General features: G+C 46.2%; 107 protein-coding genes, 1 pseudogene and 1 riboswitch (1 of these 109 only partly in view). Of the genes and pseudogenes, 81 read left to right on the forward strand and 27 right to left on the reverse strand.

Features of this window, described 5'->3' with window-relative positions; genetic code table 11:
• A protein-coding gene (locus DL346_RS01575) for a carbohydrate ABC transporter permease (RefSeq protein ID WP_112880339.1) crosses the window boundary here: on the forward strand, positions 1-175 show its 3' end. It extends 722 nt beyond the left edge of the window; 175 of the gene's 897 nt are visible here — the last part of the coding sequence; its start codon lies off the left edge, out of view; it ends in the stop codon at positions 173-175.
• A gap of 68 nt (positions 176-243) precedes the next feature.
• The gene (locus tag DL346_RS01580; RefSeq protein WP_112880341.1) at positions 244-1890 is read left to right on the forward strand and encodes an extracellular solute-binding protein; all 1647 of its coding nucleotides are present in this window, start codon (positions 244-246) and stop codon (positions 1888-1890) included.
• Between the two features lie 68 nt (positions 1891-1958).
• On the opposite strand, the gene DL346_RS01585 is transcribed toward DL346_RS01580, so the two are convergent.
• A complete protein-coding gene (locus tag DL346_RS01585; RefSeq protein WP_112880343.1) occupies positions 1959-4529 on the reverse strand; it encodes an Ig-like domain-containing protein in 2571 nt (856 codons plus the stop codon).
• A gap of 278 nt (positions 4530-4807) precedes the next feature.
• Between DL346_RS01585 and DL346_RS01590 the strand changes: the two genes are divergently transcribed.
• From DL346_RS01590 to DL346_RS01600, 3 genes are all read left to right on the forward strand, one after another.
• On the forward strand, positions 4808-6055 hold the full coding sequence (locus tag DL346_RS01590) for an FAD-binding protein (protein WP_112880345.1): 1248 nt from the start codon (positions 4808-4810) through the stop codon (positions 6053-6055).
• A gap of 48 nt (positions 6056-6103) precedes the next feature.
• Complete coding sequence (locus DL346_RS01595) at positions 6104-6598, forward strand: LURP-one-related/scramblase family protein (RefSeq protein WP_112880346.1); 495 nt, start codon at positions 6104-6106, stop codon at positions 6596-6598.
• A 141-nt stretch (positions 6599-6739) separates the two neighbouring features.
• Positions 6740-8329: an ATP-binding protein gene (locus DL346_RS01600; RefSeq protein WP_165822329.1), complete on the forward strand. Its 1590-nt coding sequence runs from the start codon at positions 6740-6742 to the stop codon at positions 8327-8329.
• 63 nt (positions 8330-8392) lie between these two features.
• On the opposite strand, the gene DL346_RS01605 is transcribed toward DL346_RS01600, so the two are convergent.
• Positions 8393-8821, reverse strand: coding sequence for a copper amine oxidase N-terminal domain-containing protein (locus DL346_RS01605; RefSeq protein WP_165822330.1), 429 nt, complete (start codon positions 8819-8821; stop codon positions 8393-8395).
• Positions 8822-8869: 48 nt separating this feature from the next.
• Between DL346_RS01605 and DL346_RS01610 the strand changes: the two genes are divergently transcribed.
• Entirely contained in the window at positions 8870-9445 is a 576-nt protein-coding gene (locus DL346_RS01610) for a hypothetical protein (RefSeq protein ID WP_112880349.1), read from the forward strand.
• A gap of 20 nt (positions 9446-9465) precedes the next feature.
• Here DL346_RS01610 and DL346_RS01615 read toward each other — a convergent pair whose 3' ends face one another.
• Positions 9466-9999 carry a hypothetical protein gene (locus DL346_RS01615; protein ID WP_112880350.1) on the reverse strand — a complete coding sequence of 178 codons (534 nt, stop codon included), beginning with the start codon at positions 9997-9999 and terminating at the stop codon, positions 9466-9468.
• A 484-nt stretch (positions 10000-10483) separates the two neighbouring features.
• On the opposite strand from DL346_RS01615, the gene DL346_RS29840 reads away from it, so the two are divergent.
• The 11 genes from DL346_RS29840 to DL346_RS01675 all read left to right on the forward strand — a co-directional run bounded on the left by DL346_RS29840 (position 10484) and on the right by DL346_RS01675 (position 17782).
• A complete protein-coding gene (locus DL346_RS29840) occupies positions 10484-10642 on the forward strand; it encodes a DUF3885 domain-containing protein (RefSeq protein WP_420849530.1) in 159 nt (52 codons plus the stop codon).
• A 658-nt stretch (positions 10643-11300) separates the two neighbouring features.
• Entirely contained in the window at positions 11301-11585 is a 285-nt protein-coding gene (locus tag DL346_RS01625) for a DUF4288 domain-containing protein (RefSeq protein WP_112880352.1), read from the forward strand.
• Between the two features lie 138 nt (positions 11586-11723).
• On the forward strand, positions 11724-12413 hold the full coding sequence (locus DL346_RS01630) for a hypothetical protein (RefSeq protein ID WP_112880353.1): 690 nt from the start codon (positions 11724-11726) through the stop codon (positions 12411-12413).
• A 399-nt stretch (positions 12414-12812) separates the two neighbouring features.
• Entirely contained in the window at positions 12813-13166 is a 354-nt protein-coding gene (locus DL346_RS01635) for a DUF4362 domain-containing protein (protein ID WP_165822332.1), read from the forward strand.
• A complete protein-coding gene (locus DL346_RS01640) occupies positions 13163-13462 on the forward strand; it encodes a hypothetical protein (RefSeq protein WP_112880355.1) in 300 nt (99 codons plus the stop codon). Before DL346_RS01635 ends, DL346_RS01640 begins: the two co-directional genes overlap by 4 nt.
• A gap of 71 nt (positions 13463-13533) precedes the next feature.
• Positions 13534-14466, forward strand: a complete 933-nt coding sequence (locus DL346_RS01645; RefSeq protein ID WP_112880356.1) for a phosphotransferase family protein — start codon at positions 13534-13536, stop codon at positions 14464-14466.
• Between the two features lie 308 nt (positions 14467-14774).
• On the forward strand, positions 14775-15602 hold the full coding sequence (locus tag DL346_RS29845; RefSeq protein WP_112880358.1) for a HipA family kinase: 828 nt from the start codon (positions 14775-14777) through the stop codon (positions 15600-15602).
• Between the two features lie 36 nt (positions 15603-15638).
• Positions 15639-16217 (forward strand): TMEM175 family protein, encoded by a 579-nt coding sequence (locus DL346_RS01660; protein ID WP_112880359.1) that lies wholly within the window; start codon positions 15639-15641, stop codon positions 16215-16217.
• A 113-nt stretch (positions 16218-16330) separates the two neighbouring features.
• Positions 16331-16975 (forward strand): P-loop nucleotide/nucleoside kinase family protein, encoded by a 645-nt coding sequence (locus DL346_RS01665; RefSeq protein ID WP_112880360.1) that lies wholly within the window; start codon positions 16331-16333, stop codon positions 16973-16975.
• A gap of 61 nt (positions 16976-17036) precedes the next feature.
• The gene (locus DL346_RS01670) at positions 17037-17324 is read left to right on the forward strand and encodes a hypothetical protein (protein ID WP_112880361.1); all 288 of its coding nucleotides are present in this window, start codon (positions 17037-17039) and stop codon (positions 17322-17324) included.
• A gap of 71 nt (positions 17325-17395) precedes the next feature.
• Positions 17396-17782: a YhfM domain-containing protein gene (locus DL346_RS01675; RefSeq protein WP_476739439.1), complete on the forward strand. Its 387-nt coding sequence runs from the start codon at positions 17396-17398 to the stop codon at positions 17780-17782.
• 53 nt (positions 17783-17835) lie between these two features.
• On the opposite strand, the gene DL346_RS01680 is transcribed toward DL346_RS01675, so the two are convergent.
• Complete coding sequence (locus DL346_RS01680) at positions 17836-18624, reverse strand: hypothetical protein (protein ID WP_133257466.1); 789 nt, start codon at positions 18622-18624, stop codon at positions 17836-17838.
• Between the two features lie 368 nt (positions 18625-18992).
• Here DL346_RS01680 and DL346_RS01685 point away from each other — a divergent pair, with 368 nt between their 5' ends.
• The 11 genes from DL346_RS01685 to DL346_RS01735 all read left to right on the forward strand — a co-directional run bounded on the left by DL346_RS01685 (position 18993) and on the right by DL346_RS01735 (position 25274).
• Complete coding sequence (locus DL346_RS01685) at positions 18993-19178, forward strand: hypothetical protein (protein WP_112880364.1); 186 nt, start codon at positions 18993-18995, stop codon at positions 19176-19178.
• Positions 19179-19440: 262 nt separating this feature from the next.
• Complete coding sequence (locus tag DL346_RS01690; protein WP_112880365.1) at positions 19441-19707, forward strand: hypothetical protein; 267 nt, start codon at positions 19441-19443, stop codon at positions 19705-19707.
• A 36-nt stretch (positions 19708-19743) separates the two neighbouring features.
• A complete protein-coding gene (locus DL346_RS01695) occupies positions 19744-20265 on the forward strand; it encodes a P-loop nucleotide/nucleoside kinase family protein (RefSeq protein WP_112880366.1) in 522 nt (173 codons plus the stop codon).
• Between the two features lie 218 nt (positions 20266-20483).
• Positions 20484-20972 carry a DinB family protein gene (locus tag DL346_RS01700; RefSeq protein WP_112880367.1) on the forward strand — a complete coding sequence of 163 codons (489 nt, stop codon included), beginning with the start codon at positions 20484-20486 and terminating at the stop codon, positions 20970-20972.
• Between the two features lie 120 nt (positions 20973-21092).
• Complete coding sequence (locus DL346_RS01705) at positions 21093-22007, forward strand: ketopantoate reductase family protein (RefSeq protein ID WP_165822333.1); 915 nt, start codon at positions 21093-21095, stop codon at positions 22005-22007.
• Between the two features lie 225 nt (positions 22008-22232).
• Positions 22233-22448, forward strand: a complete 216-nt coding sequence (locus DL346_RS01710) for a hypothetical protein (RefSeq protein ID WP_112880369.1) — start codon at positions 22233-22235, stop codon at positions 22446-22448.
• Positions 22449-22718: 270 nt separating this feature from the next.
• Entirely contained in the window at positions 22719-23000 is a 282-nt protein-coding gene (locus DL346_RS01715) for a hypothetical protein (RefSeq protein WP_112880370.1), read from the forward strand.
• A 105-nt stretch (positions 23001-23105) separates the two neighbouring features.
• Positions 23106-23552, forward strand: coding sequence for a hypothetical protein (locus tag DL346_RS01720; protein ID WP_112880371.1), 447 nt, complete (start codon positions 23106-23108; stop codon positions 23550-23552).
• 541 nt (positions 23553-24093) lie between these two features.
• Entirely contained in the window at positions 24094-24384 is a 291-nt protein-coding gene (locus DL346_RS01725; protein WP_133257467.1) for a DUF4362 domain-containing protein, read from the forward strand.
• 219 nt (positions 24385-24603) lie between these two features.
• Positions 24604-24801, forward strand: coding sequence for a hypothetical protein (locus tag DL346_RS29355; RefSeq protein ID WP_240632989.1), 198 nt, complete (start codon positions 24604-24606; stop codon positions 24799-24801).
• A gap of 71 nt (positions 24802-24872) precedes the next feature.
• Entirely contained in the window at positions 24873-25274 is a 402-nt protein-coding gene (locus DL346_RS01735) for an iron chaperone (RefSeq protein WP_112880373.1), read from the forward strand.
• A 270-nt stretch (positions 25275-25544) separates the two neighbouring features.
• Here DL346_RS01735 and DL346_RS01740 read toward each other — a convergent pair whose 3' ends face one another.
• Positions 25545-25946 carry an ArsR/SmtB family transcription factor gene (locus DL346_RS01740; RefSeq protein WP_338066282.1) on the reverse strand — a complete coding sequence of 134 codons (402 nt, stop codon included), beginning with the start codon at positions 25944-25946 and terminating at the stop codon, positions 25545-25547.
• A 118-nt stretch (positions 25947-26064) separates the two neighbouring features.
• Here DL346_RS01740 and DL346_RS01745 point away from each other — a divergent pair, with 118 nt between their 5' ends.
• The 6 genes from DL346_RS01745 (at position 26065) to DL346_RS01770 (ending at position 31564) form a co-directional block, all read left to right on the forward strand.
• The gene (locus DL346_RS01745; protein ID WP_112880374.1) at positions 26065-27198 is read left to right on the forward strand and encodes an NADH:flavin oxidoreductase; all 1134 of its coding nucleotides are present in this window, start codon (positions 26065-26067) and stop codon (positions 27196-27198) included.
• A gap of 198 nt (positions 27199-27396) precedes the next feature.
• Entirely contained in the window at positions 27397-28041 is a 645-nt protein-coding gene (locus tag DL346_RS01750; protein ID WP_112880375.1) for a YczE/YyaS/YitT family protein, read from the forward strand.
• A gap of 178 nt (positions 28042-28219) precedes the next feature.
• Positions 28220-28540 (forward strand): HIT domain-containing protein, encoded by a 321-nt coding sequence (locus tag DL346_RS01755; protein WP_112880376.1) that lies wholly within the window; start codon positions 28220-28222, stop codon positions 28538-28540.
• Between the two features lie 121 nt (positions 28541-28661).
• The gene (locus DL346_RS01760) at positions 28662-29264 is read left to right on the forward strand and encodes a mechanosensitive ion channel family protein (RefSeq protein WP_112880377.1); all 603 of its coding nucleotides are present in this window, start codon (positions 28662-28664) and stop codon (positions 29262-29264) included.
• 292 nt (positions 29265-29556) lie between these two features.
• A complete protein-coding gene (locus DL346_RS01765) occupies positions 29557-30567 on the forward strand; it encodes an aminoglycoside phosphotransferase family protein (protein WP_112881723.1) in 1011 nt (336 codons plus the stop codon).
• A gap of 169 nt (positions 30568-30736) precedes the next feature.
• Positions 30737-31564, forward strand: a complete 828-nt coding sequence (locus tag DL346_RS01770) for a copper amine oxidase N-terminal domain-containing protein (protein ID WP_112881724.1) — start codon at positions 30737-30739, stop codon at positions 31562-31564.
• Between the two features lie 149 nt (positions 31565-31713).
• On the opposite strand, the gene DL346_RS01775 is transcribed toward DL346_RS01770, so the two are convergent.
• The gene (locus DL346_RS01775; protein ID WP_112880378.1) at positions 31714-32496 is read right to left on the reverse strand and encodes an alpha/beta fold hydrolase; all 783 of its coding nucleotides are present in this window, start codon (positions 32494-32496) and stop codon (positions 31714-31716) included.
• A 517-nt stretch (positions 32497-33013) separates the two neighbouring features.
• Here DL346_RS01775 and DL346_RS01780 point away from each other — a divergent pair.
• Together DL346_RS01780 and DL346_RS01785 are read left to right on the forward strand one after the other, a co-directional pair.
• Positions 33014-33280, forward strand: a complete 267-nt coding sequence (locus DL346_RS01780) for a 50S ribosomal protein L33 (RefSeq protein WP_112880379.1) — start codon at positions 33014-33016, stop codon at positions 33278-33280.
• A 540-nt stretch (positions 33281-33820) separates the two neighbouring features.
• Complete coding sequence (locus DL346_RS01785) at positions 33821-34687, forward strand: phosphotransferase (RefSeq protein ID WP_112880380.1); 867 nt, start codon at positions 33821-33823, stop codon at positions 34685-34687.
• Positions 34688-35131: 444 nt separating this feature from the next.
• On the opposite strand, the gene DL346_RS01790 is transcribed toward DL346_RS01785, so the two are convergent.
• The 4 genes from DL346_RS01790 to DL346_RS01805 all read right to left on the reverse strand — a co-directional run bounded on the left by DL346_RS01790 (position 35132) and on the right by DL346_RS01805 (position 42519).
• Positions 35132-37189 carry an alpha-galactosidase gene (locus DL346_RS01790; RefSeq protein WP_112880381.1) on the reverse strand — a complete coding sequence of 686 codons (2058 nt, stop codon included), beginning with the start codon at positions 37187-37189 and terminating at the stop codon, positions 35132-35134.
• Between the two features lie 16 nt (positions 37190-37205).
• A complete protein-coding gene (locus DL346_RS01795) occupies positions 37206-40211 on the reverse strand; it encodes a carbohydrate-binding protein (RefSeq protein ID WP_112880382.1) in 3006 nt (1001 codons plus the stop codon).
• Positions 40212-40635: 424 nt separating this feature from the next.
• On the reverse strand, positions 40636-41529 hold the full coding sequence (locus DL346_RS01800; RefSeq protein ID WP_112880383.1) for a carbohydrate ABC transporter permease: 894 nt from the start codon (positions 41527-41529) through the stop codon (positions 40636-40638).
• Between the two features lie 15 nt (positions 41530-41544).
• A complete protein-coding gene (locus tag DL346_RS01805; RefSeq protein ID WP_112880384.1) occupies positions 41545-42519 on the reverse strand; it encodes an ABC transporter permease in 975 nt (324 codons plus the stop codon).
• Positions 42520-42692: 173 nt separating this feature from the next.
• Here DL346_RS01805 and DL346_RS01810 point away from each other — a divergent pair, with 173 nt between their 5' ends.
• The 5 genes from DL346_RS01810 (at position 42693) to DL346_RS01830 (ending at position 50943) form a co-directional block, all read left to right on the forward strand.
• Positions 42693-44225 (forward strand): response regulator, encoded by a 1533-nt coding sequence (locus tag DL346_RS01810; RefSeq protein WP_165822334.1) that lies wholly within the window; start codon positions 42693-42695, stop codon positions 44223-44225.
• Complete coding sequence (locus DL346_RS01815) at positions 44200-45978, forward strand: sensor histidine kinase (RefSeq protein ID WP_165822335.1); 1779 nt, start codon at positions 44200-44202, stop codon at positions 45976-45978. Before DL346_RS01810 ends, DL346_RS01815 begins: the two co-directional genes overlap by 26 nt.
• A gap of 154 nt (positions 45979-46132) precedes the next feature.
• Positions 46133-47785: an ABC transporter substrate-binding protein gene (locus tag DL346_RS01820; RefSeq protein ID WP_112880387.1), complete on the forward strand. Its 1653-nt coding sequence runs from the start codon at positions 46133-46135 to the stop codon at positions 47783-47785.
• 22 nt (positions 47786-47807) lie between these two features.
• Positions 47808-49931, forward strand: a complete 2124-nt coding sequence (locus DL346_RS01825; protein ID WP_112880388.1) for an alpha-galactosidase — start codon at positions 47808-47810, stop codon at positions 49929-49931.
• Positions 49932-50049: 118 nt separating this feature from the next.
• Positions 50050-50943: a DUF4380 domain-containing protein gene (locus tag DL346_RS01830; protein WP_165822336.1), complete on the forward strand. Its 894-nt coding sequence runs from the start codon at positions 50050-50052 to the stop codon at positions 50941-50943.
• A gap of 117 nt (positions 50944-51060) precedes the next feature.
• Here the strand turns inward: DL346_RS01830 and DL346_RS01835 are convergent, their stop codons facing one another.
• Positions 51061-51939, reverse strand: coding sequence for an AraC family transcriptional regulator (locus tag DL346_RS01835; RefSeq protein WP_240632990.1), 879 nt, complete (start codon positions 51937-51939; stop codon positions 51061-51063).
• Positions 51940-52085: 146 nt separating this feature from the next.
• Between DL346_RS01835 and DL346_RS01840 the strand changes: the two genes are divergently transcribed.
• Positions 52086-55427 carry a DUF5107 domain-containing protein gene (locus DL346_RS01840; protein ID WP_240632991.1) on the forward strand — a complete coding sequence of 1114 codons (3342 nt, stop codon included), beginning with the start codon at positions 52086-52088 and terminating at the stop codon, positions 55425-55427.
• A gap of 36 nt (positions 55428-55463) precedes the next feature.
• Entirely contained in the window at positions 55464-56201 is a 738-nt protein-coding gene (locus tag DL346_RS01845; protein WP_165822337.1) for a glucosamine-6-phosphate deaminase, read from the forward strand.
• A 66-nt stretch (positions 56202-56267) separates the two neighbouring features.
• Here DL346_RS01845 and DL346_RS01850 read toward each other — a convergent pair whose 3' ends face one another.
• A complete protein-coding gene (locus tag DL346_RS01850) occupies positions 56268-56738 on the reverse strand; it encodes an SRPBCC family protein (protein WP_112880391.1) in 471 nt (156 codons plus the stop codon).
• Between the two features lie 134 nt (positions 56739-56872).
• On the opposite strand from DL346_RS01850, the gene DL346_RS01855 reads away from it, so the two are divergent.
• Complete coding sequence (locus DL346_RS01855; RefSeq protein ID WP_112880392.1) at positions 56873-57874, forward strand: acyltransferase family protein; 1002 nt, start codon at positions 56873-56875, stop codon at positions 57872-57874.
• Between the two features lie 33 nt (positions 57875-57907).
• Here DL346_RS01855 and DL346_RS01860 read toward each other — a convergent pair whose 3' ends face one another.
• Together DL346_RS01860 and aac(2')-IIb are read right to left on the reverse strand one after the other, a co-directional pair.
• Positions 57908-58513 carry a DUF3267 domain-containing protein gene (locus DL346_RS01860; protein WP_112880393.1) on the reverse strand — a complete coding sequence of 202 codons (606 nt, stop codon included), beginning with the start codon at positions 58511-58513 and terminating at the stop codon, positions 57908-57910.
• A gap of 178 nt (positions 58514-58691) precedes the next feature.
• Positions 58692-59411 carry a kasugamycin N-acetyltransferase AAC(2')-IIb gene (gene aac(2')-IIb, locus DL346_RS01865; RefSeq protein ID WP_112880394.1) on the reverse strand — a complete coding sequence of 240 codons (720 nt, stop codon included), beginning with the start codon at positions 59409-59411 and terminating at the stop codon, positions 58692-58694.
• A gap of 263 nt (positions 59412-59674) precedes the next feature.
• Here aac(2')-IIb and DL346_RS01870 point away from each other — a divergent pair, with 263 nt between their 5' ends.
• Positions 59675-60148, forward strand: coding sequence for a hypothetical protein (locus DL346_RS01870; protein ID WP_112880395.1), 474 nt, complete (start codon positions 59675-59677; stop codon positions 60146-60148).
• Positions 60149-60180: 32 nt separating this feature from the next.
• On the opposite strand, the gene DL346_RS01875 is transcribed toward DL346_RS01870, so the two are convergent.
• Positions 60181-60675, reverse strand: coding sequence for a DinB family protein (locus tag DL346_RS01875; protein ID WP_112880396.1), 495 nt, complete (start codon positions 60673-60675; stop codon positions 60181-60183).
• A 25-nt stretch (positions 60676-60700) separates the two neighbouring features.
• Positions 60701-61159 (reverse strand): DUF1772 domain-containing protein, encoded by a 459-nt coding sequence (locus DL346_RS01880; protein ID WP_112880397.1) that lies wholly within the window; start codon positions 61157-61159, stop codon positions 60701-60703.
• Positions 61160-61360: 201 nt separating this feature from the next.
• On the opposite strand from DL346_RS01880, the gene DL346_RS29695 reads away from it, so the two are divergent.
• The 14 genes and pseudogenes from DL346_RS29695 to DL346_RS01945 all read left to right on the forward strand — a co-directional run bounded on the left by DL346_RS29695 (position 61361) and on the right by DL346_RS01945 (position 76639).
• On the forward strand, positions 61361-63394 hold the full coding sequence (locus tag DL346_RS29695; protein ID WP_165822338.1) for a helix-turn-helix transcriptional regulator: 2034 nt from the start codon (positions 61361-61363) through the stop codon (positions 63392-63394).
• Positions 63395-63652: 258 nt separating this feature from the next.
• Positions 63653-64168: a GNAT family N-acetyltransferase gene (locus DL346_RS01890; RefSeq protein WP_112880399.1), complete on the forward strand. Its 516-nt coding sequence runs from the start codon at positions 63653-63655 to the stop codon at positions 64166-64168.
• Between the two features lie 330 nt (positions 64169-64498).
• Positions 64499-64927, forward strand: coding sequence for an organic hydroperoxide resistance protein (locus tag DL346_RS01895; RefSeq protein WP_112880400.1), 429 nt, complete (start codon positions 64499-64501; stop codon positions 64925-64927).
• A 39-nt stretch (positions 64928-64966) separates the two neighbouring features.
• Positions 64967-65383 (forward strand): hypothetical protein, encoded by a 417-nt coding sequence (locus DL346_RS01900; protein ID WP_112880401.1) that lies wholly within the window; start codon positions 64967-64969, stop codon positions 65381-65383.
• Between the two features lie 272 nt (positions 65384-65655).
• The gene (bioA, locus tag DL346_RS01905) at positions 65656-67020 is read left to right on the forward strand and encodes an adenosylmethionine--8-amino-7-oxononanoate transaminase (RefSeq protein WP_420849531.1); all 1365 of its coding nucleotides are present in this window, start codon (positions 65656-65658) and stop codon (positions 67018-67020) included.
• Positions 67017-67745, forward strand: a complete 729-nt coding sequence (bioD, locus tag DL346_RS01910; protein ID WP_112880402.1) for a dethiobiotin synthase — start codon at positions 67017-67019, stop codon at positions 67743-67745. Before bioA ends, bioD begins: the two co-directional genes overlap by 4 nt.
• 24 nt (positions 67746-67769) lie before the next feature.
• Entirely contained in the window at positions 67770-68762 is a 993-nt protein-coding gene (gene bioB, locus DL346_RS01915) for a biotin synthase BioB (protein WP_112881728.1), read from the forward strand.
• A 17-nt stretch (positions 68763-68779) separates the two neighbouring features.
• A complete protein-coding gene (bioF, locus tag DL346_RS01920; RefSeq protein WP_112880403.1) occupies positions 68780-69958 on the forward strand; it encodes an 8-amino-7-oxononanoate synthase in 1179 nt (392 codons plus the stop codon).
• Positions 69955-70671: an alpha/beta fold hydrolase gene (locus DL346_RS01925; RefSeq protein ID WP_112880404.1), complete on the forward strand. Its 717-nt coding sequence runs from the start codon at positions 69955-69957 to the stop codon at positions 70669-70671. Before bioF ends, DL346_RS01925 begins: the two co-directional genes overlap by 4 nt.
• A complete protein-coding gene (gene bioC / locus DL346_RS01930; RefSeq protein WP_112880405.1) occupies positions 70664-71500 on the forward strand; it encodes a malonyl-ACP O-methyltransferase BioC in 837 nt (278 codons plus the stop codon). Before DL346_RS01925 ends, bioC begins: the two co-directional genes overlap by 8 nt.
• 3 nt (positions 71501-71503) lie before the next feature.
• A riboswitch (TPP riboswitch) is annotated at positions 71504-71615 on the forward strand.
• A gap of 76 nt (positions 71616-71691) precedes the next feature.
• A complete protein-coding gene (thiC, locus tag DL346_RS01935; protein ID WP_112880406.1) occupies positions 71692-73482 on the forward strand; it encodes a phosphomethylpyrimidine synthase ThiC in 1791 nt (596 codons plus the stop codon).
• A 268-nt stretch (positions 73483-73750) separates the two neighbouring features.
• Positions 73751-74116, forward strand: a pseudogene (locus DL346_RS29805) (metallophosphoesterase family protein); the annotation flags it as partial.
• A 180-nt stretch (positions 74117-74296) separates the two neighbouring features.
• The gene (locus DL346_RS29705) at positions 74297-75718 is read left to right on the forward strand and encodes an outer membrane protein assembly factor BamB family protein (RefSeq protein ID WP_338066298.1); all 1422 of its coding nucleotides are present in this window, start codon (positions 74297-74299) and stop codon (positions 75716-75718) included.
• Positions 75719-75766: 48 nt separating this feature from the next.
• Positions 75767-76639, forward strand: coding sequence for an endonuclease/exonuclease/phosphatase family protein (locus DL346_RS01945; RefSeq protein ID WP_240632992.1), 873 nt, complete (start codon positions 75767-75769; stop codon positions 76637-76639).
• An 84-nt stretch (positions 76640-76723) separates the two neighbouring features.
• On the opposite strand, the gene DL346_RS01950 is transcribed toward DL346_RS01945, so the two are convergent.
• Positions 76724-78355 carry a GMC oxidoreductase gene (locus DL346_RS01950; RefSeq protein ID WP_112880408.1) on the reverse strand — a complete coding sequence of 544 codons (1632 nt, stop codon included), beginning with the start codon at positions 78353-78355 and terminating at the stop codon, positions 76724-76726.
• A 212-nt stretch (positions 78356-78567) separates the two neighbouring features.
• Here DL346_RS01950 and DL346_RS01955 point away from each other — a divergent pair, with 212 nt between their 5' ends.
• From DL346_RS01955 to DL346_RS01970, 4 genes are read left to right on the forward strand one after another with little or no spacing between them, the layout of a single operon-like run.
• Positions 78568-80076, forward strand: a complete 1509-nt coding sequence (locus tag DL346_RS01955) for a spore germination protein (protein WP_112880409.1) — start codon at positions 78568-78570, stop codon at positions 80074-80076.
• 33 nt (positions 80077-80109) lie between these two features.
• Positions 80110-81261, forward strand: a complete 1152-nt coding sequence (locus tag DL346_RS01960; protein ID WP_112880410.1) for a Ger(x)C family spore germination protein — start codon at positions 80110-80112, stop codon at positions 81259-81261.
• Positions 81262-81275: 14 nt separating this feature from the next.
• Entirely contained in the window at positions 81276-81515 is a 240-nt protein-coding gene (locus tag DL346_RS01965; RefSeq protein WP_112880411.1) for a hypothetical protein, read from the forward strand.
• A gap of 18 nt (positions 81516-81533) precedes the next feature.
• Positions 81534-82637: a GerAB/ArcD/ProY family transporter gene (locus tag DL346_RS01970; RefSeq protein WP_112880412.1), complete on the forward strand. Its 1104-nt coding sequence runs from the start codon at positions 81534-81536 to the stop codon at positions 82635-82637.
• An 8-nt stretch (positions 82638-82645) separates the two neighbouring features.
• On the opposite strand, the gene DL346_RS01975 is transcribed toward DL346_RS01970, so the two are convergent.
• Both DL346_RS01975 and DL346_RS01980 read right to left on the reverse strand, forming a co-directional pair.
• Positions 82646-83437, reverse strand: coding sequence for a sugar phosphate isomerase/epimerase family protein (locus DL346_RS01975; protein ID WP_112880413.1), 792 nt, complete (start codon positions 83435-83437; stop codon positions 82646-82648).
• Between the two features lie 58 nt (positions 83438-83495).
• Positions 83496-84098, reverse strand: coding sequence for a hypothetical protein (locus tag DL346_RS01980; RefSeq protein WP_240632993.1), 603 nt, complete (start codon positions 84096-84098; stop codon positions 83496-83498).
• A 251-nt stretch (positions 84099-84349) separates the two neighbouring features.
• Between DL346_RS01980 and DL346_RS01985 the strand changes: the two genes are divergently transcribed.
• From DL346_RS01985 to DL346_RS02000, 4 genes are all read left to right on the forward strand, one after another.
• A complete protein-coding gene (locus tag DL346_RS01985; protein WP_112880414.1) occupies positions 84350-85882 on the forward strand; it encodes an FTR1 family iron permease in 1533 nt (510 codons plus the stop codon).
• Entirely contained in the window at positions 85872-86495 is a 624-nt protein-coding gene (locus tag DL346_RS01990) for an iron transporter (protein ID WP_112880415.1), read from the forward strand. Before DL346_RS01985 ends, DL346_RS01990 begins: the two co-directional genes overlap by 11 nt.
• Before the next feature lie 175 nt (positions 86496-86670).
• Positions 86671-87345 carry a response regulator transcription factor gene (locus DL346_RS01995; protein WP_112880416.1) on the forward strand — a complete coding sequence of 225 codons (675 nt, stop codon included), beginning with the start codon at positions 86671-86673 and terminating at the stop codon, positions 87343-87345.
• 5 nt (positions 87346-87350) lie between these two features.
• Positions 87351-88739, forward strand: coding sequence for an ATP-binding protein (locus DL346_RS02000; RefSeq protein ID WP_112880417.1), 1389 nt, complete (start codon positions 87351-87353; stop codon positions 88737-88739).
• A 93-nt stretch (positions 88740-88832) separates the two neighbouring features.
• Here DL346_RS02000 and DL346_RS02005 read toward each other — a convergent pair whose 3' ends face one another.
• On the reverse strand, positions 88833-89294 hold the full coding sequence (locus DL346_RS02005; RefSeq protein ID WP_112880418.1) for a GNAT family N-acetyltransferase: 462 nt from the start codon (positions 89292-89294) through the stop codon (positions 88833-88835).
• Positions 89295-89678: 384 nt separating this feature from the next.
• Between DL346_RS02005 and nirB the strand changes: the two genes are divergently transcribed.
• The 12 genes from nirB (at position 89679) to DL346_RS29710 (ending at position 106937) form a co-directional block, all read left to right on the forward strand.
• Complete coding sequence (gene nirB / locus DL346_RS02010; RefSeq protein WP_112880419.1) at positions 89679-92057, forward strand: nitrite reductase large subunit NirB; 2379 nt, start codon at positions 89679-89681, stop codon at positions 92055-92057.
• Positions 92058-92061: 4 nt separating this feature from the next.
• The gene (gene nasC / locus DL346_RS02015; protein WP_112880420.1) at positions 92062-94158 is read left to right on the forward strand and encodes an assimilatory nitrate reductase catalytic subunit NasC; all 2097 of its coding nucleotides are present in this window, start codon (positions 92062-92064) and stop codon (positions 94156-94158) included.
• Positions 94159-94356: 198 nt separating this feature from the next.
• Positions 94357-94851 carry a YiiX/YebB-like N1pC/P60 family cysteine hydrolase gene (locus tag DL346_RS02020; RefSeq protein ID WP_112880421.1) on the forward strand — a complete coding sequence of 165 codons (495 nt, stop codon included), beginning with the start codon at positions 94357-94359 and terminating at the stop codon, positions 94849-94851.
• 34 nt (positions 94852-94885) lie between these two features.
• A complete protein-coding gene (desB, locus tag DL346_RS02025; RefSeq protein ID WP_112880422.1) occupies positions 94886-95917 on the forward strand; it encodes a Delta(10) desaturase DesB in 1032 nt (343 codons plus the stop codon).
• 137 nt (positions 95918-96054) lie between these two features.
• Entirely contained in the window at positions 96055-96969 is a 915-nt protein-coding gene (locus DL346_RS02030; protein WP_112880423.1) for an NAD(P)-dependent alcohol dehydrogenase, read from the forward strand.
• Between the two features lie 309 nt (positions 96970-97278).
• Positions 97279-97950 carry a hypothetical protein gene (locus DL346_RS02035; RefSeq protein WP_112880424.1) on the forward strand — a complete coding sequence of 224 codons (672 nt, stop codon included), beginning with the start codon at positions 97279-97281 and terminating at the stop codon, positions 97948-97950.
• Positions 97951-98537: 587 nt separating this feature from the next.
• Positions 98538-99350: a GNAT family N-acetyltransferase gene (locus DL346_RS02045; protein WP_112880426.1), complete on the forward strand. Its 813-nt coding sequence runs from the start codon at positions 98538-98540 to the stop codon at positions 99348-99350.
• Between the two features lie 181 nt (positions 99351-99531).
• Positions 99532-101169 (forward strand): ATP-binding protein, encoded by a 1638-nt coding sequence (locus DL346_RS02050; protein WP_112880427.1) that lies wholly within the window; start codon positions 99532-99534, stop codon positions 101167-101169.
• Between the two features lie 527 nt (positions 101170-101696).
• On the forward strand, positions 101697-101966 hold the full coding sequence (locus DL346_RS02055; RefSeq protein ID WP_112880428.1) for a hypothetical protein: 270 nt from the start codon (positions 101697-101699) through the stop codon (positions 101964-101966).
• Between the two features lie 638 nt (positions 101967-102604).
• Positions 102605-103450, forward strand: coding sequence for a phytanoyl-CoA dioxygenase family protein (locus DL346_RS02065; protein WP_240632995.1), 846 nt, complete (start codon positions 102605-102607; stop codon positions 103448-103450).
• 267 nt (positions 103451-103717) lie between these two features.
• Positions 103718-104485: a phytanoyl-CoA dioxygenase family protein gene (locus DL346_RS02070; RefSeq protein ID WP_112880430.1), complete on the forward strand. Its 768-nt coding sequence runs from the start codon at positions 103718-103720 to the stop codon at positions 104483-104485.
• A 319-nt stretch (positions 104486-104804) separates the two neighbouring features.
• Complete coding sequence (locus DL346_RS29710; protein ID WP_112880431.1) at positions 104805-106937, forward strand: GMC family oxidoreductase; 2133 nt, start codon at positions 104805-104807, stop codon at positions 106935-106937.
• Positions 106938-107008: 71 nt separating this feature from the next.
• Here DL346_RS29710 and DL346_RS02080 read toward each other — a convergent pair whose 3' ends face one another.
• The 5 genes from DL346_RS02080 to DL346_RS02100 form a co-directional block, all read right to left on the reverse strand.
• Positions 107009-107716 carry an ABC transporter ATP-binding protein gene (locus DL346_RS02080; protein WP_112880432.1) on the reverse strand — a complete coding sequence of 236 codons (708 nt, stop codon included), beginning with the start codon at positions 107714-107716 and terminating at the stop codon, positions 107009-107011.
• Positions 107709-108497: an ABC transporter ATP-binding protein gene (locus DL346_RS02085; RefSeq protein WP_112880433.1), complete on the reverse strand. Its 789-nt coding sequence runs from the start codon at positions 108495-108497 to the stop codon at positions 107709-107711. The genes DL346_RS02080 and DL346_RS02085 overlap by 8 nt, the downstream gene beginning before the upstream one ends.
• Complete coding sequence (locus DL346_RS02090) at positions 108487-109434, reverse strand: branched-chain amino acid ABC transporter permease (RefSeq protein ID WP_112881732.1); 948 nt, start codon at positions 109432-109434, stop codon at positions 108487-108489. The genes DL346_RS02085 and DL346_RS02090 overlap by 11 nt, the downstream gene beginning before the upstream one ends.
• Before the next feature lie 12 nt (positions 109435-109446).
• Complete coding sequence (locus DL346_RS02095) at positions 109447-110322, reverse strand: branched-chain amino acid ABC transporter permease (RefSeq protein ID WP_112880434.1); 876 nt, start codon at positions 110320-110322, stop codon at positions 109447-109449.
• Positions 110323-110385: 63 nt separating this feature from the next.
• The gene (locus DL346_RS02100; protein ID WP_112880435.1) at positions 110386-111564 is read right to left on the reverse strand and encodes an ABC transporter substrate-binding protein; all 1179 of its coding nucleotides are present in this window, start codon (positions 111562-111564) and stop codon (positions 110386-110388) included.
• Positions 111565-111737: 173 nt separating this feature from the next.
• Here DL346_RS02100 and paiA point away from each other — a divergent pair, with 173 nt between their 5' ends.
• Positions 111738-112256, forward strand: coding sequence for a spermidine/spermine N(1)-acetyltransferase (paiA, locus tag DL346_RS02105; protein ID WP_112880436.1), 519 nt, complete (start codon positions 111738-111740; stop codon positions 112254-112256).
• A gap of 30 nt (positions 112257-112286) precedes the next feature.
• Positions 112287-112901 (forward strand): FMN-binding negative transcriptional regulator, encoded by a 615-nt coding sequence (locus DL346_RS02110; protein ID WP_112880437.1) that lies wholly within the window; start codon positions 112287-112289, stop codon positions 112899-112901.
• 389 nt (positions 112902-113290) lie between these two features.
• Here DL346_RS02110 and DL346_RS28745 read toward each other — a convergent pair whose 3' ends face one another.
• Entirely contained in the window at positions 113291-113806 is a 516-nt protein-coding gene (locus DL346_RS28745; protein WP_133257470.1) for a hypothetical protein, read from the reverse strand.
• Between the two features lie 865 nt (positions 113807-114671).
• Positions 114672-115238 carry a hypothetical protein gene (locus tag DL346_RS02120; protein WP_112880439.1) on the reverse strand — a complete coding sequence of 189 codons (567 nt, stop codon included), beginning with the start codon at positions 115236-115238 and terminating at the stop codon, positions 114672-114674.
• Positions 115239-115343 lie beyond the last annotated feature (105 nt).

The following is a 115343-nucleotide window of genomic DNA, read 5'->3' on the forward strand; positions in this document are numbered from 1 at the left end:
TTCTCTCGATACGAGCATGATCAAAGACAGAGCGTTATTGGAGGAGCGGCAGCATCTCTCGGAATTGATCAAGTACGCCGTGATCATCGTTGCAAGCGTACCCGTTTTAATTCTTTATCCGTTTCTGCAGAAGTACTTCGTTAAAGGCATTATGATCGGTTCGATCAAAGGGTAATGATCATATAGCTCAGACCAACTGAGCTGTAGAATTATCATATAATATACAAAGGGGAGGCAATTACAATGAAGTTCAAACAAGCATGGTTGGGAAATTTCGTTCTTATCTTTACCCTAGGCAGCATCATGACAGGTTGCTCCGGTAATTCAAGCAAAGAAGGCGGCAACCAATCTGCAAATGAGCAGACCGAGCAAACGACGGACGACGGCAGAGAGATCGTCGGAAATGTTTATGTGAGCGGATTGCCGGTTGTAAAGGATAAATACGAGTTTACTTTGTTCATGCCTGGCGCAGATGGCATGGATGAAATCGATTCCTACAATAAACTCGAAGAAATCACGAATGTGGACGTAAAGTGGGACGTTCCGTCTTGGGCGGAAGTCGGCGAGAAGAAAAACTTAATGTTCGCGAGCGGAGATTATCCTGACGTATTGGCTGGATGGTTGCTTAGCGACGATGAAATTATGAAGTATGGTCCTAAAGGGGTACTTGTTCCTCTTGAAGAGCTGATTGAGAAGTATACGGTTAATATCAAGAAAATGCTTGAGGAAAGTCCGGAGGTTAGAAAAGCAATCACGACGCCGGACGGACATATTTATACGATTCCGCTAGTGCAGAAGCAAGCCAACACCAAGTCGGTCATGCACATTAATAAACAGTGGCTGGATAAGCTCGGTCTTCAAGCGCCAAAAACAACGGATGAGCTTTATACGGTTTTGAAGGCGTTTAAAGAGAAGGATCCGAATGGCAACGGAAAGCAGGACGAGCTTCCGCTAAGCTTTATGTATAATGGGACGAACAACAGCCAATTCGGATTGTTCGGGTCCTTCGGCAGAGTTGATTCTTACGATCACCTGGTGGTAGAGAACGGAAAAGTGCTATTTACCGCCGCTCATAATGAGTGGAAGGATGCAGTTGTCTATCTTAATAAGCTTTGGAAGGAAGGCCTTATCGATCAAGAAGTATTCACGCATGATTGGGCGCAATGGGAAGCTAAAGGGATGACCCCGTTATATGGCGTAACGCTGGACTGGGATGGATATGAGTCGCTTGGCAAAGAGCACTTTAAGGAATATGAAATGCTGCTGCCGTTGGTGGGGCCTAGCGGACAACAACCGATATGGCCGGATCCGGATCCGAGTATTTTCAGATCTCAATTTGCCATTACATCCGCAGCAAAGGAGCCCGCGGCCATTCTAAGGTGGCTTGACCAAATGTTCCCTGCCGTTACTGCGGAAGGCCTAAATGAAACATTATATGGGCCGAAGGGCGAGGGCTGGACAACGAGTGACGATGGCAAATTCAAAGCGCTTGTCGTTCCTACGCCAGAAGGCGAAAAGCCGAAATGGACAAAAATCGGCGGATTCCCTAATTACTGGCCAATGATGGAGAAGACAGAAGGCGTATACATGGGCGCCGATAACGTAGAGCGCGAGAATTATAAAATCATTGATCTGGAGAAGGCGTACGCTCCTTATGTAAATAAAGAGCCGTTCCCGCCAATTTGGTTAACGCCGGAGCAGCAGAGCGAGGTTTCCTCCATTAAAGCGGATATTCTTAAAGCCACTGATGAAAATATGGCACGTTGGGTCACCGGCGAGGGCGACATTAATGCCGAGTGGGACAAGTTCCAGAAGAGCTTAGAGAAAATGGGATTGGCTAAACTATTGGAAATTTATCAAGCCGCAGTAGACTCCTATAACAACCAATAAAAGTCCGTTAAGACCAAGGGATACGATCAACGTATCCCTTGGTTTCTTTTATATTTGGGAGAACACGATTAAAACGGCGGCAAATAAGTCGGGGAACTGTGCGCTTTGCCCGGCACCCTGGCTAATAAATAGACTCTTGAGAGGTCTGAAGACGATGTCAGGTTGAATGTCATCTCAAACGTTCCGTTGGCAGTGGCCGTTGTCGTGCCCAGGAGGCGATCCTCCATGCTGTAGACGGTAACTTCGGCATTCGGTTCCACCGCGCCATCCATGATGCTTTTCACGACGGCTGATGCCGGTATCGAATTGTCGAAAAGGATTTTCTCCGCAATCGGTGAGATTGATGGAGGCAAGATGGCCGTTGTGAACGACCACTCCAGCGGATTTACGGCTGGGTTGCCTGCCGTATCCGTTACTGTATATAGAGGCACTTGTACGGTATATATCCAGCCGCTGAAAAATGCCGGGTGCGCGATCAACAGCTGATTGCCGTTTACGCTTGCCTGCATAGGGATGATGAAAATACCATCATATAAGGATACCTCTTGTATCGCAGATCCCGCAACAATAGGCTCGCTGAACGTTACAATCAAAGGCGCGTCCAAAGCGACATTGATAGCGCCATCTGCCGGTGTGATGGATACGATTTCCGGCGGAGTCGTATCGGGGTTCAACATCGGCGCCCATTCAAAAGCTTTAATTGGGCTATTCGGGCTCCTTACGATCTTCCAATCCGCATCCGTATTCATGTCGATTACGGATTTACGTTCGAAGCCATCTTGATTAGTAAGAGCCGCAGAAGATGGAATTTCAATTAGGAATGGGGAAATCCCGTTATACCAGACATAACCATTACCCATATCAGTAAAGAAAATTAACTCATCTACTTGTATGTTACTGGAATTCAACAAGATGATTTTTTCTCGGAATTGATCGAATGGAAGCGTGGTTTGCACGACAGGAATAGTTGCGGGAACACCGGATAAACCGGAACCGTCCGTTCTCTTAACGATTAAAAACGATTTGGCCTTAATCACCGTGCCGCTCGGAAATGTCCATGTTGTTCCCACTGTAAAATAGTTCAAGTATTCGCTCATTTTCCAGTTCGTTAAATGAATATCATGGTCCATCACATTGGCCAGCGTTAACCATTCTCCATAATTGCCGGCATGATATTTCACGATCAAGACCGAATCCATTGCTGTTGCCGACAATGGGATAACAGCGCTTTCCGTTTTGCCTGGCGCAGTGGCCGTAACATAGACGATTTGTTGGGAAGACGTGTTATTGAACATCATACCGAACGAACCTGTTGCTGTGGCCGACGCTGTACCCAGAACGGTATTTAAGGTGATATTATCGTAGATTTTGACGATGGCATTCGCTTCAACGGCTCCGTCCTGGCCTGCCACCTGGGCAAATGCTGGTTTGGCATTGTGGAAACTGAGTTTACTCGCGGCCGGCGCGACGGTTTGCTCTGTACCGATTGACGTGAAGGACCACGCAATCGCGCCTGCGTTACCATTGCCGGACGCATCCTTGACCGCTTGAGCAGGTATATTCACCGTGTAGGTCTTGTTGTTCTCGAAATCCGCGTGGGAAATAATCACAGATAAGCCGTTTATGCTTGCCTGGACGTTTTCTACTAGGTTATTACTCGCGTCTTTAATAGTTACGCTTTGCAAGGGAGGGCCCGCAAATATAAACTCGTTAAATTGTGCCAGAACAAGCGCATTCACCTCGACATAAATCTCGCCGTCAGCCGGTAACCTTGATAAATTGACAGGCGGTGTTTGATCGGCGATTGTCGTGAACGACCACGTAAACGAGCTTGCGTTAGCGTTGCCTGCTGCGTCCTTCACCGCCTGAGCAGGCACGTTCACCGTATAGGTCTTGTTGTTCTCGAAATCCGCGTGTATAATCGACAGCTCACTGCCATTTACGAATGGCTGGGCGTTCATGAACGGGATATCATTTACATCTTTAATCGTTACACTTTGAATGGCCGTACCCGCAAATATAGGTTCGTTGAACGTTATCTTCACAGGTGCATCTTTCGCGACATTTATCGCGCTGTTAACCGGTGTGTTGGATACTTTGAAAGGCGGTATTGTATCCAGCGGCACCCATTCCCAAGCAAAGATCGTTGTGGAGCTCTTTACTATTTTCCAATCCGCAGCCGTATCCGAATCCGTTACCGATTTACGCTCGAGGGCTTCATCATTAGCAAGCGGAGATTGCATCGAAATTTGGAATGGAGTGCTGCCGCTGTAGAGAGTTGGATTATTATATCGGAAAATCAACTCATCTACTTGTTGGTTACTAGAATTCAACAATACGATTTTTTCTTCGATGTGACCCAATTCACCCAATGTTGATTGCACTACAGGAATTCCGTGTTCAGAAGAACCATTAATACCGGTGCCACTTAGTCTCATAACGACCAGAAGCGATTTAGCCTTAATCACTGTACCTCGGGGAAATGTCCATGTTGTCCCCACTAAAGCCGTGCTTTGGTATTCTCTCATTTTCCAGTTCTTTAAATTAATATCGCTGTTCGTCATGTTGCCTAACGTTACCCACGTACCATAATTACCCGAATGGTATTTTACGATTAATACATTTTGGGAAATTGCCAAACTATCATCCCCTTTATTTACTACAATCTCTATGAATTGAACTATAATATTCCATATTTCACTAAATGAGTATGTTCAGGAATTAAATTCAACTTATATAATATATTAAAGTTCATAGATTTCGCTTGTACAAGCACCCGTATTTTTGCAAAATAAAACCCCTTGGTTCAGCCCAAGGGGATGCAATACATGGTGCCGCGACTCTCTAGCGTGCAGGATTGTTCGTCAACTTCGCGAATACAAGAGAGATAAACGAACGTCGCAAAGGAGCAGGGAACGTGGAGAACAATCGAAATTGGGCGGGCAATTATACGTATGGCGCAATCGGGCTGCTCGTCCCGGAAAGCATGAGTCAATTACAGGAAATGGTGTCTCGCAGCGGCCGAATGAAGACGCTTGGTACTCGTCATTCTTTTAACGGAATCGCGGATAGCTCCGGAACGCACGTATCGCTTCAGAAAATGAATCGCGTTTTGGAAATAGATTTCAACGAAGGCAAAGTAACCGTAGAGGGAGGTATCCGTTACGGAGAGCTGTGCGGGTATCTTCATGCCAACGGTTTGGCGTTGCACAATCTGGCTTCGCTGCCGCATATTAGCGTCGCCGGCGCGTGCGCGACGGCAACGCACGGCTCGGGGGATCGCAATGGCAATCTCGCGACGGCCGTTTCCGCGATGACGCTCGTTAAGGCGGACGGTGAAGCGGTGAGGCTTACCCGCGGTCAGCCGGAGTTCGAAGGCGCCGTTGTCGGGCTCGGAGCATTGGGCGTCGTCGCCAATCTGACGCTTGAAGTCGTTCCGGCCTTCCAAATCAGCCAGCGCGTGTACGAAAATTTGCCTCTGGCAAACCTTGAGCAGCATTTGGACGACATTTTCTCTTCTGCTTACAGCGTAAGTTTATTCATGGACTGGAAGAGACCGGTTTTCAATCAGGTTTGGTTGAAGCATCGGACGGACGAAGCAGCCGGTTACGACGAACCTGAGTTTTTCGGAGCGACACTCGCGACAGCAAAGCTTCATCCCGTGCCCGGCCTTTCTGCGGAAAATTGCAGCGAGCAGCTAGGTGTTTCCGGGCCATGGTTCGAGCGACTGCCGCATTTTCGCATGAATTTCATGCCAAGCGCCGGGGAAGAGCTGCAAAGCGAATACTTCGTCCCTCGCAGTCACGCTTATGAAGCGCTGCTCGCGATCGACAGCTTGCGGGATTATGTATCGCCGCTGCTGTACATTTCCGAGGTTCGCTCGATTGCGAGCGATGAGCTGTGGATGAGTCCATGCTGCCGCCAGCCGTCCATAGCCATCCATTTTACTTGGAAGGCGGATTGGGAAGCTGTTCGGCGTGTTCTGCCGATGATCGAAGAGAAGCTAGAGCCGTTCAATGCGAAACCGCATTGGGGCAAGCTGTTCGCCATGCCGTCCGACCGTCTCTGCCCGTTATATGAGAAGCTGCCCGATTTTCGGAGACTGCTTCACCAGTACGATCCTCAGGGCAAATTCCGAAACGATTTCCTGATTGAATATATGTAAACATGACATGCTTTGCACCGTATTACTCCAAAGGGAGGCGGGAGTGAAATGAATTTATACTTTCGAGATAATTTCTTTAATTCAGGGATCACGGAAATATTTTGCGAACAGCAGGAAAACGTCGGTCATCTGGATTTGAAGAGCGCTTTCGGCTCTGCGATTGAGGTGTACGGGAAGGATAGTCAGCTGATCTGCAGCGGAGGTTTTCGTTTCTTCTCCGGCAAATGGGAGGTCAGCGGAGCCAATGGGGAGCAGCTCGGCGTACTCAGAAGCCGGCTTGCTTTCTTTACCAAGAAGTTCACCTATGAAGCGGAAGGCCGGGGGAGCTACGAAATCGTGTCTCCGGCATTTTCCAAAGAGTATGAGATTTCCGATGAATCCGGCGTGCTTGTCGCCCGTTTCGAACAAGTAAACGGCTGGTTCTCTTCGGGTGCTTTTGTATTGAACAATCAAAGCGCATATTTGGACACTTACGAACTGGTAGCCGTAATTATGGGGATGCACGCGATTCAGAAGAGGCAGCGTTCAGCGGCAAGCAACTAATGATACACGAAGGCAGCCGGCGATCGGCTGCCTTTTCTCATCTAACTTGCAGGATAATTCAAAAAACTTGCGAATACTTCTAGGATGGACTTATGACCTATGCTTCGCACCTCAAATTTCTGGTATAAAGGTGACATCGAAATGGCAAACACCGTTCTGTTCAAAATATTGCTTCCTGTCCTTCTTGCGATTATTTCTTTTTCCTCCATCCATCTAGAACGGACAGATCATGCCTCTCTCATGGTTGCGGCGGGAATCGCTGTATTTGTCACCATTAACGCCAGTCAAAATAACAATAAACATATCTACATACACATCGCAATGTTAGTTCTTTTTCATTGGCTAAGCCAGCTGAATTGGTGCTTAACCATTTATATCATGTTGCTCATAAGACAATTAACGCGCAGCGAAGAGCTGATGCGGGCGATCTTACAAACGCTGTTGATCATGACGCTCTACAGCTTGGTACGCTTTTCATATTCGGTCACTAATGATTATTCCTTGCTAGTTACCTTATCCGACATTGCGAGTTCATTAGTTATTGTCGCTTTGGTATGGATCATCAAGAGCAAAGAATTGGAGAAAAAGAGCTTAGAGCAAAAAAACGATGAGCTAGTGAAAATAGATGTGCTTACGGGGTTGCTCAACTACCATGAATTCCGTAAAGAGCTAAGCAGAATGAAAGAGCGCAGTGAATATTGTTTAATTATTATGAACTGTCAGGATTTGAGAGTGGTTAATTTCCAGCATGGGTATGAGCAAGCAAACAACAGTTTGAAAGAAATCGCCGGACAGTTAGTTTTACGCTTCGGCTCCGCTATCATATCCCGTTACGGCGGGAGCGAATTCGCAATCGCGATGGAGTTTTCTCGCTCCCAAACGACGGAAGAGCATGTAAAACATGTACTGGATCAAATCATTGAACAATCAACCCATTTAGACATCATTTACGCGTATGCCTTGTCTAATGGACGCACGATAAATGAAACGATAGAGGATGTTGAAAAGCAGCTTTTTCTCCAAAAGAAAGACGTTTGGATGAAACGGGATGAACACTTTTTTCGCGCTGACAAATTAAAGGTGATCGGAGAGCTCGCGGCGGGAATGGCCCATGAGATCCGTAACCCGCTGACAACCATAAAAGGATTCCTGCAGCTGGCTTATCAGAATGAGTATAAGGATATAGATCGCTATCACCCGATGATCATGGATGAAATTACGAGAGTCAGCGAGCTAACATCCGAGTTCTTACAATTCTCCAAACCTAATTTGTCTCAAATGAGAACAGAATCGATTCAGGCATGCATCGAGAGGGCCGTCTCGATCATGTGGACGGAAATCGAGAGGAAAGGACATCATCTCAGCGTCGATTATCCTGAACATCCTTTATATGTGATAGTAGATAAAGACAAAATCGTGCAGGTTCTCGTTAATTTGTTCAAAAACTCCATTGATGCCATGGAGGATCTCGGGCAAATCGGGATAAAGGTTTACGGGATGGATACGCAAGTGTTCATCGAGTTGTCTGACACGGGATCAGGGATGTCCGAAGATACTAGGGAAAAATTATTTGAACCGTTTTATACAACTAAAGGGCATGGTACAGGGCTCGGATTGTCGATCTCGCATAAGATTATCCAAGATCATGGAGGGCAAATGGAAGTTACGGAGACTAGTGCCGCGGGGACGGTATTTACGATCATGCTTCCGGTTGTCTCTAAAACAGAATGATTGAGTTTGATCGAAAGGCAGCCGGCCAAAAATAAAAAGCGGCTGCCTTCTACTTTGCTATAATTACGATTTTCTCATATACTCCGCCCTGTATACGTACACGGTTCCTGTCCGTTGGTTCCAGTCGACACCTACATGTAACTTAGTAGCAGTGTCACGAAGCAGCACATAAACACGGCCATTGATGATCTGAGCGTAATTGTTTACAGTATTCGCTCCTTTACGAGGAACTACCGTAAGTTGATTATTTGTTTTTATATGCGTTATCGTTACGGTTTTGCTACTCTCATTCCAAATGATCTGCGTATCCGGAAGCAAAGCAAATGTCCGTACCGGAATAAACATTGTGCCGTCTATCATCATGGGCTGCAGCTGCGCATCTTCCACAACGCGGTTTTGCACATTCAGCATAATACGACGCTCGGCATTTACGGTGCTGCACAACAGAAACAAGGTACATATCGATAAAAAAGTTACTCGTATTTTTGTCATCTTTTTCTCCTTCGTTACACAACGAATGACTTTGAAAGGAATAAATCCATGAAACATAAAAGAATGATTGCCATTATAGTAGTCGCTGCGCTGATCGCTCTGGGGCTCTTCTTAGATAAGTTCGATCGTTCAGGGAGTCAGAATCAAGAAAAGATATTAGGTGCAGATGGATATAAAGTGAAACCACTCAAAGACATTCAACCGATTGAAATTTTTATTAAACCGGAATGGATTCCTTTTAAGTCAGGAGAGCGGCTAAAACTAGAGCTTAAATTAATAGAACTGGAAAATACGACAATATCTCTTCAAGAAGTTTGGAATCGCGGCAAATTTGCAAATGACATTTATTTTAGTTTTCACACTACCTATCATTTGGACCAGGATAGAGGCACTTTTATTAGCAATTATAGCTACAATAACGATGGTACAATTTCAAGAAATCATAATATTGATGACTATATTTTATATGATTCCAATCATAATGAAATCATCATTGGCGAAACAGGAGCAGGGCCTGACTCGGATTTTTCATTTGGCGTTGAATCGGATCAATTTAAAGATATCAGGGATGGATTTTATATAAAATATACTGGTATGCACTTGTATGAGTATTCTAAGAAGTGAAGAATGGCTGGTCCTCTTTCTTAATGCGACATACTTCCAATCGCAACATGCTTTACTTTAGTAAAGCCTAAATAATCATACCGAATCGTTACTTCCTGTAAGGGCTCTTGGTCGTACCGAACGACAATTCCGTAATGGATGGGCGTGCTCTTGTTCGAATTCACATTACTCGCAAGAACGGCCCGAATCTTCTTTGCGGATAATTGCGGGTGGATTGGGGCATCTTGCAAATCCATTATTTTTGTCGCAGGGTCCGTCTGATTGCCCATAAATTGCACAAGGTGGCTGGAATTATACGTAATGCCAAGCTGCACAAGGTCCGGTTTCTTCCTGTCATTGACAGTCACATGTTGAAGTTTGATTTCCGTTCCGCTCCTATTTCCAATCTCAATCGTATAAACTTTATTTTTTCCGCCCGGGTCTGTATAGATAGTTATACCGTTGTAAATCAACGGATCGGCACGCTGGTACCAAATAATTGCTGCAATAACACCGAGGATAAACAAAGCACTAACTATCGAAACAAATCGTAATCTATTTTTGAGTCGTTTCAATGAAAGCCCTCTTTCTAAGGTTATCTATTTAACGATATCAAAGTGAAGGTAAAAGGTGGTGGTTTCGCTGAAGAAATTTCTTTTTTGGACATTAACTATTATTTTCTATATTGCAATATTCTTATTATATTGGACATTTTTTTCATCGTACCCATTCGTATACCTAATTGACTTTCTTGATTTTATTGGTTTGGACATAAATGTTAATATAACGGTTTTGATTATTAATTATCTTATGGGCTTTGTAGTTGATGCATTGTTTATCTTACTTCTCATATGGATATGGAAAAGAAAAAGAATTATTTTCTGGTTACTCTTTATTGTTCATGCAATATGGGTATTTCGTTTATATGACATTGTAGGTAGCTTTGATGAGCCAATAAAGATTAGAATTGAAAACAATAATGTTTCAAGTACAAAATAGTAAAAATTAAGCGAAATCCTTAAGAAGGGAATTATTTTTACAGTGAATATTGTAAAAGAAATGAAGGCTCATGGGCCTTACATTCGGTTTGAACTAGGTCTCGAAAATTTATTGGACGAGGCGTATCGGTACGAAAGTTTACGTCGTGCGAGTGCCATTTATCATTCGATTTTCAATCCTGATGACGATGTGGTTTTTATGCATCACACCGTTCGATAACATTGCCGATCCGAAGAGCGTGACCGCCCCTATCGCCAGCACAATAGCTCGTATTCCGAAACGTTTCATCAATTATTCCTCCCTGTCCTTCAAAGTTATACTCCAAAAGCCCACCTGAGTTTCGAGGAAATAAAACCAATTTATTCAAGGAGCCAATCATTGAGTGAACAAGTCCAGCGTTCAGAACGGCTAGGGCAGAGGCAAGTAATGGCGTGTGCCACAGTTGATTCGCCAGCCGCTTGAAAAGCCGCAGGTGTCGTAAACTGCTTTAACAAGAGCAAAGAAACTTTGGAATAAAGGTCACCGAAGATGCCTCTGTGGTTACAGACCCAGGGGTACGGCCGATCTGCCCCGGCTACTGACAAATACACACCACAAAAACAAAAGTGGTCAACCAGTAAAAACTGGCTGACCTCATAATACGACGGGTAACGATACTTGAACCGGCTGCCGCCCAACGATGCCCTTGACCAACCGTTCATGGTTTATTTGTTGTCGAATTTAAATCGAATTTTCTTGATTTGATAAATTATATAGAAGGAAAATCGCGAATTATCAACTCATAAAACATCCGATTCTTGAATAAATACACTACTACTAGGTTAAAAAACGTGCGAGGGGGTTCATAGTATGAATAAACGAATGAGGAAAAGAAATTATGATCCTCGTCCAAGCCTCTTCACATGAGCAAGCATATTCAAAAGCAAAACTAGTGGCAAAAGACGATGAAATGGAATACACCAATGTATATGGGGAAACGGTAAAATACGTATTCATTAAAGCGATTCAAAGCTTACATTTGTGGGACAAGACCTTACAAACAGGTACAGAGGTCCATTACCGCTTTTTATATACCCCAAGTTGTCACGAGATGATTTTCTTTCACAACAATACCCTGAAGAAACAAGACTACCCGATGGTCGAATCAGTCCAAATGATGTGATAAATGAAATGATGAGTGAACTGATGTAAAGCTGTAAAAAAAAAAAGTGTAATTTGCCAATCATGTCTGACATTGAATTCAAACAAAACTGATCGGAAGATCATCCAGTATACTTAAGTATTGAGAGGAGGGTGTATCTTGGACTTTCTTTTAGGAGGGTATTTTTTAGCAAAACCTATAAAATGGGCTGATTATATGGATAAGGGTATATTTCCAGAAATGGTGCTATCAGCCAGTAATTGTATTTGTGATAATTACCTAGACATTGGGGCATGTTGGGATGAATCTAAATCCAAGAAAATGGAATATATGAAGCAGTTAAAATTAAGTCAAGACAGCTACAATAGTTTGGAGAAGTGGGTTGAACAGGAATTTAACAACAAGTCTTTAGGTTTCCCGAATGTATTTACAAGCTTACAGAAAGCCAGGGAGTTTTATCATAAGTATCTAAACCAAATCAATGAAATTAAGTTAATTGGAATTGGATTACCTCCCGAATTGTCAGAATATCTTAAAAATGATTTTGAAGAAGGATTCTTTTATGGAATTGAGCAAAATATTTGCCAAAACAAGATTCTTGAAAAAGGTGGCTTTATTTTAGGCTTTGAGATATTGGGTTATGAATATGGCACTTTCCACTCCTACATATGCAATTATTTATTTGACGAATATAGACAAAAATTCTCATTCTCCCTCAACGAGAATGGTTTTATATGCACTCTAAAAGAAGCAGAACAACTGGCACAATATACAAATGATGAAATAGATGGTACTGAGCCAGTTCTGTGGCTTCCTTGGGTGGTAATCGAATATCCACTTGAGGATTAATGACTAATACACATGAATCACCAGTCATTAACGTTAACGGGTACGATAGTTCAATGACGAGGATTAAGGTCAATGAGGAATGGAAAGTAAAATTTGATGTAAATCACACAGTAGTTGAATATATGTAAAAAGGAGGAGTTTGCAGTAGCAGCTGCTCCTTTTTGCATGGTCAGAATCTTTTATTGATTAGTAGCACAACTTCAAGGCATTTTCATGCGTCTAACCAATGGGATAAGGAATAAATTTACAAGGGGAGAATATGCAAGTATTTATAGATGATGGGGCGATATGATGAGATTTATAATTCTATTATTGAGTTGCGTTTTAGTGTTTTCAATCGTTGCTTGCTCTAAAAACAGTGGTTACTCCTATCAAGAAGCAATTAGGAAGGGCGATGTCGTGGTTTTCAATGAAGTGTCTAACGTTGAACGGTTCGAAGAATTCTTAGCCAACTTAGAAAATAATAATCCAGACCGTATTCGTGTTACTGGGTACACCGATGAGGGTGATCCTATCTTTAAAGACTTAGAGTACGATGGAAAAGTAATACAATACAGCTATGACAATTCACACGACGCTTACGGTGGGAGCCAAAAAGGCAAAAAAATAGACGTTTGTTCGCGCATCACAACCGAGGATGTCCTACAAGGACAAATCGACTATGTTATTAGCGACTGTGTTAAAAACTACTCTGATGTGAGTTATTTCCTTCTGCGTATTGAAAAGCCTAGTTTGGATGCGGAGGATACATGAAAAGAAAAATTATAGTTATTATTTTAGTCATTACTGTTATTTTATTTCTTACAAACCCTGGGGATTCAAAGTATGAGAGCTGGTTAGAAAACAATCATGGTGTCTCCTGTACCAATGATGGTATTGATATCAAGTGTAAACAAGTTAAAGAAACGGAAGAAATAATTGAATGGAGATCACGACATGTTAAACACCTTGGAATCTATTCAATCTATGATGATTACTATGAAAACAAAAAGGGAGAAGAAATTATAATAAGAGCAGTTGGTATTTTAAACACATTTTTTAACAGGTGATTAATGGCACTGGAACGTTGGGAGCAAATAAAAAATATCTGCGGAAAGCAGAAAGAGGTGTTGGTAGCTCTATGACAGCTTACGAGAAACCGGTTATAGGCATTGCCGAACTAAGGGATGTACTCGGCGGCCATTTCGAATCGACAATTGAACATATCGAGCAAATGCAGGGCGGAAACTTGAGCCGAGTCTATTCGTTTGTGCACCAAGGGCAACCATTCGTGGTGAAATTCAGCGATCTTGGGGATGCTTACGGAACGGAAAGGTATGTGTCTAAACTGCTGTCCGGACAAGGGATTCCATTTCCTCGTGTCCTTGGCGAAGGGGACGCGGGCAAATTGAAATACATCATTTTAGAGCGGATCGAAGGCAGCATCCTGGCTGATTGCAACACGGAGCGGCAGATCGCATTGATGCCGGAGCTTATCCAGCTTCTTACCCGAATCAACCATTTACAGGTGTCGAACACGAACGGATATGGGTGGATCAAACCGGACGGCAGCGGTACGTATCCAAGCTGGCGGGACTACTTGATCGATTTCTTTGCAGAGGATCAGCAGGGAAATTTCTGGGAGGGGTGGTACGATCTCTTTCGGACATCCTGCCTGGAGAGGGATGTATTCGAAGAATGCTATAGCCGACTAATTGAATATTCGGCCTATAACGAACCGCACCGTCATTTCATTCATGGGGATTACTCCCCCTGGAACATCTTGACCAACGGCCAACGTATCACTGGGATCATTGATGGCAATTTCGCATACGGAGACTTCTTGGTGGATGTCGCAACGCTTGAAATGATGATGCGGGGGTGGGGGCACGATATCGTTCGATATTACCAGGACAATCAGGAGCGCGAAGGTTTCGTCATTCCGAATTTTAAGGAACGGATGATCGGCGCGCGTTATTTAAAGGGGATCGACGGTCTTCGTTTTTTCGCGAAAATGGGTTGGACCGATGCCTACGTGAATACCCGGGATTTTTTACTTGGACTTACGAATTGATGGCACGTTACGCTAACAGTTATGATTGAAGGGGGAAGAACATTGAGACCAATTGGATATTTGCATATTTGCTAATGGGTCTTTCCTTATTAACTTTTGCATTAATTAAGGTCATAAACAGAGCGACTGAAATTCTTGAAAACGTTGGTAATGATTACGTTCCTAACTATGTTTACTGGATTATAGGCATTGTGTTTATTATGGGTGGTATTGCCTTTTTCAAGGATTTCTTTAAGGGCGAAGTATAAAACAGCAGGACAAAAGAAGCAGCGAGGGGGCAGTCAGTTGAAGGTGGGGGATCAAATCAGATGGACGTCAATGCGATCACCAGCTGTCTTCGCGAGTTGGACCTAAGACCGAGAGGAGAGAGGATTCGAGCAGTTACTCTCCATGCTCGTACGCCAGGTGGATCGAAACCTTGGAATTGCTTAGCTTCGGACCAATCCTGGTACGTCGTGAAATGCAGGAATAATCCACAAGACGAACGTCTGGGAAGCCCCCTTAAGTTCCTGACCACAGATCTCGTTTGCGGCCGATTGGGACAATTGTTTGACCCGCCGCTTTGTCCAAAAGTCGAAATCATTGATGTACCACTTAACGTGGCTAGTCTCGCTACTCACCCGCCTACTAAGCACCGCTCAGCTCATAAACCAGCACCTGGTCCAAGCTTTGGAAGCAGACTGGTTGAAAATGCAATTGAGGTCAAAATAGGTGGGTCCGATATATTAGATGACGTGGAATTAGAACAAGTCGCTCGTCTCATCACATTCCAGACCTGGCTCCGAGGAATCGATGTCTCTGCTTTAGTCACTAGTGACCGACGACTTCTCTCCATAGATCACGGATTCTTCCTTACCGTTTATCGTTGGGACGATCCGAAATTCGCAAAAGCAGAAAAGATAAAACCTAAAATCCCTTCACAATTTCGAATGGTAGAACAACTGAAAGATCCGTCTCTGTTCGCCGTTATACTAAATGAGTTGATGTCAATTTCCGATAGCGAAATCATACGTGCCTTCGCAGATATACCAAGTGAGTGGGGCGCTTCTCTGGAACTTCGATCTAAAGCCGCTGCATACGTTTTATTAAGACGTAGGCTGATACCACAGGCTATATCTGCATTATGGAATAGGTGACCTTTAAGAGCGCGAAAGGAGAAACAAGTGATCTGAATGAAAGCAAACCGAATGGAAGCATTCAGCGATGGAGTGCTGGCGATTATCATCACGATCATGGTGCTGGAATTCAAAGTACCGGAAGGCCACGACTGGCACGCATTAATCGATTTAGGTCCGAAAGTTCTAAGCTATCTCTTTAGTTTTGTCTATGTTGGGATTTATTGGAGTAATCATCATCATCTGCTGCACATGATTCGAACAATGAACGGGCGGCTGATGTGGCTCAACTTAATTTTGCTTTTCTGGCTATCCCTTATTCCATTCACGACTGGGTGGATGGGGGATAGCGATTTTGCGCCCGCCCCAATGGCATTGTATGGTATTATCCTTCTTCTTTCTGCGATATCTTACCGGGGGCTTCAGCTAGCAATCCTCAACCAATATCCCGACGATTCTGCAATATTTAAGTCGATGGGCAAAGATTGGAAGGTAAGAATATCTCCTTTCCTCTACTTGATCGCGATCTTGACCGCCTATGTGAGTCCTTGGGTATCCGGCTTCTTTTACGTACTTGTGGCTTTGATCTGGGTTGTGCCGGAAAAGAGAATCGAGCATTTTTTGAGAGGAAAATAAAGGAGAAAGTTATGGCAACAAGGGTTAAGCGCATGATTAATGAACGTTGAACTCCCTTGGGCGACTTAAATGCGATGAAAACAAATAACTTGAGTAACAAGAGGTGAAATAAAATGTTCAATGTCTGTCCTACTTGTGGCGAATACCGTGTGGATAAAATCATTCAACATACCCAGGATCGCACCTATGCAATCTGTCCTGAATGCAACCATCCGCATCCCTTTCTTCAATTGCCGCTGTTTATCGTGACAGGAGCCAGCGGTTCTGGGAAATCCACGTTGGTTCTGGAACTTTCGAGCATGACGAAAGACGTCGTTGTGATGGAAACGGACATCCTATGGGATGACCGTTATAATCAGCCGGAAACGAACTATCGAAATTACCGAGAGATGTGGCTTCGGATGGCTAAGAACATTGCGCAAGCAGGGAAGCCGGTTGTATTATGCGGAACAACCGTTCCTGAGCAGTTGGAGGATTGCGAGGAAAGGCGCTATTTTGGAGAAACCCATTATATCGCACTGGTTTGTGAGAGCAGCTTACTCGAGGAACGGTTGAAACGTCGACCTACTTGGAGAGCCAGTGGTAGTGATGATTTTATTAAAGGTATGGTTGGTTTTAATCGGTGGCTAATCGAGCAAGGTCCGACATGTAATCCAGAAATCGCTGCTCTTGACACGAGCCAAGACACGCCTCATGAAACAGCAATCAAATTATTGGCGATGATTCGCCAAGCAGCTGGAATTCAACCACAGCCTTAGAGTTCTCAGATGACAAGTACAGATTAGATGTTAACGGGCACTAAATGTGTGGAGGAACTAAATGAAATTATTAAAATGGAAATTTGATGATGAGCCGGCCGGTTCCTCAGATGAATGGAATTGGGTTGAAATTACTATGAGTTTTGAAGATGGAAGCGAGCGTTGGAGTATTTTATACACGCCTGAAAGACTTAAAAACAACTTGTCTCGAAAAGATATAGATCCTCCAGGCTTGTTTATCCCGCATATGATAATTGTGAGAAGCTACGATGTGGTTGATATTGAGCGAACATTAAGGTATCTGGAAAATGAGAATGAATTGATCACTGCATCAAAACCACTGAACTAACAGGTTGATTGGCATCAAGTTGTAACTGAAACAATATTACATTGTAGGGCGTCTGATGGTTTGGGGTGAATATGATGAAAAGATATATTGTATTTTGCAGTACCGCCATCTTAATACTCTCATCATTACTAATAGGCTGCACAAACGAAAAAATCGAACAACTTAATGTTTATGAAATGGAAAGCTTTCAAGAGACGAACCTGGATTCATTAAAAGTAATTCCGGATCCAACGGATATATCCATTTTCAACACGGCTTTTAAGCGTGCAAAGAAGAACCCAGGTATAGCCGATATGGCAGACCCACATTATAAAGTTGAATTAGGCAAAGAAACCTATTTTCTTTGGATAACCGAAGAATCTGGAACAATCGAGAACGTAAATGATACACATACCACTTACTCATTATCCAAGGAATCAGCTGGAGAGGTTTACCAACTGATGAAGAGTTACTATTGAAAAAAAGCCCACCTAGTTAGGTGGGCTTAACTTTCTTTTGAAAAACTCCCATTTTAATCTTCAACGTAGAAATGGTCCCTACCGCGTGCTGTTCCTAAATACTTAACCGTCTTGCCGCCGAAACACTTGCTAATTGCTTGCTCTACTTTAGCTACATCGTCAGGGATAGGATTAAAGTTGCTTATCTCAACATATTTGGAGGCAGGGTCGAAGTATACGCCTGCAAAGAGAAACCCTTTGTTTTTAATCGCTGTTTCAATTTCTTCCGTTTTTTTGTTCAATTCAGGGGAAACATGACTGTTCATGAAAATAACCGCATAGTCTTCACCGAGTTTCATAGCATCAGTTGCTTCCCAATCAAAATACTTACTTGTCGGATAGTTCTTTTCTAGGATAGGTTTAATGTCTGCTAATGAATTTCCATCACGATTAAGCTTTTGGATTTCTGCTTCTGTTGGAAGAAAAATCAGTATTTTTCCGTTTTTTCCGTCATCTTCAATTTTAACCGACTCGCCGTAACCATGTCTTGTAAGAACAGGGTCAACATTCATTTTAAGCGCAGGATTTGGCTTTGGGCTCGGTAGACTCGACGAACTCTCAATCTCAGTCAAACGTGCCTTGAGCGTCACATTTTCCTTCTTTAATGCGTCAATGTCTGCTAGCGCCTTGCTTACCTTCGCTTCGATATCCGTAACTGTGTTTCTATTAGCCTCAATCTGCTGAGGGACACCTGCTTGCTGAGAGAGGCCTGCCATTTCATTTGAGACTATTCGTTGCTGTTCCTTAGGTGTGGAATTTGCACCATATTGTTTGTTCGTACAAGCTGTAATTGTAATAGCCATTATTGAAATCCAAAGACTTATGTAAATCTTCCTCATCATTTTTCCTCCAAAGGCTGGTTTTTTCTGGTTATTACCATTCCCTTGTGAAAATTATGTTATTCACATCGAAATGACATAGCGAAGTGGAGCAGTTTTGCGCAACATTGATTTGAATATTACGTATTTAATTTAAAGAAGTGACTAATGCGAAGGAGATTACTCTAAATGTGCCTGAGATATTATAATTATGGGGAACGATAGACGAGGGGCTTGCTACGGCGGCTCCTTATCGTTTGTTAAGTAACCGGCAGGTTTGTTTATTAAAGGGTCGAATGGAAATGTACAAGATAAATAATGTAAGCAAAGAATTATCAGAAAAGGTGGCACATATGAAAAAGTACAATTTTATTCGTCCGATTATGCTGATTGCGATTGCGCTCCTAACAAAGAGCTTGGTTACCAATCTTTGCATGGTGCTGGGAATGGGACCAGAGCCAGCCAATAACTTAGGTTTCATTTCCATGCTGATTGCTGGGTTCGTGGTCTATTCCAGAATCCGAAGAAGCCCGAAATAGGATTTGCACTGGCTAACGGACAGATTTGCGTAACAATTGAATAACAAAGATATCAAAAAAGGAGCAGTCTGCGCGGCAACTGCTCCTTTTTTTCATATTGCCGATACAGGAGGAAGGAAAAATGAAAATATGACCTCAAATTTATGTAAGAGGATCGATTGAAGCGGTAGAGTTAAAAAGGCTTTTAATGCCACGTTAGGATTTAATGTGAAACGATGGTTACAATAAATGGAAGTTGAGATAATGATATTAAGGAGGTAAGATGAAAGTTCATTTTTTTCGAGCAGTTGCAGTGGGATTAATATTTGTAATTGTCTTTTATGCATTTCAATTTATACAAGGTATGTATCTTACAATGAAACATGTACCAGACCTTGTCGAGTCATATGAGTCAGTTAATCATTTGCAAGATAAAGTTACATTTGGATATCAATCAAGCTCTATTTGGCGTACAGTAGAGATACCGGTATTGATGCTGCTAGGGATTGTTGTTTATTATACACTCAGGAAATGGAGGAAGAAAAAATAGCGTTGCGCTAATGTAGTGTTGAAGGAGGGAAGTTTTATGCTGTATATCTTTGGCGGGTTGCCAGGCACCGGAAAGTCTACGTTATCAGCAGCTTTGGCCAGCGAACTTCGGGCCACGTATCTTCGGGTCGATGTCGTGGAACAGGCTATGCGAGTTGCCGGGCTCAGGGTTGAGGGGCCTGAAGGTTATATTGTGTGTTACGAGATTGCGAAGCAGAATCTCCGTTTAGGCCTCGAAGTGATAGCAGACACGGTCAATCCCATTCATATAACACGCCAAGCTTGGCGCAGCGTGGCGGAGTCTCTCGAAATTCCGTTTGTCGAAATCGAAGTGGTCTGCTCCGATGAACGTGAACACAAGCATCGAGTCACTACGCGTATAACTGATATTCCCGGCTTTACTCTCCCCACGTGGAATGAGGTTAAGAGCAGACATTACGAGGTTTGGGACCGCGATCACATCATTATCGACACGGCTCATCAAACCGTGGACGAAAGCTTGATGGCGTTGCGCGAACTGCTAGGTCTGAAGAGCAAAATCGTTAATGGATTGAGCTAACGGGAAGTTCAATCGAAACAACGTAGACAGCCGATAAAACGGCTGTTTTTTTATAATGGGCAGGTTAGCAAAATCAAGTATACTATCGAAGCTCGTATATAAAATAGGATACTGGTATCTGGTTCGCGAATATTCATGTTATGGATTTTTTTCGAAGTTCGTCCATAAGATGTTTAGAAAGAACCGAGAAAATAATAATCAAGAAGTGAGGTTTTAGGATGAATTACAAATCTATTCTCATTGATCAATTAAACGCTTGTTATAACGATAAGAGCTGGTTTATTCCTCTTCAAGAAGTACTAATTGATTTAAATGCAGAACAAGCTGCGAGGGAGTATGCAAGCAAACAATCCATATGGGCAATTGTGAATCATCTTATTTTTTGGAATGAGAAATGGCTGGAGAGATTTGAGATCGAACAGTTTGAATTACCAGGTACCACAAACAACGAGGATACGTTTTATGTAGATCCAAACACCATTAATGATGCTGAATGGAATAGAACCCTACAAAGACTCGATCTAGTATTTAGAAGTTGGAATACGGCGCTTGAGAAAAGCGAAGAATTTAAACTCAGTTCGGAAATCTCATCGTATTTCAACGCTCCTTGGTGGGGAGTAGTATCTAATTTATGCCTACATAATGCTTATCATATTGGTCAAATAATGCTACTCAAGAAACTAATGCAACTCCAAAAAATCGATTAGCAGGTTTTCGGAATTGACGATTCAGTGTCGGATCTGCTGCTTATGATCGCGCTGTCAACCCAATCTGACCTTGCATACACTGATCATGGTCACAGATGATTAATGAGCGGGTGGACATCAATGATTCTGGCGGTTATAGGCGCAGGCGGAGTCGGGGCTTATTGCGGAGGTATGCTGAGCCCGTTCGTAAACGAAGTCGTTTTTGTGGCAAGAGGTGAGCATTTGCAAGCGATGAGACGGGATGGATTAATCATTCAATCCGGCTTAAAAAGCAGTCATTTCCAAGGTACGTTCACTGATGATTTTAAAACGATTTCCCAAGCGGATCTACTATTATTTACAGTAAATTCGTACCAAACGGCTGAGGCAGCCAAAAGCATGCTCCCCTATGTAAAACCCGGCGCGGTTATTCTAACTCTGCAAAACGGGGTAGACAATGAGGAAATACTAACCGACTTATTCGGAAGAGATCAGGTTATTTCCGGCATTGCCTACCTGAATGTGAAAGTAGTGCGCCCCGGTGTGATCAGTCAAGAAAACGTTCGAACCTTTGTCATCGGTCACTTGTCGGAAAACACGCAAAAGCATGTGGAATTTTGGAATAATCTGTTCAATAAAGCTGGTTTGAACTGCTCGCAATCATTAAACATCGTAGAAACCAAATGGGTAAAGTATTTATGGAATGTTACTTTCAATCCTTTATCTGCTTTGAAAATGGCAACAGTCGGTGATATTCCCGATGACGCAGAGCTAAGAAGATGGGCTGAAGAAATCCTTCGAGAAACCGTTTGTATTGGAAGGGCCTTGGGGGTAGATTTGAAACAGGAAGCAATAAATGAAGTATTTCCTATAGGGGAGCGCGTAAGAAGCCACAAACCCTCTATGCTCCAACATAGAGAACAAGGAAAGAAAATGGAAATTGAATCATTATGCGGCTACCTGGTGCGAAAGGCTCAAATATTAGGAATCGAGGCCCCGGTTATAAAAGAAATGTACAACTCCTTATTAGCTATCGAGGAGGGTCAAGGGCGCTGAGATTTGAACCGCTTATCCAGAGATAGAGAATGCAATAGATATACACATGATTGAAGTCCGCGGAATACGCGGGCTTTTTGATTTAATGGACAGCATTAGTTTCGAAATTGCCTGGTCTAGGGATGTCGCGTGGCCATAAGGGAGACACAGTATAATCTACCAAACAATAGGGAAAGATATTGATAGATTATAGCTGGTTTTTAAATGTAAGGAGGACATCTCTACATGAAATGTTTGAATTGTAATTCGATTGATATTGGTAAGATCGGTAAACAGCAATATTTTTGTTGGAACTGCTGTATTGAAATTACAGTAAATGGTGAGAAACTGGACTTATTTCAGGTTGAAAAAGACGGCACTGTAAGCTCGCTAAACGATTTGTTTTTTGAAGAAATTCATTCAAAGAACCACCAACATGACTTTGTGAAGGTAATTGAATGAAGATTGTCAAATGACAAGAAAATTGTCCGAATGAAGTCCGCTGAAAACGCGGACTTTTTTTTATCGGATCATGTTCTTGCCATTTGACGATGACTTGAACTTACAGGATTCACGTAACCACTCCTTGAATGATATTCGCCGGCAGCCTCTGACGACCACAAAAAAATGAGGTCACCCAGTAAGTTCTGGTGACCTCATTATACGAACGGGCAGGATAACATAATATTTGCGTGGAATAAATTGGTGAAACACATTAAAGGGGGGAGATTTTTGAGTGAATCTTTTGAAATGATTATATCTCAATACGAAAAGCTTACTGATGCAGAGAAGATACAAGTAATAACCGTGTTATCAAAACACATGGACAAGCCAATACAAATTTCTATAAGTGGTTTGTCTTTGCTTAATACAGATGAGATAGAGATTATCAAAAACACACTAAATGGGATCATTCTCACGAAAGAAAATGTCCCGGATATACGTGAAGCATATGAAAGGTTAAGAGGTACAGATTTACCTCGTAATATTTCCTTTGGTCCCAGGCATGACTGAGCTAACGGGGAACGATAGCAAAATGAAGAACCGGTTGCCGAACTATCGGCAGCCTATTCCGCTAATGGCAGATTTGTTCAACAAAAAACGGAGGAATGGCTCTGCATGAAGCATAAAAAATTCTTGCTTTTGTTCTTTGTCATTGTATTAACGTGGTTTTCGTCGAATATAGAAGGTGCTTTTGCCAGCACCTACCCAAGTAGCGTTGCTTGGAATAATTACTTGTATGGACTTTCTGTCGAGGAAGTCGATAGCAAAGACATCGGCAATGAGATTGGAAAAATTAAGCGCCAAAGAACCCCGATGCCAAAGAAGAACGGCGAGTCAAACGAAAAACATCATGTGGGAAGCTCGTTGTTTGAAATTAAAGGGGTGGACATTAAGGATGCAATTGCAGTTAAGGTAGATGAAAAGTTTTTTAAGGCATCCCAAATAGGACCACTTCAAGAGCTGTCCAATGTAAAACCATGGGCAGCAACATTATCTGTTGTCGGTCTCTTGGTCCTTTTAACAGCCATGGCTATATGGAGAAAAAGGAGAAGCATAGGTTAGCTTATTCCGCTAACGGGGAACGGTAGCCCATTGCTCCAGTAAGGAGAGCGAAGTCTTGACCTGTCGTCCTTTTTTATGCGCTAATATGTTGAAAAAGATAATATTCGCGCTTCGTTAGACAAGCTGCCCCGGTCGAGTATTTCGAGGATTTGATTCGGTCTTTCATTAAGCTAACAGGCACGATAGCAAAACGGGAAAGGGCTGCCGTTGTCGGCAGCTGTTTGAGCTAAAGGGCAGATTACTTCAATGTATGGCTGCCGTTTCTCAACTAACGGGCAGGATAGTTCATTGATTTTGATAGTTCATTGATTTCGTTGAATACTCAAAGGACGGAATTTTGCAAACTTCGCAAATAAACATTAACTGATATTAACGCGATTCTAAGGAGAGACAATATGAAAAAGATAATTTGGTTACTTTCATTTGTCATTGTTATCCTTAGCATTGGTCTCTTTTATTCAATTCGATTGAATGTAACGAACAAAAATGATTACCTTCAAAGAAGCTTTCTTTATAAATTTGTTAAATTGATTTGAATAGAATGAATACACTCTATGAGAGATTCCTGGAGCATAAAGGCGATTACCTAGTGGTAGTAGGACCTACTATAGACAGTGGACCAGTTATAACTAGCATCAATTCAAATGGCAAGGAAATAGTATGGATAAATGATATGTCTAGAGATGCATACAGTAATGGTGCGATAGAAGTATATAAATGTGAAAAATTAAATAAAGAAGAGGAGAACGCAAGAACAGTTTTTTCAGTTTCAATTTGCGAAGGTTATTTAGAAGACGATATAAAGGGATACATAGCATTTCCAAAGAAATAAAAAGTAACATGAAGGTATTCCAGAGAGTTCTTTACGCTAACGGGCACAATAGTTCCAAACGAAGAACAGGCTGCCTATGGAGTGAAATCAATGTATGACTATATTAGTATCCATTCTGATAATTACACGAAAAAAGTGAAATCCAAGGTCTTAGAGCAACATTAATTCGTAACTTAAAATTCGAAAAGATAAGTCACTTGACATTTAGCAAAGAAATCAATGGAGAAGTTATCACTTGCTGATAAAATTGGTAACTATGGGTTCAATACACTCGATGGGATTGAAGAAGTGAATTTGATTGAAATTGATTTACCTAGATATATTGACGACATGCTGGAGCAAACAATAACCGAAATTGCTATCGCGATTGCAAATGAGTTTTCATGGGAAATTGACGAAAATCATGGATTGAGCTAACGGGCACGATACTTGAGCGGCTGCCATGGAGCAGCCGTTTTGAACGAACTGCTGACAGGAAGGGGATATAAATGGAAAGCAAACAGACAGGGTTCAGAACAATTGATGAGTATGTATCGCAATTTCCACAGGAGATACAGGACATTTTACATCAGGTAAGAAGAGTCATTCATGAGGCGGCGCCGGATGCGAAAGAAAAGATCAGCTACCAGATGCCGACCTTTGATTTTCACGGGAACCTGGTGCACTTTGCCGCGTTCAATTCTCACATTGGCTTCTACCCGACTCCAAGCGGAATAGAAGCCTTTCAGGGGGAGTTGTCCGCCTACAAAGGAGCCAAAGGCTCCGTCCAGTTCCCCTTTACCAAGCCAATACCCTACGACCTGATTTCCAGAATTGTCCGCTTCCGGGCAGCAGAGAACATCCAAAAGGCGAAAAGTAAGGGGAAGGCTAAGGGGAAGGGGAAGAAGTGAAAATTAACAACCTTTTTAAGGAATTCATTGATCAAATAATTAAGAGTTGTGACTTCGTATAACAACGTATTCACGCTTCGGGCCATTCGGCTTGATTCATTCAGCTAACGGGCACGATAGCTAAATAAAACAGCGTCAGTCGAGGACTTGAATGTCCATACTGACGTTGTTTTAATTTCAGTCTATGGTCGCGTAGTTCAGGATCCACCGGAAAATACCGGTGAACGATAACGATGATTCATCGACTGCCTGAGTCTGCGGACAATAGGGTCAAGTTTTTGTCGTCCGACAAGAAGCTTCGGTCACGTTGGAAATAGGCTCGTTTGAGCCTGCGTAGGCATTTAGAATGGAACTGAGCAAGCCGGGGAATCTTTCTTCTAGATCAGCCGATCGAATGGACAAGAAACGCTGGGTTCCCTGCACGCGAACTTGTACGACCCCTGCTTCGCGCATCGTACGGACGTGGTGGGACAAGGTCGATTTCACGACGTTGGCATCGATGCCGCCACAAGTGCATTCCCCTATTCTGCTGATTTCTGCCACAATGGATAACCGGACGGGATCACTCAACGCATAGAGGATGGACGAGAGATGAATATCGGCTTTGTCCGGGTGATAAAGTATCTTCAGGATGCTTCCTCCTTGCGAAACGTAGTGATTGCATTTTAGCACACCTCATGCTATATTTCTATTGTTCGATAACAATCGAATTATTAAACAATCAAGCGTGTGAAAAGCATGTCAAAAATGAAGTCTTTATAGAAAAAACAAGTGGTATGGAGGTACAACCATGACAAATCAATATACCAATCAAGCAACGAACTCGCATTCCTTGGAAGGATTGTTCAAGCCTTTTACATTAGGTAATCTCAGCTTAACTAACCGGATCGTGATGGCTCCGATGACGCGAGGCTTCTCACCGAGAGGAGTACCTGGACAGGACGTAGCGGATTATTACCGTAGACGCGCGGAAAATGGTGTTGGCTTGATTATTACGGAAGGCACGCTGATCAATCATCCAGCGGCAACCGATAATCCCAGTATCCCTAACTTTCATGGGGAAGAAGCGCTTGCAGGCTGGAAATGCGTCGCTGACGCGGTGCACGAAGCGGGAGGGCGTATCGTACCGCAGCTCTGGCATGTTGGGATGACCCGCAAAAACGGTTCGCTCCCTCATCCGGAAGCCCCATCAATTGGACCTTCAGGACTTAATCTGCTAGGTGAACAAGTGAATGAACCGATGACGCAGGCTGAAATCGATCAAGTCATACAAGCTTTTGCACAAGCGGCAGCCGATGCGAAACGGATTGGCTTCGACGGTATTGAACTCCACGGCGCCCATGGTTACTTGATCGACCAATTCCTCTGGGAGAAAACGAATCAACGCACGGATAAATACGGTGGCGATTTAAAGGCACGGACTCGATTTGCCGTCGAGATCATCGAAGCTTGCCGCCGCGCAGTAGGTCCTGACTTCCCGATCATCATTCGATTGTCGCAGTGGAAATCGTCCGAATATACGGCCAAACTCGCTGCTACGCCCGAACTGCTCGGTCAATTACTCGCTCCTCTCGTGGAAGCGGGGGTAGATCTATTCCACTGCTCGACTCGCAGGTTCTGGGAACCCGAGTTCGAAGGATCTAGCCTGAATTTTGCCGGATGGGTGAAAAAGTTAACGGGCAAGCCGACGATCACTGTAGGGTCCGTCGGTCTCGATGATGAATTCATGAGCTCCTTCAGAGGAAAAAGCGCAGGAACGACCGACATCAACGAGTTGCTTGTCCGGTTAGAGCAGAACGAATTCGATCTCGTCGCAATTGGACGCGCCCTGTTGGTGGATCCTGCTTGGGCTGAGAAGGTTCGGGGCGAACGGTTCCATGAACTGCTTCCATTTTCCGCTGACGCATTGAGCCGGTTGTACTAATTCGACTCATTGGCAACACTAAGCAAAAAGAGATGACACTTTTGTCATCTCTTTTTGCTTGTAGAAGGCTGCTTCTAATGAAAATTCCTGCTAAAATGGGAGGAATAGATGAGAACGCTAAAAGGAAATGTGGTAAGAGGGGTCGGCAATCCTTCTCCATTTAAAAGAGATGGATATATATGATGTAGAGGTGAAGAGATGGCGTATCGGCTATTACGGTATTTTATTTTTTTTCTTGGTTTAACTTTCTTTGGATTAGGGAATGCGATTGCGGTGAAGGTTCAATCTTTGGGGCTGCATCCATGGGAGGTATTAAATGTCGCCCTTTTTCATCGGTTCGGGTTCACGATTGGGACGTGGAGTATTATTTGCGGCTTAGTACTTGTGCTGATCGCCTTCGTCGTTGATAGGAAGTATATTAACATTGGTACGTTTCTAAATACCTTGTCAATCGGCCCGATCATGGATTTCTTTTTGCATCTCAACATACTTCCTCATGAAACGGATCATTGGTGGTTGAATCTGCTCATCTTGCTGATGGGTATTATCATATCCGGCATTGGCGGAGGCATCTATGTGGCTGCAGGAATCGGAGCCGGTCCTAGGGATGGTTTCATGCTTTCCATTTCGGAAAAAACCGGGTTATCGGTTAGCCGGGCAAGAATCGTTGTAGAGAGTACCATCTTGATTATTGGATTCATCCTTGGCGGCCCAGTGTTTATCATGACGTTTGCATATACCTTTATTCAAAGCCCTATATTTCAATTTTCCATGAAGCTGATGCGTTCCTATATCGCTAGTCTGAATCGGAAGCATAAGGGACGGCTTGAGATTTCTTTATAATTGAATCTCCCGGGACAGTGAAAATAGGGTATATATTACTACAGATCGGATTAGTAATTAAATATTGAGTTTTCAATACAGAAGAGGGTTTTATGAAAAAAGGATTTGTCCATTTTTTCCTGACTGCGTTTTTGGAGCATACGTTCTTTAAAAAGAATGAAACGGAGACGATCGTAAAATGGAGTCGAACTGCGTCTTTTGTAAAATTATCGACAGAAAACTTCCAGCAAAAGTAGAATATGAGGACGACCAGATTATAGTATTTCACTGTAAAGATCCTTCTGCCCCTGTTCATTTGCTGGCTGTTCCGAAAAAACACATTCCAACCTTGATGAACGTAGAAGAAGCAGACCTACCTGTTATCTCTCACATTCATAAGATTGCACAGCAGATGTACCGTCAGTTTAATCTCGATGGAATGCGTGTGAATAATAACTGCGGGGAAAAAGGCGGGCAGGATGTGTTTCACGTCCATTACCATATCAAGGGATGGAAATAATGGAAGCTAACGGGCACGATAGCTAAATAAACATCAAAAACGGCAGCCGGTATAATGCTGTCGTTTCTCAACTAACCAATTTAGTTTATGATATATTGTATGTGTGAAAGGAGAGATATATATGAATTGGTTTCAGGAAAACTTATGGAATACAGCAGTACTGCTAGAGTTTGGGGGAATTGTATTAAAGATTTCACTTATTTTAATTGTGGCGAATATCGTGACTCGAATCGGGAAAGCATTCGTGCGCAAGTTCTTTATCGTAACAGCTAAAACAAGAGCATATCGCAAGGGTCGAGAGCAGACTTTGGTAAAGCTGTGTGAAAATATCATTTATTATGTGGTATATTTTATTGCACTCATTACCGTTTTAGAAATTTTTATTGATATTAAAGGTATCCTAGCAGGAGCAGGAGTTGTTGGGCTTGCTGTGGCGTTTGGTGCACAGGGATTGGTAAAAGATGTAGTCACAGGATTCTTTATTTTATTCGAAGATCAATTTTCAGTTGGAGATAAAGTGAAAATCAATACAATTGAGGGAACGGTAGAAGAGCTTGGACTTCGGACGACGCAGATTAAAGGTATTGATGGTGAGATGTATTATATAACAAACAGCATGATTACGCAGGTTGCAAATTATGCAAATGCTCAGCCGAAGCAAGTTGAAACTTCAAAGAGTGCAGTGCCGAAGGAGAAAATACGAATGAAAACCGCTAATTTTTAGCGGTTTTTTGTCGGGTGACAAGAACATTGTCCGAATGAAGTCCGCGTAATCGCGGGCTTCTTTATTTATCGGATCAAGTACTTGTCATTTCGCGATGACAAGAACTTGATCCGATTCCCGATTCGTGACAAGAACATTATCCGATTCCCGATAAGCAGCCGGCTGGCCTTTACTTGTTCGCTTAAGGCAGAGGAGTTATATTAAAATCATTTTTACTCAACCACTGAGAAATAAGTATGATAGTCTAATTATGAAATATTATAATGAGCTGACGAACGGAGGTTGGAAGAAAATAAATATTAATTTAGAAACTCTGATCTTTACATTAAGCCGCCAGTTCAATAAGGATATCATATCTGCCGACTTCCAAGCCATTCCATTGCAGGGCGGGACTGTGGGAAATGTGTACAAGGTAACTGGGATCGCCGAAACCGCAGATGGTGAAAAATTGCCGTACCGTATCGTACTGAAAAACCAGAAGAAATGGGAGCGTTATGGCGATCCGGGTTCATGGCGACGGGAGTATGATCTCTATGCGTCTGACTTTGGAGTAACGTTCTCGGATGCTTTCCGCTGGCCGACATGTTATCATGCCGAGATCAATGCCGAAGAAAATGAAATCCAGCTGTGGCTGGAATATATCGATGGCGTAACCGGAATAGACTTGACCATTGATATGTATGAACAGGCTGCGCTGGAGTTAGGACGCTTTCAAGGCAAGCTGTACGCGGAGCAGCCCGCAGTGCTGCAGAGTTTGACCAACCTGAGCCATGCGGATTTCATGAAGAATAAGTATCTGCATTACAGGTCATGGTCGGTCGTCTACGATTATATACGCTCGGAGGATTGTGATTTCCCGCAGTACGTGCGGCAAATGCTTATCGACATCGATGAGCACGCAGACGAGATACTTGACCGAATAGAAAAATTGCCTCTCGTGCTATGCCACCGGGACTTCTGGATGACCAACCTGATCTATGCCGATCGGAAAATCGTGATCATCGACTGGGATACATCCGGATGGGGCTACTTGGGCGAGGATCTCGCAAGCCTGATTGCAGATGAAGCGGATATCGATCACATGGTCGAATACTATCAGCGATGTGTTCCCGCGTATTACAAAGGCTTTTCGGAGTACGCGGATGTATCTCCTATCGCTGATCATTGCGTCTACGAGTTGATCCTTCTCGTCTTCGGGTACAGGCTTGTGGAGTGGTATCTCCACACAGAGGAAGATAATGAGAAGACTAAGCCTATTCATACGCTCCAAAAAATCTATGAAATGAAGACTGGCCTTGCATAGGGGAGCTATAATACAACGGATCAGGTCGCAGCTGCAACCTGATCTTTTTTTTGTTTTCATGCTTTATGGTGCAGTACAAGAGATGTATGGATGTTTTTCGCAACATTACTTCATAGTTCTCGTCTATAGCTTTAGTGCGCTAAAATATGCTAAGAAAGGAAAAAATATTATGAAAAAGGTTCTCACAGGAATTTTCGCTGCATTAATTTTATCTATCTCTTCACCTGCATACGCGGCAGGCATGCAAATAAAAGTTGAAGGTGTTACTATTGCCTCCGATGTGAAGCCCGAAATGAAGAACAATCGAACGATGGTGCCTTTGCGTTTTATCAGTGAAAATTTGGGAGCCAAGGTCAACTGGGAGGGTTCGGAAGTTACGATCACAAAAAGCGATAGGCATGTAATCTTAAAATTGAAGAGCAATTCAGCGGTGAAAAATGGTAAACCCGTGCTACTCGATGCAACGCCATATATCAAAAATAATCGGATCATGGTTCCGCTTCGCTTTATTGCAGAAACGTTTAACTCTAGCGTCGAATTCAGAAATTCGACAGTATCTGTTGAACCTGCCCCATTTGTTCTAGACGGCGTGAAAGTGAAAGCATTGCAACACGAAGTTTACTATACAATGGGCAGCATAGTAAAACAAATTAATGGGAGTGCCTATAATGAAGCGATTTATCATATTTTTGCAGACAACAAAGGAAGTAAGGTGGATGCCCCTGCTGAGTACACATCGAGTGTTCATGAGCTTACGCCGGGGGGTTATTACAAGGGTGGACAATTTAATTTTTTGGATCAAAAAGGGAACAGCATTAAACAATTTGATCTCTACACTTTATCTCATTCCGAGGGCGATCCCGATGTTATGTTATATGATGGGACTGAAAAACAATGGTATTTATTTACCTATTCAGCAGTTCAATCGATTTATCAGTTCATTGATACTGCCGGACAGAACGGTTTTCTGACGACGATCAGTGATACAAATCCATAAGGCAACATTTTTTTCTTATTAAGATAACGGGCAATTTTGATGAAGAATGGAAATGGCTCCTTTATGTTTGTGCCAAGTAAGAATAACCCCTCCAAACAGATTGGAAGGGGTTGTGTTATCTAAATTCATACAGCCTTCATACTCCCATATCAACCAACGAATTGCATCAACAGCTGGTTAAACCGCACGCGTTCTTCCCAGAACGGGCCATGGCCGCTGTATTGGAATGGGACGAACTGCGAGCCCTTGATCAGTTTGTGCGTTTCCTGTCCTTTGGCGAAAGGGACGATTTTGTCGTGTATGCCGTGAACAATTAGTGTAGGTACGGCGATTTTCTGAAGATCCGAATACACGTTTTCGTCCCGCAGCGTGGCCATGATCGCCGCAGTGGCATAGCCGGCTGCCTGCAGGCTCATCTGCATAAACCAATTGGCGAACGGCCCTGTGATAAGCTGGAAGAAGAACAAGTTAGTCACGCTCTGCAGCATGTTGGGGCGGTCGTTCAAGGTGGCGGCAATAAAATCGTTCGCCGTCTGTTTGTCCACGCTGGACGGCGCCGCCGCATCGATCAACACAAGTTTGTTTACGCCATAGCCTTGGTGCCGCGCCATGTACCGGATCGCAATCGCCCCGCCGGTCGAGTGCCCTGCCAGTGTAAAGTCCTTCAGTTGCAGCGCGCCCGCGACGATTCGTATATCGTCCGCCAAACGATCAAAGTCATAGCCCTTGAACGGCTTATCCGAGTTGCCATAGCCCCGCCAGTCAATGCTGACGCAGCGGAAGCCCATCGCCGGAAGCACATCATACTGATATTCGAACTGATTGTGGTTAAGCGGCCAGCCATGAATGAAAAAGATCGTTTTCCTGCCCGCCGGATTAATATCCTCCACGAATATTTTAATGCCAGGTTCCACCGTTACAAAGCTTCCCACGCCGATCCCTCCGAATCCGATAACGTACTTCTACTAATATACTCACAGATGAGGCATAGGTGATTGCCCATGGTCGATTTCCGGTGTCCTGGGCTAATATATTTCAAAACTGCTCGAATATCATGTTTCGCGAAATTTCGACTAATGGAATAACCAGATATTATTGATCTACGTCAAGATTCTCGGATAATCAATTCTTATATACGCCGATTAAGCAACAGCCCCGAAATGACATAGAATAGTTTCTTCTAACATGCTAACCAGCGGAAGTCCGTATTAAAGCAGCAGCGGGACCCTAAATCGGGTCCCGCTGTTTGTGTGCTATGACGCCACGCAGAACATAGAGCAATTGGTGGAGGCTGGTTTTTTGATTCGTTATTTCGCTATTTTCCTGTTTTCGAATCGGCTTAACAATTAGGTAAGAACCAATTCTATCAAAATCCCAGTCCTTCTCAAACGCGTTTGAATAGATTAATAGAGTAGTACTAGTAAGGCAGTTGAGAAGGAGGAATAACGTATGGCTGTCAGCCAAAAACAGATTTCGAAATATTACGGCAAGAAGATCTATGCTGTCAAGAAGGATGGATCCATCGTTACAGGAACAGTGACGCAAATTCAGGGTAATCGCGTGATTCTTACACAGGTTACACAGGAAAAAGGGAAAACAGTAAAATCGAAATTTCTTATTCCATTGTTACTATTTGATTTACTCGCAATTGGCCTGTTTTCTGGGTTTGGCGGATTTGGCGGGTTTGGCGGTTTTGACGGAGACTTTTTCTTTTAACGCATGAGACGAGGAAAATGAAAATGAAAATGAGTTTTTCACTGCATCAAAACCATTAAACTAGGTACAACAGCTCAATGACAACAGGCTGCCGATCTAAACGGCAGCCTGTTTGGATTTAATCATATTTTAACGTACGAAGACTATGTAAATTACTCACTTCTGTTGCTTTTTCCTAAGCTCGACTTGCTTGCTCAATTATTAAGTTATCTAATTCGATTCTCGCAGCTTTTTCCTCCATGTCGATGGGAGGATAGTGTTATCACTTCGCGAATGCTTTCATATGTATGGCAATCATTTCAACAGCTGTCGATGCTTTGACCAAAGCTTAATCCATAAACGTCTTTCATCATCTTGAAAGAACTTGATCCCTACTAATTTTAGAGGCGTCCATATTTCCTTGAAGTAATAATTAGGCATAGGTATTCCTCCTTACAGTGTATGTGTAACATTTTATATGGGGTGGTTGGAGATGTCTGTCGAATATTGTGACAATTCTGATTTAATTTGGGTTGAACCCCGAACTTGAGAGGTGCTTGTATGTACAAACATTCATTCTTCCATTTATATCTGCACGATGACGAAGAGCTTGCATCCATATTAGGGGCTTCCGTTGCAGAAAGGGCAACCCTTCATGAATGGCCTCTCTCCTGTGTGCAACGCATTCGCATGAGCGATGCCTCGACGATCATTTTTAAAGTACAGGCTGAACCTTCCATTGAAGCGCAATTTTATAACAAAGCAAGTTCTCCTCTATTAGTAAGTTCTAGAGTTATAGAGCAAAACGACACTCCGGATGCCTTACTGTTAGAACATATCGATGCCCCTTTCTTATCCGACATTACGATGGATACGGATGAAGCATTGCGTTTCATTGATGATATGACGAATCAAATCTCTCAAATTGAAGGTGATCTCCCATATTTCTATAAGATAGGAAGCCTACCGGACTGGGGACGTTTTACCGGCGCTCTAGTAAGAGACCTTGAAACCTTAGTTCGGCGTGGAACTTTCCAAAAGACCGATCATGACGGCATCCAAACAATAGCCTCTTATTGCAATGATTCCTCGGTTGTATCTGCGATCCAATCCAGGAGCGGCCTAGTACATGGGGATTTGAACGGCGGCAACATCATCATGCATCCAGAAGGAACGAAGGTCATTGACTGGCAGCGACCCGTATATGGGCCAATCGAGCTTAATCGGGCTAACCTGCTGGTATCATTGGGGATAGACGCCAAGCCATATGTCGCCACAGGGGTCATGAGCTTGCTGTACATTCTGAATATAGCTTGGTTCACTCAATGCGCGCTGTACTGGTTCCCTCCAGGCGCAGAAGCGTATGATACGGAAATCGTCAAATTCGTTGACACCTTGAACTGCCTGCCAAAAAGGATGCCGGAGTGATATGCTCTCCAAATAGTAGACAGGTGAAATAATAAAAACCTGCTGCTATGAGGGGAGCATTTCTCATGTCAAAAGTACAATACAGTGCAGCTGAAAAGTTGGCCATTATCGCTGAACTGGAACGTGGCGAACTACAGAAGCCAGCTCGAGATAGCCGGGATCAACAAAATCATGGATGAAGTCAAAGCGCAAATTGAGAATTATACGACTATGGAATAATGTGATGAAAGACGGCTGCCGATTGGCGGCCGTTTTTCATTCAAAGCAAAAGCTCCCTTCACAGGGAGCTTTTTGCTTGAATATTTAAAGAATTACTGTACAACTCTCCAGGTGTATAAACCTTTTTTCAGTAAATAAACATAACCATCCCATTGGGCGAAATCACCCAGATATTTAACCTTCGAACGATGGAATGAACATCGTTCGCCGCCTTTTGATTTAAGTCTAGAGAGCGCCTATTCGTAAAAGCTTAGCCTCGGACGGGCTTAAGTGGACATCTATGGATTCCGCATCAGGTTGAACCTGCAGCTCTGATCCATCCCATACATCAGTGATACGGAGCGGCTTGCGATTCGGAATGCCTAACCTCTCTAGCATAAGCCGCTTATGCGCCTCAAGATCCGAGTCGTAATTGAATACGGCTACCCAGCTTTCGCCCGCATCGGAAAGCACGAAGATGTCCTCCGCCTTACTGCCGCTAGAGCCTTCCACTGGCCGGAAGGTAATTCCTTTGCGCGCCAAAGCCAATATATCCGGATGGGTCATCCAAGCACGGGCTCGCTCAGCCGCTTCTTTCATGCGGAAGTCATCGCCCAGTAAGAGCGAGGTCCCGGCAATGACGGAAGCCGTCAGCCGGCCCCGGCCTTCATGCTCGGAGGTTGAGCGTTGGTTGGCGCTTTTATACAGCACGGTATGATCCGGATCGTTATACCGATACAGCGTGCCGTTGATCCACCAGCCGTAGGTCAAGGCATTCAGCATATATTCCGTATCGCCGACGGTGCCGAACACGTCGCAGGAAATGCGGCGGCTGTGCGCATAACCGTGAGGGAACAGCGGGGCGATGGACAGATTGATGAAGAACGGCCTGCCTATGCGCTCCGGCGCCAACGTGTCCCGAATGACGGCCATCCCTCGGTTGTAGGCTTCGATTCCGGTCCGTACTTCCGGGTCGTAATGGCGACCTTCAAGCGCTCCGTGAGAGAGGAAGTCCGCTTTGACATACTCAAAGCCCAGCTCCACGAAGTTGTCCAGCTGGCGTCTTATTCGTTCCAATGCCGCCGGATGACTGAGATCAATGGCATAAGCGCCATCGAGCGTGGGCAAGAGATTTCCTGCTGCATCCTTGAGGAGAATGTCACGATAGAGGTATCGATCCTCGGAGCCTTCGAGCGGCCTCTCGGGATCTTTGCCCCAATAGGCGAATGGCGAGAAATAGATGCCCGGCCTATGGCCGTTCGCCTTGACGCGGCGCACCGCTTCGCGCAATTCCTCAGGCGTCAGATTCGTCCAGAATGAGTCGAAATTGACGTAAACGGCGCCTTGATTCGTGAAGCCGTCATCGCCGGCTTGAAGTTCTTGTTTGATAAAATCCGACGTATGCACATAGACGTCAAAATCCAATTTGCTCATGACGGCAGACCAACTGTTCCACCCGAACGGAACGCCCCCGTCCCATGGCAGCATAGGGGTAACCGCGGCGTTTGCGCGGCCATATGCCTCCAAGCCGTCCCGGTAATCCTCGAAAGAGCCGACAAAGATGCGCGGCGAAACGTTTAGCTTCCCATGTGCGGAACCATGAGGCAGCGTATCCCGCGTCTGCAGGCTGGACAGGCCTCCGAATACGCGCAGCCGGGACACCTCGCCCGCAAACGTGCCTTCGACCTGGAGGCCGGTTTTCCAGAAATCATGAGTCACGGAACCTAAAACGAAGCCATGCCGACTCTCCGCGCAATAGATTGCCGTAGCTTCGCAGCTTTCCACGGAGCACGGAATGGGGAAGGAGCCGTAGCGCACCCATTTGTCGTTATCGAATGGGACGAACAGAACGCGCGCATCGCCGCCGTGACGCTGCCCGAATTCCAAGCATGAGCCGTCATTGCGCAAAGCGGAGAGCGGAGTCATTTCATTCGTTTCCCATTCCGTTTCCTGCTCGGCTTGAAGCTCTACGAAGCCATAGGGGAGACCCTCGTAACACCAGAAGTGCTGGCGCAGGATCGGTTGATTGGGCATTGCATGCTCCACACACCAGCATACCCCTTTGCCATACCTATCCTCTATGGACTGGATGGACCCCGTTTGGATCTGATGGCCGCTATAGAAGGTCGTCCGCAGACGTTGAGAGCCGACGGTCACCTCACTGAAGAGATCCCGAAGAGCGCTGCCATCCTTCCACTGAAAGGACAGCAGCCCCGTCTGCAGATTGGATTCGATGCGCAGAAGCCCGTTATCCACGGTAATCCGATTGGCATCCGAATCGATGCGTATAGCCTGATGTTGCATAGAAATCACTCCGTTTCTACTTCACGGTAATCTTGTACAGCATCGATTGAGCGGCGCAAAGGCTTACCGTGAATGGCCCATTCATCTCGCGAGATGCATTGGTCCAGAGATCGGTTACGGTCAGCTTCGAATCGCTTGGGATGCCGGCGCGCGCCAAGTCAATCGTTTTGACGACGTTTTCCTGCGTATAGTTGAACACGGCCAAATAGAAGTCTTGCTTATCTTTCAGTACAAATTGATCCGCGGCATTCGTTCCGGTATTGCCTTCGACAGGTGTAAAGGCTTTGCCTATCAGAGCGACCGCGTTGACGCGAGGGTTCGTCAACAGCGTTTTCATGTACTCTTGCGCAACCGGATTGTTCACGTCATCGGAGTTCAAATAGACGGTTCCGGAAATCGCGGCGGCATTGACTCGCGTCTGCGCTGCTGCCAATGAGCCTCCCTTGACCAAGGCCATATAATCGGGATCCGTAAACCGGTAGATGGTTCCGTTCTGCCACCAGCCATAGGTTAAATTGCTAAGCTGGTATTCGGTTTGCCCCAGCGTTCCGTCGACATCGCACGAAATCCGTCTTGCGTGAGCATACTGGCTCGGGAAGATCGGGGCGATCGAGGCGCTGATGAACATTTTTCCTTCCAACGCTTTATTGACGTAGGCCATCCCTTGGTTATAAGCCTGAATGCCGGTCTGCACGCTGCTGTCATAATGCTTGCCTTCGAATGAACCATGGCTTAGGAAGTCGATCTTGATGTATTCGAAGCCGTAATCCTTAAATTGCTGAAAATAATAGTCGATCCGCTGCTTTGCTGCCGGATGGGTAGGATCGATCGCATACGCGCCATCCACTGTAGGCAAAATGTTGCCATTCTCGTCCTTAAGCACAAGATCGCCGTACGTGTATTGGCCGTTCGTGCCTTCAACCGGCTGGCTCATATTGTTGCCCCAATAGACGAACGGGCTATAGTAGATTCCCGGCTTTTGCCCGTTCTTCTTAATCAGCGCAGCCACGTCCTTCAACTGCTGCGACGTCATATTGTCCCAATAGGAATCGAGGTTGATATAGATGTTCCCTTTGTTGTTAAAGGAAGCGTTCTGGATGTGTTCCTTGAAGAAGTTGGACACATCAACGACCTTCTCATAGCTTAGATGGCTGTCGTAGGCTCCCCAGCTGTTCCAGCCGACGGGTACGCCTTTCGGGACGCCGTGCTCGAAATCAAGCGGCGGAGCGACTTCCGCGTTCGCTTGTCCGAAACCTTCGAGGCCGTCACGATAATCCGTATAGTACCCGACGAAAATCTGCGGCGACGTTAACGTCTTGCCCGAGATTTTCCCATGCGGAAGGGTGTCATGCGTCGATGTAGGAGACGTAAAGCCGCCGTATACCTTCAATTTGTTCAGCCGGTCATGGGATCCGCTCCAATAAACGCCCGTTTTCCAGGTGTCGTGCGTAACGGAACCGATGACGAGCCCGTTTCGGCTGTCGTTATCGTAGATCGCCGTTAATTCGGAGCTGATATAGTTATTGCTGTTGAGAAACGTATTGATCGTACGGGCTTGATAGCGGGACCAGCTGTCATTATCGTATGGCGTGATGAGTACCCGGTTATCCGAGTAGCTGCCGATATCTACGCCGCCGCGTGATTGGATGACGATAGGGGCCATATCGTTCGTGCTGAGCTCCGTGCTGCCGGACAACTGCTGACTGACTAAGAAATAAGTTTTGCCGTCATAGACCCGATAAATCTGCGACATCGTCGGCAGACCGGCCTGTTTGTTTTCAATGGTGATTTCGATGCCTTTTCCATGAGCATCGTGGATCTTTTTGACGCCATTCATCGAGAATAAATGCTCCGCATATTGCTTGCTGGTTAACGTCTCATCCAGCTGAACGCTGCTGTACACGCCTGTGGCAACCGTTTTGCCGTTCCAAGCATAAGCCGACAGCCCGGATTCCGTATTATAGGTGATCGTATAGACACCGTTCGAGATCGATACGCCCTTCTGATGCTCGGTTACGACTGCGGAGCCGTACTTGGACGAGCTCACTTGGCCGCCGATGTCGCCGATGTCGCCGTCATTGTCGGGTTCCCCTGTTGAAGGATCAGCTGAGATAAGCTCGATCTTATCGATGTCCGGAGACCACCCTCCGTTGTCGTCGAACTTGATCGTATTGGCGCCTTGCTTCAGCAGCACTTCAAACTCGAAAGCGCCGAGGGTGTCCCAATTCGCCGTCTTAGGCGGCGATAACGGTTCCGCTTCTCCGCCGTTCACCGTAACGGTGATCGGGCGGGGGTCGCCGGAAATATAAAACATTTTCAACGTGTAGGTTCCTGCCGAAGGTACCTCAACGTTGTTGAATTGCACCGAGGAGCCGCCCCATAAGTCGCCTGCCTTCTTGCCGCCGGAGCATCCGATGACGGGATTGCAGTCACGAACGCCCGCGTTTCCGGTGAACGTGTTGGCAGGCGCCTCCGCTTCGATCGATGAGATGATTTCGCCGCCATCGCCTGGATCTCCAGTGACGATTAGCTCAATCTTATCCACGTCCGGTGCCCAGCCTCCGTTGTCGTCGAATTTGATCGTATTGCTGCCTTGCTTCAGCAGCACTTCGAACTCGAAGGCACCGAGGGTGTCCCAATTCGCCGTCTTAGGCGGGGAGTAGGTCTCTGCCTCTCCATTGTTCACCGTAACCGTGATTGGGCGCGGGTCGCCGGAAATATAGTGCATCTTTAACGTGTAGACTCCTTCGGCAGGCAACTCAACGTTATTGAATTGCATGGAGGAGCCACCCCATAAGTCTCCTGCCTTCTTCCCGCCGGAGCAGCCGATGACCGGATTGCAATCCCGAACGCCTGCGTTTCCGGTGAACGTGTTGGCAGAGGCCTCCGCTTCAATGGAGGCGACGATTTCCCCTGGAGCCGGCTGCTCGCCGCCTACGGCGTTTACCATCGTCGTCGTTAAACCGGTAAGCAGAATGGCGGCCATGAGGGACAGTGCTTTCATGCTTTTTGTGAAACTCAATGATTTTCCTCCTTTTCCATAATGGGTTAAGCGCTTTCTTACTTAGTTTAAGTGGTGCCCGTCCGCCTCTCTATGCCAAAATGTTATGATTCGTATGGGAAAGTGTCTTACTTTTTGCGCCGTTATAACGCTAGTCAGCACGTCCTCCGAACGAAGCCAAAACGCTAAAAAACCTCAGAACGTTTATTTCCCCGATAGGCAGCGTTTTGAATTTCTAACGATCCTCAGAGACGCTATTTCACGATTTTGTTTCGTTTTCACGCAGATAATAGGCAAATAAGGCTGTTGAGGTTCGTAAGAACTGATTCAAGGCAGAAAACTCGCTAATAAGCGCTATAAGGTTCGTTAGAGAATGGCTCGTCGAAATAAATAGAAAGAAACCCGGCGTTTAATAAAACGCGGGTTTCTCCCCCAGCAGATCCTATTAACTTTTGATAGCGCCCATCATCATGCCTTTAACGAAGAACCGCTGAATAAACGGATAGACCATAATGATCGGCAGCGTAGCGACCATCGTCACCGCCATCCGGATGCTTTCGCCGGACACCGGCGTACGCTTCGAGCTGTTGGCGAGCTGCTCCGCCTCGGAAACCATGGCACCGGTCTGGAACTGGTTCAATATTTTCACGAGCACGGCCTGAAGCGTTTTTAGCTCCGGCTTATACGTGTAAATATACGAATCGTACCATGAATTCCAATGGCCGATGCCGATAAACAGGGCGATCGTAGCCAAGACCGGCACGCAGAGCGGAAGGATAAGACGAGCGAAAATTTCCAGCTCGTTGGCGCCGTCGATCTTAGCGGATTCCTCCAGCTCCGGAGGCAGCTGCTCGATAAAGGTTCGCACCAGAATCATTAAGAAGACGCCGATAAGTCCAGGGAAAATATAAACCCAGAAGGAATCGATCAAGCCCAATGACTTGATAATCATGTAGGTAGGGATTAGCCCGCCCCCGAAGTACATCGTAAAAATAAAGAACAGGGTGAAAAACCGCCAGGCAATCAGCTCGCGCTTACTGAGCGAGTAGGCCATCATACAAATGCTCAGCACGGATAACGGCGTACCGATGACCGTTCTCAGGACCGTCACGTTGATCGAGCCGAGCAGCTCCGAGTTACGAAAGATGGACTTATAGCTGGCGAACGTAAAATCCCGCGGCCATAAGTACAGTCCGCCCCGCACGGCATCGGTAGCGTCGTTCAAGGATACGACGAGAATATTCCAGAACGGGTAGAAGGTCACGAGAAAGATGAGGCAAAGGAGCGTATAGTTGATGAGATCGAACAGCTTGTCGGACAGATTGCTTTTCCCTAACATGGTGTACCTCCTACTTTAGAATAGCGATTGGTTGTTCAGCTTTTTGGACGAGAAATTCACGATAATCACAATGATGAACGCGACGACGGAATTGAATAAGCCGACCGCGGAAGCGTAGGAGAACATCGAATTTTGCAGACCGTACCGGAAGGAATACGTCGATAGGACGTCGGAATATTCCTGGGTCATTCCGTTTCCGAGCAAGAAATGCTGATCGAATCCCGCGTTGAGTACGCCGCCTAGCGATAAAATCAACAAGATAACGATCGTCGGTTTCAGATGCGGAAGCGTCACATAGAGAATTTGCTTGAAGCGTCCGGCACCGTCGACTTTTGCCGCCTCGTAGAGCTCCAAATTGATCGAGGAAATCGCGGCGAGGTAAATAATCGAGCTATACCCCATTTCCTTCCATGTATTCCCGATGGCGACGATCCACCAGAAGTACTTGCCTTCTTGAAGGAAGAGAATGCTCTGATCGGTGATATTGAGCCAGAGCAGCAATTTATTCACGATTCCATCCGATGAGAGAACCGTCACGATGATATTCGCGGCGATAACCCAAGAGATGAAATGAGGGAGATAAGATACGGTTTGTACCGTACGCTTAAATACGGCATTTTTCACTTCGTTGAGGGCGATCGCGATAATGATCGGCGCCGGGAAGGAGACAAGAAGCGTAAGAAGCGTCGACGCAAGCGTATTTCGCATGATGATGTAGAAATCGCCGTTATTGAAGAAGTAATCGAACCAGTACATGCCGACGAATTCGCTGTGTAGCAGCTGATTCCAGAAATCGCCCAGCGACGGCTGGTAGTTTACAAAGGCCATATAAAGTCCGGCCATCGGCAAATAAGCGAATAGGAGCGCCCAAATTACCGCTGGCAGCAGCATGAGCAGAAGATATCGTTGTTCGATCAGCCGGCGTTTGAACGTTTTGGTTTTGGCTGGGGTAACGCTTTTTTGGCGAAGGGGTTGTACGGCCGTTTCCATCTGTGCACCTCGTTCCATAGTAATATTGAAATTATACGGGCTCAAAATTACGGCCTTCAATATAACAATGTGATGAAACGTGCGGGAAAACGTCTTTAATTCCGAATCGCGCTACATTGCGGGATGTGCCGGTAGTATAATGGGAACATCATTAGACCATGGGGGGACGCCAAGTGCTGCGCATTTATCTAGTCGATGACGAAGCTATAGAGATGGACTTAATGAAAAACTATATAGATTGGAAGAGCATGGGCATTGAAGTCGTCGGCACGGCCAAGAACGGCAAGAAAGCGTGGGAACAAATTCAATTGCTGCAGCCGGACATCGTGTTGACCGATGTCAGGATGCCGATCATGGACGGGCTCGCGTTGGCCGCGCTCATTCAGAACCATTACGATTGGATGAAGGTCGTCTTCCTAAGCGGGCATGACGAATTCACATTTGTGAAGTCCGCGCTCGAAGCGGGCGCCGTCGGGTACCTGCTTAAGCCCATCGATCGGAAAGAGCTGTCTGCCGTTATGGCGAAGGTGAAGGGGGAAATCGAGAAAGTGAACCTTCTTCGCCGCTCCAAGCAGGTGCTGATCGCGAAATACATGGAAGAGCTGGTAACCGCCCCGGACGGCGAGATTCGCGAACAAGCTTGGGCAGAGCTTGCGAAGGTCGCTCCGGAAGTCGTTGAACGGCAATTTGTAATCGCTTTAATTTGCGCTGCGCCGCCAGCTTCCGATCTGAACCAATGGGCCCCGGTTATCCAGACGGTGCTCGAATCATACGCCCTCTCGAAAGGAGCCATCCAGCTGCACGATGAACGAGGGTGGCTTCTGATCATCCCGCATGCTGACGCCGAATATGACGGCCTTTGGCGTTCACTATCCGATGCGCTGCATGAAGAGCATGCGGTCACGGTCACGGCAGGGATTTGCAATGGAGGCCGGCTGCTTCATAAGGGGCATGACATGTACATGGAAGCGGTAACGGCGGTTGAGGAGCGGTTCTATCTCGGGCATGGCCGCATCATTCACGCTGGGGAGGTTCATCATTCGTTTGACGTGGACGTAAGGATCGAGAATGAGGCCTTGCTGCAGAAGGCGAGCCTGTCTGAGGCAGAGGGGCTGCAATTTATAGATGAGCTGAATAGCTACTTCGAAAGGTTGAAGAGGCTGCGCGTCCATAGAGATCAAGTGGTTCAAGTGTCCAAGCAAATCTTGCAAGCCATCCATGCGGAATTGCAGAAATACGAGGACCGCGCGAACATCGGAGTCGGCGAAGCGAACGAGTGGCATCAGACGATTGACAAGCTGGATACCCTGGACGAAATCAAAAATTTCATAGCGGAACTCGTAGAGACGATCAGGCAATTTCTTGCGAACAAGCAGCAGGACCCGCATGCCGCCGTAGTCCAAGAGGTTGCAGAGATTATCGAACGCGATTATGCCGAAGCGCTGACGATTGAATATTTGGCGGGAAAGGTGTATCTGTCTCCCAATTATTTGAGGGTGTTGTTCAAAGAGAAGAAAGGCTGCACGGTGCACGAGTATTTGACCAAGGTCCGCCTTGCGCGGGCGGTGGAGCTGCTTCGCGATCGAACGTTGAAGATCCACGACGTGGCGAAAAAAGTCGGCTATGACAATACGTCGTACTTCTGCTCGTTTTTCTACAAAACGCAAGGAGTCACTCCAAATGAATATCGCAAAAAGTTTTTATAATTCCCTGCGGAAACTGACTTTCAACATCATTAACCGGCGGATGAGAAGCAAGCTGTTTCTCGTTTATTTGGTGGTTACGATTTTACCGATCTCCTTCTTGGTCTTTTATTCGAACCAAACGACGAAGAAGCAGATCATCGACCAGGCGGTCGTGAATGTCGAGAGCACGATCGATCAAATCAATAACAATATTGAAAATAAGCTGGAAATGTACAAGCAGATCTCCACCCTCATTTATCTGGATACGGAGCTGCGCAATTATTTAATCACGAGTTACGAGAAAAATTATCTCGCTTATTTGGATGCCTATGATTATATCAATAAGACCTTCTATAAAATGCTGGCCATGAACCCGAACTTGAAGTTTATCACCCTCTATACGGATAATCGTTCGCTTCCGTCGGACGGCTATTTTATTAAACATATGGATGAATTGCCGGAGAAACTGGTCAAGCAAACCTTGCAGGCCCAAGGGAACATTACGGATTTCTACCTGGACGATACGAATGCGAAGAGCAGAGGCATTACGCTGGCTCGCTCCTTGAACTATTTGAGTCTGAACTACCCCTATGGCATTCTGACGATGGAAGTCACGGAACGGGAAATTTACACGTTGATCGAGAAAGAGAACAAGAACAAATCGATCATGGTTGTCGATGAGGACGGGGGAATCATTACGTCCGGAATGAAAAACGTCGATGCCCGCAACATTGCTGAAATCGGCGCGCTTAAGAAGGCTGCCTCAACGAACAGCGGAAGCTATATGTACAACGAGAGCGGTCGCGAGAAGATGCTGGTCATTCAGAAACCGCTGAAGAACGGGTGGCGAACCGTCGTGACGCTGCCTTACGACGAGCTGATCGGACAAGCTCAGAAGGCCTCTAGAAAGATGCTGCTTATTTCGCTGGGCTGCATCGTTGCGGCCATGATTATGATCTATGGCACAAGCCAGTTTATGACGAAACGCTTTGAATGGCTGCTTCAGCAAATACGCAAAGTGGAACGCGGGTCGTTCGACTTATCCAACAAACCGATGGGAAACGATGAAGTCGGGCAGCTGTCCTTTGCGCTCTATAAGATGGCATCGACTATCCAGGATTTAATCAATGACGTGTACAAGAAGGAAGCGGCGAAGAAGGACGCGGAGATGAACAGCCTTCAGGCTCAAATTTCGCCGCACTTTCTCTATAATACGCTGGCATCGATCTCGGCTCTGGCTATCAAAAACAACAATATGCAAGTCCATGGCATGGCGGACGAGCTGGCACGATTTTATCGGATATCTCTGAATAAAGGGAAAAAGTGCATTTCGATCGAGCAGGAGATTAAGCTGACCCAGCACTACCTGTCCATTCAGAAATCGAGATTCGAGGGCTTGTTCACCGTTCATTACGATCTGGACGAATCGCTCCTTAGCTATACCACCTTGAAATTAATCGTGCAGCCTTTCATCGAAAATTGCATCAATCATGCGATCTGGGACGACGAACGAGGCATTAACATCGTCATCAAGCTGTACGCGGACGGCGACGACATCGTGTTCTGCGTGATTGACGACGGTATGGGCATTCCCCGCCATATCCTAGCGAGCATGTCGGAGCAGGTCGGCCAGCCGGCGGGATACGGCATCTATAATGTGAATCAACGGATCAAATTAGTCTACGGGGACGCGTACGGCGTAGAAGTTCACAGCAAAGTCGGCATGGGGACGACGGTACGAATCCGTATTCCGAGAACCATCACGTATCTATGAAAGATGTTTTCCGTTACATTTCATTATAAAGTTGTATAGAACGCGGCAGGGGCGATGTCTACAATAAGAGCTAAGCAGAGCGCTTCTTACGCCGCATGGGGACCCCGGGGTATGAAATCGCTGCCAAACTAACTAGAGGGGGAAATGATCTGCAATGAAGAAATACGGGCAAGTGAAGTTATTCGCATCGACGCTTTTAGTCATGTCTTTGCTTGTAGGCTGCGGAAGCAATAACACGTCGTCTACAAACGGAAATACGTCCAATGCAAATGGGGCAAACGCTGAAGAAGGAAATACTCCAGCAGCCGAAGATAGTTCACCAATCACGTTTACGTTCTTCGATAAAAACACCGGCGATGCGTTCGACAATCCGGTCGCCAAAAAAATTACGGAAAAAACAGGGGTAACGATCGAAATTCAGCAGCCGACGGGCAATCCTTCGGAGAAGCTGAACCTCATGCTTGCGAGCAACGATTTGCCGGATATGCTGGCGATCGGACGCGGCGATTTGCTTGACAAGTATATTGCGGCAGGCGCGCTCATGCCGTTGAACGATCTGATCGATCAATACGGGCCGCACATTAAGGAAATGTACGGCGACACGCTGAACAAGACGCGTTCCGCGGACGGCAAAAACTATTATCTAGCCAACTGGTACGGGCTTGAGCAATATCCCGTATTCGGCTTCCTGATGCGCATGGACGTCATGAAGGAGCTGGGCGCGGGCGACAAAGCGACGAACGGAGAACCGTTCACGGCGGATGAATTCGTCGGCCTCCTGAAAGCGTTCAAAGACAAATACCCTGAAGTGAATGGCAAGCCGACGACGGCGATGACGTTCAACGGCGACAATATGGGCGCGATCATGGATACGTTCAAAGGCATGTACGGCATTATGCCTTATTATGAAACGAATGGCGAGCTCAAGATCGATATGAAAGACCCGAAATACTTAGAGATGCTAAAATTCATGAACTCGCTTTACAATCAAGGCCTGATCGACAAGGAATGGGCGACGAACAAGACGCAGCAGTACGAACAGAAATTGTCCACCGGCGCGTTCTTCTCCACGGCCGATGCGTTCTGGAACGTCGGCAAACCGAATGCGATCCTGAAAGAAGCGGCGGCAGACCCGTCGAAGAAGGAAGAAAGCCAATTCTATCCGTATAAAGTCGTAGCTCCTGGCGTCGATGCTTCGAAAACGACTTACGGTCCGAAGAACTCCCTCGGCTGGGATGGCATCGGCATTTCGAAGAGCAACAAAGACGCCGTCCGCGCCATTAAGTTCTTGGATTACTTGGCAAGCGAAGAAGGCCAGTACTTGCTCATGTGGGGCGTTGAAGGACAGCATTGGGATATGAAGGACGGCAAGCATACGCCGAGACCTGAAGTATTGGAAGGCTTCAAGAAGGATTGGGGCGCTTATTCGACGGAAAGCGGCATTCGGAAATGGACGTGGGCGATCAAGAACGGACCGGGTTCCGATGGTACGCCTTATGACTTGATCGGACGTTACGAAACGGACGAAGTTTCCAAGCTCGCGATTAAGAACCTGGCGGATACCTCTTTCGATACGGCGCTTTACGATAACCTGGGTCCAAGCGGCGGTACGCCGGAGGCGATCATGCAGCAGAAGGTGTCGGAAACGAAATCGAAGTATTTCCCTCGTCTGGTGATGGCTCCAAACGAAGCTGCGGTTACGGAGCTGTACGACACGATGATGAAAGAAATGGAAGCTGCCGGACTCGATAAGCTGGAAAAAATCTATACGGATAACTACAACAAGCGTAAAGAATTGTGGCAATAAATTAAATACAGAGGTGTAAAGAATGCCGATTACCGTACACGACGATCTACGAATCTATGAACTTCAGACCAAACAAACGTCCTATGTGTTCGGATTCAATGACAGAGGGATTCTGCAGCACCTGTATTGGGGGGAGCCGATTGAGGCGCGTGATTGCGCCCATCGGCTTCTGGCCTTTCATCACAGCTCCTTCGATGCCGAAGTGGAGCGGGAGTATGAAGAATACAGCTTCTGGGGCGGCGCTTCTTATGTTGAGCCTACCCTGAAGGTACAGTTTGCAGATGGCGTCAGAGATTTGAAAATGAACTATGAAGGCTATCATGTGGAGGCCAACGATGGCGAGGACCGTCTCATCCTGACATGGAAGGATAACCGTTATCCGCTGCAGGTTCGGCTTCATTACCGGGTTATTCCGGGACTAGACTTAATCGAACGACACGCGGAGGCCGTCAATTGCGGCGATGATCCGATCATCATCGAAAACATCCAGTCTGCCGCATGGCCGATTCCGATGCTGCCGCAATACCGGATGACCCATGTCACGGGAAGATGGGCGGGCGAGTATCAGCTTCGCGATACGGTTCTTTCCGAAGGCAAGAAGGTGATCGAATCCCGAAGAGGCTTCACCGGCTCGCATGCGAATCCATGGTTCGCCATCGATAACGGAATCGCGACGGAGTCCGCGGGAAGCGTCTGGTTCGGAGCGCTCGGCTGGAGCGGAAACTGGAAAATCGTTGCGGAGAAGACGAACTTTAATCATGTTCGGGTTACGGGCGGGATTCATGACTTCGACAGCCAGTGGACGCTGCAGCCGGGCGAGACCTTTGCGGCTCCGGTATTCGTTGGCGGCTATAGCGCTTCCGGCTTCGGAGGGATGAGCCGTCTGGTCCATGATTACCAGCGCGAATACATCTTGCCGAAGAGTCCGCTTCGTAAAGTGCTGTATAACTCGTGGGAAGCGACGGCTTTTGACGTGAATGTGGAAGAGCAGATCGAACTGGCCAAACGAGCGGCGAAGATGGGCGTCGAGCGATTCGTTGTCGACGACGGCTGGTTCGGTCAGCGCAATAGCGATCGTGCCGGACTTGGCGACTGGTATGTCAATCCGGAGAAATTCCCGAACGGCCTTGGCGCTTTGATTGAGAAAGTGCATGAGCTGGGGATGGATTTCGGGATCTGGGTTGAACCGGAATCGGTCAATCCGGACAGCGATTTGTACCGGAACCATCCGGATTGGGTCTACCGCTTCCCGACCCGAACCGGGACGCAGCTGCGCAATCAGCTTGCGTTAAATATCGCGAAGCCGGAAGTGAAGCAGTATATCCTCCGGTTTATGACGGATTTGTTGAGTTCTTATCCGATTAATTTCATCAAGTGGGACTTTAACCGGACGATCACGGAACCGGGTATGCACGGGTTCTCGCCCGAGCAGCAGAAAGAAGTTTGGATTCGTCATGTGCGCAGTCTGTATGACATTTGGTCCGAGCTTCGCGAGAAGTTCCCTCATGTCGAATTCGAGACCTGCGCGGGCGGCGGCTCCCGAATCGACTTCGGCATGCTGCGTTACGCCGACCAGGCTTGGCCTAGCGATAATACGGATGCGTTCGACAGGCTCAGCATCCAAGAAGGTTTCTCTTACATGTACTGCCCGCAAATTATGATGTGCTGGGTAACGGATTCTCCTAACGGGCTGAACGGCCGCAAAGTGCCGATGGCTTTCCGTTTCCGCAGCGCGATGTCCGGTTCCTTGGGCATCGGAGGCAATTTGAGGGAATGGACGGAGAGCGAAATCGACGAGGCTGCGCAGCACATTCAGACGTACAAGGAGATCCGGCCTCTTGTGCAGAGAGGCAAGCAATATCGCTTGGCTTCCCTTCGCCACTCCATGACCTCTGCCGTACAGTACGTCAATGACGATCAGACGGAAAGCGTGGTTCTTGCGTTTCTGCATGCGCAGCAGTTTGCCGGACGCCTTCCTTATCTGAAGCTGCAGGGACTGGCCAGAGATCTCGTATATACGGTCAAAGGGATTCGTAAAGATGAGCTTCGATTGCATGGAAGCACGCTTATGAATGCGGGAATTCCGCTCCCTATGCGCGGAGATTTCGATAGTTTGATGATTCGACTAGAGGCTGTGGAGGAATAAGAGGCGTTCGCGCGGAACTATACGATGATATCCTTCAACAAGACGGCGGGTGCCACATCCCGTCGTCTTTCTTCTGAGCAAGCATACCGGAAATCTATTGAAAAGGCGGATGTATCTGATGATCCAAGTTATTGAAAGCAATAGTCTAGGCTTCCCATCGATTACGATCCGGACGGCGTTTTATGAACTGACGGTCCTTCCCGCCATAGGGGGGCGCATCATCGGGTTTGGTCTGGATGGCGTGAATTTGCTCTACCAGAACGATAGCCTGGAAGGGCATTGCCCGCATTACGAACCTGCCGGTTCGGAAGGAATGCAGTCGATACGCAAGAGCAGCCCTATTCTGCTCTACGGCGGCGAGAAAACATGGCTCGCGCCCCAAAGCGACTGGGGCGGAACGCCTTATGCGGATTTGGATCACGGCGAGTATGCGTGCGAGATCCTTCGCGGCGAGCGGACGTTCCGGCTTACGCTGACGAGTCCGATTTGCCGGGAAACGGGGATCCAGCTCATACGGACTCTAACTTTCGAACAAGATGTCCGCTATGTCGATATTGAGCAGAGGATGATCAATCGCTCTTCCGTTCAGGTGACCAAAGGTTTCTGGCAAGTCACGATGCTGAATCGCAATGGAACGGTGCATATTCCTCAAGGGCTGGCGCTGAAGGAAGAGGCCTCAATCCCGTTACTCAACGCGCAGAACGCCTCTGTTCAGCGATCCGCGGATGGCTGGACGATGCCGGTAGACAACGGGCTCATGTATAAATTAGGCTTCATGACGGACGGAGGCCGGGCATCCGCCGTCTATGAAGCGGATAACGGCAAGACCTATGAGCTAACGAAAACATTCCAGGTTGAGCCGGATCGCAAGTATCCGCATGGCACGGTCGTCGAAGTGTATAATGCTAGCGAATATTCCTATTATGAGCTGGAAGTCCACAGTCCCGCATATACGTTAAACCCGGGCGAGGACGCCGCTTTTACGATACGATGGGAGCTTGCCGTTTATTAACGGTCATCACCGCGCGGCTTAACGAACCTAATAGCGCTTATTTTCTCGAAAATCGCGATTCTGCCTAAATGACCGCATTTCGCCAAATAAGCACTATTTCGTTACCGTAACAAGCGGCTAGCCCTTCAGCTTATTTCTGTATTCCGTAGGGGACATTCCGATCAGCTTCTTGAACAGCCTCGAAAAATAATAGGGGTCTTGAAAGCCTAGCGAGAGGCATATGTCTTTTATGCTGCGATCCGATAAATCCAGCAGTTGTCCGGCGCGCTGCATTTTCATTCTTAAATAATAGTCGATCGGCGCAAAACCGGTCGACTGTTTGAAAACATGATTCAAGTGCTGCTTGGACAGGCTGACATGGGCGGCCAAATCATCCAGCGACAGATTGGATTCCAGCCTCTCCGTCATGTATTGAACCGCATGCTCGATATACCGCTCGGCCTTCTCGTCCTCGGTTTGACTCTTCCTTATCCCGACATAGCTTAGAAGATAGCTGATCGTCTGCGAAACATGCACCAGGTGGTCGATCGAGTAAGGCTTGTCCAGCAGCGTATCGTAGCATTGATCGAATAACTCGATTAGTTTCACGGAATCGCTTAGGGATAGCTTCAAGGGCGCGGTTGCCAGATTCAGGTGCCGGAAGAACGCGTCGGCCAGCTCCCCTTTCAAGTGAAACCAGTATATGCTCCATGGGTTCCTGTCGTCTGCCCCATAAGCATGCGGCATGTTCGCAGGGATAACGGCCAAGGTTTGCTCCGTGAGCCGGAATTCGGCTGCGGATCCTTTTTTAATCCAGCCCTCTCCGCTCGAACAATAGATAAGAATATGCGTATCGCAGCCGGAAAGCCGTTCTCTGTAGTGGTGCCGCGCCCGCGGGAAGAACCCGATGTCCGTTATATAGAGCTGTCTGATCAATGGATGAGCGACCATTTCGTTTAGGATAAACGGCGGAAGCACATTGATTTTTTCGGCTTCAAATCCCTCTGCCTTCTTCATGACCGCCTCAGCCTTCCTCTTGAGAATGTTCTTTTCATAATACAGAATATAATCCATCATGTACAGCCGATCTTGAATTGTATACGCGATCATGGGACGGTAAGGTAGAGATAGGGACACATCAATTGCGAAGTGGAGTGAATAGAGTGGCAGATTCATTTGAGCGCACTAGAATTGCGGAAGAAACGGTGGAGATTCCGACCTACGGCGTAGGGAAGCCGGACCGAAATCCGATGTTTTTGGAGAAACGAGTCTATCAGGGCAGCTCCGGCCGCGTTTATCCGCATCCGGTCATCGATAAAATTGAAGACGAGAAAACATTGAAGGCCTATAAGCTCGTTATTCTGGAAAACGAGTATGTGAGGATCGAGATCATGCCGGAAATCGGCGGACGTATTTATCGAGCCTTGGATAAAACGAACCATTACGACTTCGTCTACTATAACCGCGTTATCAAACCGGCTCTGGTCGGATTGGCGGGCCCATGGATTTCCGGAGGCATTGAGTTTAACTGGCCGCAGCACCATCGCCCGAATACGTACGGACCTGTCGAGTACAGACTGGAGCAACAAAAGGATGGAAGCGCTACCGTGTGGGTCAGCGAGATCGATCGCATGTACGGAACGAAGGTGACGGCAGGGTTTACGCTGCATCCGGGCAAAGCTTATCTGGAGGTTCATGCCCAGCTATACAACCGGACGGCGGAGCCGCAAACGTTTCTATGGTGGGCCAATCCGGCCGTGGTCGTAAACGACCATACGCAGTCCGTATTCCCCCCGGATGTCAATGCGGTCTTCGATCACGGCAAGAGAGACGTGTCAAGATTTCCGATTGCGACAGGGACCTATTACAAAATGGATTATTCGGAAGGCGTCGATATTTCGCGGTATAAAAATATCCCCGTGCCCACCTCCTATATGGCGTACAAATCCGATTTCAACTTCGTCGGCGGCTACGACCATTCGGTTCAAGCGGGACTGCTGCACGTGGCCAACCATCACATTTCTCCAGGGAAGAAGCAGTGGACGTGGGGGAACGGCGAATTCGGGCAAGCATGGGATCGGAACCTGACGGACGAAGATGGACCTTATATCGAGCTTATGACCGGCGTGTATACCGATAACCAACCCGATTTCAGTTGGCTCCAGCCGTATGAAGAGAAAGCGTTCAAGCAATACTTCATGCCCTACAAAAATATCGGCGTCGTCAAAAACGCGACCATCGATGCGGCCGTAAATCTGGAAGTGGATCCGTCGGAGGCGAAGGCTGCCGTTCAAGTGTATGCGACTTCCCGGTTTGAGAAGGCCACTGTTGAATTGCGTACCGCACGCGGAAGTTATATGCAGGAAATCGTGGACCTGTCGCCGAACAACACTTTTAAGTCCATTGTTCCTATGCGCGGAGACGATCAGGAGCATGACTTGATCTTGACGGTGAAGGATACTTCCGGAAGAGTACTGGTAAGCTACCAGCCGAAGAAGGCCGAAATCGAGCAAGTTCCGGACGCGGCGAAGCCTTTGCCGGAGCCGAAAGAACTCAAGACAAACGAGCAGTTGTATTTGGCCGGCTTGCATTTGGAGCAGTACCGCCATGCCACATTTGAGCCGGAAGCGTATTACCTCGAAGGGCTGAATCGCGATGCAAGCGATATCCGCATCAATGTCGCTTATGGAACGCTTCTTCTGCGGAGAGGGCTTTATGCGGAAAGCGAGAAGCACTTTCGAGCGGCAATCGGCAGCTTGACTTGGCGAAATCCGAACCCGTACGACAGCGAGGCGTATTATCAGCTTGGCGTTGCGCTTAAAATGCAAGGACGGGATCGGGAGGCGTTCGCCGCTCTCTACAAGTCGGTTTGGTCTGCCGCGTGGCAGGACAGCGGGTACTTTACGCTGGCGCAAATCGCCTGCAGCAACGGTGCCTATGAGGAAGCGCTTGAATTGGCAGACCGTTCGCTCATCCGCAATGCCCGCCACTATAAGGCCCGCGACCTGAAGACCGCATTGCTCAGGAAATCCGATCGCCTTCAGGAAGCAAAAGCTTTTGCGGAGGAAACGTTAAAGCTGGATATCGCGGATTTCGGCGCGTATAACGAGCTCGCCTTGATTCTTGACGAGATGGGGGACTCGATAACCGCCGACCGGGTTCGCGCCGACTTGCATGCCCTTACTCGCGGCGATACTCACAATCACTTGTCGCTGGCTGCCGATTATGCGGCTGCCGGTCTAGCAGAAGAAGCGATCGGCGTACTGGAGCCTTTAGCTAAGGGCGGTTCGAACCAAGCGTACCCGATGGTATCCTATACGCTCGCGTATCTCTTTGACGGAGCAGGCGATCCGGTACAGGCTGCGCAGTATCGTCAGTCGGGGCGCGAAGCATCGTCCGATTATTGCTTCCCGAATAGCTTGTTCGATCTGGAAGTCTTAACGGCGGCCGTTCAAGCGGATCCGGAGGATGCTAAAGCGCATTACTACCTCGGCAATCTGTTCTACGACAAGAAGCGCTATGCCGATGCCATCGCCCATTGGGAAGCATCGAGGGCAATAGACGACTCGTTCCCGACCGTGCACCGCAATTTGGCGTTGGCGTATTACAACAAGCGCAGCGATGCGGAGCAGGCGCGGCGCTCTCTTGAGACGGCATTCGCATGCGACACTGGCGATGCCCGCGTCTTTTACGAACTGGATCAATTGCATAAGAAGCTTGGCCTTAACCCGAGCGATCGTCTTGTCCATTTGGAGAAGCATCTCCAACTGGTCCATGCGCGGGATGATTTGTATCTTGAATATGTCACCTTGCTTCATACGGTCGGCCAATACGAGAGAGGACTCGCCTTGCTTGCCGATCGTCAATTCCACCCTTGGGAAGGCGGAGAAGGCAAGGCAACCGGGCAGTATGTGCTCGCCCGTGTGGAGCTTGCCAAGAAGAGCTTAGCCGAAGTCCGCTATTCGAATGCGGTAGATTTGCTGGGTCAAGCGCTCGTTTATCCGGAAAACCTCGGCGAAGGCAAGTTGTTCGGCGCGCAAGAAAACAATATCTACTATTATCTCGGACTTGCGTACGAAGGTCTCGGGTTGGCGCTAGATGCGGAACAAGCATTCTTGGCCGCTTCACAGGGGTTGGATGAACCGGCGAGCGCAATGTACTATAACGATCAGCCGCCCGACATGATCTTCTACCAAGGTCTCGCATGTTTGAAGCTCGGACAGATCAAGGAAGCGAAGCGGCGTTTCAATACGCTGATCGATTACGCGGAGAGGCATTTGTTCGACGATGTTAAAATCGATTATTTTGCCGTATCGCTGCCCGACTTCCTCGTATTTGACGAGGATCTGAACAAGCGAAACCTCATCCATTGCCGGTATATGAGGGGACTGGGCTTGCTGGGGTTAAACCTCGCGGCAGAGGCGAAAGAGCAATTCGAGCTCGTGCTTTCGATGGACCGCAATCACCAGGGGGCATTAGTGCACCTTGCACTGGCTTCGGTCTGAAACGAAATGGAATCTAGGAGAGGAGAGGTGAACGGAATGAAATTTGAAATCGTCGCTGCCAGCGAGATCGGTGCGAGAGTCGCCGATTTGCTTGCGGAACAACTGAGGCAAAAGCCGGAATCCGTATTGGGGATGACAACAGGCTCCTCGCCTATCAAATACGGAATTTTTCAAGAGTGGATTCGCAGGGAAGCGGAGGGCGAGCTTGACTTTGCCCATGCGACCTTCATCAATCCCGATGAATGGGTCGGCATCGACTCCGAGCATCCGGAGAGCTTTCAAGCGTTCATGAACGAGCATCTATTTCGTCATTTACGGACGAAACGCAAACCATCACACATTCCAAACGGAGCAGCGGAGAATCTGCTTGATGAATGCAGCCGATTCGAGCAGTTGCTTCGCGAGCTTCAGTATGTCGACTGGCAGCTCATGGGACTCGGGTTAAACGGCCATATTGCCTTTATCGAGCCGGCGGATTCCATTCCGGCATCCACCTATGTCGCCGATATCGATGAGGAGAACCAGCTGACTCGCTCCAGTCACTTCCGGACGCCGCAAGAGGTGCCGAAGCAGTCGATTACGATCGGACTGGAAGCCGTGATGAAGGCGCGTTCGATTGTGCTCGTTGCGGCGGGCGAGAATAAAGCGGATATTGTCGCGACAGCGTTTCGCGGTCCCATCACAACCCGCGTTCCCGCATCGCTGCTCCAGCTTCATCCGAATGTGACGGTCATCTTGGATGAAGGTTCGGCGAAGCGTATCGGTATAGTATAAATAGCCAATTGACGAAAGTGAGTTTCAAGTTAAAAAAACCGCCCCTTTAAAGGGCGGTTTTTTTAGCTAACGTAACCGAATTTGGTTCGCACATTCGGCTTTATTTTTTATATATTCGTTTCGCTGCACGAGTAAACGTTCCATATACGATCGCAAAAACATCGCGTCCGCTAACTTACCAAGCAGTCCAAAAGGCGACGAGTAATCGAATCGATCTGTCATCAGCGTACCGCCATGTTGTCTTTCAAATGTATGTTCGTGCCTAAAGCTTTTAAAAGCGCCGCTAACCATCTCGTCCACGAATTTATGATGCGGATCAAACTCGGTAATGATCGATGTTAGTTGTTGGCGAATGCCGAAATGCGTGGCTTCCCAAGTTACGGTTTCCCCAAGCTCAATCAACCCGCATATACGGCCTTTTATTGCTCTTTCATTTGTGTGCGAGGTCGATTCCATGTGGAGTTCAATACTGCGGGACAAATCAAAACATACTTCAATAGGAGCGCTAATAAACTGGGATAATTTTATAATTGGCAAGAGTCAGCACTCCCTCTTCATCGACTTATGAACATTGGTTATTTTTAGATACTGCTCTAACTCCATTTTTACCTGATTGGTTTCTCCGCATATAGGGGTAAGGTTGATAAAACCCGATCGGAGGAATGCATACCATGCCGAAGGTTCATATGCGCGACCATTATTTCGACAATGTGAAGTTTGTCCTGATTGCGTTCGTAGTCATCGGGCATGTGCTCGAACCCCTGTATCCGACAAGCGATTCCGCAAAGGCTCTGTACAATTTCATTTACTTTTTTCATATTCCGCTATTTGTTTTCATTACGGGGTACTTTTCCAAGAAGACGGGAAAGCTTGCCCCGTATCTCGTTCTGTATTTCATATTTGAATCGCTTTATACGCTGTTGGATTATTATTTGAACGGGCGGTCAGGTCTCAATTTTACGTACTTGCTGCCCTATTGGGTTACTTGGTACCTGCTTGCCGTTGTTATATGGAAAATCGCCTTGCCGCATTTTACGAAATTAAGGAATCCGATTCTGATTGCAAGCTGCCTTGCGGTACTGTCCGGCTACGTATCAACGCTGGGGTACACGCTGTCCGCGCTTCGGGCGATCAACTTCTTTCCGTTCTTCTTGGCGGGTTACTATATGAAACGGGAATACTTCGGTTATCTATTTAAACGAACGGTCAAAATAGCATCTGCGCTTATTGTGATTCTCGCATTGGGTTTGCTGTTTCTCTATGGCCAGAACCTCAATTGCGAATGGCTTTGGGGCAGCTACACCTATTCCAGGCTGGGCAGTCCGGAATGGTATGCGGGGATCTATAGGATCGGAATTGCAGCCGTATCGGTCATGCTGTCCATTTCCGTCCTCTCCTTAATCCCAACGGGGTGGACTAGGATCAGCGATCCCGGCATTCGGACGATGTATCCCTTCTTGCTGCACGGATTCGTTCTCAAAATCATGGTGCATCTGGGCATCTACCGGCATATCGACACATGGGCCGATCAACTGCTTCTGATTTTGTTTGCCGTTGCTCTAACCGTAATCTTGTCTATGAAGTGGGTCGAAAAAGTTTGCGGAGTCATTTTCAAACCGAACTTATCTTTTCTGTACAAAAAGAGTAATGTGCCGTTATCGCGGGTACAGTGACCATCGGTGGTTACACAATTCGCCCAACTCTGATTACATTGATCTCCATAAAGTGCTTGTTACGTTGTTTATTATCTTCGCCTTCTTGGGTACTTGAGATAAAATCAGAGTTACATTTAATAAATCAACTGACGATCCCAAAGCATTAAGGAATATAAGAAAAATAATAGTCGGATTTAAACATCCAAAAGCCCCTAAGATTAATGGCAGAACAATAGAAAGTACTAAAAATGGTGCTATTGATATTAAAATATATCGCATCCGAGACATTATTTCCTCTGTATATACAAACCCGCCGAAATGAATTCCTATTCCTGTATTAGTGGATTTCAAAAAATTAGGAATCAGAATCAGATGGATCAATTCATGTATTAGAACTAGTAATAAAATAGAAATTATAGTTAAAATATTGAAATTTAAGGTTATAGAACCTCCTTGAAAACCATAGTCCTCCATGCTAACCGGTAAAAATATCCTCGTTAAAATGATCGCAATCGCACCACCTAGAACCATGAAAGGAACGGAAAATAGTATAGCTATGAAGTGGGATTTGGGTTCTTTTAGTTTTACCCATTGCAGGAGAAATAGTTTAGCTTGTTTTTCTGCATCAGCTTTAGGTATCTGAAAAGTGATCTTCACTCTCACTAACCTCCTAAATGCATGTAATTTATATTTTCAGAGAGGGGATTTCTTATAACGTCTTATGTATGGACTTCGTAAAGTATTCGCGAAGTGGGTGTCTCGATTATGCTATCGTTACCCGCTAGTTTGAATGATCGGCGGCACAAACACGCCCCGACCAGCCTCATGGAATACGTTAAATAACGATGAAATTGACCCCATAAAGTGATAAGGCTAATTTTCTCGCCACTTTTTGAGATGCAAGATTTTCCCACGAGGTACTGTATAATGGAATACTTCCCAACTTTCGCACATCCATTGCCCATACGGCGACAACTGCCGCGGCATATCCCCTTCCGCGAAACGCATTCAAGGTCTCAAGTCCCGCTTCATGTGCCTTGGATGTGATGCGAACGCTGCGGCAGATCGAGACGACCCTGCTCTCGTGCACTAGCGCGATACAGGGTTGCACATATTCAATTTCCAAGGTCAGCCATTCGAAACCGTCAAGCAAAAATTCCGCTATATTTTCCCTGGTGATGCTTACCACCTGCATTTTCGGCGTGGCTTCACCGGGGATTATATAACAAGGTCCCATCGTGAATCGTTCCCCTTGGAGGAGGTTCATATAGGCCTTGAAATTTTTTGGTTTCGTCTGAATATCCCTCGCGATCGGTTCGTCAGCACACAATTCCTCCAGTTGCTCGACAAGCATCTCCGGGACATCATACCGAAACCGACAGAGAGTCGTTCCCTCTATAGTCCGTCCTAAAAAAAACCGGGGGGCGGTGGCCGCTCCGGACCAGGGCTCGTTTATCGCGATTAGCCGCATGTTGTGGTCATGCGTAAACAGCGCGTCAAGATGAAGCTCCATCAGCTCATGGGCGGTTGGTTTGATTTCTTCCCGATCAGTCATGCTTCCTTCCCTCCAAATAAGAATGAACTGCTTTCGTTGTATCTCACTATCAATAATACCAATATATCCAAAGATCGTTCTGTGAATAATTTAATATAATCGAATTAGCCTGCAGTAACCTAAATAGCGTCTTTTTGGGCATAAATGATACGGTAAGAATCAACGTTCAAAGTGATTAAAAAAATAGGTAATCTTGCTTTCACTGAGTAGAAGGACGCGATGAATATTGAGATGGTGGTGGGAATGTCATTAAGAGAACGGCGATGATCATCGTTTTTGGCGTAGTTGTATTAATCGGGGGTTTAGTCTTGAAAGCAAAGTACATGTTCAATCCAATCACTTTTAAGCAAGATGAAATAACAAGATACGAATGGCATGCTTATGAATATCCTGCTCAGATTGAGTATTTAACCTATGAGGATGATAAAGGCTGGACAAAAAAATCAATCCTAAAAGATAAAAATGAAATTCTTTATATTTTTGGACAAATGAAGAAGAATCAGGAGATTGTCAGTTCCCAATCGGATTTTTTTGATATACGGAAGGACATGGGGAAAGAAAAGCTGGTCATTATCAGACACTTGGAATCCGAAGAAAACGGCGAAGGGCCTATACTGTTTCAATTTCATTATTACGAAAATGGGCATGCTGCTGACATAGAAGATAGAGAGAAGTTTATTCCGATTTCCGATGAACTGAAGGAACGGTTAAGAAAAAGGACCAATGCCATCTCATGAAGAGATGACATGGTCCTCTAGCCGATTTATTGCTACTTCTGTGGTTGCATGCCCATACCGAGCCATTCTTCCTTGGATGGTCCGTACATACCTGCGACCGGAAGACCGGCCTGCCGCATCAAGACGGTAAGCTGTCCGCGATGATGGATTTCATGTTTGAGGAAACCATACAGCACATAACCAATTGTCCACTGATTCTCGTAAAATTGGATGGTTTTATGAAGCATATCGTCAGTCAGCTGCTGTTTCACGGCTACTAGTACATCATTAGCTGTCTTACGATAGGATTCGGCGATCGCGCGTGCGGAGACCGGCTGTTCGTAGGGGTCTACGGCATGGATGATCAACCCCGTTGGAGCTAGCTTTCCGGCAGTGGCTACGATATGCCATGCCAGATAACCGAGCGTTCGATGATCAGGCGCTATTTTCTGCTTTAGGGAAGCATCCGTAAATGAGTCGAATTGTTTCTGAGTCGAAGCGGACTCCAGCCGGTATTCATTAATAAAGCTTTGCACATTTGTAAACATGGGATAGCCCTCCTAATTTTTGCTGTTAACTGAACCGCATGATCACCATCAAGATAAATAAAATGAAGAGAGCAAGCAATTCGAGAAGGGTATACGCTTTGACCAGAGATAGCTGTTTGGTGAATTCCGGCGTGCCTGGCGTTAAGGTATTCAGTTTCATATGAGTGGGACTCATCACGCCTAGACCCCAAAAAAAGAGGGCGCATGAAACGACAAGCGAAGCGATCCAGGTCCACCCATAGGTAGACGGCAGGTCATCGAGGACGCCGGATGCGATGCCGAGGATAATCCCAGAGAGTATGGTCATTATACTTACGGGAATTAAGGCGCGGCTAACTCGTTTGCCTAATGCGCCCATCACCGCGGCTTGTTTCTGCGGATCGAGGCTTGCAATCGCCGGCATAAGTATGAAATCCGCACATAGCACGGACCCGAACCAGAAGACCCCGCACAATACATGAAGCCCTGTCAAAAACATCAGCATAATCAGTTCACCTCCGTATTCTCGGGATTACCGAGCAACGAAATTTTGCCTTCCTGAAACTCAGTATAGATCGCTTGCCGATGCATAGATATTGTCCGAAGGTAGTAATAAAGTAGTAAACCGCAGTACTCCGCAGTACTCCTCTTTAGTGACGCCACTTTTATGGCGGGAATCGAGAGTTTATAAAGGAGGATGGGGTGCATGAGCGAAGAGGGCTTTAAAGAACCGCTTCTCAGCGAAATCGATCGTTTAGAACAGCGCTTCCTCGTCGGGAGGGATGGAGAGGTTCGTCTATTCCATGACCGGTTATGTTCGAATTCAGGCGGTATCATAAACCTCTACGGAACCGGAGGGGTAGGTAAAAGTTATTTGTTGAATGAATTTCGCAGGATTTCCTTATGTGCCGGAAAGAAATACTTGCAGATTGATTGCCGAGCCTTGTCTAGAAATCCGGCAGATTTTCATTACCACCTGCTTCGTCTAGTCGGCGACCCCGCTCTCTCTACCGTGCAAACGAACGACATCGGCCATTTGACGGACAGCTGCGTCAACGCGATTCGAGCCTATGCAGGCGATGAAATGCCGATACTGGTTTTAGATACATTCGAGGCGATCGGTGAACTGGAGTATTGGCTGAGGGAAGAGTTGTTGTCACGGTTGATGCCGGATATTCTCGTGGTCGTTTCCGGAAGATTCGCCTTGCAGGGGGTCTGGATAGCATCGCCGGGATGGCGGCAGCACATTACCCGCATGCCGCTTGCAGAGCTTGATTTTAAGGCGGTTGGTCAATATTTGGAGCGATCGGGGATTTCGATTGAAGGTAGTCTGCAGCACATCTGGGCAAGAACCAAGGGTCATCCGTTGACGCTTTCGCTGCTCGTAGCGACCATGTTGGCTGGGGCTGAATCTCCAACTGCGTTTATGGACGACAAAGATGTGTTCCCTCACGTGGTCGCGAATTGGCTCCGGGAAGCTCCCGATCCGGAGATGCGCGAGCTAGTGGAAGCGGCGGCCATATTGCGGGAATTTAACCACGAGCTATTAAATTTTGTGCTCGAGAAACGCGTGACGAGCGAACAATTTCATAGATTAATTACCTATTCTTTCGTTCAGCGGGTTGAGCGAGGATGGTTGCTTCACGATTTGCTCCGCGATGCGGTCGGCATTGCGTTTCGCCGCAGCAGTCCGGATTTACATAATCGGCTTTGGCTGCGCGCGGTTACCTATTATACCGAGAAAATAAAGCGGTCAGCAAAGAAAGGTGCGGCCGCCCGGGAAAATACCGAATTTCGCTATTATATCGCGAATCTATTCATTCCGTTTATGTTATACCGGCAGACCATTACCTATCATGTGGAGCAGCTGCACCCAGCAAACTGGGCGGAAGCGGAACAGTACCTGGAAGAGCGATTAGTAACGGCTAAAGACAGAAGTGCCGTATTCGTGGATCGGAAGACCAACGAGCAATTCACCTTTGTGGTAACAGCCAAGGAGAGCCTCTATACGTTAAAGCACATTCGATTAAAAGAGCTGTACGAGATAGACCCATCTTGCATCAAGCTTTTTCGCGACGAGAAGGGCAAGATTATCGGTCTAATGGAATTCATCCCCATCAATGAGCGTACGATGGAATATTTGATGTCCCGGCCTATTTCCTCTTCATATTTTAATCAGATTTCGGAAGCCGAGCGAAAAGCATTGTGCGTGCCCGGTCATACCATAGCCGGGTATTTTGTTAAAACGCTCGACATGTACGATCTTTTCGATCCGGGCATGATGCTTGCGACGGTGTCTACATTCATCCATTATCTGTTGACGGCGGGTTACGTGGTAGCTACTTCAATCTCGAATCCGATAACCGATTCGTTTGCCGACAGTTTGGGATTAGAGAAGACGACTATCGTACATTACGACTACGATGGACAAACGCCGATGCCTTATCGCGTATTGGATACGAGAGGAAATAAAATCATGAACTACCTGAATAAAATGATCACTTCTTTTGGGTTGTCCGAAACGAAGGATGAGGATAAGGATGAAGTGAAGCCGAAAGACCGGCTATCGATTCGGGAAAGAGAAGTCGTAAACCAGTTAATGAAAGGACGCTCCAACAAGGAAATCGCGAACGAGCTATTCCTCAGCGAGACCACGGTAAAAAAGCACCTAACTAACATTTTCGATAAGCTGGGCGTTAAAAATCGGGCGCAGCTGATTAGCTTGTATAAAGGGGATTAATTCGTTACCCATTTGACTGGATTTCTCGATGGAAAAACAAATAACCGCCAAACGGCGGTTTAGGCTGTCGGGAAAGCCTAGAGGGTCTAGCCTTGAAACGTCTAACGGACATGGATGTCCGTTAGACGTTTTTTTATCGAATAAACCGGATGTAACGGTCACGTATGTCCGTTAGAATCGAAAAACATGATTTTTTCGAACAAATGCCTGTTGAATGAATGGAGGAAGAACGAACTGAAAGGAAGGTAATCATCTGCCATGTACGAAATCGAAACCGAGCGCTTAACGTTAAAGATGTTTGACTTCAATCGAGATCTCGATGCTTATTCAAAGGTGATGGGTGATAAGGAAGTAGGGCGATGGCTGCCGAAGGGAACAGGCTACTCCCTGGAGGCTACCGAACGCCTCATTCGCTATTTCATCGAACATTGGAATACTCGAGGCTACGGAACATGGGCAATTTATCGAAAAGATACGGATACGTTTCTTGGCCACTGCGGTTTGAACTACGTTGCAGACCTTGGGGAGACAGAACTATTGTATGCCTTTGGCGCGCATGCAAGAGGTCAAGGGTTTTGTACGGAAGCAGCCGCCGCGGCGATTCGCTGCGGGTTTTCAAATGCCGGTCTGCAGTCCATAATCGCTCTTGCCAAGCCGGACAACGCGAAATCAATTCGGGTGATGGAAAAGTTGGGGATGACGTTTAAAGACCGGATTGTGTTGAAAGGCATGGATCTCGTTATGTATAAGGTACTTAAAGCAGCAGTCGGCTGACAGTCATTTCGTAAGATAAGGCTAACCAGAAGTATCGGATATGCCTTATCTTATGACCGAAAGTAGAAGTGCCTTATTTTTCCGGTGTCGAACACCGTTGACAACTTACTTACTAGTAAGTTAATATGTGAATGTGAAAACGCACTTGAATCTGTCGCTGGTCCGATTGATTACTACTTTCAGAAGAATAGAGGGATTTTGGCCAATGTAGATCATCCGTACGCATTGTTTATCAACTAGTAAGTAAAGTTACGTTCTGGAAAAACGAGCTTGACGTATAATCACCGCTCTAGAGTATAAAATAAAAATGATCAAAGGGAGAGTTAACAAATGATGAAAATTGAAAAGAAATTGTACACAGCTACTGTAAACGTTCAAGGTGGAAGAGATGGCAAAGCGGTTTCCACCGATGATAGGCTTCACGTTGATTTGAGATATCCTAAGGAATTAGGCGGTAATGGAGCTGGAACAAATCCGGAGCAATTGTTCGCAGCAGGATTTGCTGCATGCTTTGAAGGTGCGATTGGTGCCGTTCTTAGACAGAAACAAATTAAAGCGGACGGGACAACAATTGCTTCTCATGTTACGCTCGGCAAGGATGCGAACGACGGCTATGCCCTGGCAGTTACGTTGGACATCACAATTAAAGGCCTAGAAATTAGCGTCGCTGAGGAAATCGTCGCTGAGGCGCATAGGGTTTGCCCTTATGCCAAAGCAACTCACGGCAATATCGAAGTCATTTCGAACGTTATTGGTTAACTGGCGCACAGTTAAGATGTGGTACGTAGGCATATCTAGGTGACAAAAAGCCAGAAGCGGCAAATTGACGCTTCTGGCTTTCACTTTCGCCCAAAGTCGGCGAAAGTGATGAATGAAGAGCTCTCCGAGCACTACATTCGCCCAAAGTCGACGAATTTGATGTATGTAGAGCTCACCGGGCACTACATTGGCCCGAAGTCGGCGAAGTTGCTGAATGAAGAGCTCACCGAGCACTACATTCGCCCAAAGTCGACGAATTTGATGTATGTAGAGCTCACCGAGCACCACATTCGCCCGAAGTCGGCGAATGAGCAGAATGTAGAGCTCACCGAGCACCACCACGATTTGTGCCAAAATTCGATTTTATTACTAAATAGTTTGATTCAAAAAAAAAGCGGTAGTCTAGGGCCTAGATCATTCCTGGACTGTCGTTTCTTCTTTTTATTTATATTTTAATCAATATTGTTTGGATTAATCTATCCCAATACTCTGAGCGTGGCTGCGTCCACCGAAGAGCAATTGGCTCGATTCAGGAAGTGCGGAAGAGCTTCAGAGTGGGGTTGCACGATTTAAAATCTAAGAAACAATGATCAAAACAGCCCCCAATAAAGGGGCTATTTATGTTTTATTTGCCATTTGCCCGCGCTACATTACCAAATAATGCTTGCCAATCCTAATTGTTAACCTTATAATTCGATTGTGGTTAACAATTAAAGTAATGGTTGGTGTTGCCTATTCATTTCGAATATGAACGGCTGTCCGCCCTGGACAAAGCACACTTGTGGCATCCTTTCACTCAGATGAAAGATTATATGGGAGCAGATCCCCTAATAATCGAACGGGGGGAGGGCGTTATGCTTTATGACGTTCAGGGTCGCGGTTATTACGATGGGTTTTCATCCGTATGGCTGAACGTTCATGGCCACAACGTGCCTGAACTGAATCAAGCGGTCATGGATCAACTGGCGCGGGTGGCACATTCCACGCTGCTTGGAATGGCAAATGTTCCGTCCATAGAGCTAGCGACGAAACTGGTACAGATTGCTCCTCCCGGCCTGAACAAAGTGTTTTATTCGGATTCAGGAGCGACTGGTGTTGAAATCGCGATCAAGATGGCATTCCAATACTGGCATAATCGAGGCATACCTAAAAAGAAAACGTTCATTACCATGAACCATGCTTATCATGGAGATACATTAGGAGCGGTCAGCGTCGGTGCCATTCCGTTGTATCATGAAGTATTCCGTCCAATGCTGTTTCCCGCACATGTGATTCCTTATCCTTATCCATACCGACACGCAAATGGTGCCGCGGGCGCGATGGAGGAGACGCTTGAACGTTTGCGTACGCTGTTGAAGGCGAAATCCGATGAGATTGCGGCGATGATTGTAGAGCCGATTGTTCAAGGTGCCAGCGGTATCGTTGTGATGCCGCCCGGATGTTTGAGCGAACTAGCCGAGATATGCAAACGTTATGACGTGCTGCTTATCGCAGATGAAGTGGCGACAGGCTTCGGCCGGACGGGCGAGATGTTTGCCTGCGGGCATGAAGGCGTTTCGCCAGATCTCATGGTCGTCGGCAAAGGACTAACAGGCGGTTACTTGCCTGTCGCGGCAACGCTAACTACGGATGAGGTATACGAGGCTTTTTACGCCGATTATGAAGAGCAAAAAACGTTCTTTCACGGTCATTCATTTACGGGGAACCCGCTTGGCTGTTCCGTTGCGTTGGCGAGCTTGAAACTGATCGAAGATCGGCGTGTCATCGAAAGCGTAGGTGCGAAAGCCGGGTTTGTCGCCCGAAAGCTTGCAGGATTAACGGATTGGCCGAATATTGGCGAAGTCCGGCAGAAGGGACTGATGATCGGGATCGAGCTGGTTCGGGACAAAGCAGCACGGGAACCGTATGACTGGGCTGAGCGCATTGGCGTTCAGGTATGCATGAGAGCCAGAGAGATGGGGATGCTGACCCGGCCACTCGGAAATGTAGTCGTGTTTATTCCTCCTCTAGCCAGTACGGAACCTGAGCTTGATGCGATGACAGAGATTTTGGTTCAGTCTATTCGCGATGTAACGGAAGGACGAATAGGATGAGTCGATTTAAAGGATTGTTTGTCACGGGGACCGATACCGGAGTCGGCAAAACGGTCATAACCGCAGCGGTGGCTGCGGCACTTCGCGCCGAGGGGTTCAGCGTCGGCGTCTGGAAGCCTGTTCAGTCCGGAGCACGTTTGGGCAGCGGAGAGTCTGATGCTGAACGTTTAATAATAGCTTCAGGAATTGAGGATACACCGGAGGCGGTGGCTCCTTTTACATTTGAAGCGCCGATTGCTCCGATACTTGCAGCGCAGCAGGCTGGTATCACGTTAACGATGGAAGGCTTGTTAGCGGGAGGCGATCCACTCGCAAGCCGCTACGATGCGCTCGTGGTGGAGGGAGCGGGAGGAGCTGCCGTACCTTTAACTAATCTAGAAATCGTTGCAGATTTGATAGCAATCCTTCAAATGCCGGTCCTGATTGTCGCCCGATCCGGTCTTGGCACCATCAACCATACCTTATTGACGGCGATGTTCTTGCGGGAACGCTCCATCCCGATTGTAGGCGTTATTTTGAACGAAGGAGAAAAGGCGGCCCATATGACGATTGAGGATCCCAGTCATACATCCAACGCGGAAATGATCGAGCGCTACGGAGGTTTGAACGTGTTGGGGCGGTTTCCAACGCTGCAAACAGAAGCCGCCGGGGAAGCTTTGGCAGCTATTTGTCATCAGCATATTCAGATGAAGCCGATCCGGGAGGCGATCGGTTTACATATCTAACGTAAGAAGGCGATGGTGGTGATCATGAACACGAAGCGTACAGATTGGACCGAATACGCTCGCAAATCGTTGGCAGGAGAATGCTTATCGATTGAAGAAGGCTTAGCTTTGCTTGAAGCAGACAATCGTGAAGTCCTTTCGATTTTACAAGCGGCGTTCATGGTGCGTGAGCACTATTATGGAAAGAAGACGAAACTGAATATGATCATTAACGCAAAAAGCGGTCTCTGTCCGGAAGACTGCGGCTATTGCTCGCAATCGATCGTGTCCGCCGCACCTATCATGAAATATTCGATGCTGGACAAAGAAACGCTTGTTGCCGGCGCCCGTGAGTCGCTTGCTCGCAAAGCGGGAACCTATTGTATTGTAGCGTCAGGGAAAGGTCCTACTGACAAGGAATTGGACCAGGTGTTGGAGGCCGTCAGAGAAATACGCAAAACCATGCCTCTCAAAATTTGCGCTTGCCTTGGGATCTTGAAGGAAGGTCAAGCGGAAAGATTGGCTGAAGCTGGCGTACATCGATATAACCACAATTTAAACACCAGCAAAAGCAATTATCCTTCTATAACAACCACTCATACCTATGATCAACGAATAGATACGGTGGAGATGGTCAAAACGCATGGCATGTCCCCCTGTTCAGGCGTCATTATTGGCATGGGGGAAACCGATCATGAAATCGTCGAAATGGCTTTCGCGCTCCGGGAGCTCAATGCCGATTCGATCCCGGTCAATTTCCTGAATGCGATTCCCGGCACGCCGCTTGCTAGCGCGGGCCGAACTCCCGCAATGAAAGCATTGAAGGTGTTGGCGCTGTTTCGATTTATTTGTCCGTCGAAGGAAATCCGTGTCGCCGGAGGACGCGAGGTGAATCTGCGGACACTGCAGCCTCTATCTCTTTATGCGGCGAATTCCTTGTTCGTTGGCGATTATTTGACAACAGCGGGACAGGAAGTGACCGTCGATCATCACATGATCGAAGATTTGGGCTTTGAGATCGAATTGTGTGCCCTATAACTGCGGAGGAGCTTGAAATGAACTGGATGGAGAAAGAGCTTGAGCGCTTGTCCGGACAATCGCTGGAGCGATTTGTCCACGCTAGCGAGCCTGCTCGGGGATTTCCCGGCTATTTGATTCGGGGTGATAGAAGGCTTCTCAATTTATCATCGAACGATTATCTGGGCCTATCCGGCAATAGGGAAGTCGTCGAAGCGATGCGTCTGGCGCTGGAAAGAGAAGAGGCAGGCTCGGGCGCTTCCCGCCTTGTAACGGGGAGTCGGCAGGCGAATGAACGTTTGGAGCAGGCTCTTGCCGCATGGCAGCAAAGCGAAGCCGCGCTTGTATTTGCAAACGGCTATATGGCGAACGTCGGGGTGATCAGCGCGCTGGCAGGACGAGGCGATGTCATTTTCAGCGACCGGTTAAACCATGCCAGCATCGTGGATGGCATTAGGTTAAGCCGGGCGGAGCATGTTCGGTATCGTCATAACGATCCTGAACATCTGAACGATTTACTTCAAAAGCACCGTCACGCCCGCCGTAAATGGATGATCACCGATTCCGTGTTTTCCATGGATGGAGATAAGGCCCTGCTGCACGAACTCGTTGAGTTGAAAAAAGAGCACGGAGCTCTGCTAATGGTGGATGAAGCGCATAGCGGAGGCATTTATGGCCACCGTGGGGAAGGGCTGGCTAACCAGCTAGGCTTGCATAAGGAAGTCGACGTTCATATGGGCACGTTTAGCAAGGCATTCGGCGTCTATGGTGCATACGTCAGCGGGAGCAGTACGCTCATTCGCTGGTTGATCAACAAGACAAGGTCGCTCATCTATTCAACGGCGCTGCCTCCTGCGGTCATCGCGGGGGTGGAGAAGGCGCTAACCATAGTCCAAGAGGAGAAATGGCGGCGCGACAAGCTTGCTGCCTCCATTCAAGTGTTCAGGTCCGCGCTTGCTGAGGCAGGTTTTACCGTCGGCAGAAGCGACTCTCCGATCATTCCGGTAATCGTCGGGGACAATGAATCCGCTTTGCGATTTAGCAGTATCCTTGAGGATTTTGGCATTTTAGCGGCTGCCATTCGACCTCCTACCGTGCCTGAAGGGACAGCCCGGCTCCGTTTTTCCCTGTCTGTTGCCCATGCCGAATCAGAGCTCCTTCATGCTGCCGATCGCATCCGTCAGGCGGGAATGTATGCAGGGGTCTTGAAGGAATGATTCGATCGACAACGGAACATGCGACATGCGGGACGATCCTATGGCTGACAGGGTGGAGCATGCCGGCTGCGATATTCAGCGGTCTTCAAGCGAGGTTGCCGGGATTTCAGCATGTCAAAGCGGATTATACGGCAGTTCATACAGCAGAGGAGATGCTCGCCCTGACCGAAAACGCAGCCAGAAATAATAAGGGAGCGTTGATTGCCGGATGGTCTCTCGGCGCATTATTGGCACTTAGGCTAGCAGCCAATGGGTTGGCGGGAGGGCTGCTTCTTATTTCGGGAACCGCCGGTTTTATCCGTCCGCATGGGGTCTGGCCAGATCTACATGTGCGTCAGATGATGACCTCGATCATGCAGAATCGTCATGCGGTCGAGACTAAGTTTCGTAAGCTGCTTTTTACGGATTCGGAACGGAAGGCCGGAATGGAGGAGCTGCTTCCGCAAACCGGCAGTTGGACAACCTCTGCATTAATCGCGGGACTGAACGTTTTGCGCAGCGAAGAATACCTGTCAAGGTTGAACCAAATCAAGTGCCCGGTTCTTCTCATTCATGGAGTTGAGGATACCGTCTGCCCTTATGGAGCGGTAAAGGAACTAAGCGTGAAATTGTCTCAAGCAGCGTTAGTGACGCTAGAAGAAAGCGGTCATGTGCCTTTTCTAGGGAAAGAAGAGGCAGTAGCAACGGCTGTAAGGAGATGGTGGAATGCATAATAGATTCATTCAACGGAATTTTAACCTGAGCGCTGCATCAGGCAGCTACGATACTCATGCCCTCATACAGCGCGCAATGGCGGAATGGCTTTCCGAAACGATTGAAGATAGAGGACCGGATCAGCTTGAAATACTCGAAATCGGATGCGGAACCGGTCAGTTCACCGAACTGCTCATTCAACGATGTCCAAGTTCATCGATATTGGCTATGGATATGGCGCCCGAAATGCTTGAAGCGGCCAAAAAGCGGCTCAAAGCGACTTCGGACGGCCAGGTTCCGTCGGTTCGATTTATTCAGGATGACATCGAATCATGGATCGATAACGTGCCCGCGGCATCGTTTGACTTGATTGTCTCTAACGCTTGTTTACAATGGTTAAACAATCCTATGGCGACCCTGTGCGGCCTAAAACGGCTGCTTCGCCCGCGAGGCCGACTGATGTTTACCACATTCGGAGATCGGACATTTCGTGAATTGCACCTTTCGTTTCATGATGCATATCTGCTTCAAGGCCTATCCCCACAGCGACATACTTTGAGAATGCAAAGCATGCGTCAATGGGAGGCCTGGCTTAGCGATTGCGGCTTTTCAGATATCCGATGCAATCAATCCGTTCAGGTTAAAAGTTACCCAACCGTGCGGAATTTTCTGCACTCGGTCAAAGCGGTTGGGGCAAGCGCGTCGGCAGCGAATCCGCCTCGATATTTCTTGCGTCGTCTTTTTCGCGACATGTATAACATCTACGAAGAGAACTATCACCTGACAGATGGCATTGCCGTGACTTATGACCTGTTACGGTTTCAAGCTGATTCTGATAGTATTAACTGACAATAGAATATACACGGGAGCTTGGTTAAGCCAGGCTGAGAGGATAGCCGATATGCTGTCGACCGTAAAACCTGATCTGGGTAATGCCAGCGGAGGAAACGTCTTAGCCTTTGTGTATACAAAGACCGCTTCTTTTCGTTGCGGTCTTTTTTCTATTGCATCCATCACATTCATGATTTGGAGGAATTGAAATGAGAAACGAAATGAAAAACAATGGAGCAAGTCCGGATATTTCGTCGTTTCCGGGAAGCAAAAAGGTGTACGTTCAAGGCTCGCGTGCGGATATTAACGTGCCGATGCGCGAAATTGCGCTAACCCCTACTAAAGGGGCAGATGGCATTGAGGAAGTTAATCCTTCTGTTCGAGTCTATGATTGCAGCGGACCATATACCGATTCAGAACTCATAACGGATATTCGCAAAGGTCTTCCATTGAATCGCAGAGAGTGGATATTGGAACGGGATGATGTAGAAGAGTATTCGGGAAGGACTGTTAAGGCAGAAGACAACGGATATAAACACGAGGAATTCACCGAGCAAACGAACCTTTTTCCAGGGTTGAATCGCAGGCCGCTGCGAGCCAGAAACGGCGCGAATGTGACACAAATGCATTATGCCAGACAAGGGATCATCACCCCCGAAATGGAGTACATCGCAATACGAGAAAATGTAACTCCGGAATTCGTTCGCAATGAAGTTGCAAGCGGTCGGGCGATTATCCCATCCAATATCAATCACCCGGAAAGCGAGCCTATGATTATCGGCCGCAACTTCTTGGTGAAAATTAATGCAAACATCGGAAATTCCGCTGTGGCATCATCTATAGAAGAAGAAGTCGAAAAGATGAGATGGGCAACTCGCTGGGGCGCTGATACGATCATGGATCTATCAACGGGTAAACATATACATACGACGCGCGAATGGATCATTCGCAATTCCCCCGTGCCCATTGGAACAGTCCCGCTCTATCAGGCTCTGGAAAAAGTCGGTGGAAAAGCAGAAGAATTGAGTTGGGAGATTTATCGGGATACTCTGATCGAACAAGCCGAACAAGGTGTCGATTATTTTACGATTCATGCGGGAGTTCGTCTGCACTATATCCCATTGACCGCGAAGCGCGTGACTGGAATTGTGTCTCGCGGCGGTTCCATAATGGCGGCTTGGTGTCTTGCTCATCACCAAGAGAATTTTCTTTATACGCATTTCGAAGAAATATGCGAAATCATGAAAACCTATGATATCGCCTTTTCATTAGGAGACGGTCTACGTCCGGGTTCTATAGCGGATGCTAATGATGAAGCGCAGTTTGCTGAATTGGATACGCTTGGCGAGCTGACCCAAATCGCATGGGAGCATGACGTGCAAGTGATGATAGAAGGTCCGGGACATATACCTATGCACATGATTAAAGAAAATGTAGACCGACAAATGGAGGTCTGCAAGGAAGCGCCCTTTTATACATTAGGACCGCTTACGACGGATATCGCTCCCGGATACGATCATATTACTTCAGCTATTGGCGCGGCAATGATCGGCTGGTTCGGCACGGCCTTGTTATGTTATGTCACGCCCAAAGAGCATCTAGGGCTGCCCAATAAGAATGATGTGCGTGATGGCGTTATCGCCTATAAGATAGCAGCTCATGCCGCTGACTTAGCCAAAGGACATCCGGGAGCGCAGGAGAGGGATAATGCTCTATCGAAAGCACGTTTCGAGTTTCGATGGAGAGATCAATTTAACTTGTCCTTAGATCCGGAAAGAGCCATGGATTATCATGATGAGACCTTGCCGGCGGAAGGAGCAAAAACAGCTCATTTCTGTTCCATGTGCGGACCTAAGTTTTGCAGCATGAGAATTACGCAGGACATTCGCGACTATGCAAAGCAACAGGGACTTGACGAAAAGCAAGCTATTGCGATGGGGTTACAAGACAAGTCTACTGAATTCAAAGAAGCGGGAAGCGCCATTTACCGGCAAAACTAATCAATCGTTCAACGTTGTTTAACGTACGTTTAACCATAGGGAAGCTATGATTCTTTATAATGTGATGATAATGATGCATGTGTAACAATCCGGGGAAAGGAGTTAAAATGAGAACAAAATATTTGGAGCTAAGCAAAATAATTACTAGCGATATTTTGATGACGCGATCTCCATCGGATGCTAACCGCCTGCCTAGCGAAATCGAGCTGTCGCAAAAATATAAAGTTAGTCGCGAAACCAATCCGGTTTTCCGGAGGAATACCAGGAGTATACGCGGCTCGTTCCTTCAACGCTGCATGATAGGATCCATGCGGTACCAGGTAATCACGAGACCCGCTGGGACGAATGGGGCAAGGAGTACTATACCCAATTATTCGGCAAGTCCAATTATTCGTTTGACCATGGCGGCGTTCATTTCATTGCCCTTGACCCGACTACGCTGCTGCAAGAGGGGGGATATTTTTCCCCGGCCCAATTGGAGTGGCTGCGCAGGGATTTGATGAATACAGGCAAGAAAACGCCAATCATCGTTTACCTTCATTATCCGGTTGGCAACAATTTCTACTACATCAGCAACCAAGAGGAATTCTTTGAAATCGTGGAGCCGTACAACGTACGTGCGGTCTTTACCGGGCACATCCATCGCGAAGTCGTGTGGAAGCAGAACGGCATTACCCTTATAGCTCTGCCGGCTATCAAGAATGCGCCCGTCTACCATTGGGTTGAGAAGAAATCGTTTCCGCTTCAGCCGTCCGTACTTGAAGTTTATAACGCGGAGTTTACGAACGGAACGGTGTCCGGCAAGAAATTGGTGGTGGAAATCCCGCTATCCGGAGATAAACCCGCTGAGCATGAGAAGCCGATAGAGGCTAACGTAAGCAATAATGATGCTAGCCATCCCGTACTTAGTGTAAAAATAGGACCGCAAGCAAACGTGGCAAGTGTCCAATATCAGTATTGGCCGGATATTACTTATGCGGGATCGAATGACGGGAACTGGCAGGATCTGGTTCCGAAGGAGCCTGGACATCAAAGCGGAATTTGGGAGACGGTTGTCGATACGGCAGGCAAAGCACCTGGCAGCTACCGGATTCAGCTCCGGGTTACCAATCAGTTAGGCGAGCTTTGGGATGAAGCTGTTCCTTTCGAGATCCCTGCTCAACTTAACGCCTCAACTAATACTTCACGAATCTCATGGGAATTCAAGCTTGACGCTTCCGTTCAGGCCGGGATCGTGATTGCAGGGGAGAACACGGAGTCTCCTGTTGCGATTGTGGGACAATTGGACGGCACCGTTACGGCACTCGAAGTATCGGATAAAAAGGCGAAACCGAAGTGGACCTATCGAACCCAAGGGGCGATTGTCGGAACGCCGGCGCTGAGCTCAGATGGCAGCCGCGTATTTATTGGATCGACAGACCACCGGATTTATGCAATGGATACGTCAACGGGCAATTTATTATGGTCCTATAGCGGCTCACAGCCCATTCTGAGCAGTCCGCAATGGCTTGACGACTCCCATGACGGAAAACCAAGTCTGTTCGTCGTCATCGGGCGAACATTATTGAAACTAGACGCCGCAACCGGAGCCGTACTTTGGACGGCAGATATTCACGGATTTTTTGCCGGTAGACCTGAAATCGTGGATCAGACGGTCTTTGTGGCCTCGGGGGATGGCAAGGTGTCTGCGCTGGACATCCGTTCGGGGATGCTTTTGTGGCAAAAAACGCTGTCCATCCAAGCGAATCCTTACCGTACTTTGTTATACAGTCCGTGGTACTGCAACCCTACCGCTCTGCCGGACAAGCAATCGGTTCTGTTTACTACGGTATCAAAGGCATACGCGTTGAATGCCGCGACCGGGAATACCGTATGGACGCTTAATGGCGGCTACATGTATGCTGGTCATTCTGTTTTCATGGCGGAGCCCGAACCGACGCTTGTGCTGCCGGACGAATGGGGTACTGCAACAGCCGTCAATCCCATTAACGGAAGCAAACGGTGGACGTCGAAAACTAAACAACGGATTTTTCATACTGCGCCTATTTTCTGCAAGGGAATCATTTATTTGACTTCCGTCAATGGTTTGATGACCGGAATTGATGGTGTTACCGGAAATATAGTCGATGAACTCCAGTTCTCGCGCAATTATGTATTTTCATCTCCGGCATTATTAGCCGGCCAAATGCTCATCGCAGCAGGACACGACGGTATCGTTCGCGGAATCAGGCTGTAGCCGCATACCGACAGGCATTGAAATCAGTTTATAGGGAGGAAGAAAGAATTGCTTAAAAAACTGTATCATTTGGTTCTTAGTATGTCGTTGTTATTGATTCCATTGCTATCAAGCAGCAATGCGAATGCAGCCGAAGCCCCGCTATTCGAAAAAGGAAAAGAAGTGCCCCTTAAAGTCATGTCTTATAATATCCACCATGGTGTAGGTGAGGACGGCGCTCTGGATTTGAAAAGAATTGCTGAGCTTATTAAGCAATCAGGCGCTGACATTATCGGATTACAGGAAGTCGACAATCATTTCTCGGATCGAAGTAACTTCGAAGATCAGGCAAAATGGCTAGCGGATTATCTTGGGATGAATTATGCGTATGCCGCTAATCTTGACTATGAACCATTGCAAGAAGGACAGCATCGCCGTCAATACGGAACGGCCGTATTGAGCAAGTATCCGATCCTTTCCTCGGAAAATCATTTGCTCACGAACATTCCTTATCCGGTCAATCCAACGGAACAACGAGGGCTCTCGGAAACGACGATTAATGTAAAAGGCAACCACGTTCACTTCTTTAATACCCATCTTGATAATAAAAGAGCCGAACAAAGAGACCTTCAAATTAAAGAAATCCTCGAGATTGCAAAACATAACGAAGGAACAAGCATCTTTGCAGGGGACTTCAACGCCACACCTGATAGCGGGGAAATCATGAAGATGAGCGCACAGTACATGGATGCATTTGCCAAACTCGCTCAAGACGTGGACTTTACGTATCCTTCCCTTCCTCAACCTGACCGTCGTATCGACTACGTCTTCGCTTCAGACGATGTTCAGATTAAATCTGCGCAAGTTATTCGTACGGAGGCCTCCGATCACTTGCCGATTTCAGTCGATTTGGTGATCTCAAAAAAGCACGTACAGAACTGAGTAAGTAAGCCTATCTCATACAAAGGACGTGTGACCATGCTTCGTGGTCACACGTCCTTTGTTAATGTTCATCCGATACTTTTTCTATTTGTTCATTTCCACGATATAGTCGGCAGTACGAATCGCAAGGGCAACTGTTGTCAAAGTCGGATTGGTAGCACCATTGGAAGGCAACACGCTGTTATCCGCTACATAAAGACCGGAAACGCCATGGATTTGACCATACCGATTGGTCGCGGATGTCGCTGGGTCGTTACCCATCCTGCACGTGGATGAGTCATGGAAATCATCCCCGGCCGGTCTTTGACATATCGAAATCAAATCCACCTTCATCGCCAAGGCCATCTTTTTAGCTTCTTCGGTCATCCGACGAATGATCTCGACGTCCTTTTGGCTGAATGAGAAGGATACCTGCAATTTTGGCATCCCGTACTCGTCCGTGAGTTGAGGGATTACATATACTTTATTTTCATACCTAGCTTCGACCTTACCGAAGATGTTCGCTTCTATCATTACTTGTTTATGAAACGGTATCTCTTGATAGGGCTGGTGCGCTCTGCCGGGATCTGGTCCGACCCATTGATATTGATAAGGTTTTTCGGCAGTCTGTGGAGTAATGATATTGAGTATGCCCAGAGGTTCAGGAAAATCACTTCGGTTTGCTGCAGCCAAAGCGATCAATTTAGAATGGCACGTTAAATAATGGCCAATTGCTTCCCCTTGAATACCGGAATTTAATAATATACGGGGGGTTTGATAGGCATTGGCTGATAAAATAACCTTCTTGGAGCGAAGAAAGTATGATTTGCGTTCGGGTGATACAACCTTAACCCCGGAAACTTTGCCTTGTTCGGTTATAACTTGTACTGCTCTTGCTTTTACGGCCAAGTCATACGGCAACTTGTTCAGGGCTGCAGCAAGAAATTCAATGGAACTAAAATAAACGTTAGATTGGATTAAGCCTAACCGCGAACTCTCGAGATTAACGGCCCTCGGAGCACTTTTTGATTCTGAAAACCCATTTTCCTGAAGTCGCTCAAGCAGCACATTTGTGAGCGAGGAGCCGATATCATAATGATTCGTCACATTCATGACCCGTTCTGCGATGCTATAATACCCGTTCAATTCTTTAGGCGAAATGGGCCATGTTTCAGTTTCGCTTAAAGGCATGCGGGGAGTAACGGCACTCCAAAATAAAGTTCTCCCCCCCAAAGCGAACAACTGCCTCGCTCCCGGAAGAGCTGGCGCTACGGGTTCAGACACTTTGGGATTTAGAAAGAATGCCCGAACGCGTTCATGATTCATCGTAGCGATGTTTACTGCATGAGTTTGCAATAGTAAATCCCCTGCTTCGACAACGCCTATACGTTTGCCGCAATGTTCCCACCGTTCGCATAATCGCCAAAGCGCTGCTCCCCCGCCTGCTCCGGTACCGACAACGATGACATCATACTCATTTCTCTCCATTTCTTCCAGGGAGACTAGCGGAATCCAATTATCAAGGTAAGGAAGCTGTACAGGAGGGCAAAGGGGCACTGAAACATCATTACCTATCTCAGTGTCTGAAGCAGGGGGGAGATTCATGATCATGCCTGCAAGGTTCTGGTCGGGATCCGTAATTCGGGGATTAAGCGAGAGGAGATAAGTGATTGGGATATTGTTAATGTCAGCTATGGATCTGAGTGTATCATGGATATCCGCGATACGTATCCTCAAAGCGTCTCCCTCCTTTGCTCTATGTATCAATACAAATATATAAAACGCGTCTGACGATTAGACCCTTTGGTTCGATGGATGCCGGCATACTTGAACGAGGTATACATTCAAAGCGCAAGACCCATAATGACGAATAGTTTGGTCATTTTACAATGTACGTGTGATCCCTCAGTTTATAAGAGATCGAGCCGTACGGAGGGAGCAGAGAGGCAATGGAAGGAGAGTCTCCTCAGTCTCAAAAAACATTGCAAAGAGCCGCATCTAAACCTAAGCGGCAAATCTCCGAATTATTATCAGACAATCTAACTTATCTTGAACATATATTTGCAAACAGCGATGATATCATGTTTTTGCGTTGGTCTTACGGACCGGATCTGCAGCATAGTGCTTGTTCCGTTTATTATAAGTCCCTGGTTCAAGATAAGAGTGCCAATTATATGAAATCTTCGCTTCAGGATCTCGTCACTCACGAGGTAGGTCCGGCTACAACAGTTACACCTCAGGATATTATCAAGTTTTTCGGTCAACATGGTGTATCGGAGAAGACGGCATCGCTATTGGATGATATGGATACCGCAGTAGAGCACATTTCTAAAGGACATATCGTAATCTTCTTTGATCACTGGAATCATGCTTTAACCTATGACGCAATATCCGTTGAGACAAGGCAAGTTACAGAGCCGGTTGTTGAATCGGTTGTACAGGGACCACGGGAAAGTACAGTTGAAAATCTGCAGAAAAATATAGGACTTCTTCGATTGAGGCTAAAAACCCCGAAATTCAAAATCGTAACCTTTCAGGCAGGCGGTGATACCCAATCCGATGTGGCATACGGCTATGTCGAAGGGGCTGTTGATCCGGGAATTTTGCAGGAGTTCCAACAAAGAGTGGAGCAGATAAAACAACTCGAAATACTAGAGACTTCCTATATTGAACAAATCATCGAGGATTCGACCTACTCTCCTTTCCCCCAGCATCGGTATACAGAACGTCCAGATGTTGCCGTTGCGGCGCTGCTGGATGGGAAAATTGCTGTCATGATGCAGGGGACAGGCAGTATTTTATTATGCCCGGGTCTGTTTACGGAATTTTTCCAATCCAGCGAAGACTATTATCAGAGAACGATCATCTCGACACTTATTCGGTGGCTACGAATCGTTGCGTTTGTTATGGCATTGTTGCTTCCCAGCATCTATATCGCCTTGATAACCTATCATCAAGAACTGGTTCCGACCGTACTGCTTCTAGCCATTATCGAAGCTCGCGAAAGAATTCCGTTGCCGGCTTTTTTTGAAGCGCTGATGATGGAATTTTTTTTCGAAATGCTGCGGGAAGCCGGGGTCCGTCTTCCGAAGCCTATCGGATCAACCGTCAGCATCGTAGGAGCACTTGTTATTGGAGAAGCGGCAATTACCGCAAATATCGCCTCTCCGATCATGGTCATGATTGTCGCCTCGACCGGGATCGCGTCCCTTACCATTCCCCAACACACGATCGGGATCGCATTGCGAATTTTAAAGTTTCCACTTATGCTGTCTGCCGGGATTATGGGAGGGTTCGGGATGCTCATCTGCATGTATCTTATCCTGCTTCACCTATGTCAGCTTCGTACGCTCGGAATTCCTTATTTAGCTCCTCTCGCACCATTAAGGATTGCCGAACTGCGTGACGTGATCATGAGGACATCATTGAAAGTGATGCTTCCGAAATCCACGCAATAGACATGTCCATCCATTCGTTAACGGGAAAAACAAATGAAAAAACTTATTCAATTCGGTTTACTGGGCGTTTTGCTTCTTACCTTACCAGGTTGCTGGAATAAACGAGAGCTGCCCGAACTCGGGTTAGTTATGGCAGTCGCGCTAGATCAAGGGAAAAAGGGTCAAATCGAGATGACAACGCAAGTTTTCCGCCCTTCGGCATCCGGGAGCGAAGGCGGGGGAGGAGATCCCAAAAGTTCATTTATTAATGTAAAAACGAGCAAAGACACCGTTTTTCAAAACATACGGGAAGTTCCTCTTCATCTGGGAAGAAGGACGCAATGGAGTCATATGCGAGTCATTATGATTGGAGAGTCTCTGGCTAGAAAAACGGACATTGGGAAACTCCTTGATTTGTTTTTTAGAGACCATGAACCGCGTCACAACGTTTCGGTCCTAATTGCTAAGGGCCATGCAGGTGAATATTTAGCAAAAAAACCGATTGTCGAACAGACGACAGGTCAACAGCTTATGCGGATAAAGCAATATCTTTTTCAAAAAAACACGAGTACGATAAAATCCACCTTGCTAGAGGTGGCTAAGCAGTTGAAGGATGATAATGATGCCTTATTGGGATACGTAAATGAAGAAAATGGCTCATTTGCAGCATCGGGAGCTGCGCTAATCAAAAAAGGAAAGCTGATTGGTGTACTGCCATCCGATCACATTAAAGGTCTGCTGATGCTCCTCAACAATTATCAAAATGGATTAGTCGTAATCAGCTGTCCCAATAATAAGAAAGAGAATGAAGCTATTGAAATCGTGTCCTTACATTCAAGATGGAAGGTTAACATGGTGGATGACAAGATTACGGTTCGAGTGAAGATGGAAGTTGAAGGAGCGCTCGGAGAGTTAAGATGCACCGAACTGAAAACGATGAAAGACGAAGCCAAGCTCATCGACCAAATTGAAAAAGAGTTGACAAAAGAAATGATGACAACGATTCAAGTTCTGCAGGACAGAAAAGCCGATGTGATTGGGGTTGGCAACCATATTTATAGATATCACCCGAAACAATGGAGCAAAATGAAAAATAACTGGGACGAGCGATTTGCGCAAGTAACCTTTACATTTCACATTAAGACAAAGCTAATAACAAGCGGAACGTCACTTCCGGAGCCCGTATTGTCGGAAAACGCCCAATAACGGAGGCAGCGCATGTGGTAGAACGATCGATTGTCTTTGCCGTTGCATACGGTTTAGTCATCCTGCATGATTGGATTTTTATAAAAAGCAATATGGGCAAAAAAGAAAGGGGCGTACGTTACGCCCTTTTGCTCATTGCTATTTATATGGGTTTTGATTATGTCACGGCTTCGGATTTTTACGATTTATATGATTTTGTCGAATTCTTTTTAAGGGAGCCAGGAACAGCGATTGTAAATATTCTTACAAAATGATGGTAAGGGGAAAGATGAGTGAATAGGTTGCAAACGATAAGCTATCGGCAAATGAGTATACTCTTTTTTATATTCATGACTGGTTCCTCCAGCATTAATATCCCGGGTCCGTTAATTAGCAAGTCGGATAATGCCGCATGGCTTTCCATCCTGATTGCGGGTGGGCTGGGATTATGCATGTTGGCATGTATGCTGTTTCTGCAGCGACAATATCCTGACATGACTTACGTGGAGTATAGCCAAACATTAATTGGGACATGGCCTACCGTTATTCTCTCAATAGGTGCGTTAGCCTTCATATGGCACACGGAGTCAGGAATTATCTTGGATATCAGTTTATTTATGGTAAGCTCGATGCAGAGAGAGTCTCCACTGTATATCTATTCATTGCTAATTTCGATCGTATCCGCATTGGCGGTGCGAGCAGGATTAGAAGTGATGACAAGGATGTTTATTCTCATTATGATACCCGTAGCTTTTTCTATTGCTTGGGTGTTGTTAATGGCTATTCCGACATACTCCCCAGAGTCATTGCTGCCGATCATGCCAAATGGAATCAAACCGATTCTCAACGGCGCTTACACTGCATTTGGTTTTCCGTATGCCGAGGTATTTTTGTTTGCAATGTTACTGAAGTTTACGAATCAAGGTCAAGGAAGTAAATTAACCCGTGCAATGATCCTTTCATTGTTGATCAATATTATCGTTTTATGCGCAACTACGGTGTGTACGATTATGGCGTACGGCCCTTTAGCCGGTACTACAAAGTACACGCTTTATATGATTGCCCGAAATATCGAATTCCAAGAGATTATCACAAGGATTGAATCCATCATTGGATTTGCTTTGATCTCTGCATCATTTATGAAAGCAAGCATTACTCTTTACGTATTTAGTTTATTTGTAACCCAGCTTTTAAAATTGAACGATTATCGCCTTGTGGTGACGCCGCTTGCGCTGCTTGGCTTTTTACTTACGCTTGTGGGGTATGACAGTATAACTCAATGGGGAAATATCAGTGTCGGGATGATCCAGCCGCTTTGGGTGTGGGTATCACTGGCTTTCCCGATGTTGCTGCTGACTCTGGTCGCCTATTTTAAAAAAGGTAATCTACAGGGATAATTCCAGGGCTAATTCTCAACGACACCGATGCTTTTCAGGTAGTTGAGGCTTATTTTCGCACTTTGCAGCGGGTTCTGGCTTACATTCTGCTCAACGAAATAATAGTTCACTCCTGTTTCCTTGAGAATGCGAAAAATGGGCGGCCAATCTATAGTGCCACTGCCGATTTCTGTGAAATCTCCTTCTTTATCCATATCCTTGATGTGGATAAGGGGTGACATTCCCTTATACTTTTGCAGAGTTGCCTTTGGATCCAGCCCTGCTTTCTTTACAAAATATAGATCAAGCTCTAATTGCATCATACTGCTGCCGACACCTTGTAACAGTTGATCAATGATTAACTCTTCTCCTAGTTTTTCATATTCGTGTTGATGGGGGTGATATAACAGAAGCATTCCTTGGCGTTTTGCCTCCGCAGCCATCTTTTTTAATGAAGATATCAATTCGGGAATCTTTTCTTTATCTTCGAATCTTTCCTTAGGGAAGCTAGTTACTATATACTTCATTCCAAGAGTAGAGGCGTATTGGATTTGATGTAGCAAGTCGGTTTCCATATCTTTGTAATTTACATATGTCGACACCGTTTTCAAGCCGAGTTGATTCAACATCCTTTTCATCTCATAAGCGTCAACTCCGCCATAGTCTTGTGAAAATTCCACCAATACATAGCCCATTTCCGCTACTTTCTTTAGCGTTCCGAAGAAATCTTTCTTCGCTTCATCTCTAAGTGTGAAAAGTTGCAGTCCTGGGGGAATTATGAATAAATCCCAAAGTTCATTGCCTAATCTTCGAAACTTCATCAATGCATCCCTCTCCCTTGATAGACATTTATTAATAGTTATGACAAAAAGCCCGGCCTTATGAGGTCGGGCTCTTCATTTGCGCCATAGCAGGCAATGCATGGAGCGTTCCAGTGTTGGGCTTTCTATTCATAAAGATAAATAAGCTGCCTATTTTTAAATAGCAGTCCAAGCTGAACGCGTATACGCGTGTTCCGCTTAGTAAGATGCCAAATGCAGTCGTATAAAGAGTAAGGCTCATGACATTGATATTGCCTGAAAGAATGAAATTAATATGCATAAATAGACAAATCAGAACGGAAGGGAAGATCATGAAACCTGCTATGAGAAAGAGGCCGACAATGATTTGAACAACCGGTATGGCATAATTTAAAACCATCACTTGATTTAACGCGACGTCCTCAATAAGACTTTTATAAAATCCCGGAACATTTGGCTTATCCAATGCTTTTATCAAATAATCCGTCAGAAAAACGCCAGGCTGAGCAAACCATGAATGACCTGAAGAACCGCCTTCCCCTAATACTTTCGTTACCCCCGCCAACAACCAACCCACACCGAACAGAACGCGCATGAGAGCAAATAAGGCCCGCCATCCCCATATACTCCATGTTCTCAGATCAGCTGAATGGAACTGGCTTTTAACAACTTTATTTCTCATAATAAACCCCTCCAAGTAAGAATCATTCTCAGTTGAACGATGACGTCGTTATTCTACAGCAATCACCTTAAAAACTATTAAATAAATAATTAAAAAGGATTAATAGTCATGGCCGGTTTTAGAGCTGCGGCGAATTCGAGTAAATCATTAATGGTTGTTAATGTTCTTTTAATCCGAATTTTAGAATGTCTTGGTATTGTTGTTCAGTGATAATTATTCTCACTTAACTTATTAAGGAGGTGACATGCTGGATGACAGTAACGGTGAATCGTGTCTGCGCGAGTGCTCTTTTAATGTTAACGCTATTCATTGCATGCTTTTCGCAGCAAGTACGGGCGCAACAAGAAGATACGCTGAAAGAGAAGGTTGTCCAGACCGCTCGATTTATTAACACCATCCCCGTCGAATACTCATTAGGGGTTGATAAAAACGGGGAAGTGCTTAACTGGGGTGAATATAAAGAAGCGAAGATTTATGTGGGAAGAGCAAAAGCAGAATTGAAATCCATTCGTTCCTCGTTATCGGAAATCGACAAGGATGCGACGATCAAAGTGACAGAAGGTCTTGATGATCTCACGCAAAAAATAAATGATCGGCACGAGCCGAAACATATCGCCGACTTATCGGCCGAACTATCCGCGGAGCTTCTGAATATTGTCGGTCTGTCTCAAAGCAAGGGAGAAAATGCGGCAGCGACAATGGAAGAGATAAACGCTTCGTTAGATCGCGTTTATGTAACCTATCAGCAAGGTGATATCGAAGCGGCACTGACAGAAGCTCTGAACGCTTACGCCTTGTTTGGACCATTGGAATCGAAGGTTGCAGCACAAGATAAGAAGCTGCTCATTCAATCCGAACTCAAGTTTGCATCCATCAGGGAACTGATCAGTTCAAAGGCTAGCCTAGCTAATCTGCAAACTGAAATCGAAGCTTTAAAAGGCGATCTCCAGAGCGTTAACAAATTGCTTGCCGCACCCGCGAACCCGATTTCATTATTTATCGATTCGCTGCTCATTATGTTGCGTGAAGGCTTGGAAGCGATTTTGGTAATCGGAGCCTTAACTTCATTCCTCATTAAAGCGGGTCATCGAAACAAGTTAAAGAGTATTTATTGGGGAGCCGGAGGAGCAATTGCAGCAAGTTTGCTCACAGCTCTTCTATTACAAACCTTCCTTTCCGTTAGCGGGGCAAGCCGGGAAGCGATGGAAGGATTTACGATGATCGCAGCTGCAGCGGTTCTCATGTGGGTTAGCTTCTGGTTGGCTCGCAAGGCTAAGGCATCACGATGGAAGCAATTCGTAGAAGGCAGAATGAAGCATTCCATTGCAACGGGCAGTTTGTTTACTCTTGGCATGACCGCTTTCTTGGCCGTATATCGGGAAGGCTTTGAGACGATTCTCTTTTATCAAGCTCTATTCGCGATGAGCGGTTCCGATTCGGTTGTTGCAAGCGGTTTAGCTGGAGGCTTGTTATTTCTCGGGATTGTTTACTATGCCTTCAACCGTTATGCGGTAAAAATCCCGTTGAAGCCTTACTTTCTAGCGACAAGCATCTTATTAACCGTGCTGGCCTTCCGATTCTTGGGGTATGGCATTCGCGAGTTGCAGTTTGCCGGTTCCCTTCGCTCAACGGAGATTCATGGCATGCCCGAAATGAATGTGTTAGGCATCTATCCAACGGTAGAGGTGATCGCAGCACAGAGCGGATTACTGATGTTTCTATTGCTAGGTTTCATTATTCATGTAAGAAATAAATTTCAAGGAGAGCGTAAACATGTTGCATAAAAAACAGTTCGTGGTCGTACTCTTGTTGTCTCTAGTTATCTTGTTGCTTGCCGGATGCGGTTCCAAAGAAGGAGCGAATTCGAATTCCTCGCATCCTGAATCAACTGAAGCGGCAGCAGGTAATATGCCAGCTAATAACGCCAGCGCAGAAGTCGTTGACGCAGCGGCAGGTCCAGCAGATGTAGCAATCGGGAAGGAAAACAAGTTTGGCACTGAATTCGCTTTTGTTTATATACCGGTTGCAAAGGATGTTCACCCGGCAGCTTATCATGGCATGCCAGGAGACAAAGAGGCGGATATTCACCTTGAAGGTGACTTTCATGCCATTGAAGATAATAAATGGGGGTTTGCGCCTGGAGACTGGATCCCGGGCATGAAAGTCACCTACGAAGCCGTAAATCAACAAACGGGAGATAAGCTATCAGGGCAGCTTTATCCGATGACAGCCGGTGATGGTCCTCACTACGGGTTAAATGTCAAAATGCCAAGTGAAGGCACCTATGATTTTACTTTCTGGGTGGAGCTGGATACGGACAACTTTGCATATCATGATGTGGAAGAATGGTGGACGAAACAAGAGTTTAAGTATTCAGCTGACTTTAAGAGACAATAATCGACATGCGGGCCACCCCTAAGGGGTGGCTTTCTGCTAAATGAATTCGTAAATAGTCAATATTTCACGGAGGATAGGGTCGATATTCCTCTTGGAAATGGTGCTGGCTTGCGTTATAGTGGTTAGAATGATAATGATTATCATTCTAAATGAGTGAGTTTGAGAGGGAAATGCAATGCGTGTGCTATTGGTTGAGGATGAGACGAAGGTTGCCCGCTTTATTTCACAAGGGTTGAAAGAGCATCACTATGTTGTCGATGTGGCAAGCGACGGTGAGATGGCTTCTGAGCTTGTTTATATGGAAGAGTATGATTTGATCATCGTTGACATTATGATACCGAAGAAAAACGGGCTTCGGCTGATTCGGGAATTGAGGTCGAACGGAACGAACACACCGATTCTGGTACTCAGTGCCAAAAATTCCGTTGGCGATAAAGTAGAGGGGCTCGATACGGGAGCGGACGATTTTATGACAAAACCGTTTGCTTTCTCGGAGTTGCTAGCCCGAATGAGGTGTTTGTTACGACGAAAGACGGAGAGTGCAGCCCCTCTTCTACAAGTATCGGACTTGACGTTGAATCCTTCCACGAGAGAAGTGATGCGGGGCGGGCGCCCTATTGGCATTTCCAACAAGGAATATGCGATTTTGGAATTTATGATGAGAAATGCAGGCAGGATCCTGTCCCGAACCTTAATTCTTGAACATGTTTGGATGGATGCATACAATACGGGGACGAATGTTGTGGATGTTTATATTAACCATCTGCGGAATAAAATCGACAAAGACTTCGATTTGAAGATGATCCATACCGTTTACAGCGTAGGTTATGTACTTAGAGGAGAAGAATGACTAGCATGCGTTTTTTTAAAAGTATCGGCTGGAAGATCGCAATCTGGCATTCGATCATCTTCATGTTCATTTTATCTCTCTTTAGCGGTTTGCTATATATGATATTTTCCGATTCGCTAACCGATGAAGTGGATTCGATGCTTGCTCGAAAAGGGGACATGATTGCCTATTGCATTGAGCGCGGGCGTCCGTCTTCTGAAATCGAGAACTATATGAATGGATTGCCTGTTTCGAGCGGGATTGAGAAAGAAGAGATGTACTGGCAAGTCGAAGACGGCCAGGGGAACGTTATTGCAGCCTCGCAGAATCTGCATGGAGAGCGCATTAGCGTTTCGGAAACGTTGGAGAAGACGGAAAACCGTATTATCAGATGGGATCCCGAATTGAACGGCATTCCGCTTCGCGCCATGTCCCTCCCGCTGATCACCCATCAAAAAACAACCTATCGAATTACGGTGGCTGCTAACGACAGGATCAAGCATTTTGCCATTGAGCAGCTGCGAAACATGACCATCTTCTGCGTCATCGGATTCTTAGGCATTGCAATCGTGATGGGATGGCTTGTCTCAAGAAAAACCTTGCAGCCGATTCAGACCATCATTACCGCAGCGAATCAAATGACAGCCACGAGTTTGCATGAGAGACTGCCCATTGAAGGACCGGAAGACGAATTGCAGATGTTGGCCAAAACGATGAACGGGATGATTGACCGATTAGAAGTCTCCTTTGCCCGCATTCAGCAGTTCACTTCCGACGTTTCCCATGAGCTCCGCACTTCATTAACGATTATGCGCGGTGAAGTGGATGTAGCATTAAGCAAAGACAGAACAGCAGAAGAGTACAGGCAGGTGCTCCTCTCCGTTTTGGAAGAGGTTATCTATCTGTCCGACATGGTCGAGAAATTTTTATCCATGTCTACAGAAACCTCGAATGCTAAACAGATCACGCTAAAAGCAATTGACGGAAACGCAATGTTCGACTATCTCCGGAATCGTTTTCTGCCTATGATCGAGAACAAACGAATGGAGCTGCATGTGCGGACCGCCGAATCCTTAATCCTCCATGGTGATGAAGATCTGCTGCGAAGCTTGTTTGTTAATCTGATTGAAAATGCCATCAAGTACACCCCTGAGGGTGGAACAGTGGTTATTCACGCGAAGAACAAAGGGGAATTCGCCCAAATCCAAGTGATGGATAACGGGATTGGGATTCCCGAACAGCATGTGCCCTTTATATTTGAGCGTTTCTATCGGGTGGATGATTCCAGAACAAGAAGCCAAGGCGGAACAGGGTTGGGTCTATCATTGTGTAAATGGATTGCAGAGGTTCACAAAGGAACTATTGAAGTTCATAGCAAGCCAGAGCAAGGGACTACCGTGACTGTATCATTATAAGACCTTCGAGCCGTAGACATGAAGACATAAATAGAGGTTGATCCGTTAGCTGCATAACCTGACGGATCAACCTCTTTATTTGAGTACAGACGATTATGCAAGTAGTTTCTCGAAGATCAAGACATTGAAACCGTCAATTATAGCAGGCTCCTTCTGCTGATACCCGTTATTCTCAAATAGCTTCTGTGCGCCGAGTTGATTCTCGAGGGTATCCAGGTAGAGACTGCGAATCCCAAGCTGTCTTGCTTTCTGCTCCAAATTCGATAGAATTTGTTGGCCATAGCCTTTTTTCTGGAAACTCGGATGTACACGGAGACGTTTGATTTCTGCTTTTCCTTCTTCAAGAATTTTCAACCCGCCCATGGCCAAAACGACGCCGTCTTTACCGGTGCCGACAAGAAATTCCCCGCCGGTCGCCAAGTACTGCTCAGGAATATGAAGGATGTCGTGATAATGCTGATGGGTAGGCTCGACATTTGCTTCCGAGATGACTAATAAATGAATTCGCCAAAGATCATCCGTATCCAGTGTAGAGTAAGGCCGAATTGTAATCATAGGTACTACCTCCTTTGCGTCATGTATGTAATATAATCTAACATTAAACTCGTGACAAATAAGCCTTTCTTATATTTGATTATAGAAATTTATATAATTGGTTTATGAGTGGGATGCGCGTTGTACACGTACGATTTAATCAAAATTCGCTTTATTATTCGTCTATTAGAGATTGAATGAAATCTATATTACACATATTTTACAGTTCTTATTGAAATATAAGATAATATAAAGTACAGTAGAAAGAGATAATTTGCGTAAGAAAACATGACATTAATTCAATATTATTGTATAGATCGAATACAGATCTGTAGTAATGCGTTAATTTGTGTAAGGTTTTCTACGATGGATCCTATCTTCAGCTGGATTGCGGGGTAATTAAGCATGGGGAAACAAAAGCTTGTTTTAATAGGTAATGGAATGGCGGGAGTGCGCTGTGTGGAAGAAATTTTGGCGCTGGCGCCGGATCGATTCGAGATTACGATTTTTGGCAAAGAACCTCATCCGAATTATAACCGTATTATGCTCTCCAAGGTGCTGCAAGGCGACACGGCCATAAGTGACATTACCATCAATGATTGGCAGTGGTACCAGGATAATGGGATCACGCTTTATACGGGCGATCCGGTGACCAGGATTGATACAGTCAAGCGAAGAGTGCTCAGCGAAAAAGGGCGTTCGGTTGAATACGATCAGCTGATTATCGCTACCGGCTCGCTGCCGTTCATGCTTCCTCTTCCTGGCGCTGACAAGCAGGGCGTAACGGCTTTTCGCGATATTAATGACTGCAACCGTATGCTGGAAGCTTCAAAATTGTACAAAAGAGCGGTCGTGATCGGCGGCGGACTGCTTGGATTAGAGGCGGCCCGCGGCTTGCTCAACCTCGGTATGGAGGTTCATGTCGTTCATATTTTCAATTATTTGATGAACCGCCAGCTTACCCCGACATCAGCAGGCATGCTGCGCAAAGAGCTGGAGATGCAAGGCATGCGTTTCCATATGGGAAAACAAACGGAAAAAATCATCGGTAAAAAACGGGCGGAAGGGCTTCAATTCAAGGACGGAAGCAAATTGGAAGCCGATTTAGTCGTCATCGCGGTCGGCGTTCGCCCGAACATCAAGCTGGCGGCGGATAGCGGTATCGAGACCAATCGTGCGATCGTCGTTAATGATTTTATGGAAACGAATGTGCCCGGCGTATTCGCGGTCGGGGAATGTGCGGAGCATCGCAATATGGTGTACGGTCTTGTAGCGCCATTATATGAGCAGGGTAAAGTGCTGGCTAAGAAAATCTGCGCGATCGAGACGGAGGGCTACGAAGGTTCGATTCTCTATTCCCAATTGAAGGTGTCGGGCGTAGAGGTGTTTTCCGCTGGGGAGATCCGCGATTCCGAAATCACGGCCTCTCATAAAGTGATTGATGGCGTACGAAATACTTATAAGAAAATCGCCATTCGCGACAATAAAATCGTAGGAGCGGTGCTTTTCGGCGACAGCAGCGAAGGCAATAAGCTGCTCGGCTATATTAAGCAGCAGGCGGATGTATCCGAACTGGATAAACCGGCTGTGAGCGGCGGTGTGGATGAAGCCTATGCCGCTTCTATATCGCTTACTGCAACCGTGTGCTCCTGTAATGGCGTAACTAAAGGAGCGATAATGGATGCGGTTCGCGACAACGGCTGCGAATCGGTCGAAGACGTTCGCGCATGTACGCGCGCTTCGGGCACATGCGGCGGCTGCAAGCCGCTCGTATCCGCGATGCTGCAGCTAGCGCTCCAGAGCAAAGATTCGGCTTCCGTGCAGAAGGAGACCGTGTGCGGATGTACCGCATTCAGCCATGATGAACTACGCCAAGCGGTGCGCCGGACAAGATATAGGACTGCATATGAAGTTATGAAAGATTTGCGCTGGAGTAAGGAGAATGGATGCGATGTGTGTCGTTCGGCCTTGCGCTACTATGTCGGTTTAGCGCTGGAAGGCAGTGAGGACACTCGCGCTAAATTGGAAGAGGAGTCTCCAGCTGCTATAAGCCTGCACGCTGATAACATGGTTACTATCGCGCCTCGCATGTATGGCGGTGTTACAAGCTCTGAACAGTTAAGGCAAATCGCGGATGTAATTGATCAATATGGCATTCCATTAGTGAAATTGAGCAACGGGACACATATAGAGCTGCTTGGCATTGAAGCAAGCCAAGCGGATTCAGCCCGTGCGTCGCTTGGGCAGCCCGCTGCGTTGTCGATCAGCTATGGCAAAACCGTAGCATCCGTTGCCACCTGTACAGGTATTGGTTATGACGGCAGCGCTATGCAGGATTCCGTTCGATTGGGCATCCTTCTTGAGAGAAGCCTCGAGCATTTGCAGCTGCCGTGTCAAGTTAGCATTGCGGTTTCGGCTAGTCCCTTGCACCGTGCGGGTACGCTTGCTAAGGATCTTGGCATTGCCGGAGCTCCTGGAGGCTGGGAGATCTATGTTGGGGGGAGCGGCGGGACCAAGCTTCGTCAAGGCGAGCTGTTGTGCATGGAGCCATCGGAGGAGACGGTACTCGAGTTATCTGCGGCTTTTCTGCAGTGGTATCGGGAAGAAGCTCATTACGGCGAAACGACTGCCCGGTGGGTGGAGCGGATCGGTATTACCCAACTTCGGGAAGGGCTGTTCAATCTCGTTATTCGCTCAGAGTTGATCGCTAGATTCAATCTTGTTACGACAGCTTCAGAGCCGAATCATATCATTACGCAGCCGGTGGCTGCTTTAATAAGGTGAGCCTATGAGTTTAAAAGTGATAGATACCCAATGCCCGTTCTGCAGCGTGCAGTGTAAAATGCAAGTGATCGAAGAGAAGAGCTCCGCCGATGCGCGTCCGGTATATACCGTTGTTCCGAAGCCCAATCTTGCCTCTGAAGGCCGTCTTTGTATGAAAGGCATGAATGCCTACCAACATGTACTGACCGGTGAACGTATACGTTACCCTTTGATGAAGAAAGAGGGGCAATTTGTCCGCATTTCATGGGAAGAAGCGTATGCTTGCATTACGAGCAAATTTAACAAGCTTCGGGATTCGTATGGCAAGGACACGATCGGTCTATACGGAGGCGGATCTCTTACGAATGAATCCGCCTATCTCTTAGGGAAATTCGCGCGCGTGGCGCTGAAGACCAAATATATCGATTACAACGGGAGATTCTGCATGTCGGCAGCCGCTTCTGCGGGCGTCAAAGTATTTGGCATCGACCGTGGCTTGACGAACCAACTGGCTGATATCGAATACGCCGAGTGCATCATACTGGCAGGTACGAATATAGCAGAGTGCCAACCGACGCTTATGCCTTATTTTACTAGAGCGAAAGAGAAGGGAGCCTCTATCATCGCCATTGACCCTAGGGAGACAGGCACGACGCGCATCGCGGATCTGCATTTACGGGTGAAGCCCGGAATGGATGCGACTTTGGCTAACGGCATGCTGAAGGTACTTGTTGAAGAAGGGTTAATCGATCAAACCTTTGTGAACCGGCTTACGGTTGGCTTTGACGAGCTGAGAACGCATCTGGAAGAATTCGATCTGGCAGAGATTGCTGAATTATCGGGTGTTCCTGCTGAAAAAATTCGTCAGGCCGCACTGGCTTACGGCAAAGCGGCCACGGGCATGGTTTTCACGGCTAGAGGCGTTGAGCAGCAGACCGATGGACATATGGCGGTTCGTAATTTCCTAAACCTCGTGCTGCTGACAGGAAAAATCGGCAAACAGGGCTGCGGATACGGCGCGATCACCGGACAGGGAAACGGTCAGGGAGGAAGAGAGCATGGGCAAAAGGCGGATCAGCTGCCGGGCTACCGTCTTATTGAAAATCCGGAGGACCGTGCTTATGTGGCCGGCGTGTGGGGGATAGATCCCAGTGAGCTTCCGGGGAAAGGCGTCTCCGCCTATGAGATTATGCAGAACATACATGAGCAGGAAATTCGCGCCCTGTTCGTAATGGGCTCCAATCCGCTTGTATCCAATCCGAACGCTAACTTCGTTAAAGAGGGTCTGAAGAAGCTCGATTTTCTTGTCGTTGCGGACTTTCTTATGTCTGAGACAGCACAATTAGCAGATTTGATTTTGCCGGTAACCGCTTATTTAGAAAATGGAGGAACGCTTACCAACCTTGAAGGACGCGTGTTGTTGAGAGAAGCGGGCATGCCTGCGCCGGGTGAAGCCAAGCATGATTGGCAGATCCTATGTGAATTGGCTGAAAAACTAAGTAGAGGCTCTTTTTTCAACTTTACAGAAGTTGAAGACATTTTCAATGAGCTGCGATTGGCAAGTCGCGGAGGGACAGCCGATTACTACGGCATTACTTATGAACGTTTGCGTGAGGAAGAAGGTGTCTACTGGCCTTGTCCGGAACTCGATCATCCGGGTGAGAAGCGATTATTTGCATCCGCATTTCCGATGCCGGGAGGGAGAGCGTTGCTGACAACAGTGGAGAACCATTTGCCAAAGGAACGGGTTAGCGACGAATTTCCGTTGTATCTAACGACAGGCCGAGTGCTTACTCACTACCTGACTGGCGTGCAGACAAGAAAAAGCCATTCTTTGGTAGCGCGCGATGTTGAATCCTTTATGGAGATCCACCCGAAAACAGCGAAGAAGTATCGTATTGAGGATGCGACGCTAGTGAAGCTGGAGTCCAGACGAGGCATCATCTATGTACGCAGCAGGTTTAGCAGCGATATTCGGGAAGATACCGTATTCGTGCCGATGCACTGGGGCGATAGCCAGAATGTAAATAAACTCACCCTTGATGAACTCGATCCGACCTGCCGAATGCCAGGTTTTAAAGTGTGTGCGTTGAAGGTGAGTCCATTAGTTTCCGAAGTTTAAGCAAGCTGCTCTCTCTGTCAGAGGGGGCGGTTTTTTTGTTGCTATAGGCCCAGTAAGACAATGGTATGTTTTTACTAATTATAAAGTCAATGTAAATCATGATATCGATTTTTAAGACTATTTGAACGTTCTAAATATGGATGGTGAGGCATCTCTTATTGTGTAGCATCATTAATCACAATTAAAGGGGGATGAGTGATGCGGTTTCGGCAAGGCGATGCTATTTTTATTTTAAATCATTCCTTGTTTTCAAAAACGGTTGCTTCTTTCGGGAAGAGTAAATATTCCCATGTAGGCATGGTCATTGAAGACGCAGATGGGGATATTGTACATATGGTAGAAGCTAAACCTTTTTATAAAATACGCACAAGGCGCTACTCCTTGCAAAATCAAGAATATGGTTGCTATCGGATAGGAGGTGGCCAGTCCCAAAGATTGAAACTAGCGGTTGCGTATGCCAAGCAGAAGATTGGGATGCAGTATGATTACTGGCAATTTATTAATCTATTTTCTCATGTCGTTTTCAACAAAAACCGGGCATTGAATCTAAACAAAAAATGGATCTGCACGTCGTTAATGGACATTTGTTATTTTCATGCAGGGATCAAACGGAAAGATACAAAGGATATTGGTAATATTACGCTAGAGGAATTATTAACGAAATATGATTTTGAAAAAGTGGAATCGTCATAACGACCATCAAGTATTGCAATGGAGGGGAGTTTTAATGAAGGAACTTCATCCAATTGGTTGGTATGCGGCACGAATCTCCCCCCGTTTACCGGAAGAGGCGTTTAAACCGGTCCCTGCTCGCCTCATGATTGGATTATATGATTTGTATCTATGGATCTGTTTGATCATTGCTCTTCTACTAGGAGCGGGTTTTGCGGGAATGGGAATCCTGGGACACGAGATTTTACATCAGACAGTCGTAAGACAACCTTGGCTTCAAGAATGGCTTGGTGCGATCGCTTTCTTTCCTTTCATCATAGGACCGAAGCTCTGGCGAAAGTGGCATAATGCAACCCATCACGTTCATACTCAAAAGAACGAGCAAGATCCTGATTCATTACCTACATTGGAAAAACTCGATAAAAGCCGCTTCTTGAGAAAAGCTTACCTGCTTCCATCGATTGTCCGGTCATGTATTAGTTTTAGTTATCTGATGATTGGGTTCAACGTCCACTCCAGCCGGATGTTCGTTCGTTTTATGAAGCAATTTAATCGTGCGAGTCAACTAAGGGTTTGGTTACAGTTCATTGTTCCTTGGGCAACATGGATTACCTTGCTATTCTTAATGGGATTTGAAAAATGGTTTTTTGCATTTTTGCTTCCCCTATTCATTGGCAACTTTATATTGATGGCTTATATCTCAACAAACCATTTTTTAAACCCGTATGTTCCCGTTAATGATCCATTGGCTAACAGCCTTACCGTAACCGTCCCGAAGTGGGTGGATGTTCTTCATTTTAACTTCTCCTATCATACGGAGCATCATATATTCCCCGGTATTAGTTCAAAGTACTACCCGCTTGTGAAACAACATATTAAAACGATGTGGCCAGATCAATACCATGAGATGCCAATGGGTCAAGCGTTAAAGGCCCTTTGGGAAACCCCTAGAATCTACTATAAGTACAATGAGTTGATCGACCCTAGAGAAAATCATGTCTACGGCTCTTTGGGAAATGGCTTAGATCCGGCTTATATCCGATATCGAAAAATAATTCTTGAAAAAGAAGAGGAAAGTTCTGAATAGAACCGTGGAGGCCCTCCCATTTCGGGAGGTCTAAGTTTTTTTGGGGGACTGGAAGGCATAACAGGCTGTTGGCCGTTGAAACTTATTACATTTGGCTTCGTACTGAGAAAAGGGTTGTAAATAATTGGAGGTGGCTCATGAAGGCTATTGTATGCACAAGTTACGGATTACCGGATGTGCTTCAACTTGCGGAGGTTAGTAAACCAAGTCCGAAGAATAACGAAGTGCTAATAAAAATTCATGCGACAACTGTCTCGGCTGGCGATATTAGGGTTCGTACCTTTAATAGTCCTTTACTGTTTTGGCTGCCCATGAAGATTGTCTTGGGCTTTAGAAAGCCAAGACAACCAATACTTGGGGTAGAGCTGTGCGGAGTTATTGAAGAAATAGGCAAAGACGTAAAACGCTTCAAAAAGGGTGATCAAGTTTTTGCATTAACAGGTATGAAATTTGGTGGTTATGCCGAGTACACCTGTCTATCGGAGAACAGCGTTTTGGTCTTAAAACCGAAGAACATGACATACGAAGAAGCCGTTGCAATTCCTTTTGGAGGAACCTCGGCATTGTATTTCCTTAGAAAAGGGAGTATCCAACAAGGACAAAAAGTACTTATTTATGGGGCTTCAGGTTCGGTCGGCTCATCTGCGGTTCAGCTTGCCAAGCACTTTGGTGCGGCAGTTACAGGTGTTTGCAGTACGCAAAATATGGAACTGGTGAATTCTTTAGGAGCCGACCGATTGATCGATTACACGAAAGATGATTTTGCGGATGGAAGTGAACAATATGATATCATCTTCGATGCAGTTGGAAAGATCTCAAAAGCGAAATGCAAAGGAGCTTTAACTCCTAACGGTAAGTTTGTGACCGTGGATGGGCAGGGAATTGCAAAGGTTCGCAGTGAAGATTTACTTTTCCTCAGAGAGCTAGTTGAAATGGGGGCAATCAAGTCCGTCATAGATAGACACTACCCATTAGAACAAGTTCCCGAGGCTCATAGATATGTGGAGAAAGGGCGCAAGAAGGGAAATGTTGTTATTAACATTACAAATTAGCTAAAAATAGCCAAGGTGTGATTCGCATTCCGGTAAAGTATGAACGTGGTGTCGGTTGACAGGAACAATGTCCGAATTAAGTCCGCGGAAAACGCGGGCTTTTTTGTTATTAGATCAAGTTCCTGTCATTTGGCGATGACAAGTGCATGATCCAATTCCACGGACAGTTTAACGCAGCAGCTAATAGGAAAAATTGGGCGGTTCGTTCACGGATTACGTCAACACGTATCGCGGGCAGGATAGCTTAATCACTTCGCGAATATTTGAAGAGAGGCTAATTTGAAGAGTAAGCGAAAAAGGGGATCTGTAATGAGTAATTTCTTCGATGACTTTCAAACTATCTCTGTTAATTCTAGAGGTTACATCATCTATAAGAGTGACGGCTCATTTCAGTACAAAGAAGATGCAGCTCCGTCGTCCTGTAGGGTCATTGATAGTAATGTTTTATACCATTTGATACTTAATTACTGTCAGGCAAAACTTGACCAGTTTTCCAAGACGACAAGTAATAATCAAGTCTATGCCTACGTCCTTTATGTTGATCCAAACTATGGCGACATCATGATTTACATAAATACCAAAGAAGCATGGAATTCCTATCTCGAACGATGGCAACAGGACCCCAAGAGAAAAGAATGGCGACGAGAATGGCAAAAGTATCACGGCATTGGGAGCTTTAAATACAAGATCCATGAAGAATTACCCGAACCCTTAAACAGTTATATGGAGCTATATCTTCGAATCTATGATGGACAAGGGAAACCACGGTTTAATCAAGACGTAGCAATAAAAAATGAGGTGTTCGAAGGGGAATTGGTTTCTATCGCAGAACGTGTCATTAATACGTTGAAGCCATTCAATATGCTTAACAAATCAGAAGATTTTGTTGCTTATGTATCCGATCATGACAGACAGTATTTTGATCGCACGGTTGATCATGAAACCTATTATAAACACGTAAAATTATCTTATGAATTGTAGATTCACGCAGCTTAGAATAACATCGTGCTAATTTAGAGGTGAATTTATTGAAGAAGATCTTTCGTATTAGTTTGCTGACCATCGTAATGATCCTAGCTGTCCTGTTCATATATGACTACTTCACCGTTTCAAAAAAGGAAGCAAGACAAATCGCTGAACGGTATATAGCTAGCGAGTCGTTTAAATGGAAAGTTGGATCGATTAGTCGTGAACGGGAAGCTTGGGTTGTTTACTTATCTCCTTTAGAATCGGCAAATGAAATAACGTGGCTCATTATCAATAATCGGACTGGTTCCATTCAAAAAATAACTCAGCCTATGAAGGAATAAGATTGAGTAACCGGGTACAAGAACATCCGAAAGGATGAACTCAATGGTAATCAATTGGATTCTGATATCGATCTGTGCGTTTCTTATTTTTAGATTATTCAGCTTCTACACAAAGACCTACTGGAAAAACGATATGTGGATTGCAATATCTCAGGGTTTTGTTATTTCTCTTATTTTGTCCTTTATGATGCATTAAGCTAACGGGTCAGGGTGATTTAACTCTTTGTATTACTCGACTCTACTTAGAGGTGTGACAATATGGAGCTAATTTTGACAAATGATTTGGTTAAACGCATTGAGTTTTCCGATTTTGAAGTGATGCTCGGACGTATGAATGCAATCCGCAGCCGTTGTGGCAACCCGTATCAAGTCGAGATAAAAAAATATGGACAATCTACAGCTTTATCAGCCAGAGGGCTTCCGAATGATTTCAATAAATTGTGGTGTTTTGAGCCGTCCGACTTGCCCTTTCTGGATCAAATTGTCGAGTTTTTCGATTCCCGAAATCCTGATTTCAAAATTGATCTCATCCCGACAAGTATCTCTGAAGAAATGACATTAAAGCTCAACCAAAAGGGATTTTTTCAGGAAGGGTTTCATACAGCCTTATATACAACTACGCCAACCTTACTTGAAACGGAGATGTCTTCTGTTAAAATCCTGGAAGTACGAGACGTCGAAGTTCAATTATTTAGTGAAACCTTTTGTAAGTCGTTAGAGTTGCCACCCACTATTGCAGAAAATGGAGAATCCTTCTCTTATCTGCAACAAGACCCTAGTTGGTCGTTATATCTTGGATTCATTGGAGATAAGCCTGCAGGATTTTCAATGATGTACATTGCAAATGATGGGGTAGCTTGTCTGGCAATGGCAGGAACAATTCCGGAATACAGGGGAAACGGTCTGCAACAAGCCATGCTAGATAGGCGGTTAAAGGACGCCAAGACCAAAGGGTGTGATTTAATCGTTGCACAATGTGAGTATGGTACAACTTCATTTCGAAACTTGCAGAGGTCAGGATTTAGGATTGCTTTCACTAAGTCTGTATGGAAACGTCAAATCTTGGCATGAATACTTGCTATTTTCAATTTCCAGTATGTGAAAACCGCTCTCAGAAAGAGAGCGGTTTTTCTATGGTCCAAAATCAACGTATTCAATGCCTATTGGCTAAAGTTCACATAGTAATCGTAATCGTTGTGGTTTATGATAGATAGGAATATTTACTAGAACAATGAAGTGCAGGTGCAGGCAAATGATCCTTTTCGACTATATTGTTAATTTATCGATTTTTTCACTCTTGATTAGCACCCCCTTAGTCATTCGTTCCTTCATGGATCATAAGCCGCTCAAGCAATCGAATCTTTGGATAGGTCTTTATGGAGGCATAGTTTCCGTTATCCTTGTCATGCTGTCCGTTAAGCAGCAAGGCTATTCATACGATATCCGATATGCGCCTGTCATTCTGGTTTTTGCCTATATGGGACCCGTTGCCGGATTCATTACCGGTATCTTTGCGTTGTTAATAAGGCTTCTTTCAAGCGGGAATTGGCCCCCGGCCATAATTGGTTGGGCATTAATTATGTTTGTTTTCACCGTCATGCATATATGGATAAGAAATCGTATGACACCGCTGAAAAGAAGCGCGGCTTTTTTAGGCACCTATCTTGTGCTCTATGTTTTCATCCTCTTTACGTTCCGAATTTTAGTCGATAAGCCGATCTTTCATCTTCAATATGTGTTGTTTGTCTTATTAGGAGTAATTATTGGGGGCTTACTTATTGAATCCCATGAGCGGCTTCATCGGATTATTAGAGAACGAAATAATATGGAGAAGACGCTGGAAGCAAGTGAATCCAAATATCGACTAATTGCTAATCATACATCAGACCTCATCATGGTGATGGACAAAGATTACTCAGGCAGCTATTTTTCTCCTTCCCACGAGCTCGTTCTAGGGTACCAAAACCATGAATTGAAAGGTAGAGCACTATGCAGCATTATCAATCCGGACGATGAGGTCAAGTTTAAAAGCATGATCGAGAAGATGTTTGAAAATAAGGAAATTAACACTTCGATGGAAATCCGATTCAAACATAAAGAAGGCCATTGGATCGCGTTCGAGTCCTTATGCAGACCGGTTAAGGCAGAAAGCAAAGGGATCGAACATATCGTCATGATTAGCCGAGATATCTCGGAGCGCAAGAAAGCGGAAGAAATCCTGTTGCAATCGGAGAAGCTATCCGTTATTGGAGAGTTAGCGGCGGGAGTGGCGCATGAAATAAGAAATCCCCTTACGACTATTAAAGGCTTTTTACAGATTTATAACAAGGAAAATCATGCAGTCAAGTACGGTGATCTGCTCCTGGATGAGCTGGAACGCATCGAAACCATTACTAGCGAGCTCCTCTCTATGGCAAAGCCTCAAGCGGTTAAGCTTACCCGTACGGATGTAAAAGCATTGATTGAATATACGGTAGAGTTTTTGACTCCCCAGACCAATTTGATCAATATTGAGTTAAAACGCAGTTATGAAGAAACCGCTTTCCCTATTATGTGCGACAAAAATCAATTAAAGCAGGTTTTTCTCAATATATTAAAGAACGCCATAGAAGCTATGCCAAACGGCGGGGAGATTTACATTAGCCTGCGAAAAGAAGCTGATGGCGAATGTCTGATTGCCGTACAAGATCAAGGATGCGGGATTCCGGATGAACTGATTCACCGTTTAGGACAGCCATTTTATAGTTTAAAAGAGAAGGGCACCGGCCTTGGGCTCATGATTTGTCATAAGATTATCAAACAGCATCACGGCAGCATTACGTATTCAAGCAAAGTAAATGAAGGCACTTTAATTGAGATTAGACTGCCGCTGGAAAGCACAGTCGGGTGATCAAAGAGCGGAAGATACAAACAAGGAGCAGTTTGCGGCGGCAACTGTTCCTTTTTTTTTGGCTTTGTTTGACTATGTTGTTGATTTTCTAGTAAGCTGACGGGCAGTTTAGTGGAACAATTTGCTTATATCGCTAGCAATGATGAAAACGAGTCCATGCACAATCATTTTGTACTTGAGATATTTGGAAAGAGCTGGGGGATCAGGGATTCGATTAATGTTACTCGCAGACATGCAGAAGACCACCCTCAATAATTTGATGGTGGTTGGCTGTCTTTATTGATTCAAAAATAAGAGAGTAGGACACTTTCAAATGAAGAATGATCAGATCGCTATTCACTCGCTAATTATGAAAAACAAAGATAACAATCAACAAGTTAAACGATTTCAAGAGATAACCGGAACTGAAAAAATATTGATCAAAAACCGAGAAGCTGTTTGTTTTAAGATCGATAATGCCATGACGATTTATTGTTTATATATTAAAAAAGGCTTATTGGGCTGGTATGTAAGAGGGGCATACGACTTTGAAGGGAAAGATCAGTTCCGGCCTCGTTCATTATTATTTTCTAACGTTAGAAAAAAGTCTGTTGCTGCATGGGATTTATGACAACAACCATGTTCGTTATATTCAAATTGACGATGAACAACCTGAAACCTTGAACCTTGATGCGAATAAGGTGTTTTCATTTATGATTGTGAGTAAGAAGCCGGGGATCATTCAGGGGTTTGGAAAAGATGGACAGCGTATTCTAGAAGAAAGCATAGCCAATGATAGAATCTCGAAATTCTTTTGATAGCTAACGTGACACGATAGTTCTATAAATGTAACACGATTGAAATCCTATCTTCATCTCAGTTTAATGAAGTGCGTCTATAATAAATCTCAACCCCCTTTAATAAATATAACTTAGACCCACAGCCCGTTGCTGTGGGTCTCTTTTTTATTGAAGTAACTTGGCAGTTTAGTTTCAGTACATGGTATTATTAGAATTAAAAAAGCAACAAGGATTCGAATTTATTCAAAACAAAGGTGAAATCAACGATTATGAAGACTATTTTACTTAAAGGTGTTATTACATCACTTGTTGTTCCTACGATTGTATTTTTAATTTTAAAAGGCATTGAAGTATATACAGGAATTAGAAACAATGCACAGAAAGATGAATCCGATTTTCAATATCACGATACAACATTCACAGTTTTCTGGTTTCAATTTGGACTGATGCATTTCGTAACCCTAAGTATTCTAGTTTTCATCTGTTTCATGATTATTGTTTATGCAGTGAAAGTAATAAGTCGTTTGTTGAATTAACGGGACAAGATTGTTGAATGAACGGTTGCTTCGGCAGCCGTTTTCTTAAACAACTTATGGTCAATTTTCTTCGAAGGATCTGTGATACAATTCGAATATATCAGTATAAGGAGACTTAAGATGAATATGGAAAAACAAGTGAACGAATTGCCGGATTTGGATTCCACCTATGAAATCACGGTCGACCAAATTGCAGAATATCGGAAAAATGGGCATGTCATGATCCGCCAAGCGGCGAAATCTGATGAAATTAAGGTGTATGAGCCGATCTTTACCCATTGGGTCAAAGAATTGAACTATCATGACAAGCCGGTAGAGGAACGTGATACCTACGGGAAAGCGTTTATTCAGATTGGAAACCTATGGTTGAAAAGTGAGCAAATTAAACGGTTCGTAACGGCCAAACGGTTCGCCAAAATCGCGGCGCAATTGATGGGAGTCAAAGCTGTACGCCTTTATCATGACCAAGCGCTGTTCAAAGAGCCGGGCGGGGGCCATACTCCATGGCACCAAGATCAAATTTACTGGCCGTTCAATACAGATAAAATGATAACGATGTGGATGCCTCTTGTACCGATTTCTGAACAAATCGGATCGATGACTTTCGCTTCCGGGTCCCAAAAGATGGGGTATATCAGCAAATTGGTGATTTCCGATGAGTCACACCGTTCAATGGCGGAATACATAGAGGGCAAAGGGTTTGAAAAAGTGACGTACGGCGCGATGGCTGCCGGCGACGCTACTTTTCATGCCGGATGGACTTTGCACAGCGCGCCGGGCAATCCTACGGATACGCTGCGGAAAGTGATGACCGTCATCTACGTGGCAGACGATGCGGTCATCGTAGAGCCGGACAGCAATGCTCGTCGCAGCGATTTAGCAGGCTGTTTGCCTGGGCAGAAGCCCGGCGAAACGCCATGCAGCCCGCTCAATCCGTTACTGTACAGCGAAGACTGGGAAGCCTAATTGACTTCTATTGGTAAAGGGAGCCTTTTAGCTATTTTCACATGGATACAGGCTCAAGAAATGCTTTAATCTTATTAGGAGTATCGCGCTTACGGGTACGATACCGTAACTTAGCAGGCTGCCGACTTTTGGCAGCCTGCTTCAGTTACCGGGCAGAATAGCTGAATTGTTTACAAGGACCAAGCAGGTAATCGCCTGCTTTTTGCGAAAGGGAGAGAAGGGATTTATTAGATGTACTAGAATATTTTAGTGGAAGGAGGTTGGGGGATGGAGTTAACTTTTCATCAGAAGAAACAATTGATTGAGCAAGGCTATGTGAAGGTACCGGGCGTCGTTCCGAAAATTATGATTCAAGAAACGATGAAGGCGATCAACCATTCCATTGGCAGAGGAATCCCGGAGAACCATAACGGCGCTAACTATTGCAGGGAGCTGGAGAGCAAACCGTTCATCACAGACATGTTTAACCGCACGTCGGCCAAAACGATCATCGATTCGCTGGTCGGGGAAGATGCCTACCATAGGATCGGTATGGGGCAGATCGCACTGCGATTCCCGACTTATATGGATGATCCGCCTGATGACCTCGGGGCGCATCTGGACGGCGTCCTCCGCGTAAAGGAGAGCATTGCGCAAAACTTCACGGCGCTCGTCGGCGTCATTCTGAGCGATCAAACCGAGCCTGGGCAAGGGAATTTCACGGTATATCCTGGCACGCACAAGCTGTACGAGCAATACTTCCGGGAGCACGGCGCGGAAGTATTGTTTCGTGACGAGGGATTTCGCACAAAGCATCGTTCGGATAACGTTCCGTTACCGAAGCCAGTGCAGATTACTGGCGAGCCGGGTGATCTGATCATTACGCATTACCAGCTGGTTCACGCAGGGGGCATCAACCTATCTGAGCGAATCCGATATTCGGTTTATTTTCGGGTAGACCATAAAGAACGTCGGAACGATTGGCAAACGCCGCTAGTCGATATGTGGAGCCATTGGCCCGGACTGCGGACTGCGCTTGCTAAAATAACATCATAGTCACGGATCTGGCAGCTGCTTGCTGCCTGATCCTTTTTTTTATTACGAAGTAACGGCTTGAATCGTTTTCAAGGCTGGTCGGCTGTGAGAACATGGAATTTTCCAAACCAAATGATGCACGATGCGTCGACTCGTACCGAATCGAAATCGATAAGCGGTTTTTCTTTTACTCGAAAATCAACAATCTATGGATAACAAAGCCCTTTTTTTTAGAAGTTTTGTGAAGAGATTTGATGATACAATAGAATTGGCAAGTAGAAGATAAGAGTAGTTTATGAGGATGAAAATTCACGAAACATTAGGTGGGTGGTGTTGAGAGATGAAGCCTCGCGGTCAGAAGACTTTTTCTGTTGAAGTAAGAACGATTTTGGAAGCGGTTTCCGACCGAATGGTCCCGGAAGATGAATGGCCATCGGCGACGAACGCAGGCGTACTGTCATACTTGGAGCGTCATGCCGACGAGGATCCCGGTACCTGGACGAATTTACTGGAGCCCGGTCTACTTGCGCTAAACGCAGAAGCGTCCGTTCATCATGGCCGGCCATTTGCCGAATTGTCGGCTGAAGAGAAAGACAATTTGTTGCATGATATCCAGCAAGACAAATATCGGGACTGGCCGGTTCCATCAAAGCCATTTTTCGAGGCTTTATTGAGCCTTGTCATCGAAGGCTACTATGGAAGTCCTGAGGCAGGAGGAAATCGCGGAGGCAAGTCGTGGGAGATGATCGGCTTTCGTCCTGGACCTTTACCGGGAATTAAGGCGCCAGTCGAGGAGATCGATCTGCCTCAGCGGTCATTTGACCAGCTTCGGGACCGGTATGACGTAGTCGTGATTGGAGCAGGGGCCGGTGGTTCGGTAGCTGCGGCTATTCTCGCTGAATCAGGGCTAGACGTACTCGTCATCGAGCGTGGAAGCTGGCTTCGCTATGGCGAGGTTGGCAGCGATCACCTTCGTAACCATCGATTAAGTAAATACGGTCATAACACTGGCCCATCGCTCGAAGGCAATTCCCGGACGATATTATTGCCAGGCGGAGTAGAGCGAATCACCGTACCTTTTGAAGGCGATTATCACAATAACGCAATGACTGTGGGCGGCGGAACAAGGGTTTACGGGGCGCAAGCATGGCGGTTTCATCCGGATGATTTTCGCATGGCAACACGCTATGGAATTCCGGACGGAAGCTCGCTGAGCGATTGGCCAATTCGTTATCAGGACCTCGAACCTTATTACGAGCGTGCCGAGTGGGAAGTCGGGGTCTCCGGTGACGGAAATGCCCACTCCGGACGCGGTATAAGAGAGCATACATATCCGATGCCGGCATTGGCAAGGACGAGGGAAGCGGAGCGCTTAGCCATGGCGGCGGCGAAGCTGGGATGGGAAGCGGGGCCGGTGCCTCTTCTAATCAATTCTGTGGAACGTGACGGCCGGCCAGCCTGCGGGCGATGCGGCCAGTGTGTCGGATTCGCCTGTCCAACCAACAGCAAGAATGGTGGACAAAACACGATGCTGGTGAGAGCCGTCTCTACCGGCAACTGCGACCTGATTTGCGACACCATCGTTGAGCGCATTGATACAGAGGGCGGAAGGCGTGCCACCGGGGTTCATCTTGTGCAGGAGAGAGAGGGCAGGCTCCAGCGCCGGCTGGTGAAGGCGGGGCATGTGGTGGTCGCCGCCGGAGCTATTGAAAGCGCGCGCCTCCTTCTTAACTCGGCAAGCGATTCAGAACCCAACGGGATCGGCAATCGGTACGGCCAAGTTGGAAGAAATCTTCAAGGTCATGTCTATGCCGGTGCATATGGCCTGTTTGATGAACCGATTCAGGACGGTCTTGGCCCGGGGGTGAGCATTGCCAGCTTCCGCTTTGAGCATAGCGGCGAAGCGGGGGTTATCGGGGGAGGTTTGCTGGCCAACGAATTCATCAGGCTGCCGCTCATTCACTGGTATCGCTGGCTTGCACCAGATGCTGCCCGATGGGGAATCGCCGGCAAGGAAACCATGCGCGAAACCTATCTTCGCTCAAGCCAGATTCAAGGTCCGATCCAAGAAATTCCGACCGCCGAGTCCAGAGTTCGGCTCTCGACCACGGTAAAAGATCGCTACGGCCTACCCGTTGCACAGCTCTCCGGAAGCGTCCACCCGGAGTCTCTTCGAGCCTCGGTTATGCTTGCGGAGCAAGCGGAGAAGTGGCTTTGGGCAGCCGGAGCACGCCAGGTTTGGCGGACAAAGGCCGGTAACGGGCTCAGTGGAGGTCAGCACCAAGCGGGAACGCTGCGCATGGGTAACGATCCATCGACGTCCGTCACCGATCCGATGGGCCGTGTACATGGTTATGAAAATCTTTGGGTGAGCGACGGCTCCGTGCATGTAACTAATGGCGGAGTTAACCCGGTGTTGACCATTATGGCTCTGGCTTTCCGCACAGCAGAGAACTTAGTGAAACAAGGATAAATTGCAAATGGGGCTGTCTTTGGGTGAAAGAAACCCAATAGACAGCCCCATTTTTTTCATAGGCGCCAATATTAATGGCCGCCAAGATATGCCGATTTAATCTTATCGCTTGCTTGAAGCTCTGCAGCGGTTCCCGAAAGTACCACTTTCCCTGTCTCGATGACATAAGCGCGGTTGGCAATGGATAAGGCCATATTCGCATTTTGCTCGACGAGCAGAACGGTCGTTCCGCTGCGGTTGATTTCCTCAATGATGTTGAAAATAGCCTTAACCAGGAGCGGCGCCAATCCCATTGAAGGCTCATCCAGCAGCAGCAGCTTCGGGCGCGCCATCATCGCGCGCCCCATTGCGAGCATCTGCTGTTCGCCGCCGGACAGCGTCCCGGACAGCTGTTTGCGCCGTTCGAGCAATCTTGGAAACAGCTCATATACTTTTTCAATATCTTCGCGAATGCCTTGCTTATCTTTTCTTAAATACGCACCGAGCTCCAGGTTCTCCTCGACGGACATGTTCGCAAATACGCGCCTGCCCTCCGGTACGTGAGAGATCCCGGCTTTCACGATATCTTGAACCGGCTTACCGGCGACGGATGCGCCTAGATACTGAATATCGCCTTTCTTCGGTTTCAAGAGCCCGGACAACGTCTTAAGCAATGTACTCTTACCTGCCCCGTTGGAACCGATCAAGGTTACGATCTCGCCCTCCGCAACGTCCAGCGAAACGCCTTTGAGCGCATGAATATTGCCGTAATAGACATCAATTTGGTCGACTTTAAGCATCGCCTTTCGAAACCTCCTCTCCCAAATAGGCTTCTATGACCCTCGGATGATTGCGAATTTCCTCAGGCGTCCCTTGTGCGATAAGCTGACCCTGATCCAGCACATACAGACGTTCGCAAATGCCCATAACCAACTTCATGTCATGTTCGATCAGCAGAACGGTCAGCTTGAACTCCTTGCGAATAAACGCGATAAGCTCCATTAGCTGCTGCGTCTCCTGCGGGTTCATGCCGGCTGCCGGCTCATCAAGCAGCAGCAGCCTTGGTCCTGCAGCAAGGGCACGGGCAATTTCGAGCCGCCGCTGCTGGCCATAAGGTAAATTTTTGGCGATTTCGTCTTTGTAGGACTCCAGACCAAAGATTCGGAGAAACTGAAGCGCCTTCTCCTCAATTTCCTTCTCCCCTGCAAAGTGCGATGGCAGCCGCAAAATCGAGCTTAGCATGGAATGCTTGGACAAGGAATGATACGCAACTTTTACGTTATCGAGTACGGTCAGTTCATTGAAGAGACGAATGTTCTGAAACGTACGGCTGATCCCTCTGCGCGTAATCTGGTAAGGGGCCAGACCGTTTATTCGCTTTCCGTCAAATAAAATCTCGCCTTCGGTTGGCACATAGACCCCCGTAAGCAAATTAAAGCTTGTCGTTTTGCCGGCGCCGTTCGGTCCGATTAATCCAATCAGCTCGCCTTGATTGATCGTCATGCTGAAGCCGGATACGGCTTTCAATCCGCCAAATCGAATGCCTGCGTCTTTGACCTCGAGCAAAGGTTTATTTGCCATGTAAACGGCCTCCTTTAACGCCTGTCCACTTGCTGAAGTAGGAGGTGATTTCGTTGGTGCCCATTAGGCCTTTCGGTCTGTAGAGCATGACAATGATGAGGACCACGCTGTAAATGATCATTCGCGTCTCCGGATAGCCCTGCAAATAGGTGGAAACGACGGTCATGAGGATGGCGGCAATGACAGCTCCCGATAAGCTTCCCAATCCTCCAAGAACGACGAAAATCAAAATATCAAACGATTTCAAAAACCCAAAGTTCGTCGGTTGGATGATGTAAAAGTTATGGGCATAAAGTCCGCCGCCAACCCCTGCAAAAAACGCTCCGAGTGCAAAAGCCGCAACCTTGTAATACGTCGTATCAATTCCCATTGCATCTGCGGCGATTTCATTCTCTCTAATGGAGATGCATGCGCGGCCATGCGTGGAATTCGTGAAGTTCATAATGACGATCAGCGTAATGAACAAGCAAATGAATGCAGAAGTCCAGCTCGTCAAATGCGGGACCTGCATCCCTGCGGCACCGCCGACATAGTCGATGTTGACAAATACAATTCGGATGATCTCGCCGAAGCCAAGCGTGGCAATCGCCAAATAATCGCCTTTGAGCCGCAAGCTTGGAATCCCTACCAGAAGGCCTGCAAAAGCAGCAACGACGCCGCCGGCAAACAGAGCGACGGGAAAAGGCAGATCCAGTTTGGTAAGAATCGCCGAAATATAGGCGCCAACGGCAAGAAAGCCTGCATGTCCAATCGAAAATTGGCCGGTAATCCCGATAACGAGATGTAAACTGACAGCCAAGATGATATTGATGACGATAAAGATCAGCGTATTGGAATAGTAGGGATTCAATAGACCTGTGCCGATTAACAGTTGACCTACCGCATAAATGACGACGGAAAGCGCAAGGAATACCCAAAACCCGTTTAACTTTTTCATTTTGCGCGTCACCTACACTTTCTCACGGCTGTTTTTGCCCAAGATGCCGGATGGTTTGAAGATGAGAATCAAGATGAGGATGATGAAAGCGGCAGCGTCCCGCCAATTCGAATAGCCAAGAGCGCTTACCAACGTTTCGACCAGTCCGAGAACCAAGCCTCCGATGGCCGCGCCCGGGATGATGCCGATACCGCCTAATACGGCGGCTACGAATGCTTTCAAGCCCGGAATCACGCCCATTAGCGGCTCAATCTTCGTATAGTAGATGCCGAAAATGACGCCCGCCGCTCCCGCGAGCGCCGAACCGATCGCAAACGTCGCCGAAATCGTACGATCCACATTGATCCCCATCAAACGTGCCGCTTCAACATCATGAGAAACCGCCCGCATTGCCTTGCCAACCTTCGTACGGCGCACGACAATCTGCAAGATGATCATTAAAACGACGGAGATCGATAGAATCAGAATCGATTGTACGCTAATGGTCGCACCCCATAAGTTGAAGCTTTTGGTCGGCAATGCACTCGGGAAAACTTCGAGCTGTGCCCCGCGGAAGTAGATGGTACCATATTCAATCAGCAGGGATACCCCGATTGCCGTAATGAGAGCCGCAATCCGGCTGGCGTTCCGCAACCGTTTGTAAGCAATTCTTTCAATGACTACGCCAAGGAGCGCGCAAACGGCCATCGCTAGAATGAGAGCGGGAATTATGCTGAGCCCCAAACCCGTGATGGCATAAAAGCCCACAAACGAGCCTATCATAAACACATCGCCGTGCGCGAAATTGATCAATCGAATGATCCCGTACACCATGGTATAGCCAAGCGCGATTAGCGCATAGATACTGCCAAGCGAGATCCCGTTAATGAGCTGCTGCAACCAATCCATTGTTGTCAATTCCCCCCTTGAAAAATGAAATGGGCGGGGAAGGCCCCCACCCATTTTCTGCTGTTATGGATTAACCTTTGTGTTAAAGACTTGTTTGCCGTCTTTATATTCCAGAACCGTTGCTGTTTTAATTGGGTTGTGCATCTCGTCGAATTTGAAAGTACCGGAGATAAGCGCCAAATCTTTCGTTTGCGCCATCGCATCTTTAATTTTCTCGCCGTCTGTCGAGCCAGCGCGCTTGATGCTGTCGGACAACAAGTAAATCGAGTCATAACCAAGGGCATTGAAAGCATCAGGCGATTTATCATTAAATTTGCCTTTAAACGCCGTTACGAATTTTTGGATCTTCTCATCCGGATCTCCGGAGGAGTAGTGGTTCGTAATGAACGTATTGTTAAGCGCATCGGCTCCCGCTAGCTCAACCAGCTTCGGCGAATCCCAGCCGTCTCCGCCCATGAATGGAACGGTAATGCCCATTTCGCGAGCTTGCTTGATGATGAGGCCTACTTCTTCGTAATAGCCCGGAATAAACACGAATTCCGGATTTGCCGCTTTGATGCGCGTTAACGTTGCGCGGAAGTCCGTATCTTTCGATGCGTAAGCTTCCTCAGCTACGATCGTGCCTCCGGCTGCCGCGAACGTCTCCTTAAAGGAAGTTGCGAGACCTTTCGCATAATCGTTCGCGCTATCCCCAAAAATCGCAGCCTTCTTGACGTTTAGCTTAGTAGCCGCAAAGTTGGCGGCCACGCTGCCTTGGAATGGGTCGATAAAGCAAGTACGGAAAATATAGTCTAGCACGCTGCCGTCCGTTCCTGTCAGATCCGTGCTCGTTCCCGACGGCGTCAACAGTACAGTTTTGTTGTCCGAAGCGATTTGAACCTGCGCTTTGGTATTTCCGCTAGTCGCTGCGCCAATAATGGCAGTTACTTTATCTTGGCTTGTCAACTTAATGGCAGCGTTGGTTGCCTCTGCAGCATCGGATTTATTGTCAATTTTAATCAATTCGATTTTCTTTCCGTCGACTCCGCCGTTTTTGTTGATTTCTTCGACGCCGAGGTCGATCCCTTCAGCAATCGATTGTCCGTACGAAGCAACCGCTCCGGACAACTCCAGGTTAACGCCGATTTTGATGACATCGCCGGTTCCTCCTGTGCCTTTAGCTCCGCAGCCAGATAGAAGGCCCGCTAATAATGTTGCACTAACAACCGAATAAGACAGCTTGCTAAGAATACTCTTCTTCATTTGTCTCCCCCAAAATGTAATAGTATAACTGTGTATTCGTTTTCAGACCTAGAAGTAATAGTATAATATAATAAAGTTGACATGATGTCTATATTCTATTTTAGACATATGCCGACATGAAACGTGGTATCTTTATCCAACCTCATAATTAAGGAAAAGGAGGATAAATAAAATTGACTATAACGATAAAAAAGTGCAAGTTTGATGATCTAAGCTCACTTCAGGAAATTGGTGTAGAAACATTTAATGAGACATTTAAAAATCAAAATTCGCCTGAAACTATGAAGGCCTACTTGGAAAGAGCATTTAGCTTAAAACAATTGGAAAAAGAATTATCAACGATCTCTTCGGAATTCTATTTTATCTATTCTAATGAGGAGATTGCCGGGTATTTAAAGGTAAACACCAATGATGCCCAATCCGAAAAAATGGGCAATGATTCGCTTGAGATCGAGAGGATCTACATAAAGAAAAGGTTTCATAAGCAGGGACTTGGTAAATATCTATTGAATAAGGCTTTAGATATCGCGAATGAACGGAATAAGGAGAAGATCTGGCTGGGGGTATGGGAAAAAAACGAGAGCGCAATTGCCTTTTATGAAAAAATGGGATTTGTTCAAACAGGAGCCCACTCGTTCTATATGGGGGATGAAGAACAAATCGATTTTATGATGACAAAAACGATCATCTAGTATTTCTGTGTAAACGAGGAGGAGAACACCATGTATATTCCATCCCATTTTCAAATGGCTGATATAAAAGTTGCTTACGACATGATTAAAGAGCATAGCTTTGCAACTCTAATTTCACAACAAAATGGAGTACCCTTTGCTACACATTTGCCATTAATTTTGGATGAGAAGAATGAATACTTATATGGGCATTTCGCACGTTCGAATCCTCAATGGAAGGAAATTAGCGATCAAACGGTCTTAGCCATTTTTCAAGGGCCGCATTGCTATATCTCTCCTTCATGGTATGAAACGGATAAGGCCGTTCCAACATGGAATTATGTGACGGTTCATGTATACGGCGAGGTCGAACTTATTGATAACGAAAAGGAGATAATGGATTCCTTGCATGAAATGGTGTTGAAGTATGAAGCCCCTGATAGTTCATACAAATTGCAACTTGTAGATGCAGACTATATCGCCGGGCTGAGCAAAGGAATCCAAGGCTTCAAAATAAAAATCAACAAGATAGAGGGAAAAGCAAAGTTAAGCCAAAACCATTCCGAACAAAGGCAAGCACTTGTCATTCATCAGCTGGAACGGATTCAGAATGGAGACGCGCAAAAGATTGCCGCTCTTATGCAAGCCAATTTGAAATCCGAATGAAGTCACCTTTGACGCGGACTTTTTTATTTTTCGGATCAAGTTTTGACAGAGATAAAAAATAAGCCAACGGGTGTTTGCCGTCTGGCTTATTTTAATAATATCCAATTAAAGAATAGTTATTTAAATATTCCGATCTACACTGTACTCAATGTTCTTCGGTTTCTTTGTTTCATTCACATATATATACCCAGCAATTTCAGCTGTTCTACCAATATATACGGTCCCAAGATACACGTCATAATAATCATACTGCACTACTGTAATATTATACCTATCATAGTCGATAGCGCCGTAATAATCACGTGAATTATAGGAGGATCCTTCTGGCGGCCCTGACCATACATCTGTTGTTGTGTAAGTTCTTGAAACTGTTCCGGAGACAGTAAGGTTTAATGAGGCTTTACAAGGTTTACGACATTAACATTATATGTCCCTGCTAGTTGTAGCGAACCAGAAACAGTAACGGCAGTTGATGCGGTATTAGTATGACCTCTTGCAACACTTACAATAAATTTCTGGTTATTAATTGGTCCTGTACTGCTTTGTACCATTGATAGTTTACCAATTGCATATTGTGTTTTTACATAGACGCGGCGATCACCAGCGTATGAATTAGGTTTCTCAGCTTTGCCAGCACGTAACGGGTCAACAAAAGTTACTGTTGCATCCGGATTAACACCAGTATCAATTGCATTATAGCCAGAAATCACTGCTCCTTCTGGTAAAGTATCGAGCAGAGCAGGAGGTACAGACGTATCCAGATCAGTTGTAGTACTGGCTGCTAAGTTAGGTCCAAAACTTCGCGCAGTGTTGGTAATGCCGTCAGCAGATGTAACAACAGAAGTCCCAGATATTATAGTTGCAGCGACTAAAATTGTGGAAATAGACTTCTTGAACTTCTTCAAAAATCCTCAATCCTTTCAATTATGTGTCTCATGTTGAATGTATATGACAGCTGGCCAGCATAAACGTGATGATCTTGGTGACAGACAAAGACAATTACTTCTCGATAACTAAAAGTATCGCCGTCGTTAGGTACCGGTTTCAAAATTGCAAGCAACATGTAATAAATTACCATAATCTCCAAAGGATGACCACTCCTGAAAATGGCCAAATTTATCTATAATTAACTAAAAATTGTAGATTATTGGTTCTGAGTGTATGATTTCTTTTACTATCTCGTCAGATCAATAGATTACTTATTTGACATTTTCACCTACTGGGGAAATAAACTGAACCAATCTCAACAATGGACAAGTAAATACGTTTTATATAAAGCCCCTAATGAAATAAATCTAACAGGAACGACAGATGTAAAAGGGCTTAATTGATTAGCCGAGATTCTTCATCGTAGGGAGTGTGTCGTCTCCGCTCCGGGGTTGTCGAATGAAATAGATGAGAATTGAAATTGCCTCATGCTACCGGCATACGCTAACGGTTGCCACGCACGTTATTAAGCCTCAAAAAGCCCTTTTGAAAGGCTAACGGTTCTCAGAAAGGCCATTCGGCGATTTGGGCAGCGAAATCTTCCGATTTGGTGCAAATAACCCCTCTGACGACCGTTAGATGTTAAGAAGGGCCATTATTGTGCAAATAAGCACTGGTGCATCCGTTAGAATATGCAGGCACTCTCTCATGTTACCGCGTACACGCTAACCATTTAGAAGTAGACAAGTCTGCCTGTGCGGTTTCCGCGGTTGCCTCAAAATGATTACAACAGGCTGTCAATTATATTGGCAGCCTGTTCAATAATGGATAAGATATTGGATTTTAGACCTGGTTGGAATCTACATAGTACTCTGTACTGTGAGGTTTTTTAACCCCGTTTACGTATGTTGTACCCCCATCTAGTGTTTCTGTGCCAAGATAAACGGTTCCCGCATATACATCGTAAACGTCATATTTTTTCACTACTACAGTATTATATTGATCATAATTGATAGCCCCATAATAATCGCGTGTTGTGAAGTTGCCGTCAGGTCCGTTATATACTCTAGTAGTTCCCCAAGTATATGAGTAGGATCCAGATACTTGATTGGTCATGGTCAAATTAATAACTTGTTTTATTTCTGCCGAAACAACACCAGAATATTGTACAGAACCCGTTACGGTCTTGGATTCGGTCAATTGTTTTTGTGAACCTTTTGCAACAGTAACCAAATGTACATCACTATTTCTAGGACCTACATTGAAAGCAGTGATAGTATTCGAAGCCACCTGATAGTAAGAAGATTTATATGCATATCGTTCAGTACCGAAAGGAACAGCTTGAGGTGTGTTATCAACAAAGTAAACTCGTGCGTTTAGATCTCCTTGGAGTATAGATAGTTTTTTCATAGATGCCTTCACTCTCCTAAGATTGGTTGTATTTACACGTAGTATAGTAATTGGTGTAATTATCTATGTCAACAATTGTAAATGAATATTTTGGTATTAATTGAA

Origin of the sequence: Paenibacillus montanisoli (genome assembly GCF_003268025.1) — a bacterium.
In the GTDB taxonomy this organism is placed as follows: Bacteria; Bacillota; Bacilli; order Paenibacillales; family Paenibacillaceae; genus Paenibacillus_Z; species Paenibacillus_Z montanisoli.

What these genes read in the sequence shown, in the direction of transcription:
- DL346_RS01580 (WP_112880341.1), top strand. Translation starts at nt 244, where the DNA reads ATGAAGTTCAAACAAGCATGGTTGGGAAATTTCGTTCTTATCTTTACC.
- DL346_RS01595 (WP_112880346.1), top strand. Translation starts at nt 6,104, where the DNA reads ATGAATTTATACTTTCGAGATAATTTCTTTAATTCAGGGATCACGGAA.
- DL346_RS01600 (WP_165822329.1), top strand. Translation starts at nt 6,740, where the DNA reads ATGGCAAACACCGTTCTGTTCAAAATATTGCTTCCTGTCCTTCTTGCG.
- DL346_RS01605 (WP_165822330.1), bottom strand. Translation starts at nt 8,821, where the DNA reads ATGACAAAAATACGAGTAACTTTTTTATCGATATGTACCTTGTTTCTG.
- DL346_RS01610 (WP_112880349.1), top strand. Translation starts at nt 8,870, where the DNA reads ATGAAACATAAAAGAATGATTGCCATTATAGTAGTCGCTGCGCTGATC.
- DL346_RS29840 (WP_420849530.1), top strand. Translation starts at nt 10,484, where the DNA reads ATGAAGGCTCATGGGCCTTACATTCGGTTTGAACTAGGTCTCGAAAAT.
- DL346_RS01625 (WP_112880352.1), top strand. Translation starts at nt 11,301, where the DNA reads ATGATCCTCGTCCAAGCCTCTTCACATGAGCAAGCATATTCAAAAGCA.
- DL346_RS01640 (WP_112880355.1), top strand. Translation starts at nt 13,163, where the DNA reads ATGAAAAGAAAAATTATAGTTATTATTTTAGTCATTACTGTTATTTTA.
- DL346_RS01645 (WP_112880356.1), top strand. Translation starts at nt 13,534, where the DNA reads ATGACAGCTTACGAGAAACCGGTTATAGGCATTGCCGAACTAAGGGAT.
- DL346_RS29845 (WP_112880358.1), top strand. Translation starts at nt 14,775, where the DNA reads ATGGACGTCAATGCGATCACCAGCTGTCTTCGCGAGTTGGACCTAAGA.
- DL346_RS01660 (WP_112880359.1), top strand. Translation starts at nt 15,639, where the DNA reads ATGAAAGCAAACCGAATGGAAGCATTCAGCGATGGAGTGCTGGCGATT.
- DL346_RS01665 (WP_112880360.1), top strand. Translation starts at nt 16,331, where the DNA reads ATGTTCAATGTCTGTCCTACTTGTGGCGAATACCGTGTGGATAAAATC.
- DL346_RS01670 (WP_112880361.1), top strand. Translation starts at nt 17,037, where the DNA reads ATGAAATTATTAAAATGGAAATTTGATGATGAGCCGGCCGGTTCCTCA.
- DL346_RS01675 (WP_476739439.1), top strand. Translation starts at nt 17,396, where the DNA reads ATGATGAAAAGATATATTGTATTTTGCAGTACCGCCATCTTAATACTC.
- DL346_RS01680 (WP_133257466.1), bottom strand. Translation starts at nt 18,624, where the DNA reads ATGGCTATTACAATTACAGCTTGTACGAACAAACAATATGGTGCAAAT.
- DL346_RS01685 (WP_112880364.1), top strand. Translation starts at nt 18,993, where the DNA reads ATGAAAAAGTACAATTTTATTCGTCCGATTATGCTGATTGCGATTGCG.
- DL346_RS01690 (WP_112880365.1), top strand. Translation starts at nt 19,441, where the DNA reads ATGAAAGTTCATTTTTTTCGAGCAGTTGCAGTGGGATTAATATTTGTA.
- DL346_RS01695 (WP_112880366.1), top strand. Translation starts at nt 19,744, where the DNA reads ATGCTGTATATCTTTGGCGGGTTGCCAGGCACCGGAAAGTCTACGTTA.
- DL346_RS01700 (WP_112880367.1), top strand. Translation starts at nt 20,484, where the DNA reads ATGAATTACAAATCTATTCTCATTGATCAATTAAACGCTTGTTATAAC.
- DL346_RS01705 (WP_165822333.1), top strand. Translation starts at nt 21,093, where the DNA reads ATGATTCTGGCGGTTATAGGCGCAGGCGGAGTCGGGGCTTATTGCGGA.
- DL346_RS01710 (WP_112880369.1), top strand. Translation starts at nt 22,233, where the DNA reads ATGAAATGTTTGAATTGTAATTCGATTGATATTGGTAAGATCGGTAAA.
- DL346_RS01720 (WP_112880371.1), top strand. Translation starts at nt 23,106, where the DNA reads ATGAAGCATAAAAAATTCTTGCTTTTGTTCTTTGTCATTGTATTAACG.
- DL346_RS01725 (WP_133257467.1), top strand. Translation starts at nt 24,094, where the DNA reads ATGAATACACTCTATGAGAGATTCCTGGAGCATAAAGGCGATTACCTA.
- DL346_RS29355 (WP_240632989.1), top strand. Translation starts at nt 24,604, where the DNA reads ATGGAGAAGTTATCACTTGCTGATAAAATTGGTAACTATGGGTTCAAT.
- DL346_RS01735 (WP_112880373.1), top strand. Translation starts at nt 24,873, where the DNA reads ATGGAAAGCAAACAGACAGGGTTCAGAACAATTGATGAGTATGTATCG.
- DL346_RS01745 (WP_112880374.1), top strand. Translation starts at nt 26,065, where the DNA reads ATGACAAATCAATATACCAATCAAGCAACGAACTCGCATTCCTTGGAA.
- DL346_RS01750 (WP_112880375.1), top strand. Translation starts at nt 27,397, where the DNA reads ATGGCGTATCGGCTATTACGGTATTTTATTTTTTTTCTTGGTTTAACT.
- DL346_RS01755 (WP_112880376.1), top strand. Translation starts at nt 28,220, where the DNA reads ATGGAGTCGAACTGCGTCTTTTGTAAAATTATCGACAGAAAACTTCCA.
- DL346_RS01760 (WP_112880377.1), top strand. Translation starts at nt 28,662, where the DNA reads ATGAATTGGTTTCAGGAAAACTTATGGAATACAGCAGTACTGCTAGAG.
- DL346_RS01770 (WP_112881724.1), top strand. Translation starts at nt 30,737, where the DNA reads ATGAAAAAGGTTCTCACAGGAATTTTCGCTGCATTAATTTTATCTATC.
- DL346_RS01780 (WP_112880379.1), top strand. Translation starts at nt 33,014, where the DNA reads ATGGCTGTCAGCCAAAAACAGATTTCGAAATATTACGGCAAGAAGATC.
- DL346_RS01785 (WP_112880380.1), top strand. Translation starts at nt 33,821, where the DNA reads ATGTACAAACATTCATTCTTCCATTTATATCTGCACGATGACGAAGAG.
- DL346_RS01790 (WP_112880381.1), bottom strand. Translation starts at nt 37,189, where the DNA reads ATGCAACATCAGGCTATACGCATCGATTCGGATGCCAATCGGATTACC.
- DL346_RS01800 (WP_112880383.1), bottom strand. Translation starts at nt 41,529, where the DNA reads ATGTTAGGGAAAAGCAATCTGTCCGACAAGCTGTTCGATCTCATCAAC.
- DL346_RS01805 (WP_112880384.1), bottom strand. Translation starts at nt 42,519, where the DNA reads ATGGAAACGGCCGTACAACCCCTTCGCCAAAAAAGCGTTACCCCAGCC.
- DL346_RS01815 (WP_165822335.1), top strand. Translation starts at nt 44,200, where the DNA reads ATGAATATCGCAAAAAGTTTTTATAATTCCCTGCGGAAACTGACTTTC.
- DL346_RS01820 (WP_112880387.1), top strand. Translation starts at nt 46,133, where the DNA reads ATGAAGAAATACGGGCAAGTGAAGTTATTCGCATCGACGCTTTTAGTC.
- DL346_RS01825 (WP_112880388.1), top strand. Translation starts at nt 47,808, where the DNA reads ATGCCGATTACCGTACACGACGATCTACGAATCTATGAACTTCAGACC.
- DL346_RS01830 (WP_165822336.1), top strand. Translation starts at nt 50,050, where the DNA reads ATGATCCAAGTTATTGAAAGCAATAGTCTAGGCTTCCCATCGATTACG.
- DL346_RS01835 (WP_240632990.1), bottom strand. Translation starts at nt 51,939, where the DNA reads ATGAAGAAGGCAGAGGGATTTGAAGCCGAAAAAATCAATGTGCTTCCG.
- DL346_RS01845 (WP_165822337.1), top strand. Translation starts at nt 55,464, where the DNA reads ATGAAATTTGAAATCGTCGCTGCCAGCGAGATCGGTGCGAGAGTCGCC.
- DL346_RS01855 (WP_112880392.1), top strand. Translation starts at nt 56,873, where the DNA reads ATGCCGAAGGTTCATATGCGCGACCATTATTTCGACAATGTGAAGTTT.
- DL346_RS01870 (WP_112880395.1), top strand. Translation starts at nt 59,675, where the DNA reads ATGATCATCGTTTTTGGCGTAGTTGTATTAATCGGGGGTTTAGTCTTG.
- DL346_RS01875 (WP_112880396.1), bottom strand. Translation starts at nt 60,675, where the DNA reads ATGTTTACAAATGTGCAAAGCTTTATTAATGAATACCGGCTGGAGTCC.
- DL346_RS01880 (WP_112880397.1), bottom strand. Translation starts at nt 61,159, where the DNA reads ATGCTGATGTTTTTGACAGGGCTTCATGTATTGTGCGGGGTCTTCTGG.
- DL346_RS29695 (WP_165822338.1), top strand. Translation starts at nt 61,361, where the DNA reads ATGAGCGAAGAGGGCTTTAAAGAACCGCTTCTCAGCGAAATCGATCGT.
- DL346_RS01890 (WP_112880399.1), top strand. Translation starts at nt 63,653, where the DNA reads ATGTACGAAATCGAAACCGAGCGCTTAACGTTAAAGATGTTTGACTTC.
- DL346_RS01895 (WP_112880400.1), top strand. Translation starts at nt 64,499, where the DNA reads ATGATGAAAATTGAAAAGAAATTGTACACAGCTACTGTAAACGTTCAA.
- bioD (WP_112880402.1), top strand. Translation starts at nt 67,017, where the DNA reads ATGAGTCGATTTAAAGGATTGTTTGTCACGGGGACCGATACCGGAGTC.
- bioB (WP_112881728.1), top strand. Translation starts at nt 67,770, where the DNA reads ATGAACACGAAGCGTACAGATTGGACCGAATACGCTCGCAAATCGTTG.
- bioF (WP_112880403.1), top strand. Translation starts at nt 68,780, where the DNA reads ATGAACTGGATGGAGAAAGAGCTTGAGCGCTTGTCCGGACAATCGCTG.
- DL346_RS01925 (WP_112880404.1), top strand. Translation starts at nt 69,955, where the DNA reads ATGATTCGATCGACAACGGAACATGCGACATGCGGGACGATCCTATGG.
- bioC (WP_112880405.1), top strand. Translation starts at nt 70,664, where the DNA reads ATGCATAATAGATTCATTCAACGGAATTTTAACCTGAGCGCTGCATCA.
- thiC (WP_112880406.1), top strand. Translation starts at nt 71,692, where the DNA reads ATGAGAAACGAAATGAAAAACAATGGAGCAAGTCCGGATATTTCGTCG.
- DL346_RS01955 (WP_112880409.1), top strand. Translation starts at nt 78,568, where the DNA reads ATGGAAGGAGAGTCTCCTCAGTCTCAAAAAACATTGCAAAGAGCCGCA.
- DL346_RS01960 (WP_112880410.1), top strand. Translation starts at nt 80,110, where the DNA reads ATGAAAAAACTTATTCAATTCGGTTTACTGGGCGTTTTGCTTCTTACC.
- DL346_RS01975 (WP_112880413.1), bottom strand. Translation starts at nt 83,437, where the DNA reads ATGAAGTTTCGAAGATTAGGCAATGAACTTTGGGATTTATTCATAATT.
- DL346_RS01980 (WP_240632993.1), bottom strand. Translation starts at nt 84,098, where the DNA reads ATGAGAAATAAAGTTGTTAAAAGCCAGTTCCATTCAGCTGATCTGAGA.
- DL346_RS01985 (WP_112880414.1), top strand. Translation starts at nt 84,350, where the DNA reads ATGACAGTAACGGTGAATCGTGTCTGCGCGAGTGCTCTTTTAATGTTA.
- DL346_RS01990 (WP_112880415.1), top strand. Translation starts at nt 85,872, where the DNA reads ATGTTGCATAAAAAACAGTTCGTGGTCGTACTCTTGTTGTCTCTAGTT.
- DL346_RS01995 (WP_112880416.1), top strand. Translation starts at nt 86,671, where the DNA reads ATGCGTGTGCTATTGGTTGAGGATGAGACGAAGGTTGCCCGCTTTATT.
- DL346_RS02000 (WP_112880417.1), top strand. Translation starts at nt 87,351, where the DNA reads ATGCGTTTTTTTAAAAGTATCGGCTGGAAGATCGCAATCTGGCATTCG.
- DL346_RS02005 (WP_112880418.1), bottom strand. Translation starts at nt 89,294, where the DNA reads ATGATTACAATTCGGCCTTACTCTACACTGGATACGGATGATCTTTGG.
- nirB (WP_112880419.1), top strand. Translation starts at nt 89,679, where the DNA reads ATGGGGAAACAAAAGCTTGTTTTAATAGGTAATGGAATGGCGGGAGTG.
- nasC (WP_112880420.1), top strand. Translation starts at nt 92,062, where the DNA reads ATGAGTTTAAAAGTGATAGATACCCAATGCCCGTTCTGCAGCGTGCAG.
- DL346_RS02020 (WP_112880421.1), top strand. Translation starts at nt 94,357, where the DNA reads ATGCGGTTTCGGCAAGGCGATGCTATTTTTATTTTAAATCATTCCTTG.
- desB (WP_112880422.1), top strand. Translation starts at nt 94,886, where the DNA reads ATGAAGGAACTTCATCCAATTGGTTGGTATGCGGCACGAATCTCCCCC.
- DL346_RS02030 (WP_112880423.1), top strand. Translation starts at nt 96,055, where the DNA reads ATGAAGGCTATTGTATGCACAAGTTACGGATTACCGGATGTGCTTCAA.
- DL346_RS02035 (WP_112880424.1), top strand. Translation starts at nt 97,279, where the DNA reads ATGAGTAATTTCTTCGATGACTTTCAAACTATCTCTGTTAATTCTAGA.
- DL346_RS02045 (WP_112880426.1), top strand. Translation starts at nt 98,538, where the DNA reads ATGGAGCTAATTTTGACAAATGATTTGGTTAAACGCATTGAGTTTTCC.
- DL346_RS02050 (WP_112880427.1), top strand. Translation starts at nt 99,532, where the DNA reads ATGATCCTTTTCGACTATATTGTTAATTTATCGATTTTTTCACTCTTG.
- DL346_RS02065 (WP_240632995.1), top strand. Translation starts at nt 102,605, where the DNA reads ATGAATATGGAAAAACAAGTGAACGAATTGCCGGATTTGGATTCCACC.
- DL346_RS02070 (WP_112880430.1), top strand. Translation starts at nt 103,718, where the DNA reads ATGGAGTTAACTTTTCATCAGAAGAAACAATTGATTGAGCAAGGCTAT.
- DL346_RS29710 (WP_112880431.1), top strand. Translation starts at nt 104,805, where the DNA reads ATGAAGCCTCGCGGTCAGAAGACTTTTTCTGTTGAAGTAAGAACGATT.
- DL346_RS02080 (WP_112880432.1), bottom strand. Translation starts at nt 107,716, where the DNA reads ATGCTTAAAGTCGACCAAATTGATGTCTATTACGGCAATATTCATGCG.
- DL346_RS02085 (WP_112880433.1), bottom strand. Translation starts at nt 108,497, where the DNA reads ATGGCAAATAAACCTTTGCTCGAGGTCAAAGACGCAGGCATTCGATTT.
- DL346_RS02090 (WP_112881732.1), bottom strand. Translation starts at nt 109,434, where the DNA reads ATGAAAAAGTTAAACGGGTTTTGGGTATTCCTTGCGCTTTCCGTCGTC.
- DL346_RS02095 (WP_112880434.1), bottom strand. Translation starts at nt 110,322, where the DNA reads ATGGATTGGTTGCAGCAGCTCATTAACGGGATCTCGCTTGGCAGTATC.
- DL346_RS02100 (WP_112880435.1), bottom strand. Translation starts at nt 111,564, where the DNA reads ATGAAGAAGAGTATTCTTAGCAAGCTGTCTTATTCGGTTGTTAGTGCA.
- DL346_RS02110 (WP_112880437.1), top strand. Translation starts at nt 112,287, where the DNA reads ATGTATATTCCATCCCATTTTCAAATGGCTGATATAAAAGTTGCTTAC.
- DL346_RS02120 (WP_112880439.1), bottom strand. Translation starts at nt 115,238, where the DNA reads ATGAAAAAACTATCTATACTCCAAGGAGATCTAAACGCACGAGTTTAC.